The sequence below is a fragment of the Algoriphagus sp. 10J20-15 genome (genome assembly GCF_055809615.1).
Map to the genome: position 1 here is coordinate 1 of NZ_JBVVUG010000036.1, position 85,724 is coordinate 85,724.

86 protein-coding genes, 2 tRNA genes and 8 pseudogenes are annotated in these 85,724 nt (G+C 39.1%); 40 read left to right on the forward strand and 56 right to left on the reverse strand.

Going from position 1 to position 85,724, the window contains the following annotated elements; genetic code table 11:
* Positions 1 to 237: 237 nt before the first annotated feature.
* From AC0L6R_RS15425 to AC0L6R_RS15435, 3 genes and pseudogenes are all read right to left on the reverse strand, one after another.
* Positions 238 to 1,387, reverse strand: a pseudogene (locus AC0L6R_RS15425) (Gfo/Idh/MocA family protein).
* 147 nt (positions 1,388 to 1,534) lie between these two features.
* Entirely contained in the window at positions 1,535 to 1,981 is a 447-nt protein-coding gene (locus AC0L6R_RS15430; protein ID WP_473272000.1) for an MBL fold metallo-hydrolase, read from the reverse strand.
* Complete coding sequence (locus AC0L6R_RS15435) at positions 1,926 to 2,675, reverse strand: MBL fold metallo-hydrolase (protein WP_473272001.1); 750 nt, start codon at positions 2,673 to 2,675, stop codon at positions 1,926 to 1,928. Before AC0L6R_RS15435 ends, AC0L6R_RS15430 begins: the two co-directional genes overlap by 56 nt.
* Before the next feature lie 285 nt (positions 2,676 to 2,960).
* Between AC0L6R_RS15435 and AC0L6R_RS15440 the strand changes: the two genes are divergently transcribed.
* On the forward strand, positions 2,961 to 3,419 hold the full coding sequence (locus tag AC0L6R_RS15440; protein ID WP_473272002.1) for a (2Fe-2S)-binding protein: 459 nt from the start codon (positions 2,961 to 2,963) through the stop codon (positions 3,417 to 3,419).
* A gap of 2 nt (positions 3,420 to 3,421) precedes the next feature.
* Positions 3,422 to 5,588: pseudogene (locus AC0L6R_RS15445) on the forward strand (xanthine dehydrogenase family protein molybdopterin-binding subunit).
* Between the two features lie 238 nt (positions 5,589 to 5,826).
* Here the strand turns inward: AC0L6R_RS15445 and AC0L6R_RS15450 are convergent.
* A complete protein-coding gene (locus tag AC0L6R_RS15450; RefSeq protein WP_283413368.1) occupies positions 5,827 to 6,171 on the reverse strand; it encodes a hypothetical protein in 345 nt (114 codons plus the stop codon).
* Between the two features lie 107 nt (positions 6,172 to 6,278).
* On the opposite strand from AC0L6R_RS15450, the pseudogene AC0L6R_RS15455 reads away from it, so the two are divergent.
* Positions 6,279 to 7,031: pseudogene (locus tag AC0L6R_RS15455) on the forward strand (cysteine desulfurase family protein).
* Positions 6,973 to 7,443, forward strand: a complete 471-nt coding sequence (locus AC0L6R_RS15460; protein ID WP_473272003.1) for an aminotransferase class V-fold PLP-dependent enzyme — start codon at positions 6,973 to 6,975, stop codon at positions 7,441 to 7,443. The pseudogene AC0L6R_RS15455 and the gene AC0L6R_RS15460 overlap by 59 nt, the downstream one beginning before the upstream one ends.
* Positions 7,444 to 7,532: 89 nt before the next feature.
* Here the strand turns inward: AC0L6R_RS15460 and AC0L6R_RS15465 are convergent, their stop codons facing one another.
* The 6 genes from AC0L6R_RS15465 to AC0L6R_RS15490 all read right to left on the reverse strand — a co-directional run bounded on the left by AC0L6R_RS15465 (position 7,533) and on the right by AC0L6R_RS15490 (position 9,121).
* On the reverse strand, positions 7,533 to 7,763 hold the full coding sequence (locus AC0L6R_RS15465; RefSeq protein WP_473272004.1) for a hypothetical protein: 231 nt from the start codon (positions 7,761 to 7,763) through the stop codon (positions 7,533 to 7,535).
* A complete protein-coding gene (locus AC0L6R_RS15470) occupies positions 7,738 to 7,854 on the reverse strand; it encodes a hypothetical protein (protein WP_473272005.1) in 117 nt (38 codons plus the stop codon). Before AC0L6R_RS15470 ends, AC0L6R_RS15465 begins: the two co-directional genes overlap by 26 nt.
* On the reverse strand, positions 7,839 to 8,084 hold the full coding sequence (locus AC0L6R_RS15475; protein ID WP_473272006.1) for an NTP transferase domain-containing protein: 246 nt from the start codon (positions 8,082 to 8,084) through the stop codon (positions 7,839 to 7,841). Before AC0L6R_RS15475 ends, AC0L6R_RS15470 begins: the two co-directional genes overlap by 16 nt.
* 4 nt (positions 8,085 to 8,088) lie before the next feature.
* The gene (locus AC0L6R_RS15480; protein WP_473272007.1) at positions 8,089 to 8,379 is read right to left on the reverse strand and encodes an XdhC family protein; all 291 of its coding nucleotides are present in this window, start codon (positions 8,377 to 8,379) and stop codon (positions 8,089 to 8,091) included.
* The gene (locus AC0L6R_RS15485) at positions 8,379 to 8,537 is read right to left on the reverse strand and encodes a hypothetical protein (RefSeq protein ID WP_473272008.1); all 159 of its coding nucleotides are present in this window, start codon (positions 8,535 to 8,537) and stop codon (positions 8,379 to 8,381) included. The genes AC0L6R_RS15480 and AC0L6R_RS15485 overlap by 1 nt, the downstream gene beginning before the upstream one ends.
* 326 nt (positions 8,538 to 8,863) lie before the next feature.
* Entirely contained in the window at positions 8,864 to 9,121 is a 258-nt protein-coding gene (locus tag AC0L6R_RS15490) for an XdhC family protein (protein ID WP_473272009.1), read from the reverse strand.
* Between the two features lie 599 nt (positions 9,122 to 9,720).
* Here AC0L6R_RS15490 and AC0L6R_RS15495 point away from each other — a divergent pair.
* From AC0L6R_RS15495 to AC0L6R_RS15525, 7 genes are all read left to right on the forward strand, one after another.
* Positions 9,721 to 9,885: a hypothetical protein gene (locus AC0L6R_RS15495; RefSeq protein WP_473272010.1), complete on the forward strand. Its 165-nt coding sequence runs from the start codon at positions 9,721 to 9,723 to the stop codon at positions 9,883 to 9,885.
* A gap of 175 nt (positions 9,886 to 10,060) precedes the next feature.
* Entirely contained in the window at positions 10,061 to 10,276 is a 216-nt protein-coding gene (locus AC0L6R_RS15500; protein ID WP_473272011.1) for a hypothetical protein, read from the forward strand.
* Positions 10,277 to 10,408: 132 nt separating this feature from the next.
* Positions 10,409 to 10,867 carry a polysaccharide deacetylase family protein gene (locus AC0L6R_RS15505; RefSeq protein WP_473272012.1) on the forward strand — a complete coding sequence of 153 codons (459 nt, stop codon included), beginning with the start codon at positions 10,409 to 10,411 and terminating at the stop codon, positions 10,865 to 10,867.
* Between the two features lie 26 nt (positions 10,868 to 10,893).
* Entirely contained in the window at positions 10,894 to 11,685 is a 792-nt protein-coding gene (locus AC0L6R_RS15510) for a hypothetical protein (RefSeq protein WP_473272014.1), read from the forward strand.
* A 104-nt stretch (positions 11,686 to 11,789) separates the two neighbouring features.
* A complete protein-coding gene (locus tag AC0L6R_RS15515) occupies positions 11,790 to 12,428 on the forward strand; it encodes a glucuronyl esterase domain-containing protein (protein WP_473272016.1) in 639 nt (212 codons plus the stop codon).
* A gap of 297 nt (positions 12,429 to 12,725) precedes the next feature.
* The gene (locus tag AC0L6R_RS15520) at positions 12,726 to 13,877 is read left to right on the forward strand and encodes a hypothetical protein (protein WP_473272017.1); all 1,152 of its coding nucleotides are present in this window, start codon (positions 12,726 to 12,728) and stop codon (positions 13,875 to 13,877) included.
* A complete protein-coding gene (locus AC0L6R_RS15525; protein WP_473272018.1) occupies positions 13,877 to 15,094 on the forward strand; it encodes a ChbG/HpnK family deacetylase in 1,218 nt (405 codons plus the stop codon). The genes AC0L6R_RS15520 and AC0L6R_RS15525 overlap by 1 nt, the downstream gene beginning before the upstream one ends.
* 25 nt (positions 15,095 to 15,119) lie before the next feature.
* Here the strand turns inward: AC0L6R_RS15525 and AC0L6R_RS15530 are convergent, their stop codons facing one another.
* Positions 15,120 to 16,031, reverse strand: a complete 912-nt coding sequence (locus tag AC0L6R_RS15530) for an oxidoreductase (protein WP_473272019.1) — start codon at positions 16,029 to 16,031, stop codon at positions 15,120 to 15,122.
* A gap of 166 nt (positions 16,032 to 16,197) precedes the next feature.
* Between AC0L6R_RS15530 and AC0L6R_RS15535 the strand changes: the two genes are divergently transcribed.
* The 4 genes from AC0L6R_RS15535 to AC0L6R_RS15550 all read left to right on the forward strand — a co-directional run bounded on the left by AC0L6R_RS15535 (position 16,198) and on the right by AC0L6R_RS15550 (position 21,269).
* Positions 16,198 to 18,186 (forward strand): M13 family metallopeptidase, encoded by a 1,989-nt coding sequence (locus AC0L6R_RS15535; protein WP_473272020.1) that lies wholly within the window; start codon positions 16,198 to 16,200, stop codon positions 18,184 to 18,186.
* A 258-nt stretch (positions 18,187 to 18,444) separates the two neighbouring features.
* Positions 18,445 to 19,275, forward strand: a complete 831-nt coding sequence (locus tag AC0L6R_RS15540; protein ID WP_473272021.1) for a hypothetical protein — start codon at positions 18,445 to 18,447, stop codon at positions 19,273 to 19,275.
* Between the two features lie 25 nt (positions 19,276 to 19,300).
* Positions 19,301 to 21,085, forward strand: coding sequence for an RlpA-like double-psi beta-barrel domain-containing protein (locus tag AC0L6R_RS15545; protein ID WP_473272022.1), 1,785 nt, complete (start codon positions 19,301 to 19,303; stop codon positions 21,083 to 21,085).
* Positions 21,069 to 21,269 carry a hypothetical protein gene (locus AC0L6R_RS15550; protein ID WP_473272023.1) on the forward strand — a complete coding sequence of 67 codons (201 nt, stop codon included), beginning with the start codon at positions 21,069 to 21,071 and terminating at the stop codon, positions 21,267 to 21,269. Before AC0L6R_RS15545 ends, AC0L6R_RS15550 begins: the two co-directional genes overlap by 17 nt.
* A gap of 264 nt (positions 21,270 to 21,533) precedes the next feature.
* Here AC0L6R_RS15550 and AC0L6R_RS15555 read toward each other — a convergent pair whose 3' ends face one another.
* Complete coding sequence (locus tag AC0L6R_RS15555) at positions 21,534 to 22,976, reverse strand: M20 family peptidase (protein WP_473272024.1); 1,443 nt, start codon at positions 22,974 to 22,976, stop codon at positions 21,534 to 21,536.
* A 196-nt stretch (positions 22,977 to 23,172) separates the two neighbouring features.
* Here AC0L6R_RS15555 and AC0L6R_RS15560 point away from each other — a divergent pair, with 196 nt between their 5' ends.
* The 4 genes from AC0L6R_RS15560 to AC0L6R_RS15575 all read left to right on the forward strand — a co-directional run bounded on the left by AC0L6R_RS15560 (position 23,173) and on the right by AC0L6R_RS15575 (position 27,606).
* Positions 23,173 to 23,427 carry a hypothetical protein gene (locus tag AC0L6R_RS15560; protein WP_283413382.1) on the forward strand — a complete coding sequence of 85 codons (255 nt, stop codon included), beginning with the start codon at positions 23,173 to 23,175 and terminating at the stop codon, positions 23,425 to 23,427.
* Between the two features lie 121 nt (positions 23,428 to 23,548).
* Positions 23,549 to 24,922, forward strand: coding sequence for a M16 family metallopeptidase (locus tag AC0L6R_RS15565; RefSeq protein WP_473272027.1), 1,374 nt, complete (start codon positions 23,549 to 23,551; stop codon positions 24,920 to 24,922).
* The gene (locus AC0L6R_RS15570) at positions 24,879 to 26,393 is read left to right on the forward strand and encodes a M16 family metallopeptidase (protein ID WP_473272029.1); all 1,515 of its coding nucleotides are present in this window, start codon (positions 24,879 to 24,881) and stop codon (positions 26,391 to 26,393) included. Before AC0L6R_RS15565 ends, AC0L6R_RS15570 begins: the two co-directional genes overlap by 44 nt.
* Positions 26,394 to 26,640: 247 nt before the next feature.
* Complete coding sequence (locus tag AC0L6R_RS15575; RefSeq protein ID WP_473272082.1) at positions 26,641 to 27,606, forward strand: IS256 family transposase, variant Zn-binding type; 966 nt, start codon at positions 26,641 to 26,643, stop codon at positions 27,604 to 27,606.
* Positions 27,607 to 27,813: 207 nt separating this feature from the next.
* Here the strand turns inward: AC0L6R_RS15575 and AC0L6R_RS15580 are convergent, their stop codons facing one another.
* Positions 27,814 to 29,859: a glutamine--tRNA ligase/YqeY domain fusion protein gene (locus AC0L6R_RS15580; RefSeq protein WP_473272030.1), complete on the reverse strand. Its 2,046-nt coding sequence runs from the start codon at positions 29,857 to 29,859 to the stop codon at positions 27,814 to 27,816.
* Between the two features lie 253 nt (positions 29,860 to 30,112).
* Here AC0L6R_RS15580 and AC0L6R_RS15585 point away from each other — a divergent pair, with 253 nt between their 5' ends.
* Entirely contained in the window at positions 30,113 to 31,633 is a 1,521-nt protein-coding gene (locus AC0L6R_RS15585; protein WP_473272032.1) for a GH3 family acyl-acid amido synthetase, read from the forward strand.
* On the opposite strand, the gene AC0L6R_RS15590 is transcribed toward AC0L6R_RS15585, so the two are convergent.
* From AC0L6R_RS15590 to AC0L6R_RS15600, 3 genes are all read right to left on the reverse strand, one after another.
* Positions 31,617 to 32,282, reverse strand: coding sequence for a hypothetical protein (locus tag AC0L6R_RS15590; protein WP_473272033.1), 666 nt, complete (start codon positions 32,280 to 32,282; stop codon positions 31,617 to 31,619). The genes AC0L6R_RS15585 and AC0L6R_RS15590 overlap by 17 nt on opposite strands.
* A 270-nt stretch (positions 32,283 to 32,552) precedes the next feature.
* Positions 32,553 to 32,768: a hypothetical protein gene (locus tag AC0L6R_RS15595; protein WP_283413387.1), complete on the reverse strand. Its 216-nt coding sequence runs from the start codon at positions 32,766 to 32,768 to the stop codon at positions 32,553 to 32,555.
* Between the two features lie 126 nt (positions 32,769 to 32,894).
* Positions 32,895 to 33,356, reverse strand: coding sequence for an Hsp20/alpha crystallin family protein (locus tag AC0L6R_RS15600; protein ID WP_473272034.1), 462 nt, complete (start codon positions 33,354 to 33,356; stop codon positions 32,895 to 32,897).
* A gap of 488 nt (positions 33,357 to 33,844) precedes the next feature.
* Between AC0L6R_RS15600 and AC0L6R_RS15605 the strand changes: the two genes are divergently transcribed.
* Positions 33,845 to 34,678, forward strand: a complete 834-nt coding sequence (locus AC0L6R_RS15605) for a prohibitin family protein (protein WP_473272035.1) — start codon at positions 33,845 to 33,847, stop codon at positions 34,676 to 34,678.
* A 128-nt stretch (positions 34,679 to 34,806) separates the two neighbouring features.
* Here AC0L6R_RS15605 and AC0L6R_RS15610 read toward each other — a convergent pair whose 3' ends face one another.
* Complete coding sequence (locus AC0L6R_RS15610) at positions 34,807 to 35,562, reverse strand: sulfite exporter TauE/SafE family protein (RefSeq protein ID WP_283413390.1); 756 nt, start codon at positions 35,560 to 35,562, stop codon at positions 34,807 to 34,809.
* A gap of 464 nt (positions 35,563 to 36,026) precedes the next feature.
* Between AC0L6R_RS15610 and AC0L6R_RS15615 the strand changes: the two genes are divergently transcribed.
* Positions 36,027 to 37,214 (forward strand): PP2C family protein-serine/threonine phosphatase, encoded by a 1,188-nt coding sequence (locus AC0L6R_RS15615; RefSeq protein WP_473272037.1) that lies wholly within the window; start codon positions 36,027 to 36,029, stop codon positions 37,212 to 37,214.
* A gap of 80 nt (positions 37,215 to 37,294) precedes the next feature.
* On the opposite strand, the gene AC0L6R_RS15620 is transcribed toward AC0L6R_RS15615, so the two are convergent.
* On the reverse strand, positions 37,295 to 37,828 hold the full coding sequence (locus AC0L6R_RS15620) for a fasciclin domain-containing protein (protein WP_473272038.1): 534 nt from the start codon (positions 37,826 to 37,828) through the stop codon (positions 37,295 to 37,297).
* Positions 37,829 to 38,149: 321 nt separating this feature from the next.
* On the opposite strand from AC0L6R_RS15620, the gene AC0L6R_RS15625 reads away from it, so the two are divergent.
* From AC0L6R_RS15625 to AC0L6R_RS15640, 4 genes are all read left to right on the forward strand, one after another.
* Entirely contained in the window at positions 38,150 to 39,616 is a 1,467-nt protein-coding gene (locus AC0L6R_RS15625) for an SLC13 family permease (RefSeq protein WP_473272039.1), read from the forward strand.
* 410 nt (positions 39,617 to 40,026) lie between these two features.
* A complete protein-coding gene (locus AC0L6R_RS15630) occupies positions 40,027 to 40,563 on the forward strand; it encodes a hypothetical protein (RefSeq protein WP_473272040.1) in 537 nt (178 codons plus the stop codon).
* A 77-nt stretch (positions 40,564 to 40,640) separates the two neighbouring features.
* The gene (locus AC0L6R_RS15635; protein WP_473272041.1) at positions 40,641 to 41,429 is read left to right on the forward strand and encodes a sensor histidine kinase; all 789 of its coding nucleotides are present in this window, start codon (positions 40,641 to 40,643) and stop codon (positions 41,427 to 41,429) included.
* A gap of 1 nt (position 41,430) precedes the next feature.
* On the forward strand, positions 41,431 to 42,111 hold the full coding sequence (locus AC0L6R_RS15640; protein WP_473272042.1) for a LytR/AlgR family response regulator transcription factor: 681 nt from the start codon (positions 41,431 to 41,433) through the stop codon (positions 42,109 to 42,111).
* Between the two features lie 48 nt (positions 42,112 to 42,159).
* On the opposite strand, the gene AC0L6R_RS15645 is transcribed toward AC0L6R_RS15640, so the two are convergent.
* Both AC0L6R_RS15645 and AC0L6R_RS15650 read right to left on the reverse strand, forming a co-directional pair.
* Complete coding sequence (locus AC0L6R_RS15645) at positions 42,160 to 43,032, reverse strand: AraC family transcriptional regulator (RefSeq protein ID WP_283413396.1); 873 nt, start codon at positions 43,030 to 43,032, stop codon at positions 42,160 to 42,162.
* Between the two features lie 347 nt (positions 43,033 to 43,379).
* Positions 43,380 to 43,766 carry a hypothetical protein gene (locus tag AC0L6R_RS15650; protein WP_473272043.1) on the reverse strand — a complete coding sequence of 129 codons (387 nt, stop codon included), beginning with the start codon at positions 43,764 to 43,766 and terminating at the stop codon, positions 43,380 to 43,382.
* Positions 43,767 to 44,092: 326 nt separating this feature from the next.
* Here AC0L6R_RS15650 and AC0L6R_RS15655 point away from each other — a divergent pair, with 326 nt between their 5' ends.
* The 4 genes from AC0L6R_RS15655 to AC0L6R_RS15670 all read left to right on the forward strand — a co-directional run bounded on the left by AC0L6R_RS15655 (position 44,093) and on the right by AC0L6R_RS15670 (position 46,356).
* Complete coding sequence (locus AC0L6R_RS15655; protein WP_473272044.1) at positions 44,093 to 44,770, forward strand: fibrobacter succinogenes major paralogous domain-containing protein; 678 nt, start codon at positions 44,093 to 44,095, stop codon at positions 44,768 to 44,770.
* A gap of 241 nt (positions 44,771 to 45,011) precedes the next feature.
* Positions 45,012 to 45,386 (forward strand): ISAon1 family transposase N-terminal region protein, encoded by a 375-nt coding sequence (locus AC0L6R_RS15660; protein ID WP_348339436.1) that lies wholly within the window; start codon positions 45,012 to 45,014, stop codon positions 45,384 to 45,386.
* Positions 45,387 to 45,467: 81 nt separating this feature from the next.
* The gene (locus AC0L6R_RS15665; RefSeq protein WP_473272083.1) at positions 45,468 to 46,016 is read left to right on the forward strand and encodes an ISAon1 family transposase; all 549 of its coding nucleotides are present in this window, start codon (positions 45,468 to 45,470) and stop codon (positions 46,014 to 46,016) included.
* A gap of 7 nt (positions 46,017 to 46,023) precedes the next feature.
* Complete coding sequence (locus AC0L6R_RS15670; protein ID WP_473272085.1) at positions 46,024 to 46,356, forward strand: ISL3 family transposase; 333 nt, start codon at positions 46,024 to 46,026, stop codon at positions 46,354 to 46,356.
* Positions 46,357 to 46,484: 128 nt separating this feature from the next.
* Here AC0L6R_RS15670 and AC0L6R_RS15675 read toward each other — a convergent pair.
* From AC0L6R_RS15675 to AC0L6R_RS15685, 3 genes are all read right to left on the reverse strand, one after another.
* Positions 46,485 to 46,557: transfer RNA gene (locus tag AC0L6R_RS15675), tRNA-Thr, on the reverse strand.
* A 99-nt stretch (positions 46,558 to 46,656) separates the two neighbouring features.
* Positions 46,657 to 48,747 carry a DUF349 domain-containing protein gene (locus tag AC0L6R_RS15680; RefSeq protein WP_473272046.1) on the reverse strand — a complete coding sequence of 697 codons (2,091 nt, stop codon included), beginning with the start codon at positions 48,745 to 48,747 and terminating at the stop codon, positions 46,657 to 46,659.
* Positions 48,748 to 48,795: 48 nt separating this feature from the next.
* A complete protein-coding gene (locus AC0L6R_RS15685) occupies positions 48,796 to 49,365 on the reverse strand; it encodes a YqgE/AlgH family protein (protein WP_283413400.1) in 570 nt (189 codons plus the stop codon).
* Between the two features lie 103 nt (positions 49,366 to 49,468).
* Between AC0L6R_RS15685 and pdxH the strand changes: the two genes are divergently transcribed.
* Complete coding sequence (gene pdxH / locus AC0L6R_RS15690; protein WP_473272048.1) at positions 49,469 to 50,101, forward strand: pyridoxamine 5'-phosphate oxidase; 633 nt, start codon at positions 49,469 to 49,471, stop codon at positions 50,099 to 50,101.
* Here pdxH and bshB1 read toward each other — a convergent pair whose 3' ends face one another.
* From bshB1 to AC0L6R_RS15735, 9 genes and pseudogenes are all read right to left on the reverse strand, one after another.
* Positions 50,102 to 50,821, reverse strand: coding sequence for a bacillithiol biosynthesis deacetylase BshB1 (bshB1, locus tag AC0L6R_RS15695; RefSeq protein WP_283413402.1), 720 nt, complete (start codon positions 50,819 to 50,821; stop codon positions 50,102 to 50,104).
* 12 nt (positions 50,822 to 50,833) lie between these two features.
* Positions 50,834 to 51,877, reverse strand: coding sequence for a peptidoglycan DD-metalloendopeptidase family protein (locus AC0L6R_RS15700; protein ID WP_473272049.1), 1,044 nt, complete (start codon positions 51,875 to 51,877; stop codon positions 50,834 to 50,836).
* 9 nt (positions 51,878 to 51,886) lie between these two features.
* On the reverse strand, positions 51,887 to 52,831 hold the full coding sequence (gene trxB, locus AC0L6R_RS15705) for a thioredoxin-disulfide reductase (RefSeq protein ID WP_283413404.1): 945 nt from the start codon (positions 52,829 to 52,831) through the stop codon (positions 51,887 to 51,889).
* A 179-nt stretch (positions 52,832 to 53,010) separates the two neighbouring features.
* Positions 53,011 to 53,874, reverse strand: coding sequence for a sigma-70 family RNA polymerase sigma factor (locus tag AC0L6R_RS15710; RefSeq protein WP_057936313.1), 864 nt, complete (start codon positions 53,872 to 53,874; stop codon positions 53,011 to 53,013).
* A gap of 67 nt (positions 53,875 to 53,941) precedes the next feature.
* Positions 53,942 to 56,082, reverse strand: a pseudogene (pnp, locus tag AC0L6R_RS15715) (polyribonucleotide nucleotidyltransferase).
* Between the two features lie 98 nt (positions 56,083 to 56,180).
* Positions 56,181 to 56,456 carry a 30S ribosomal protein S15 gene (gene rpsO / locus AC0L6R_RS15720; protein WP_057936311.1) on the reverse strand — a complete coding sequence of 92 codons (276 nt, stop codon included), beginning with the start codon at positions 56,454 to 56,456 and terminating at the stop codon, positions 56,181 to 56,183.
* 60 nt (positions 56,457 to 56,516) lie between these two features.
* Complete coding sequence (locus AC0L6R_RS15725) at positions 56,517 to 56,771, reverse strand: hypothetical protein (RefSeq protein WP_473272051.1); 255 nt, start codon at positions 56,769 to 56,771, stop codon at positions 56,517 to 56,519.
* Positions 56,683 to 58,305, reverse strand: a complete 1,623-nt coding sequence (locus AC0L6R_RS15730; RefSeq protein WP_473272052.1) for an LptF/LptG family permease — start codon at positions 58,303 to 58,305, stop codon at positions 56,683 to 56,685. The genes AC0L6R_RS15725 and AC0L6R_RS15730 overlap by 89 nt, the downstream gene beginning before the upstream one ends.
* A gap of 71 nt (positions 58,306 to 58,376) precedes the next feature.
* Positions 58,377 to 58,772, reverse strand: a complete 396-nt coding sequence (locus AC0L6R_RS15735; protein WP_283413407.1) for an START-like domain-containing protein — start codon at positions 58,770 to 58,772, stop codon at positions 58,377 to 58,379.
* 256 nt (positions 58,773 to 59,028) lie between these two features.
* On the opposite strand from AC0L6R_RS15735, the gene AC0L6R_RS15740 reads away from it, so the two are divergent.
* The 3 genes from AC0L6R_RS15740 (at position 59,029) to AC0L6R_RS15750 (ending at position 61,344) form a co-directional block, all read left to right on the forward strand.
* A tRNA-Met gene (locus AC0L6R_RS15740) sits at positions 59,029 to 59,102 on the forward strand.
* A 498-nt stretch (positions 59,103 to 59,600) separates the two neighbouring features.
* Entirely contained in the window at positions 59,601 to 59,861 is a 261-nt protein-coding gene (locus tag AC0L6R_RS15745; protein WP_473272054.1) for a GIY-YIG nuclease family protein, read from the forward strand.
* 166 nt (positions 59,862 to 60,027) lie between these two features.
* The gene (locus tag AC0L6R_RS15750; RefSeq protein ID WP_473272056.1) at positions 60,028 to 61,344 is read left to right on the forward strand and encodes an Nramp family divalent metal transporter; all 1,317 of its coding nucleotides are present in this window, start codon (positions 60,028 to 60,030) and stop codon (positions 61,342 to 61,344) included.
* Here the strand turns inward: AC0L6R_RS15750 and AC0L6R_RS15755 are convergent.
* The 12 genes from AC0L6R_RS15755 to AC0L6R_RS15810 form a co-directional block, all read right to left on the reverse strand.
* Entirely contained in the window at positions 61,336 to 61,566 is a 231-nt protein-coding gene (locus AC0L6R_RS15755) for a hypothetical protein (protein WP_473272057.1), read from the reverse strand. The two genes, AC0L6R_RS15750 and AC0L6R_RS15755, sit on opposite strands and share 9 nt — an antisense overlap.
* 36 nt (positions 61,567 to 61,602) lie before the next feature.
* Positions 61,603 to 61,959, reverse strand: coding sequence for a hypothetical protein (locus AC0L6R_RS15760; protein ID WP_473272058.1), 357 nt, complete (start codon positions 61,957 to 61,959; stop codon positions 61,603 to 61,605).
* 66 nt (positions 61,960 to 62,025) lie between these two features.
* On the reverse strand, positions 62,026 to 62,415 hold the full coding sequence (locus AC0L6R_RS15765) for a 6-bladed beta-propeller (RefSeq protein ID WP_473272059.1): 390 nt from the start codon (positions 62,413 to 62,415) through the stop codon (positions 62,026 to 62,028).
* A 117-nt stretch (positions 62,416 to 62,532) separates the two neighbouring features.
* Positions 62,533 to 62,877 carry a 50S ribosomal protein L20 gene (gene rplT / locus AC0L6R_RS15770; protein WP_091691840.1) on the reverse strand — a complete coding sequence of 115 codons (345 nt, stop codon included), beginning with the start codon at positions 62,875 to 62,877 and terminating at the stop codon, positions 62,533 to 62,535.
* A gap of 111 nt (positions 62,878 to 62,988) precedes the next feature.
* Positions 62,989 to 63,183: a 50S ribosomal protein L35 gene (gene rpmI / locus AC0L6R_RS15775; protein WP_091691841.1), complete on the reverse strand. Its 195-nt coding sequence runs from the start codon at positions 63,181 to 63,183 to the stop codon at positions 62,989 to 62,991.
* Positions 63,184 to 63,208: 25 nt separating this feature from the next.
* Positions 63,209 to 63,763 carry a translation initiation factor IF-3 gene (gene infC, locus AC0L6R_RS15780; protein WP_091691842.1) on the reverse strand — a complete coding sequence of 185 codons (555 nt, stop codon included), beginning with the start codon at positions 63,761 to 63,763 and terminating at the stop codon, positions 63,209 to 63,211.
* A gap of 87 nt (positions 63,764 to 63,850) precedes the next feature.
* Positions 63,851 to 65,797 (reverse strand): threonine--tRNA ligase, encoded by a 1,947-nt coding sequence (thrS, locus tag AC0L6R_RS15785; RefSeq protein ID WP_473272060.1) that lies wholly within the window; start codon positions 65,795 to 65,797, stop codon positions 63,851 to 63,853.
* Between the two features lie 293 nt (positions 65,798 to 66,090).
* Positions 66,091 to 67,308, reverse strand: a complete 1,218-nt coding sequence (locus AC0L6R_RS15790) for a 6-bladed beta-propeller (RefSeq protein WP_473272061.1) — start codon at positions 67,306 to 67,308, stop codon at positions 66,091 to 66,093.
* A 129-nt stretch (positions 67,309 to 67,437) separates the two neighbouring features.
* A complete protein-coding gene (locus AC0L6R_RS15795) occupies positions 67,438 to 68,526 on the reverse strand; it encodes a 6-bladed beta-propeller (protein WP_473272062.1) in 1,089 nt (362 codons plus the stop codon).
* Positions 68,527 to 68,597: 71 nt separating this feature from the next.
* The gene (locus AC0L6R_RS15800; RefSeq protein WP_473272063.1) at positions 68,598 to 69,299 is read right to left on the reverse strand and encodes a DUF5686 family protein; all 702 of its coding nucleotides are present in this window, start codon (positions 69,297 to 69,299) and stop codon (positions 68,598 to 68,600) included.
* Entirely contained in the window at positions 69,259 to 69,582 is a 324-nt protein-coding gene (locus tag AC0L6R_RS15805; RefSeq protein WP_473272065.1) for a hypothetical protein, read from the reverse strand. Before AC0L6R_RS15805 ends, AC0L6R_RS15800 begins: the two co-directional genes overlap by 41 nt.
* Entirely contained in the window at positions 69,563 to 71,038 is a 1,476-nt protein-coding gene (locus tag AC0L6R_RS15810) for a DUF5686 and carboxypeptidase-like regulatory domain-containing protein (protein ID WP_473272066.1), read from the reverse strand. The genes AC0L6R_RS15805 and AC0L6R_RS15810 overlap by 20 nt, the downstream gene beginning before the upstream one ends.
* 166 nt (positions 71,039 to 71,204) lie before the next feature.
* Between AC0L6R_RS15810 and lhgO the strand changes: the two are divergent.
* Positions 71,205 to 72,408, forward strand: a pseudogene (lhgO, locus tag AC0L6R_RS15815) (L-2-hydroxyglutarate oxidase).
* 84 nt (positions 72,409 to 72,492) lie between these two features.
* Here the strand turns inward: lhgO and AC0L6R_RS15820 are convergent.
* From AC0L6R_RS15820 to AC0L6R_RS15865, 10 genes and pseudogenes are all read right to left on the reverse strand, one after another.
* Positions 72,493 to 72,645: a hypothetical protein gene (locus tag AC0L6R_RS15820; RefSeq protein ID WP_473272068.1), complete on the reverse strand. Its 153-nt coding sequence runs from the start codon at positions 72,643 to 72,645 to the stop codon at positions 72,493 to 72,495.
* Between the two features lie 305 nt (positions 72,646 to 72,950).
* A complete protein-coding gene (locus tag AC0L6R_RS15825) occupies positions 72,951 to 73,529 on the reverse strand; it encodes a transposase (RefSeq protein ID WP_473272086.1) in 579 nt (192 codons plus the stop codon).
* A gap of 27 nt (positions 73,530 to 73,556) precedes the next feature.
* Positions 73,557 to 73,703 (reverse strand): annotated as a pseudogene (locus tag AC0L6R_RS15830) (IS1/IS1595 family N-terminal zinc-binding domain-containing protein); the annotation flags it as partial.
* 52 nt (positions 73,704 to 73,755) lie between these two features.
* Positions 73,756 to 74,145: a glutamate synthase-related protein gene (locus AC0L6R_RS15835; protein ID WP_473272087.1), complete on the reverse strand. Its 390-nt coding sequence runs from the start codon at positions 74,143 to 74,145 to the stop codon at positions 73,756 to 73,758.
* A complete protein-coding gene (locus AC0L6R_RS15840) occupies positions 74,111 to 75,064 on the reverse strand; it encodes a glutamate synthase-related protein (protein WP_473272070.1) in 954 nt (317 codons plus the stop codon). Before AC0L6R_RS15840 ends, AC0L6R_RS15835 begins: the two co-directional genes overlap by 35 nt.
* A gap of 257 nt (positions 75,065 to 75,321) precedes the next feature.
* A complete protein-coding gene (locus tag AC0L6R_RS15845) occupies positions 75,322 to 76,287 on the reverse strand; it encodes a YheT family hydrolase (RefSeq protein ID WP_473272071.1) in 966 nt (321 codons plus the stop codon).
* Between the two features lie 177 nt (positions 76,288 to 76,464).
* Positions 76,465 to 76,812: a hypothetical protein gene (locus tag AC0L6R_RS15850; protein ID WP_473272072.1), complete on the reverse strand. Its 348-nt coding sequence runs from the start codon at positions 76,810 to 76,812 to the stop codon at positions 76,465 to 76,467.
* 5 nt (positions 76,813 to 76,817) lie between these two features.
* Positions 76,818 to 78,023: a BaiN/RdsA family NAD(P)/FAD-dependent oxidoreductase gene (locus AC0L6R_RS15855; protein ID WP_473272073.1), complete on the reverse strand. Its 1,206-nt coding sequence runs from the start codon at positions 78,021 to 78,023 to the stop codon at positions 76,818 to 76,820.
* Positions 78,024 to 78,060: 37 nt separating this feature from the next.
* Positions 78,061 to 79,601: pseudogene (locus AC0L6R_RS15860) on the reverse strand (helicase HerA-like domain-containing protein).
* Positions 79,602 to 79,869: 268 nt separating this feature from the next.
* Complete coding sequence (locus AC0L6R_RS15865) at positions 79,870 to 80,277, reverse strand: DUF4332 domain-containing protein (protein WP_283413420.1); 408 nt, start codon at positions 80,275 to 80,277, stop codon at positions 79,870 to 79,872.
* Positions 80,278 to 80,613: 336 nt separating this feature from the next.
* Between AC0L6R_RS15865 and AC0L6R_RS15870 the strand changes: the two genes are divergently transcribed.
* The gene (locus AC0L6R_RS15870) at positions 80,614 to 81,213 is read left to right on the forward strand and encodes a molecular chaperone DnaJ (RefSeq protein ID WP_473272075.1); all 600 of its coding nucleotides are present in this window, start codon (positions 80,614 to 80,616) and stop codon (positions 81,211 to 81,213) included.
* 267 nt (positions 81,214 to 81,480) lie between these two features.
* On the opposite strand, the gene AC0L6R_RS15875 is transcribed toward AC0L6R_RS15870, so the two are convergent.
* Together AC0L6R_RS15875 and AC0L6R_RS15880 are read right to left on the reverse strand one after the other, a co-directional pair.
* The gene (locus AC0L6R_RS15875) at positions 81,481 to 82,083 is read right to left on the reverse strand and encodes a tetratricopeptide repeat protein (RefSeq protein WP_283413422.1); all 603 of its coding nucleotides are present in this window, start codon (positions 82,081 to 82,083) and stop codon (positions 81,481 to 81,483) included.
* Between the two features lie 10 nt (positions 82,084 to 82,093).
* Positions 82,094 to 82,910 (reverse strand): annotated as a pseudogene (locus AC0L6R_RS15880) (2,3,4,5-tetrahydropyridine-2,6-dicarboxylate N-succinyltransferase).
* A gap of 150 nt (positions 82,911 to 83,060) precedes the next feature.
* On the opposite strand from AC0L6R_RS15880, the gene AC0L6R_RS15885 reads away from it, so the two are divergent.
* The 4 genes from AC0L6R_RS15885 (at position 83,061) to AC0L6R_RS15900 (ending at position 85,645) form a co-directional block, all read left to right on the forward strand.
* Complete coding sequence (locus AC0L6R_RS15885; RefSeq protein WP_473272077.1) at positions 83,061 to 83,669, forward strand: hypothetical protein; 609 nt, start codon at positions 83,061 to 83,063, stop codon at positions 83,667 to 83,669.
* Positions 83,670 to 83,721: 52 nt separating this feature from the next.
* Positions 83,722 to 84,054 carry a hypothetical protein gene (locus AC0L6R_RS15890; RefSeq protein WP_473272078.1) on the forward strand — a complete coding sequence of 111 codons (333 nt, stop codon included), beginning with the start codon at positions 83,722 to 83,724 and terminating at the stop codon, positions 84,052 to 84,054.
* Positions 84,055 to 84,368: 314 nt separating this feature from the next.
* The gene (locus AC0L6R_RS15895; protein WP_473272080.1) at positions 84,369 to 85,031 is read left to right on the forward strand and encodes a metal-dependent transcriptional regulator; all 663 of its coding nucleotides are present in this window, start codon (positions 84,369 to 84,371) and stop codon (positions 85,029 to 85,031) included.
* Positions 85,028 to 85,645: a metal ABC transporter solute-binding protein, Zn/Mn family gene (locus tag AC0L6R_RS15900; RefSeq protein ID WP_473272081.1), complete on the forward strand. Its 618-nt coding sequence runs from the start codon at positions 85,028 to 85,030 to the stop codon at positions 85,643 to 85,645. Before AC0L6R_RS15895 ends, AC0L6R_RS15900 begins: the two co-directional genes overlap by 4 nt.
* Positions 85,646 to 85,724: the final 79 nt, after the last annotated feature.

The window sequence follows — 85,724 nt, forward strand, 5'->3', positions numbered from 1 at the left end:
GCACCTCGCGGGACGCCGCAAGACCGATAAAGGCCATCAGGGCTGTTGCTAATAAAGTCTTTTTTAAATTCATTGTCATTGGTTTTAGATTTGCCTTCAAAATACGACTTTTTATCAAAATAGAACGTCTCTTATTCTATGAATATCGACAGATGTCGGATGTACGATGTTTTAAAGATGTTATGAATAACTCTAGCGCTACATCGGACATCCAACACCCGACATCCTACATTCTTTTTAAATCTTCACCCAAGCTTCTTTTGGTATTACTTTCCACAATAGCTTCACCAATAATCAACTCTCTCAAGCCGTCAGCAAAAGTTGGGAAAGTAGGGGCTTCTGGCTGTTTGCCATCTCTGATAGCTGCATAAACTTCTTTGAAAAGTTGCTTTGAAGTATCAGGGAATCCCTCTTGGTGACCTCCTGGGAAGCTTACCAATGAACGAGCTCCTTCATCCACCAAAGCTGGATCTTTCATTAAAATTGAATTTGCTTTATCTCGATGTCCAATCCAAAGTTCATTTGGCTTCTCAGCATTGAATTCCATATTTGATTTGGAACCAGAAATCTCAATATTCAAGCGGTTTTTACGGCCTGCATTTACCTGACTTACTACGATAGATCCAGTTCGACCATTGTCAAAGCGAAGCATAATAGTAGCGTAATCTTCAGAGGTTACTTCATATTCTTCATAATCCTTTGGATCAAGCGCTTTTCCTGAGAAGGACTCCACAGCTTTTAATGGCTTCAAACGAGTAGGATGGACAATGGAGAAATCAGCCATAACAGCAGTGATTTTCAAACCAGTCACATATTCAGTCATATCCAACAAATGAGAACCTATATCAGCTACTACTCTAGAACCACCTGACTGCTTAGGATCTAATCTCCAGCTATAGTCAGTTTTGTGAATCAGCCAATCCTGAAGGTAGGAACCCATTACTGAGTACACATCTCCCAATTCACCTTTTTGACGCATTACTCGCATCTGGCGAACCATCGGATAATATCTCAAATTGAAGTGAACTGCGTTGATTAATCCTGTTTCTTTCGCCACCTTCACAAGCTCTTCAGCTTCTTCAATCGTCATCGACAAAGGTTTTTCACAAACCACATGCTTGCCTGCTAGCATACATGCTTTTGCCTGCGGAAAGTGAAGGAAGTTAGGAGTACAGATGTGTACTACATCAATGCTTTCATCTTTCAACATATTATCAAAAGTGTAAGCATTTGGGATTCCAAGCTCTGCGGCTTTGGCATCTGCCACTTCCTGATTTACTTCTACAAGGCCAGTTACCTCGATGTTAGGAATTCTTCTAAGTGCTTCTAAATGAGCTGGGCCGATAAATCCGGTTCCCACGATAGCTGCTTTGATAGTCTGAGCCATAGGTTTTTTAGGTTGTTTTTTGTTTTATTTCAAAATGTCAAATTAGGAAAAATGCCTCAAAACATTCCCATTACAGGAAAGTGATTTCAGGTTAGACTTTTTTTGATTTCTGGAAAAGCCCTAAGAAATAGGATAAGAATGAAAATTCTATTGCTTGGAAATCATCGTATTAGAAATCGAGGAGGGTTCTAACCACCATTTTCTTCCGGTCTGCAGATTTTTATCCAATTCAATAAATTCTCCAATTTCAGGAACGTAGATCGGCTGATTTATTTCTTTAGCCTTGGCAATAACCCGTTCTACAGGATCAGTCCAAGAGTGCATAGCCAGAGTAAATGCTGCCCAATGTATTGGCATAAAGGTTTTTGCTTGTATGTCCTGAGCTGCTTGAGCAGTTTCCTCCGGCACCATATGAATATCTGTCCAGCGCTCATTGTATTGACCACACTCCATCATTGCAAAGTTGAATGGGCCATATTTCTCACCAATCTGCTTAAAGTGCGGACCATATCCGCTATCTCCACTGAAATAAATATTGTCAGATTCTCCTTGAATTACCCAGGATCCCCAAGGGGTAGAGAAACGATTGTTCAAACCTCGGCCAGAGAAATGTCGAGCAGGAGTGAGAGCTAGAAGCAAGCCATCCGCCTGGACGATCCCCATCCCACCATCCTAATTCATGGATTTTCGAAGCATCAACGCCCCAATCCTCGAAATGTGCTCCCATGCCCAATGGCATATAAAAAGACTTGGTCTTATCCTTCAACTTTTGAATAGATTCATAATCTAAGTGATCGTAGTGATCATGGGACATAATGATCATATCGATCTGTGGTAACTTCTCAACTTGTATTGGAAGCTCTTTACTGTAGCGTTTCTTACCCAAGAGCGGATTCGGAGCAGGAACTTCCCCAAACATTGGGTCTATAAGTATGGTCTTTCCATCGATTTGAAGCAAAAACGAAGAGTGTCCAAACCAAACCAGACGAGTGGGATGATCTTTATTTACCAATTCCAGAGAATCCCGGTGCTCAATTGGTAATTCAAAATCAGGACGTCTGGAAGGATCATTTTTGAAAAACTCCGGAAGCATTTTGATAGCTTCAGTAAAATCCATGTCCATGTTGGTGGGCATCAGATTACTGAATTTCCCATTTTCGAAATAGTCCAATTTTTCGTACTGAAGAACCTTTTCTTTGGAAGGATTTGCGCCAAATTGAGGACTAAGATTTACAAATAAAATAACGACAATGACGACGAGGACTATGAGGGAAATGACGGTGATCATTAGATATTTTAGTGTGTTAAGGAAAAACTTAAGCATATAGAGCCGTAAAAGCGGGGATTAAACTATTGGCTTTAACTGAAATGAACTGTAAAAGGTGCGAGATGAGTGATTTTTTTATCGATTTTAAACTTTAATAAATGTGGAGCTTTTTTCAATATATAAAGAGAGGTGTACTTAATAACTCAGCTCCGCCACGAGAGATTTAGCCACTAATTTTATACAATCGGTTTCTATACTCTTCTGATTTTCTATAACTTAATCGGATAAAACTTAATTAAAAACCCAATGGCAATTATAAACCTCAAAATCAACGGAAAGGCTCATTCAGTTGATGTAGAAGAAGATACCCCTCTTTTATGGGTGCTTCGAGATCATCTCGGATTAGTCGGAACAAAATACTCTTGCGGTGTCGCTCAATGTGGAGCCTGTACGGTCCATAGAAATGGAGAGGCAATGTTTTCCTGCATCACACCTGCCGCTAGTTTGACCGAAGATGAAATCACCACGATTGAAGGACTCTCCAAAAATGGTGATCATCCCGTACAAAAAGCCTGGGCTGAAGTGGATGTGGCTCAATGTGGATATTGCCAAGCTGGGCAGATTATGAATGCTTCCGCTTTTCTCAAAAAGAACCCAGCTCCCTCAATGGATGAAATAGATGAAGCGATGAGTAGAAATATCTGCAGATGTGGTACTTATCATAAAATCAGAGAAGCCGTTGCAATGGCTGCTAAATCCGAATAATCATGGCTACACTGACAAAAACTAACAGAAGAGACTTCCTTAAAATAGCCGGAACTACGGCTGGAGGCCTATTTATTGGCTTTAATTGGATGAGCTGCGATTCGCCAAAAATGGATGTGCTCAGCACTGAAGAAGTACTCGCAAATGCCAAGAATTTCAATGCATTTTTGAGTATTGCACCTAGTGGAGACGTAGTGATTTATTCCCCTAATCCTGAATTGGGGCAAAAGATTAAGACCTCATTCCCGATGGTAGTAGCTGAGGAATTGGATGCGGATTGGAGTAAAGTGAGAGTACTACAAGCTAATCTCGATACAGATAAGTATGAGCGACAATTAACTGGTGGCTCTGGAGCTATGCCTCATTCATGGGAGCGGCTTCGCAAAGCCGGGGCTACAGCTAAATTTCTTTTGGTAGCTGCTGCTGCGAAAAAATGGGAGGTTTCAGCTGACGAGTTGAGTACGTCTGAAGGGATTATTTACCACAAAGCCAGCGGAAAGAAAATAGGTTATGGAGAAGTAGCCAATGATGCAGCTTTGTTGACTGCACCTGAAGAGATTACCTTAAAGGATAAGAAAGATTTTAAAATCATAGGCACACCAGTAAAGAACGTTGAGAATGATGCAATTTTCACTGGAGAGCCCCTATTTGGACTTGATTTTTATAGAGAAGGAATGCTCCATGCAATGATTCAGCGGGCACCTTTTGGCATGAAAATCAAATCCATAGATGATGGCGCAGCTAGAAATGTAGCTGGTGTTAAAGATGTGGTAACTTTTGAGAATAGCGTGGCAGTGGTCGGAACGTCTACTTGGCCGCTGATGAAAGCAAAGAAGCTCTTAAAAGTGGAGTATGAAGCAGATGGAAAAGTAGAGAGTTCGGCAGATCACGATCAGATTTTCAAAGATCTACTTGCAAATGGAAAGGCTGAAGTAAAGCGGGAAGACGGAAATGTTCAAGCAGCTTTCAAAAATGCCGCACAAGTTGTCACTGCTGAATATCAGTGTCCTTTCCTTTCACATTCGCCTATGGAACCAATGAATTTCTTTGCGCATGTGCAGCCAGAACAAAGTGGAATTGATAGGACCAACACAAACTCCGGAAAGTGCCAGAAGGGCTGCTGCAGAAGTTACTGGAATTGCTCCTGAGAATATTTCAGTAGAAATCACCCGATTAGGTGGTGGATTTGGAAGAAGACTTCGCGCAGATTATGTATCTGAAGCTGTTCACGTTTCCAAAATGATGAATGCTCCAGTGAAACTTACATGGAGCAGAGAAGATGACCTGACTGGAGGAGCTTACCGGCCAGCTGTTCGCTATAGATTTGAAGCGGCATTGGATGCAGATGGAAATATGACTGGCTACAAACTCAGAGGAGTAGGTATGAATGCCGGTAACAGTACTCGTGAAACTAATTTTCCGGCTGGGGCAGTTGATAACCTTCTGATCGAGAATGTCAATTATGAATCATCCATTACTACAAATGCTTGGAGAGCTCCGATTACCAATTTCTTGGCTTACGCGGAGCAGTCATTTTTGGATGAAGTTGCCTTTGCTGCCAAAAAAGATCCTGTGGAATTCAGAATGGAATTGTTCCAAAAAGCCAAAGCAAATCCTGTAGGTGGAGAACTTCGCTATGATGTGGACCGAATGATTGGAGTTACAAAAATGGCTGCAGAAGAAATCAAATTGGGGTAAAAACCCGAATGTTAAACAAGGCTTCTCTGTCTATTTTTCACACAGAACTTATGTCGCACAAGTAGCTGATATTGAAATGGAAAACGGTACTCCATCTCTAAAAAAGATTCATGTGATTACCGACTGTGGAATGGTGGTAAATCCTACTGGAGCTGACCACCAAGTTCGTGGTGGAGTTGTCGATGGAATGGGGCATGCGATGTATGGAAACCTGACCTTCGAAGGAGGACTTCCAACACAAACGAACTTTGACAAATACCGATTGATCAGAATGAAGGAAGTTCCTGCAGTGGATACCTATTACGTAGACAGTGGCTTTGACCCAACTGGACTAGGTGAGCCTTGCTTGCCGCCAACAGGTGGAGCTATCGCAAATGCTATCTTTAGTGCCACTGAAAGAGATCGAGAAGTCAGCCTTTTATCGAGCAAAAGGAATTCACTGACCTTAAGTTGGGTATAAAAAGAGCTTAGAAAGTATCAAGACGTTAGACATAAGTATCTAGATGCTAGAATCAAGTAACAGGATTAAATAATCAAGAAAATAGATTCAAGAACTAAAAGAAAAGCACTTCCATAAATTTTTGGAAGTGCTTTTTATTTGATTTTAATGCCGCAAGTAGTTTATCAATGAGACTGTAATCTTTACTCTTGCCTCTCACTTCTTATGTCTTAAGTCTAAATACTTATGTCTTGCTACTTGATACTAACTCTAAATCTCATCCATCTCTCTCTCAGGCCAATAAGGTCCTTTGAGATTCATATTGACTCCTTCAATTTCAAAGGTAATTTTCATACTTTCCCGCTTTTGATCATGGATAGCAAGGCAAGCATTGTAGTGGATGAGGTCAAATTCCAATTCGAAATCACCTGAGATTTCATCTTGAAAATTAATATCAGAAGCCAAATCCACCTTCTCGGTATGAGCACCTTCTTTCCTGAAATAATAGGAGAGAAAGATTCCCAAATCTTTTTGGTTTTCTCTTAAAACCTTCTTGAGTTCTTCTGAAGTTGGCTTTTCCGAGGAGGGGAGTGTTAAGGTCCATGATTCTTGCATGGGGCTAAAATTAGTCAATTATTGTTTGTTCATCATTTAACTGAACAAGGTGAATTATGATTGATACATGTAATTCCTCACGCTTAAAAAATCCCTATTTTGCACTTATGAATTACCCGATTTACCTTGATTACAACGCTACCACTCCTTGTGCTCCAGAAGTAATTGAAGCGCATGATTCATGGTTTGGAGAACATTTTGGCAATGCAGCGAGCAAGTCACATGCTTTTGGTTGGATGGCTGAAAATGCTGTAGATGAAGCCAGGGAAAATGTAGCAAATCTGATTGGGGCACAGACCAAGGAAATCATTTTTACTTCAGGAGCTACTGAAGCAATTAACCTTGCAATCAAAGGAACTTTCGAGATTTTCAAAGGTGAAAAGCAACACTACATTACTTGCCAAACATAACATAAAGCAGTATTAGACTGCATGAAATCCATTGAGGAAGCAGGGGCAGAGGTTACATATTTGTCTGTAGATAAACAGGGAAATATCAGCTTAGCTGATCTGAGAGCAAGCATCCTTCCGAACACCAAAATGATTTGCCTGATGTGGGCAAATAATGAAACTGGTATCATTCATCCAATCACCGAAATAGCAGAATTGGCAGAAGAAAAGGGAATAGTCTTCTTTACTGATGCAGTGCAAGCAGCAGGCAAAATCCCAATCTCTGTTGAGGGTGTGCACCTGATGGCTATTTCAGCACATAAACTTTATGGCCCGAAAGGGATAGGAGCACTATACGTCAGACATAACCATTCATTGCCTAAGCCCCTAGCACAGATTCATGGAGGCGGGCATGAGAAAGGTTTTAGAAGTGGAACATTCGAATGTCCCCGGAATTGTGGGTTTTGGTAAAGCTGCTGAGTTAAGAATGTCGGAAATGAAAGCGGAATCAAATCGACTGGAAAGCTTCGCGTATCTGCTGGAATACAAACTCTTATCACTAGAAGATACTTTTTTGAACGGAAGTCAGAATAGGATTTCCCATGTCACAAACATTGCTTTCGGTGGAGTAGAAGGAGAGGATTTGCTCCGCAAAGTTTGCCAAAAAGTCGCGGTAAGTTCAGGTTCTGCCTGTACCAGCATTTCCCCAAAACCATCTCATGTGCTTCAAGCGATGGGTTTAGATTCAGACCTAGGAAGAGCCTCTATTCGTTTTAGCTTAGGAAGGAATACTACTGAGAAGGATGTGTTGGATACTGTGGTTTGGGTGGAAAAGGTGGTGGGGGAATTGAGGCGGAAAAGTGGTAAAGTTCTGAAGTTGTAAGGCTAGGTAATCCAAACCTTGCAACTTTTATACTTTCCAACTTAGGACCTAGCGGTTCAAGTCCCTCGAGTCCTCCTCAGTATCAATATCTACTTTGCCTTTAGTGAAAGCTTACAGTAACCATACCATCTTGGTTGTCGCCTTTTTTCTGCAATTTTCTTCGCACCTTCATCACCTGTAAGCTCCATCAATTCTTTGAAATAAGCCTTTCCAAATAGAATAGGAACGCCAGTTGTCTTGGAATATGCACAGGCTACAATGCCCTTTTCTTCCTTCTTCTGAGTCGCAATAAGCTTATTTAGCAGGATCTTCGCATCCAACAAAAGGCTGATCGCAAAGCATTATAATCACTTGATCAGGCTTGTCGAACTTCAACATGTATTCAAGTCCAACTTTTATGCTGGATGACATGCCTTTTTCGAAGTGTTGATTAGGAATATTAGGAATGCTTGCTCCTGGGAAGTCTTCTTGATTTCGTCACGGTTTGCACCCAGCACCAAAACTCTTTTATCCACTTTAGCATCATTTGCAGCATCAATAGCGAGTTGAAGCAAGGTCTTTTCCTTATATTTTGCTATCTGTTTTGGATAGCCAAGTCTGGTTGATTCTCCTGCTGCTAGTATGATGATTCCTGTTTTCATGAGTTTAATCGTGTATTGGGCCTGTCTTATTTCGCAGAAAGGTACCTTGTTTTTTTGCCAAAACCGCTTTCACTTCTGCTAAAATGGACAAAGCAATCTCTTCCGAACCCTCAGCCCCAATATCCAAACCCATGGGAGAATAGATAGTTGCTTGATTGACAGGGATTCCTTTCTTAGCTAAGCGCTCAATTAATTTCTGGGACTTTTTTTTCGGACCTAAAATTCCCAAATAGGGCAGATCGAGTTTAGACAGCTCTTCCATTACCAAAGCCTCATATTCAAAATTATGAGTCATTAAAAGTGCTGCTGAATGTTCATCTGTTTCGAGGTGCTCAACGACTGCTTCCCCAGAACCAGTGAGAACTTCTCAACGCCTGAAGGAAAGCGAGTAGGCGTAGCCAAGTTCTTTCTCCCATCAATGAGAATTACTTCCAAACCAAGAATATCAGCCATCTTGGCTAGAGGAATTGTATCATTTCCAGCCCCAAAAGGTAAAATTCGAATGGTTGGTTTGATGGATTCGATAAATACTTGAATATCATCTAAGCTTTCAATACTTACGAATTTTATGATGGTTTGTGTCCATGGTTTTTAACTCGTCTTGGATTTTTGCCCAAAGAGGAGTTTCCAACTTATCTTCATCCCCAAAAACATGATTTCCTTTCAAAAGTATCTTTGTTCCAATCTGTTCTTGCTTAGAATATTTGACTGAAAAGACTGTAAGTAATCTGCAGAAAACCCGATCTCTGGAGAGCGATTTTCAACAGTCTCTATTGGATTTATAGTATTTTGATAATCAATGGGTTCTCTATCAATGACATGAGTAATTCCATTACAGCGCTGTACCCAACTCCAAACTTTTGGTCATCTTCATCAGTGGTATCGTAGGTAACCAACATCGATTTCTGCTGAAAAATTACAGTTTGAGCTTTGCGAAGCGCATCACCTTCCAGACATCCTCCGCTCATAGCGCCTGTCAATTCACCATCTTCAGACACTAACATTCTCGCCCCAGGTCGTCGGTATGGCCGAGCCATCCACCTGGACTACTGTTGCCAGCGCAGTATTCTTTCCAGCTAATTTATATTGCTCATAAGCCTCAATGATGGCTTTAAATTCTTTCATAGATAGATAATCTGTAAGCTTTCGTGATTTAAGTTAGGCTACTGTTTTTCAATATCAAAAGAATAAATGTGAACGGAGGCTAAGGTTTGAAATTCGTAAATATTTATTTGTTTTACGAAGCATGGAATTTTGCGATGAATGAAGCTTGATCAATATATTAATGGTAAAATTTGAAGTTATTAATCACTCCATTTGACCAATGAAAATCCCAAGTCTAGCACAACTTAAAAAAGAACTCAGCTTTCTTAATGAGAAGGAATTGATCGAATTGGTGGCAGATCTTAGTAAATTCAGTAGAAGATAATAAGTCTTACCTATTTTTTAAACTTAACGAGAAAGACCAACCACAACTGTATGTAGAAATGGTGCAGGAAGAGTTGGAGCTCGATTTTCAAACTGCAAGAGGTGATCATTCCTATTATGCAAAAAAGTCAGCTCAAAAGCTTCGCCGAAAGATGAACAAGCTACTTAAACTCAAGTAAAGCTCAACACTGATCTAATAGAAGTATTGTTGTTTTTCTGCGCAAAGCTGAAGGAATACGGCTTTCTCAGGCATAGAAATCAGGTTTTGGATAATATCTATCAAATGCAATTAGCAAAAGCAGTTAAACTAATCTCTGGATTGCATGAGGATTTGCAATTTGATTACGAGGGCAGAATTGAGGAGTTGACCTAAGCTTAAGCCTCTTAGTTGACTTCAAGAAAAGTGTTGGGTGGTTTGCATGGAAGCAAGGCAAAAGATACTTTGTATCTAAATTGATAATAAACCTAGATAATACTAGCAGATTGTAGTTCAACAAGCTATGTGTTCACCTTAGGTTTATTTATGAGCCCAACCTAAAACCTGTAGAATGAAATCAATTTTTAAAATCCTATCACTGGAATTAATCTGTGTATCCTATCACAGTTTTGCACAACAAACTTCCACTTCAAATGAACTTTGGCAAGGAAGACAAGCTGCTGTAGTCCTCACATACGATGATGCGCTGAATGGCATCAGACAATGTAGTTCCTGCCCTAGAAGCTCATGGACTCAAGGGTACATTTTATCTTTCTGCATTCTCTGATGGTAGTAAGAATAGAAGAGAAGATTGGTAAAAAGCGGGTTGATTAGGTCATGAATCAGCGAATATCACACGCTACATCATCCTTGTGATGCTTCATTACCTGGAAGATCCTGGGTAAGTCCAGATAACGATTTGCATAACTACACGACAGCCCAAATTCTGAAGGAAATCCGAATGACCAATGTGTTTTTGGAAACACTTGATGGTAAAAAGGAGCGGACTTTTGCCTATACCTGTGGAGATACAGCAACTGGCGAAGGTTCATTCATGGAGGATATCAAAGGTGATTTTGTAGCTTCCAGAGGAGTTCGAGGAGCATTGAATTTGATTGGAAATATAAATCTTCTCAATGTAGATAGCTATGGAATCAATGGAGAATCAGGTGCAGAATTGATTCAATTGGTAAAAGAAGCGCAAGAAAAAAATGCACTGATAACCTTCCTTTTTCATGGAGTAGGAGGTGAGCATAACTTAAATGTGTCATTGGAAGCGCACCAGATACTTATTGACTATTTGGCAGAAAATGATGAAACCATCTGGACCACAACCATGCTGGAAGCAGCAAAACATGTGAAGGAACACCAGAACTAATACGCTCAATATACCCGAAACCTATTATGAAAAAGACAATTATTATAACCTTAATGCTTGGAATTGGCGGCTTTGCCAATTCTCGAACGACCAAAATTGACGCAAGCAAATATCCCGCACCTGTTACTTTTACCAATGAACAGGATCACGCCAATATGCAGCAGGAGTTGGGTATCAAAGTGCTTCGACCTGGGCCAAGCGGAAATGAATCTGCTCCAAATGCGGCAAATTACGATGAGGCAAAAGCAAACCCATGCCCAGAACTACCGGATATTTTGACAACAAACGCAGGTCAAAAAGTGACATCCCAAGAAATGTGGTGGAAAACTCGAAGACCTGAATTGGTGGATGCTTTAGAACGTGAAGTTTACGGCAAACTTCCAGAAAATATTCCTGATGTGAACTGGGAAGTGAAAATCACTGATCGGGAATTTGTGGCAAGGACCCCTGTGATCGCTAAGCAAATAATAGGACATGTCGATAACAGTTCATATCCTCTGATTGAAGTGGATATTAATATGATGCTGGTAGTTCCTGCGAATGCTAAAGGTCCTGTTCCTGTTCTGATGATGTTTGGTCGTCCATCTTTTCCCGCACCGGCACAACCTAATGGGGAGGATATGGAAACTTTGAACACATCTTTTAAGGAGATGATGATTAAGAATGATCCTTCCTTGCAAGCACTTTTTGATAAATATCCTGCTTACAATCCAGTGACTCGTTTACCTGGTGCAAAACTTCTTTGCGCCAGCACCAACAGGAGATTCGCCATCCACAGAGCAATTGCTGGCTGCTGGCTGGGGCTATGTAACTATTGACCCGAGCAGTATACAGGCGGACAATCACGCAGGGATTACTAGAGGAATAATTGGTTTGGTGAACAAAGGTCAACCTAGATCTCCTGAAGATTGGGGAGCACTTCGTGCTTGGGCTTGGGGGAGCGGCTAGAGCCTTGGATTTCTTGGAAACAGAACCTTTGGTTGATGCTAAAAAAGTTGGAATTGAAGGTGTTTCCCGATATGGAAAAGCAGCTTTAGTAACGATGGCATTTGAGCCCCGTTTTGCGACAGCTTTAATCGGGTCATCTGGAAAAGGCGGCACCACTCTACATAGACGTGTTTTTGGCGAAGCAGTAGAAAGCCTTACCGGTGGAGAAAACTATTGGATGGCTGGGAACTACATGAAATATGGTGCTGAAGAGTCGGTTTTTGGAAGAATGGATGGTTGTGATCTTACAGTTGATTCTCATGATATGTTAGCATTATGTGCTCCTAGGCCAGTTTTTGTGAGTTATGGCATTCCTGAGAGTGGAGATGCAAAATGGCTGGATCAAAAGGGGAGTTACATGGCTGTTGTGGCTGCTGGTGTAGCTTACAAACTATTAGGGGCAACTGATCTCGGCGTTTCCAATGACTACATGAAAGAAGAAATGCCGCCTTATAATACCGATATGTTGGACGGAGATTTGGCTTGGAGACAGCACGATGGAGGACATACCGATGGACCGAATATGCAGCATTTTATACCTTGGGCTAATCGGGTGTTGGATTATGAGAAGTAGTTGAACTATGTTTAACACCTGATTTTGAAAATCCATTTTATATAGGTTAATGAATTTTCATTGTGATTTTTAGCTAATTAAAATTGACTAACATACGCTTAAAGGAGTTCCAAAACTTTTTTAAATGATGATTAGCAATATTAAACGCACAACTAGATTATTCTAAATCCCAACTAGGTATATCAATTTTAAGGATGTTGAAAAACAACTAGTTATATGATTTTTTTCTCAAAAATAGCTAATTTGTAGATCCTTGATATGAATACTTTTTCTGAAAATTTTTAAACTTTACCGAATATGACAGGATTGATAGTATTGGATACTTTTATCAGTTTGGTTTTCATCTTTCTTTTGTACAGCCTCTTTACAATGACTTTGATAGAATCCCTTACTTCAATTTTTAGTTCAAGGGCTAAAAATTTGATGGCTGGAATTGAGCGCTTATTGGCAGACGAAAATGAATCCAATAAAGCAAACCATACCATTGTAAATTTATTTTGGGCCAAGACCAACAGTGGTCTTACAAAAGCCTTTTACAGTCATCCCTCCATTAGGTACCTAGGGCCAAAAGGAATCAATAGTAAGCCTTCCTATATAAGTTCAGATTGTTTCAGTTCAACCTTGGTTGATTTATTACAAAAAGGTACTAATAGCAATCAAGTCGAGAATATTAATGCAGCATTGGGAATAATTCCAAAGTTTGAATTGGAAGAGCTAGAAGCTGATATCAGGGAATTAAAAGAAGAAATCAAGGTTCTAAAAGGGATTGAATCTGTAGACGAATTTGAAATTGAATCAGCAAAACAAGAGCTTTCTTACCTTCAATTGGAATTGGAGAACCGTACCAAGACCAAGAATCCGTTTCTCCCGAAAGACTTTAGCATAGGAGCAGATACCAAATATCAATTTAATCTACTTTGGAATGAGGCAGGTGACGACATAGAAAAATTCAAGGGACTACTTGAGCAATGGTATAATGAGCAAATGGATAGAATTTCGGGTTGGTATAAGCGGAAGTTATCGCTTCTTACTTTTATCCTGGGTTTTATAATAGCTTGTTCATTTAAAGTTGATACCATCCAATTAGCTATGGAATTGTCAAAAAATGAAGATTTGAGAGCAATTTATGTGGAAGGTGCTAAAGAATTAATAGCTAACAATGAAACCTTGGATAGTGTGAAACTTGATAATAACAGGCAATATTTTGATAAAAAGCTACAAGAAAATAATCTTGTTTTTTCTGTCACAGACATCAGTTTTAAAGACATAAAATTCTTGAATTGGATAGGGTTCTTAATCACAGCTTTTGCGATATCCTTGGGAGCACCATTTTGGTTTGATCTGCTCAGTAAGCTGATGCGCGTAAGAACTTCACTACAGCCTGCGGCTCCATCATCCTCAGGCACTTCTACTTCCACAGAGACTAAAAACACCAAAGCAGTAGGATAATGGCCACTTATAAAGGAATTGTAACTAAGTTGGTGAATACCAGAATTTTCAAACCATCTGTAAACGCTCCTAAATCTCAGGAACTTCAACCTAGATGGGATGTAGAAATTTCGCATGCTATTCGTGGTGAAGTTCATCGGGGGATCGATATTTGGTATGTATTGACTAACCGTACTTTTGTATGGAGTGGAGCTATTTTTTCAAGCCAAAATATCCCAATATTGGCTAAACAATATCTAGTGACTGCCGACGATATAGGAGTAAATAAAGAGATAGATCTTGGAGCAAAACTTGCCTTAAAAAACGGATGGATAAATTCAATAGCTGTCTTGATTAACCGTATGGAAAATGCTGATGATGAGCAGTTAGAAAGTCTGAATAAATTTCTCAATGAAACACATAGTATCGGATCTTCTACGCCCTTAGCCAATACAACTCACGTAGGGCTGCACTATACTATTACATCAGGCAAACCTGTTTCTCCAATTGAAGAAGTTAAAAATCTTGTTGACGAAAATGGGTACTTTCCAGAATATAAGGTTTTGGATAGTAACTATGGTACTGATGCCTATGTAACACAAGCCATGCATGAATTAGAATCCCAATACATCAAATTTAAAAGAGTTTTCAAGAGAGAACCTGCCCACCTGACTTCTCATCATGATGTCCATACATTTACTTATCCTCTCTTCAATTCTATTCATAGCTGGGCGATTAACAAAAAGATTCCAATTCGTTCACATAGTTTCCTGCCTCCTATAAGAAGGGAATTTTATGATTTGGGCGTTAAACTGAATTTGCCATCAATTGATACAATGGATTCCTGGTCTATAAAACTAGGTTGTCAATCATCTTCAGACCATACTATGGTTGGCCATTATGGTCCGGCCCCTTTTCTTCCATTGATTAGTTACACCAGTGTAATTAGGAAGAAGCATAAAACTTTAGATGCTGGGATCTATGATTTTTTGGCTAGCACTGACCAATCGAGGGAAATCATGGTTCATATCATAAAGTCGGATTTCACAAAAAAAAGGGAATTTAAAGATCACTACAAACCATTCGTGAGAGAATACCCTGGAGTAGATACTAGATATTTTGCCGGACGTGTTGCAGAATTTCGCTCCCTACAGAGCAGGAGTCTTGCTTTAGAAGGAAGAACAAACAGTTACTTTATTCCATTTGATTTCATTATTCCTGAAATAAGGCCAGTATAAATACGAGTTGAACAGATCGTAGGAATTAAATCTCGAATTTTTCGTGAGTCATTTCTTCTGCCGCTGTCCATAATTTAGAGGCGACTAGAAGATCATGTGATCTTGAGGAAGAACTCACCACTTTTGGCAGACCTTTGATTTCTTTGAAACCAGAAGGCCCAAAGTATTCTCCACCGTTAGCCGAGGGATCTAAGGCAGCTTGTAAAATAGGAAGTGCACCTGCTTTGGCATCTTGTCCTATAAATGATGCAAATGGGGCAAATAATTTAGCACCGATACTTGGAAGTAAGTGGCCTAAATTAGTGCTTGAAAAACCAGGATGTGCAGCAAGAGATTTTAGTTTTAATCCATTATCTTCTATTCTTCTCTGAAGTTCATATGCAAAAATCAGACATGCCAGCTTGCTTTGGCCATATACTTTCCAAGTCGAATAGTTCTTCTCTGCATCTAGATTAGTAAAATCTATCTTTGCATTTTTATGCGCAAGACTACTTAGCATCACCACTCTCGATCCTAAGGTAGTTTTAAGAATAGGAAATAGACGCTTAACCAATACAAAATGGGCTAGGAAATTCACTCCAAATTGACTTTCAAACCCATCCTTAGTGATTTGGAAGGGAGGCATCATTATTCCAGCATTTGCTATTAGAAAGTCAAGTCTATCGTATTTTTTAGAGAATTCTTTTGCAAAAGCCCGCACAGATTCCAGGCTCATTAAGTCAACCAACAAAATTTCAAGATCAGCATCCGGTACTTTTCGTAGAATTTCGCTCATCGCTTCCTGTGCTTTTGCAAGGGAGCGACATGCTAAAATCACTGTAGCTTTCTTTTTAGCCAATGCCAGGGCAGTTTCGAATCCTATTCCATTGTTGGCTCCTGTGACAATAGCTACCTTGCCTTTTTGAGATGAAATAGATTCTAAAGAAAAGTTTTCCATGTAGATCAAAAACTATAAGTGGTTGAATGTAAGAAGGAAATATCGAAACCTAATATTATCTTTTAGTAATCCTACCTCTTGTGGAAGGGAGGCTAGGGTCATAACAGTTCAGATTTGCCAACTCAGTTTTTTCATTTATCTTTTCAAAAACACCACCAAACAACATATGAAAAATTTACTTTATGCCTCAGCATTTTTGATGCTATTAGCAGCATGCTCCCAGCAAGAAGCTATTGAGAATCCCCCTCAACGTGAATTTGTGAGCATAGCTGGAATAGACCCTTCTATAAAGCCAGGAGATAGTTTCTTTATGCACGTAAATGGGATCTGGTACGATTCTGCCAAAATTGCTGATGACCAATCTGGTGTAGGTTCGTATTCTTTTTTGAATATTCCTCAAAAAAAACTTCTTGAAAACATATTGGAAGAAGTGTCCAAATCCAAAAATCCAGCTGGAAGTATAGAACAGAAGGTTGGTGATTTTTACGCTTCAGGTATGGATACTGCGGCGATAAATCAGCGGGGTTTTGAACCTATAAAACCTATTCTTGATGAGATTGAGGCAATTTCAGACTTGCCTTCTTTGTTGAGTTTTGTAACTGATGAAATCAAATCAAACAGCGAATCTATCATTGGTCTTGGAATTTCTCCGGATGCCGAAAATAGCAGTATTAACATAGCACATTTTAGCCAAACTGGACTGGGTTTACCCGATCGGGACTATTACTTCAATACAGATTCTTCTACGATTGCTATCCAAAAAGCTTATTTGGATTATGTTTCGACACTTTTCGAATTAACTGGAAGCGAAACGACTGAAGCTCAGAGGAATGCGGAGAAGGTGTATGAAATTGAAAAACAGTTGGCTCAATCTCACAAAACACGAATCGAACGAAGAATTGTAAAGGAGAATTACCATAAAATGTCCGTAACTGAACTGAATCAAAAACAACCGACAATTGGGTGGAGTACCATGCTTGAGCAGCTAGGACTAGATGCAGATTCGGTAGATGTTCGTCAGCCAGTTTACTATGCGACTTTGGATAAAATGCTAAAAGCAGTTCCTCTTACGGATTGGAAGATTTATGTCAAAGCTCATACTCTGGATTCCTTTGCCGAGGTGTTAAGTAAGCCATTTGAAGATGCTTCATTTGATTATCAAAAAGTAATCAATGGTCAGTCAACCCAATTGACCAGAGCTCAGCAAATGGTACAAAAAGTGGATAGACAATTAGGGTTTGCATTAGGCCAACTGTATGTGAAACGTTATTTCAATGAAGATGCCAAAAAGCGGGTTCTTGATTTGGTCAATAATCTTCAAAAGGCTTTTGAAAGTAGAATCAATCAATTGGACTGGATGAGCGACAGCACCAAAACTCAGGCGAAAGAAAAGCTGTATGCGATCACTAAAAAAATAGGCTATCCAGACGAATGGAGAGAATATGATGTGACCATAGATCCATCCAAATATTTTGAAAATGTACTTGCTCTTCGTAAGGATCAGAGTCGTTACCAATTGGATAAATTCGGCAAGGCTCCAAATAAGCTCGAGTGGGGTACGACTCCTTCTACTGTAACAGCGTATTACAATCCTTCTTTGAATGAAATCGTTTTTCCGGCAGGAATCTTACAATATCCCTACTTTGATCTTTATGCTGATGATGCGATTAACTACGGTGGAATCGGAATGGTAATTGGCCATGAGCTAACCCATGCTTTTGATGATCAGGGAGCGCAATATGATAAGGATGGCAATGTGAAAAACTGGTGGACTGCGGAGGATTATGAGAAGTTCAAAGGCAAAACGCAGCAATTGATCGAGCGCTATGACACGTTCACCGTCCTGGATTCTATACATGTGAAAGGTGCAATGACTATTGGAGAAAATACCGCTGATAACGGGGCTTTATACATTGCTTATGAAGCCTTTAAGTTGACAGAACAAGGTCAGGATACTACTAAAATCGATGGATATACTCCTGATCAGCGATTTTGCCTTTCCATCGCCAGAATCTGGAGAGTGAATACTAGGGATGAGTTTTTGAGAACTTATGTTAATACAAATTCGCACTCGCCTGCTGTTTGGCGCGTAAATGGACCGTTGATGAATTTTGATCCGTTCTACACTGCATTTAATATTCGCCAGGTGATTTGAATTATAAGTCAGAAGCAGAAAGAATTAAAATCTGGTAAATGACTTAAAAGAACGTTTGGCAGAATACCTATAGAACCCATATCTCGTATGGGTTCTATTTTTTTTAGGGATATAAATATGACTCAAGATTAAAGAACCTAGAAGAACCGTTAGACAGAATACTTTTGTAAAATTTTTACTTTCATGGATATCTTTCTAACAAATTCTATTGGAATTCAGAAGGCCTTACTTTATTTGCCTAAACACTATTGTTTTCAGATGAATATTAAAACCAAAATTCTCCAAAGTATTTTCCTACTTCAAGCTTTACTTTTTTCGTTTTGTTCAGTGGCTCAAACTGACTGGCTAATAGATAATAGCTCTTATCCTGCCAAACTAATTGAGTCAGGTGATAGGCTTGAGCTTTCTAATGGTTTGGTGAAGCGTGTGATCAAAATCTCCCCAAACGCAGCAACTATAAGCTTGGACAATTTATACAGTGGAGAGTCATTTTTAAGAGGGGTAAAGCCCGAAGCTGAAATAACAATAGACGGAGTAAACTATGAAGTAGGTGGCTTAAAGGGACAGCCTAATTATGCATTTCTAAAGAAAGAATGGATAGCTGATCTCAGCAATAATTCTACTGCAATGCAATTCTCTGGATACGAAATTTTAGATACTGAAATGCCATTTGAATGGGCGAAAATTAGATATGGGGATCATAATGCTCCTTGGCCTCCAAAGGGTATTCACCTTCGATTGGATTTTGATCTACCAGAAACCAATCAACTGTTACTTTCCGCCAGCCCTTTACCAAGTGATTTGGGGAGGAAAACTATTTATGAAACTAATTTCAATAGTTTGGATAAAGGCTGGACTAGGTATGAATCTAATTCTCATGCTAGATCCTCCTTCGAAAATGAAGGAAAATTAGGAGAGATCTATACGCTACAAAATTCATCTGTCTATGTAGAGCAAAAGATAGACCAAAGTACAAGAATTATAGAGGCGACTTTCAATACAGGAACTGATCAAGCAGAGGAATTTGGACCAGGAATCAGCTTAGTTTGGGCTGATAAAACTATCAAATTTTATTTAAAGGCCAGGTGATAATTCATATGACGATGGGATTCCCATGTTTGGGCTTTGGGATGGAGAAAAGCATATCCAAGCTGCTGGAGGAAGATCTAAACAAGGTATATCTACTGCTTGGTCACTTCGCTTTAGAATAACTGATGAAGCGGTTTTTTGCGAAGCTAAACCCAAAAAAGGCGATTGGTTAACTATAGAGAAATTACCTGCTTTCTCTACCTCACCGATGAGTGTGCGGATTGGAAAAACCAATGGAAGTGGTGAAGGGAAGGATGATAAAGAATTAGGCGAATTAGTTCGACTGCAGGTGGTTGACTTCGCTTTGTATGGGGACATTGACACCACTATTGTACCTAAATTACAACCTGGAGATTTGACAGTTTCGGTACATTATGAGTTATATGATGGTATTCCGGTTTTTGGGAAATGGATTTCAGTCAAAAATTCGAGTGGAAAAACAATAAATATTGGAGATTTTACCAGCGAAATAATTGCAGCTGTGGAGTACGAATCCCTAGTGGAAATGCGTGAAAACACCGTTTTCCACGAGCCTAATATCCATGTGGAAACTGACTTTGCTTTTTCTAGTATGACGGCCAGAGACGCCAATTCTCATGTAGTAAAATGGCTACCAGACCCAGAATACAGTAGTCAGGTAAATTACCTCAGGCAGACTCCAGCATTGCTAAAGGTAAGCCCTGAATTTGGTCCAGATCAAGACTTAAAGTCAGGAGATGAATTCACCTCCTTCCGAACTTTTGTATTGCCTCATGACAGCTATGAAAGAGAGAGGCAAGGTTTGGCGCTGCGCAAAATGTATAAAACGCTGGCGCCTTGGACTACCGAAAACCCATTGATGATGCATGCCAGGTTTGCGGATTGGGAAGGAGTTAAAAATGCGATTGACCAAGCTTCAGAGGTAGGTTTTGAAATGGTAATTCTGACATTCGGTAGTGGCTTTAACATTGAAGACGATAGTGATGAATACCTTGCGGAAATGAAGAGGTATGCGGATTACGCCAAGGGAAAAGGCGTGGAGATTGGTGGTTATTCTTTACTTGCTTCACGAAGCATAGATGCGGAAACTGATGTGGTTATGCCTGAAGGAAAGCGCCCAACTTTTGGGAATTCCCCATGTATAGGAAGTGATTGGGGACAGGAATATTTCCAAAAACTCTACAATTTTTATGAGAAATCGGGCTTCACACTTTTGGAACATGACGGCTCCTCTCCTGGAGATATTTGTATATCTGAAGATCATCCCGGACATAAAGGACTGGCAGATAGTAGATGGAATCAATATCAAGTCATTTCCGACTTCTATAAATGGAGCCGTGGAAAAGGAATTTATCTCAATATTCCGGATTATTATTTCATGACTGGTGGTAGTAAAATTGCCATGGGGTATCGTGAGGTGAATTGGAGCCTGCCGAGAAACGAACAGTTAATTCATGCCCGTCAGAATATCTTTGACGGCACTTGGGAGAAAACGTCAACAATGGGATGGATGTTTGTACCCTTGACAGAATACCAAGGCGGAGGAGCAGCTGCCACTATCGAACCTTTAAATGAGCATTTGGCACATTATGAAATGATGATAGCATCAAATCTTGGAGCTGGTGTACAAGCATGCTACCGAGGACCTAGGCTTTATGATACCGAGGAAACCAAAATGATGGTGAAAAAGAGAGTGGAATGGTATAAAAAAGCATCGCGCTGTATTAGAAGGGGATATTATTCATTTGAAAAGAGCAAATGGTATCGACCTGGATTATTGGCTAAATGTAAATCCCTCTGGGGAGGAAAAAGGAATGTTGGCAGTATATAATCCTACAGATCATGAAATCACAAAGAAGATTACAGTACCCCTATACTACGCTGGCTTGAGTGATAAAACCAAAAAATCTGGTAGTGATGGTTCTGTAAAAGAACTAACTCTGAACAGAGAATACGAAGTTGAAGTTGAAGTAATTGTCCCAGCAAATGGAGATGCTTGGGTAATTTTTCAATAATAGTAGTAAACTCCTTTAAAATAGAGTTGAACGGTTTAAAGAGACCAACTATAATTTCAAACTTCCCTATTCTAGTTTTATAGTATATGTATAACCGCTTTTGTGCCAGTATGGAGTCAAAAGCGAAAAATGATATCTTAAACTTAAGAATTGGGGCCGCTTCAGCCTGTCCCACCAGTGCAGGAGTCATCGGTTATCGTTCTTCCGGCCATATAAGCAAAGAATCTAAGGTGAATGGCACCATCGCGTATATTCATTGTATAATTAGCTCTCATTGAACTTTTTCATCAATTGATAGGTAAACTGAATAATTTCTTTGTAGTTCTCTTTTGATATTTTCTCATCAATTCCATGAAATCTTGTCATAGACTCTGAAGTAATACGGAGCGGGTAATATCTGTACACATCGTCAGAAATCTTATAAAAATATCGAGCGTCAGTTCCACCACCAATTAAACCAGGTACCACCACCGTTTCAGGAAAGACAGACCGAACTGTAGCTTCCAAAAGTTTATAGGAATCTGAATCAATTCGCGAAGAAGGGGATGGATTAGTTAAAAAGCCTGATTTCTCTACTCGAACTTTATCACTGATGGTACTCTCTATATGTTTCTGAACCGACTCAATTGTTTCTCCCTGAAGAATTCTAAAATTGATAGTAGCCTCTGCAACTGTTGGAATCACATTATTTTTAACTCCTCCATCGATGATAGTAGCAGCTGTGGTGGTATGTGAATTTAGCGCTTCCAAAATAGGCCCTTTCAATAGCCATAGATTAGCAAAGGCAACTTTCTGAGCAAAGGGCATCTCAGGACCTAAATATTCGAGTTGGTATCGAACAGGATCTACTAATCTGTATGGCCGTTGATTATTTTCTAAGTCTACAATAGCTTGAGCAAGCATACCAATCGTGTTCTCTCGTGGCGGAGCAGAACTATGACCTCCATTTGTCTCGACAATTAATCGAAAAGATGCAAATCCCTTTTCTGCAACATTGATCATAGATACAGGCTGATCAATTCCCGGAACCATTCCTTTAGCTATCATTCCTCCTTCATCTAGGGTGAAGGCAGCACGAATTCCTTTCTCTTCTAAATAATCGGCAATTTTAGCTGCACCATTTGTTCCACCAACTTCCTCATCGTGACCAAAAGCAAAATAAATCGTTTGGTTTGGGACAAAACCTTCTTTAATAAGTATCTCGGCGCTTTCTAATAAAGCAATAAGAGATGATTTGTCGTCCATAGTACCACGGCCAATAATATGATCTTCCGTGATTTTACCTTCAAATGGTCCCGCTTCCCACATATTTAATGTAGGCACATCTACCGGTACTACATCCTGATGTGACATCAAAATAATTGGTTTTTTTGTAGGGTCAGCACCTTCCCAAGTATAAAGGAGGCTGTATTCACTGATTTTAGTAAGCGACATTGCCTCATGCACCAATGGGTAAGTTTCCGCCAAAAAAGCATGAAAACCGCTAAATGCTGCAGAATCAGGGACGGCCTCTTCACTGAAAGATATTGTCTTAAATCGTATGGCCTTCGATAAATTTTGAAAAGCATTTTCTGAAATTTCGACTACCTGAATAGGCTGTGGTTCTACCTGTTTAGACTCCATCCTAAGTGCATTGAAAATCAAAATGGCACCTAGAAGGATTACCAATACAAATAGTCCTAAAAATATTTTTCCGATTTTCTTCATGTGAAATAGTGTTGAGATTTGGGATAATAGGTTGAATATAAGAAAGTAGACTGAATTCTCTTAAATTGAATTTAATCCTAAAATGCACGGGGTTACAATCTCACATTCAGATAATCAGAATCTATTCTGGATATTTTAAGATCTTTAGCCTACTTGCACAGCAAAACTGAACACAGAAATCATTTGAATTACACTTATGTTTGACGGTCCTGATTATCCCAAATCAATCACTGAAGAAGAGTTTGAATCCTGGTTGGAAGAGGGTAGAACTAGTAAAATCAGCTACCATTTTTTGCTGATTGTATGGAATGTATATGATGAAAAGTACAATCCCGTCTTTGTGGAAACTAGAGATGAAATAGGAAATTATGAATTATACCCCGATGCTAGAGGTTCCGAAGGATTGATAGCAGTCTATGATCTCTATTCTGAAAGTAGAGTTGGTCTCTAAGATTAGCTGTAAAATACCATATAACTAATATATGTTTTTGGTGAATTTTGCCGATCAACACACAACTAGTGGATTCGAGTTAATATTTCTATTATTTAGCTGTAAGAAAACCTCCCTATCTATGTTAAAAAGAATCACCTCACTTGTTCTACTTGTTATCCTTAGCACTGCCTGTAGCAAAAAGTCTGAAAAAGCTCCTCAGGAGTTTAATGTAGAATTTGAAAAATTCAAGCTAGACAATGGTCTCGAGGTGATTTTTCACATTGATAAATCAGATCAAGTGGTGGCTGTTTCACTCACTGCTCACGTGGGGTCCGCTCGTGAAAAAGAGGGTCGAACTGGCTTTGCGCATCTTTTCGAGCACCTGCTTTTTCTAGAATCAGAAAACTTAGGTAAAGGTGGATTGGATAAAATGACAGCTAGAATAGGAGGCTCTGGAGCAAACGGTTCGACGAGTCGAGACAGAACGAATTACCTTCAGACTGTTCCGAATGATGCATTGGAAAAAATGATATGGGCAGAAGCAGACAAACTAGGTTGGTTTATCAATACTGTAACTGATCCTGTTTTGGCCAAAGAGAAGCAGGTGGTGAAAAATGAAAAAAGGCAGGGCGTGGACAACCAACCCTACGGCCATACTTCTTATGTGATTGACAAGAATCTATATCCTGAAGATCACCCTTACAATTGGCAGGTAATCGGCTCATTAGAAGATTTGCAGAATGCGAAATTGGAAGACGTAAAAGAGTTTTTTAGAAGATGGTACGTTCCAAATAACGTTACGCTTACAATTGCTGGTGATTTTGACCCAAAACAAGCGAAAGAATGGGTGAAAAAATATTTTGATGAAATAGCCGCTGGTGAAGATATAGCCCCACTTACACCAAGACCAGGGAAAGTAGAAACCATCCAAAAACTTTACCATGAAGATAATTTTGCCCGCCTTCCTGAACTGACCATGACTTGGCCTACAGTGGAGCAATATCATGCAGACTCCTATGCTCTGGATGTGCTTACTGATTATCTATCCAATGGAAAAGAGGCTCCACTCAATGTAGTTTTGGTAGATGATAAAAAACTAACATCTAATGTCAGGATGTACAATAGAACTTCAGAATTGGCTGGACAAGCGCAACTTGCTGTTCGCGCATATGCTGACAAAGATTTGGATGAAGTAGCTGCCGCCATAGAAATGGCTTTCGCCAAATTTGAAAAAGAGGGCATCTCAGAAAAAGACCTAGCACGAATAAAAGCTGGACAGGAAACACGGTTCTACAATGGACTTTCAAGTGTTTTAGGTAAAGGAGTACAGTTGACTCAATACAATATTTTCGCTAAAGATCCTGGCTTTATCAATCAGGATATTCAAAACATTTTATCGGTGAATACAGAAGACGTGACGCGGGTTTTCAAAAAATACATTTACGGTAAGAATTACATAGCTACCAGCTTTGTGCCCAAAGGAAACTTCAGAAGCTGCACTCCAAGGATCTAAGAAAGCTGAAGTAGTAGAAGAGCAAATCGTACAGGGTGCAGAAGAAAGCTTTGATCCGTCGATTCAAGCTGAATACGAGCGTGCACCATCCACTTTTGATAGGTCAGTCGAGCCTCCATATGGCAAAACACCTGAGGTGACCATTCCTTCAGTTTGGGATGATTCACTTGCTAATGGCTTACAGGTATATGGTATTGAAAACCATGAAGTTCCATTGGTTCAATTTAATATGATAATTGATGGAGGACAATTATTGGACGATCCTAATCAAGTAGGAGTGGCCAATCTTTTGGCACAGTTGATGACAAAGGGTACCCAAACCAAGACAACTGCTGAATTGGAAGACGCGATTGATCAATTAGGAGCCTCAGTGAATGTATATGCAACTACAGAGAATACAACTATAGCCGTAAATACATTAAGTAGAAACTACGATCAGGTGATGGAATTAGTAAAGGAAATCATTCTGGAACCAAGATGGGACTCACTGGAATTTGAATTGGCAAAACAATCTACCATCAGCCATATCCGACAGCTGGAGGCAAGCCCCAACATGGTAGCCCAAAATGAATTTAATAAGTTGATCTATGGAGAGGGTAATATTCGTTCTCAAAACATTTTAGGAAACATTAAATCTGTGGAGTCGATAACTCTAAATGATCTGAAAACCTATTATGATAACTATATTTCTCCATCAGTAACCCGAATGCATGTTGCTGGTGATTTAGGGAAAGTGAAAATCATTGCATCTCTTCAGGATTTGATAACCGCCTGGGAAAGTAAGGACGTGAGTATTCCTGCTTATGATGCTCCCTCAAGGCCAGAGAATGCACAGGTTTATTTTTATGACATCCCTGATGCAAAGCAATCAATGCTACAGTTCGGGTATCCAGCGATGACTTCAACCCATCCAGATTATTACCCTGCGGTGGTAATGAATTACATCTTGGGAGGAGGAGGATTTGCTTCCAGACTAACTCAAGAACTACGTGAAGGCAAAGGATATACTTATGGAATTAGGTCTTCATTTTCCGGTGGAAAAGTGGCCGCTCCATTTACTATTACTAGCGGTGTGCGAAGCAACGTTACGTATGAGTCTGCTCAATTAGTAAAAAATATACTATCAGATTATCCTTCAACTTACACTTCTCAAGATCTGGAAACCACTCAAAGCTTTATGATCAAAAGCAATGCTCGAGCTTTTGAGACGGCTGGGGCAAAACTGAATATGCTAGAGAATATCAGTGAGTTTGGATGGGATCCAGGCTACATGAAGGATAGAGAGAAAATAGTGAATGAACTGACTGTGGAGAGAATTCAGGAATTATCAGAAATGTACCTTGACCCAAACAAGATGATTTGGCTGATCGTAGGCGATGCCAAAACACAATTTGCTGGTCTTGAAAAACTAGGCTTTGGGAAGCCAATTCTTATTAATGCAGAGAAGGTGTCAATGGGCGTGGATAAGTAGGAACGTAGTTGCCATGGTTGCAAACCTGACCATTCTTCACCTGTAGATTAACAAAAAAATCGCTCGTCGAATTTTCACGACGAGCGATTTTTGATTTAATGGTCAAAAATAGTTGGTAAAAGCTGTGTAAACTATTGATTTACTGTCTTTCCTGTGACAACCTTATTGAAAGTGGTTTCAATAAGGTTGTTTTGTTTTATGGAAAAGTCAAAAAAAAAGGTGTTGGGCATGTGGCTTTCTGGACTCAATCAAGTGGGGAAAGCAAGGCGGCAAGCAGCGATATAAATGCAAAAACTGCGGGATTCTCTTTACCGGTTCGAATCCATCGGTGGCCAAGTCCAACCAATTTATATGGTTTGAAAAGTGGGTTATCGGCAAGCAAACATTGGAGCAATTGGTTGTTCTCACAGGGTACAGTAAAAGCACCATCCAGCGGCTGTTCAAAGGCTATTTGAAAGAGCCACCGATGCTGAGTGTTTACCCCTCTGAGCGTGTAAACCTGATCATTGATGGCACTTATTTCACCAACGACTTGTGTCTGATTCTGTATCGGGACAACACCGTCAAGTTTACCCAGCTCTACCGTTTCAGTAGTGGAGAACGGTATGAGGAGCTGAAAGAAGGCCTGGAAAATCTGCTGGCTCTTGGTGTTCAGATTGAATCCATCACCTGTGATGGTCACCGGGCTCTACTACGGGCGGTGAAGAAAGTTTGCCCCGATGTGACCCTTCAGCGATGTGTGATCCATGTCCAGCGTATGTGCAGAATATGGCTTTCCAGTAAACCAAAGAGCATTCCTGGTCAGGAACTTCGAAGAATCATCTCTACACTGCATCTGATCCGTACCCAACAGCAGCTCAGCTTTTGGCTGCTGGATCTGGCCAATTGGGATGCCCGTCATCATGAGTTTGTGCATGAGAAAACCGTGAACCCCACCACTGGAAAATACTGGTATAAACATAAGCTGTTGAAGCGTTCCTTCTCTGTAATTATGAGCGCACTGCCCAATTTGTTTCACTATCTGGAAAACCCAAAAATACCCAAATCAACAAACGGTCTGGAGTCGTTCTTCGGACATTTAAAAAACAATCTCAATGTCCATAGAGGACTTTCGAACGCAAACAGAAAAAGCTTTTTGAAATGGTATCTGTACTTCAAAAATCAACAAGGTAAAAGGTTTTCCAAGCCATGGGACAAGAAGAATGAAGCATGAAAAAAGGGCTCCGAAAAAACGAAGCCCTTCCATTCCACTTGACAGATTTTATTGCTGGTAAGTTGCTCCTCAGCAGAGCTTACGTCCTCTTCAAATCTGTCGCAGATTATAATGAAATTTTATACCAAAGTCACCAACTATTTTTGACCACATTACCCGATTTTTTTACCTACACTTCGACACTGCAAAGTCTATCAGAAATTAATTTTAAATTTTCTTCGCTTCTCCAACCAATTCTTCATTTCCATCTGACAAGCCGGCTTCTATAAAAGCATCAATTTCAGCATTTCTCTCCTGTCCATTGGCTAACAGGACACCCAATGTAATCATTGCTCCTATTCGAGTCCCAACTTTCTTAGCAGCTGTGTTGAATAGGGGAGCCAATTCCTCGTAGCTCACTTCCTCAGCCAATTTCGCAATATCTGCTCGAGCTGCGGCAAGCTTATCACCGGATAGATTCGTGTATTTCTTTGAGATTTTCTGAATCTCATTGATAGCAGAGCGCTGCCCTTGAGCCTGTCCGCCTCCATGGTTCTGCTGCTTTACGGGTTGATTTTGCGGTGCAGCAGCTACCGGAGCCTGTTTTGCCCATGAATCCCTCAAACCTACCGTTTTATTAAAAACAAGGTTTTCTGAAGAAGAATCCTTATCCAAAGTAAAGTAACCAAGTCTCTGAAACTGAAATTTATCATCAAGGGTTGCATCCTTAAGAGAAGGCTCTAGATAGGCCTCTTTGATTACCTTGAGAGAGTCTGGATTTACGAATTCCATAAAATTCCTGTCCTCATGACTGTCTGGAGCTTCGTCCAAAAATAGTCTATCGTATTCTCTAACTTCCGCTTTTATTGCATGCTGTATAGATACCCAGTGAAGCGTCCCTTTTACTTTTCTCGTGCTAGCTTCAGTTCCAGATCCAGATCTTGAATCCAAGTCAGCAGTACAATGAATCTCAGTAATATTGCCCTCAGCATCTTTTACTACTGACTCACCTTTGATGATGTAGGCACTTTTTAATCGTACCTCATTTCCCAAAGTCAAGCGGAAAAATTTACTTCCTGCTTCTTCTTTGAAATCTTCTCTTTCTATATATAATTTACCACTAAATGGTAAGTCATGAGTTCCTGAATTTGGATCTTCCGGATTATTTTCAGCGGAAAGTATTTCAGTTTTCCCAGCAGGATAATTGGTGATTACCAACTTCACTGGATCTAAAACTCCCATCACTCGCGTTGCAGTTTTATTCAAATCCTCTCGAATGCAAAATTCCAACAGAGAAACATCTGTTACAGAATCACGCTTGGAAATTCCGGAAACATCAGAGAATTTACGGATAGATTCAGGCGTATAGCCTCTTCTTCGTAGACCAGAGATAGTCGGCATACGAGGGTCATCCCATCCGGTTACAGTTTTGGTTTGAACCAATTCAAGAAGCTTTCTCTTGCTCATGACTGTATAACTGAGATTTCTTCGGGCAAATTCTCTCTGCTTTGGTCTCAGTTTGGTAGGGTCATAGATTTGATCCAAGAACCAGTCGTACAGCTCCCGGTGCATTTTGAATTCCAACGTACAAAGAGAGTGGGAAATCTGCTCTACGTAATCAGACTCACCGTGAGCCCAATCATACATTGGATAAATACACCATTCAGTGCCAGTACGATGGTGCGCTTTCCTCACAATCCTATAAAGAATAGGGTCCCGCATCAACATATTGGAAGAGGCCATATCAATTTTCGCACGAAGTACATAGCTACCTTGCTCAAATTCTCCAGCCTTCATTCTGTCAAATAAATCTAGATTTTCCTCAACTGATCGATCACGAAAAGGACCAGCCACTCCTGGAGTTGTAGGCGTTCCTTTTTGCTCGGCCATAGCTTCTGCAGACTGTTGATCCACATAGGCTTTCCCTTCTTTGATCAGTTGAACCGCCCAGTCATATAGCTGTTGAAAGTAGTCTGAAGAATAACATTCTGTAGCCCATTGAAATCCAAGCCATTGAATATCACGCTTGATTGCATCTACATATTCCTGTTCTTCCTTACTTGGATTAGTATCATCAAACCGAAGATTAACAGGAGCATTATGCATTTCTCCCAATCCAAAATTCAGGCAAATAGAAGCAGCATGGCCGATATGTAAATACCCATTCGGCTCAGGTGGAAAGCGAAAACGAAGTTTCTCCGGAGAAAAGCCTGCTGCTAGATCGTCAGCAATGAGTTGTTCTATGAAATTGAGTGATTCTTTTTCTTCTGTCATGGGTGAAAATTGAATTTCAAAATTAAGGCAAATGACTTGAAAAGCAATTAATGAAAACGAGAGAGGTGGGAAAGTGGTAAAGTTCTAATGAATTTAAATTTGAAAGATTACAAAATGTAAATAGCAGGCCCTACATGACCAGAATCCGTAAAACAAAAATCGTAATACTTAAATGAACTATGAAGTGCCTGCTTATTTTTCATTAGGAACCGAGGCATACTGTTTGTTTATTTCCTCTGAAAAATAAACGAACATGGCCATCATAGGAAAGCTTGTAAAAGCCGGATTAGAAATAACATCAAAACTTACTTTAGGAGAGGATAGTCCAAGGATTTCTCAAGAGAAGCAGCTGAAAGAACTCTTAAACCAAGCTAAAAATACTGCCTTTGGGAAGTATTATGGATTTGAAGAAATTCTGAAATCAGATGATCCAGTCTCAGCATTTAGAAAAGAAGTCCCAATATTCAATTATCAGACAATGCATGAGCAATGGTGGGTGAGGCAAGAGCGATTGAATGATATCACTTGGCCAGGCAAACCAGATTTCTTTGCACGTAGCAGTGGCACTACTGGGAAAAGTAGCAAGAGAATACCTATAACCAAGGAATTCATGTCCTCCATGAGGTCAGTAGGATCTTCTATGATTAACTCTCTTCATGAATTCGATTTCCCCGAATCGCTTTTCGAATCTGAAGTCTTAATGTTGAGTAGTTCTGCAAATTTGGATGAAAATGAAAAGGGTTTCAAAGAGGGAGAAATCTCTGGAATCAATGTGAGTAATTTCCCCGATTGGTACGACATTTTCTACAGACCGGGAAAAGACATAGCAGCTATTTCTGATTGGGATCAACGCGTAAATGCAATTGCTGAACAAGCACCTGAATGGAATATTGGAGCAATTGCTGGAATTCCATCCTGGGTATTACTGATGCTACAGCGGATTATAGAGCGACATCAACTAAATACCATACATGAGATCTGGCCAAACTTTCAAGTGTATGCCTCCGGAGGAGTTGCATTCGAGACTTACAGAGAAGACTTTGAAGCGGTTTGCAAAACGCCAATTAAGGTTTTGGATACCTACTTGGCATCAGAGGGATTTATCGCCTACACATGTAAGCCAGAGACAATGGCGATGAAATTGGCTTTAACTCACGGCTACTTTTTTGAATTTGTCCCCTTCGATGAACGAGGAATAAACGAGACGGGGGATCTATTGAGCGACCCATTAGTATTGGGGATAGATGAGGTAGAAATCGGAAAAGAATACGTGTTGATTTTGAGTTCCTGTGCTGGAGCCTGGCGATATGCTATAGGAGATGTAATTCGATTTGAAAGCCTAACTCCACCACAAATTAAAATCACAGGAAGAACGAAATTCTTTCTAAATGTAGTTGGATCTCAGCTTTCGGAAGAAAAAATGGACAAAGCTATTTTAGAATTAGCTGAAGAAAATAAGACCTCTATAAACGAGTACATGGTGGCTGCTGTTAAAAATGAAGATGGTGAATACATTCATCAGTGGGTGCTAGTAGGTGAGGTGAAATCGGATGCGTTAGCTGAGAAATTGGATGAGATATTGAAAGCAGCTAATAAAAATTATGCTGTAGCCCGTTCCAAAGCGCTTAAGGGAATCAATGTAAAAGTGATATCAAAAGATCAATACACCAATTATTTAGCATCTACGAGTAAGAAAGGTGGACAAACCAAAACTCCGAAAGTAATGACAAGCGAAAAAATGAATTCCTTACTTGAGTTTATATCTCAACCTTAGGCAATACAGGCACAAGCTCATCTGGACAAAGTTCGGCACCACGGATTGACATATAATACCTTTTGATCTGGTCTTGATAATCTGGGGAAATAAAATCATTCTCAAGAATATATTTCTTAGCTGCAATCACATCTTTTCGGAAGCCATGTCGAATAGCTATGCTATCCGCTTCATGTTCACGCTCACGTTTATATTTGTCTGACAAAACATATCGGATACCATATGCGATCATACCAGCGTTAGAGTGATTTTCATAATCGACTATATGGCCAAGCTCATGCGCAAACCAACCACGTAAAACATTCTCAGGTAAATCTGCAATGTAGAGATCGTCTGAATCAAGTACTTTTTCGGCTACATCTAAATTATACTGTCGATTTTTTCCAAAAATATCACTGAGATTAATCACTGGCTGAGCCTGCATAGTAGAGCTACTAAGACTGCTCTGGATCACATCAAAACCATAGCTGTGGAGTTCTTTGTATTCCTGCCATACATCAAGAAAAACATTCTTGATATTAGCATGAATGCCTGGAGAAAAATTGGGAGTGTCTGATTGAAGGGTAGGGGTTTGAAGAGATTTGAAGGTAATTACACCCAAAATTATAATAGCTACTGCTCCTGCTAAAACTTTCTTTTTGTGTTGCATAGCAAAGGTGCATCAAAGAACGTTCCAGAGGAGGATTATCAATTGTAATGGTTTTATACTAATTTTTGTTACGGTAACAAACCCGTCTCAGTCGCATGGATATTCTAGCGAAAAAATGAACTTCCATAAAACGAGGCTCATTAGCTTCGGCCTGCAGCAACACAGGCCGAGAAAGCCATGAGGGAAACCGAATCCCAGAAATTAGTAATTATGATAATTGGGTTTTATGTCCTGATTATATCTGACAGGACCTGTATAATAACCATCATTCTAATCTACAACTCGATCAGTTTTCCTATTGTGAAGTGGATAGCCTTTGATTTTATGCTCTAACCCACTAGTGATTAGCCAATAATCCAACTCTTTGGATTCAGATCCATCAAGAATAGACTGTGCTTTTTTATATTCCTTTTCCAACAGATGGACATCAAAGCTTACTTTTTCAAGGATGGTCTTATAGTAGTTAAGAAATGATCCTTTTTTCATCTTAGACTAATTTTTGAAATTAAAACAACATGTTAGTTATAACAGAGGAATATTTAATTTTTATTAGGCTACCGCATCCGGTAAACTAGGGTAGGGCAATCTCGATTAAGGTTGCCCAATCCCCATTTAAGATATCTGTATTGTTTTAACCGGCTTCTTTTTCGCTTCTTCACGTTTAGGGATAATTAAGCAAAGAATCCCGTCTTGGTAGGTAGCTTCAATCTTTTCATTTTCTACCGTATTTGGCAAATAAAATGTTCGTCTAAATGATTGATAACTGAACTCTTTGCGTGCATACCGTGCCGGTTCGTTAAAGTTATCCTCCGATTCCGAAGAAATTTCAGCCTGAATGCTCAAGGTATTATTATCCAGCTCAACCTTGAAATCTTCTTTTTTCATTCCTGGAACAGCCATTTCAACTTTGAAATCATTTCCGGTTTCGATGATATTTACACTAGGGAGTGTATTTTGCCGGGTATCTCTTCCAATACCAGCTGTATCTAGCCAATCAAAAAGCCCTCTAGAAGGAAAGTCATCAAAAATACTAGTAACAGGGCTATAACCGTTTCTTTTCATTAATGTGTTCATTGCTTTTACGTTTTTAAGGTTTAACAAATACACTTACTTGATGGCTGATCCTGTTGAGTTTTACAACAAGATGCAGAATCAAGAAATTAACAAATTGAATCGCGATTCGAGCACATAAAAACAAGTTAAATGCCAAGCGTTTTGAAGGATGAACGTTGTCACTTTTCCCGAAAAAATGTCAGAAATAGCGATTATATGGTAGTATATAATGTCAGTTTTTCATTCTGCAATCCTTCATTCTGACATTTTTCTTTTACCATAGAGGTAGAGAGAACATAAGAAAAATTGAAGTTAAGTATTTTATAAGGGAATCATCAATCCAGAATAACGGAAATAGTTGAACGGAATATTATTTATATCTAAGAATATGAATCTTATCAAGTTTAATTCTAAAATCTGGAAGAATGGGTGGATATTAAGGAGCCAAGTAAGGAATAGGTTATTCTTTGTGTGTGTGAGAAAAGGAATAAAACTTAAATAATCAAAATATGAGTGAATTTAACAGTGTAATTGAAAAAGGACCCATTAGGAAATTAGTTATTGCTGGAATAGTGGTGATCATACTATTTATTTTAAAACCGTGGGTGCAGATTGGTGCTGGAGAGCGTGGAATAGTTTTGAACTTTGGAGCAGTACAAGACCAAGTATTAAGTGAGGGTATTCACTTTAAAATCCCTGTCGTTCAGACTATAGAGATTATGGATGTCAAAATCCAAAAAGCAACAACTGATGCCGCTTCCTCTTCCTCAGACCTTCAGGATGTAGATATGTCGGTAGCTTTGAATTACCACGTGATTCCTGAGGAGGCAAATTTAGTTTATCAGACAATTGGAGTTCAATTCAAAGATAGAATCATAGATCCTGCCATTCAAGAGGTAATGAAAGCGGTCTCAGCCCGTTATACTGCCGAAGAATTAATTACAAAAAGGCCAGCGGTTAGCTCAGAAATGAGAGAGGCTTTGACTACTCGTTTACTAGAATCTAAAATAGCCGTAGATGCATTCTCAATAATTAATTTCAGCTTTAGCCAGACATTTACCGATGCAATAGAGGCAAAGCAGACAGCAGAGCAAAATGCCTTGAAAGCTAAGCGGGACTTAGACAGAATCAAGGTAGAAGCAGAGCAAACCATTGCTCCAGCTACTGCAGAGGCGGAGGCTTTAAGATTGCAGAAAATGAATATATCCCCTGATTTGATTGAGTTGAGAAAGATAGAGGCCAATCTTAAAGCAATTGAAAAGTGGAATGGCATCCTGCCTGAGGTTACGGGAGCTGGTGCTATTCCATTTATTGGAGTAGGAGAGGCAGCGAAAAGAAACTAAATAAAAAACTGGAAAAAGAGGACTGAAGAGAAGTTTATAGATTTAACCAGTTGTGGTGAATAGTTCCTCAAGGCTACCGGGTGGTTTCATTCGGTAGTTTTTTTATACAAGGCTGAGTTAAATCCAATTTATTTAAACAATATAATAACCGCGCCCAAAGCTGTTAAAATCAGTATCATCTTTCTGAAAAAGGCTTCATCGATCATCTTTATTAGTTTTATTCCCAGTACAAATCCTAGGATAATTGCCGGTATCAATTTCAGATCCAGGAGTAGAGTTGCCTCTGAAATAGTATCCCAGAAGAAAATATGAAAAGGCAATTTGAACACATTGATAATCAGAAAAAGCCAAGCTGCTGTACCTATAAAATGGTTTTTTGGCAGACGCATAGCCAAAAAGTAAATATTAGAAATAGGGCCAGCCAGGTTGCCAACCATAGTCGTAAAACCTGCTAAAGTTCCAACTCCACTCGCAAAAGCCCAGTGCGTGGGGACTTTCTCTACTTTTTTCTGATCCCACCAAACGATAATAGCCAAGACTAAAAAAATAATAATGGCCATAGCGATTTTAAAAGTTTGCTCAGGAAGATCCATCCCGATCCAACTTCCCAGAACAATCCCTAAGATCATCCAGGGTAGAAATTTAGCCACATATTTCCATTGCGTATGACGATTGTAATAGATAACAGCTAACACATCAGCAAAAACTAAAAGCGGCAAAACGATTCCTGTGGATTGTTTCGCTTCAAAGGCTATAGCCATGAAAGTCACATTGATAATCGCTATACCCTTGATTCCAGCCTTGGATAACCCGATGACAAAAGCCGCTAAAAAACTAAGAATCCATGATGTGGTACTGATTTCTGATGCAATAGATAAAAACATAGGTATGATCACAAACGAAAAGCTAAAGTATTACTGATTGCCAAACATATAAAAATCAACTGAAGTACTTGTACGATTTAACCTTAGAATTCCTGAGCCATAATTAAATAGGATTAGCATGTATTGCTGGATTTGGCTCCTTTCAGTTATCAAACTCAATACTGCAGATTACAATTTCAGGCAATGGAAATGGAATACTCTATTTAACCATTAAATAGTTCTTTATCAGCTATTTGTATTGTATTATTTATGAAAAAATTATGACCTGAATTAAGGAAAAAACCGCTAAATTTTCTTGGATATATTATTCACGACTTAGATCTCTTCAGGCAATTGGGGCAAGGAAGAGCAAAATATTTCAGGTGTTAGAAAAAGATTGTTTTGGTTTGAACCTAGCGATTCTTAGTTTAGAATTAAGAAGTATAGCAAGTTAATATTAGAAGCCCTTTTGTTTGGAGATGGGAATGAACCCCAAAGAAATAGTATCAATTAAGGAGTTTGAAGATTTGTTGATCAAAGCAACAAATACTGCTAATGAAGGGATTACTATTAGTTCAATGGATCAAATAGATAGACCGCTTGTTTTCGTAAATGAGGGATTTGAGAGATTAACTGGGTATACAAAGCTGGATGTCATTGGCAAAAATTGTAGGTTCCTGCAAGGGAAGGACACCGATCAATCTACTGTAAATATTCTTAGACTAGCCATACAAAATGGAGAGCAGGCAACTGTTGAATTATTGAATTACAAGAAAGATGGAACTCCCTTTTGGAATAGGCTTTCTATTACTCCTCTCAAGGATAAAAATGGGATAACGACCCACTATGTAGGAGTACAGTCTGATATTACAGAGTTACGGGAAACCCAAAAAAGCCTTAAGTCAGCGAATAAGGATTTGGCCTCATTTCAGAATAAAATCAAGTATGAACTGGAAGAGGCTAGGAGAGTCCAGAACTTCATACTTCCATCAACTTTTCCAACTACCACCAAGCTTAGTTTTGCTTCAGTTTTTGAACCTATGGATCAAATTGGGGGAGACTTTTATGATATTATTGAAATTGAAAAGGGAGTTTTCGGCGTATTAATAGCTGATGTTACAGGGCATGGCATACAAGCAGCTTTACTGACTTTCATGACTTCCTTTGCCTTCAAAAATATAGCTCTACAGACTAGTTCTACAGCCAAAGTAGTTACAGAAACAAATGAAAAGCTCTATAATAAAATGCCCCGGGGTTCATTTATCACCATGTTTTATGTTGTTTATGATTCTAATACCCGGCGATTGAGTTACACTCAAGCTGGCCATCCAGAGGGCTATGTGGTCAGGGCCAACACTAAAGAAGTGATTTCTTTGACATCTTTAAGTCCTCTTGTAGGCGCATTTAGCGGGGAAACTGTAACTTATTCAGAATCTACAATAAAGCTGGAAATTGGAGACAAGGTAGTCCTGTATACAGATGCTATACTAGAGGTTTGGAATAGTGACGATGTGATGATGAAAAGAGAGGAATTCACATCATTTTTAAAGAATAACTCTAAACTTCCAATCAAAGAACTCTTAGATAGTATCAAATCATTTTGCCTTAAATTCAGCGGAAAAAGCAGTTTCAATGATGATTTTACTATGGTAGGATTCGAAGTATTGAATTAATTACTGATAGAAATTTTCAGAACTTTGGCATAAAAAAAGCCTCAAAAGAGGCTTTTAATTACTTATAAATCAGCTTTTTATTACATTGCCGGAGGCAAAATCACAGCATCAATAACGTGAATTACTCCATTTGAAGCATCGACATCAGCCGTTACCACGTTTGCCTCATTAACTTTAGCTCCGTCAGTTGTAGAAATAGTAAGATCTTGTCCATTTACAGTTGATGCTTTCATTCCATCTGTAAGATCAGTAGAAATTACTTTTCCCGGGACAACGTGGTAAGTTAAGATAGCAACTAGTTTATCCTTGTTTTCTGGTTTTAATAGATCTTCAACAGTTCCTTCAGGTAATGCAGCAAAAGCTTCATTAGAAGGGGCAAACACTGTAAATGGTCCTGCGCCTTGTAACGTTTCAACCAGGCCAGCAGCTTTTAATGCTGCTACTAGTGTAGTTAAAGATTCATTTTCAAGCGCCAAAGTCACTATGTCTTTTGGCTGCTCGGCTACAACTTCTTCAACTTCTACAGCTCCAACTTCTTCTGTGGATGTTTTTTCTCCGCTACATGCAACTGTAAATAATAGCGCTACAGCGAATAGATAGTTTAAAGTTTTCATGATTAATGGTTTTAGTTTAATACCATAACAAAGTATTGGCAAACTTGTTCACGAGACTTTGGCTTTGGGTCTATATGTTACATAATTTATATTATGTTAAATAGAATAATTATTCACCTACTCATTCAATGTATTCTCGATAAGATAGTTCTATCAAAATTTTTTTGAGCAATATTCAATCAGTAAACGATCAGTTGGTATTGAAGTAGAATTTAAAAAAGCGAATGGGAAATTCATAAGGCCAGAAATTTCAGCCTTTGAGCTTTGATTTTTATTTTTCGGCAAAATATATGTCTCGAAAAGTTTTAGCTTTAAGACTTTATGAAGATCAATCTTAAATCACTAGGGCTTTACTTTGGGCCATTAGCATTTATAGGAATCAATTTTTTTGTTGAGTTCAATGGATTAAACCAATCTGCTCAATCCATGCTCGCTTTAGCTGCTTGGATGGCGATCTGGTGGATTTCTGAAGCCTTACCCATTGCAGCGACCGCATTCCTCCCTTTGATTTTGATGCCTCTTTTAGGTATTCTCCCTATCGCTGATGTATCTGAAAACTACATGCACCCCACAGTTCTGCTGTATATGGGTGGTTTTCTATTAGCAACAGGGATTGAAAAATGGAGCTTACACCGCAGGATTGCTTTAAATATTATAAATCTAATAGGAACAGACCTTCGCAAGATCGTGCTGGGTTTTATTTTGGCCACTGGAATCCTTTCGATGTGGATCTCCAATTCAGCAACTTCTCTTATGATGTTGCCTATTGGCTTGGCTGTGGTAAATCAGTTTAAAGATCAACTTGGCTCATCCAAACTAGCCATTTCTGAAAATCTCGGTAAAGCTATAATGCTTGGAATTGCCTATAGTGCATCCATCGGAGGAGTCGCTACATTGATTGGAACGCCAACTAATATCATTTTAGCGAGTGTAGTTTCTGATCTATATGGATATGAGATTGGTTTTAATGAATGGATGTTGTTCGGCTTGCCTTTGTCTGCAGTAATGCTTTTTATATGCTGGTACTATCTGGTAAATTTTTCCAACCCTCTACCCTCCCGTTTTAGTTTGAGTGATGGAAAAAGCATTATAAAAACACAGCTAACTGCCTTAGGTAAAATCACCTATGAAGAAAAAATTGTAATGAGTATTTTCGGTTTGGTTTGTTTTGCTTGGATTAGTAGATCTTTCTTATTGCAGCAATTTTTGCCTGGCTTGGACGATACGATTATTGTGTTGATTGGTGTAATAGCGTTATTTATTATTCCTTCCTCAAAAGATGGTGAACGCATACTAGACTGGAAAACTGCAGAGCGCATTCCTTGGGGGGTATTGATCCTTTTCGGTGGTGGGCTAGCTTTGGCAGCTGGATTCAAAGAAACTGGATTGGCAGAATGGATAGGAACTCGATTTACGTTAATAGAAGGTATTTCCTTTTTACTTTTGCTACTGATTATCGTAGCTTCTGTCAACTTCCTTACTGAAGTGACATCAAACGTGGCCACCGCATCCATGTTGCTTCCAATACTTGCATCAGTAGCAGTGAAGCTTGATTTACATCCTTTTGGATTGATGGTTGGAGCAACGCTAGCTGCAAGCTGTGCATTTATGCTACCTGTGGCAACCCCTCCAAATGCAGTTGTTTTTGGATCTGGCTATCTGCAAATGAAGGATATGGTTAAAGCTGGTTTTTGGCTGAATGTGATCTCAATCATTCTGGTAACCTTGATGGTGTATTTTGTCCTTCCAAGTATATGGGACATTAATTTGCTCCAAAACCCATTCTAGCACACACTAATTCTATATTCAGTAGTCCTTATGCTCTCTTTTTGAGGATCAAAGCTCAATAGTGAATGCTGATAATCGTAGAATTATATAACAATAGCTACCCATCAACGAACGCTAAAATCGTATTTACATAATCCAAAATTCTTATTCATCCCACAAACTCCCCATTTCGTCACATACTTTTGTAAAGACTTTTTTGTACCACTACTCTTGTCTTATCAATTAGGAAGAGAATTAATGAACACCAAGAAAGTCTTTTATTTGCTGATCCTTTTAGCGCTTATTTACAATATCATGCTGATGTTTTCAGACGGCAGACCTGTGAAGGAGGATTCGGAAAAGGTTACTTTGAACATTAAGACAAATCCAATTGAATCAAGGTAATCTAACATGTTTATAATTAGTGATATATGAAATCAAAAAGATTAGTATTTAGAGATGTAGAATGGTGGATATCCACCTTCGTTTTTTTGATAATAGTGTTGACGAATATCGTTTTTGCGATGTCAACCCATAGAGAGCCTATAGCACAATTCTTTGGGATAGTTGTACTACCAATAGTTCTATATGCTGGCTTTTATGTGATGCATCTAATTATAATTCCTAAGTACCTAAAAGATAAAAATGTTTTACATCTGATTCTTTTCTCCCTGCTTACCATGCTTATTACCGGTGCGTTAACTGGCACATGTGCAGCGATAAATAATTTGGGTGCCGAACGTTTTTTTCGTTTCTATCTAAGTGTGATTCTGCTGTACTCAGTTTATTTGGTGATTGCTAATCTGTTACGGAAAATGTTTTTACCTCCAATGTTTAAGGATTTTCAGCTATATAATGGAATCCGTTTATTTATGATTTTTATATTTCTTGGAGTATTCCTATTTGTCTCCCAAATTTTCGTTAATGAGGCAATTTTGTTTATTCTACTTTTGATAATTCAGGGATAGCCTTCTTTGTACTTTATAATTACTACCTGCTTTACAGAAATAAATTAAAAGGTAATTTCAAAGCTTATCGTTGGTTCTTGTGGGGTCTGTTGATCCTGATTTTCCTGATATTTGTAATTATAGCTGCGGAGAACAATGTCCCAGAAATTATCCTTCTTGGGGTTGGAATGATCGCTGCATTGATTTTAATTGTATTTCCACTTTCCAATATAGTATTCAGTAAGTATGATGATTATAGAGGAAAAATTGACACACTTTCCGTACAAGTCAATCAAAGCACTGCCAACCTCAGCTTCCTAAGATCTCAGATCAATCCACATTTTCTTTTCAACGCCTTAAATACACTTTACGGAGCTGCATTGATGGAAAATGCGGAGAAAACGTCTGACGGTATACAGAAACTGGGTGATATGATGCGCTTTATGCTTCATGAAAATCAGATGGATAAAATTCCTCTGACAAGGGAAATAGATTACTTGAGAAATTACCTTGATCTACAGATGTTACGTTTCAAAAACGAATCTAATTTGGATGTGGAGATTAAATTGTCAGACGATATCTGTGAAGGCAGCATTGCTCCCATGCTTTTGATTCCTTATGTGGAGAATGCGTTCAAACATGGAATTAGCACGAAAAGCAAATCTTGGATCAAGATCAATCTAAGATGTCTGCAGGGCTCTGTGCATCTTGATGTGGTCAATAGTATTCATCCCAAAAAACTAACTGAAGATCCACGGGACGAATCAGGGATAGGGTTAGAAAATGTCAAAAGCAGGCTGGCCCATTTTTACCCACAAAAGCATAACTTAACCATCGTAGCAAACGATACAGAGCACTTTGTACACTTTTCTGTACAACTAAGTTGATATGATTAGAGCAATAGCAATTGACGACGAATCCATGGCATTGGAAGTAATAAAATCTCATGCTTCCAAAGTTCCATTTTTGGAACTTAGTATCACTTTTACCGATGCTGTAGAAGGTTTAGAATATATAAAAGCCAATTCTGTAGACTTGATTTTCTTAGACATCAATATGCCTGATATTTCAGGAGTGGAATTAGCGGCACTTTTACCGAAGGAAACACAGGTGATCTTCACTACAGCCTATTCAGACTATGCCGTGCAAGGCTTTGAGTTAGATGCAATCGACTATTTATTGAAACCATTTAGCTTAGTTAGATTTCTTAAAGCCTGCCAAAAGGCTCAGGAATGGCAACAATTACAACCCAGAAATAGGCAGCAGTTTATCTATATTAAAACCTCAGAAGGTCAAATCAAAGTAAAGTTCAAAGACCTGTTCTGCTGCGAAGCTACTGGTAATTATGTGACCTTTCACCTGAGAACTGAAAAGCTGATCAGCAGGATCACATTAGCTGAAATAGAGAAGGAACTCCCCTCTTTTTTTATCCGTACACATCGCTCTTACATCGTCAACTCTGAATTGGTAGATAAAGCTGAACGACATCAGTTGATCCTAGAAGGTCAATCTTTCCCAATTAGTCTGTCCTTTATAGATGAGGTAATGGGGCATTTTGATCGAGTTTAGAGGGGATAATTTGTATTTAATCAAATGCACTAAGCAAACCTAGTTCTTTTACATAGGCTCAATAAAGTCCTTTTTATAAGCCATAGGAGTTTTGCCAATTCTATCTTTAAACTGCTTATTGAAATTGGATAAGGTTGGGAAACCACTTTCATAGCAAACCTGACTAATGTTCAAGTCTTCATCCTGAAGCAACTTGCGCGCATTGCTGATACGCACATCTCCTACAAAATCGGAGAAAGATTTATTAACCCGTGTTTTAAAATATCGGCTAAAAGCACTTTCAGACATATTAGCTATGGATGCAACATCACTCAGTGTAATTTTCTCCTTGAAGTTTTTAAGGACATATTCCAGTATCTCGGAGATCTTATCCTTTTCATGTGCTCTGTAATTGCTCTTATAATCTGTATTGGTGATTGGATGCAATTCGGAGCTGTGGGCTAAAACATCCAGAATCTCTAAAAGTCCAATAATACTGGCGCCGCCCTTGAGATGAACCAACTCTTTCATCATTTTCATCACCTTTTTATTGGTTTGCCCGGTAACTTCTAGACCTCTATCCGCCCTGGCAAGTAGTTTAGCTATTTCTTCAAACTCTTCTTTTTGCAAAGCATCTTTACCTAAGAAACTTTCAGGGAAATAAATCACAATATCATGGGTATCCAACCCATTTGCCGGGTCAAAATATGCGTTATCACTTCTCCATACATGTGGGAGATTTGGACCAGTAAGAACTAAGTCACCTTCTTTGAAAGGCTTCATGTGATCTCCAATGTAGCGAGTACCTCTACCCTTCAAAATTACATTTAATTGATATTCTTCATGAGAGTGCCAATATTTATCCAAATAAGACTCTCGCAATTCCCTTATAACAAAAACTTTGTTACTGGGAATTTTTGATTTCTGCAATGGTTTTTTCATAGGTTCTATCTGACTTACTCTATTTTTTAATAGATATTACGCCATAAGTAATCATAATTCAGTCATAATTCAAGTTTATCATATTTTAATTGATGACTAAATTCAAATTTTCTTCTACCCTCAGAAATTAAATATTCCTGGACATTTAGTGGTGGATCCCTCGAATATGCAATAATTCATTCTCTAGAAAAATTAAGGATGATTTTGGGCTTTCTAGAAAATTTAACTGCCTTAGTAGTACTAAAAAAATTATTGAATGCAATTGCTTACAAGCAAAAAGGTGACAGATTAATCTATCACCTTTTTCATACCCACTTGATAAAGTGTTTTTAGCTTAATTCTACACTTTACCTACTTTCTTCTTTCACTCTTGTTCCTTCAGCATCAAACATCCCCAAAAGATCTCCTTTAGCATAGTCAGCGTCTACTTTTTTCAAAAATAAAGTAACATCATAGCCGCTAATAGTAAAGGCAGTATTAATAACATCTCCATTAATTGAAGCGGAGGTCATTTTTTTCTCTTCAGTGGCTCCTTCTTCAAAGAAATAACCAGTGGTTTTCCCATCAATTGTCTCAAATCGAATAGGGATTACAGCATCTCCTTCAGGAGTTCCTTTTATTAATACATTCCATTTGCCTTCAAAAAATTCAGGAGAAGAAATGGAAGCTGCAATTACAAAGCTTAGCGATAGCATAAACATTATGCTTACCAATACGAGTTTAGTTGATTTCATGCGCAATTGTGTGGTTTTAGGTTTTAATCATTCAATATACTGAAAACATTACCTGTGAATTTGAATTTATACCTCGATTTCTTCTAATATTATAAGAGTAAGTCAAATAACACATTAGCAATTAAGGTATTACAAGAATATTCGGTATCTTATCTATACTTAAAGTTTGCCCTTCCCTTTATAGCAAAAATCTACTAGGCAAAAAATCTAACTACAAGAAACAGAATTGAATCCAGAGATTCTTGCTGAGTATTGTTTAGAAAAAAGGAAAATGAATCAATTCAAAATCGTTTAAATAAGAACGTTTGACTCCCTAATCTTTGCTGATGTCCAAATTACTTTCATTGACTTTAATTTTTCTACTACTATTTTCTTGTCAAGAGCCGGAAGATCCAAATCTTTCAGGAATACCAGAAAATGGTATAGAAATAGGTAATCAGATTTGGATGAAAAAAAATCTGGAGGTAAAGAAATTCAAAAATGGAGATGATCTCTTCCAGGCCACTAACCAAGTGGATTGGGAAGATGCTTATTTAAACCAAATTCCGGCTTGGTCTTATTATGAAGATTTAGATCAAAATGGAGAGATTTATGGACTTATCTATAATTACTTCGCCATAGTTGACCCAAGAGGATTAGCTCCAAAAGACTGGAAAATCCCTAGTATATCTGATTGGAATGACTTGTTTATTTTCAATGGAGGCACATTTGAAGCAGGTAAAAAACTTAAAAGCACGGAGTACTGGCTTAATAAATCTGGAACCAATTCAAGTGGCTTTAATGCACTTCCTGAAGGTGAAAGATACATTGCTGGATATTTTGGATCAAAAGGGCTAATCGCTTCTTTCTGGACATCTACCACAGAACGGTCCGGAGATATAATAACTGTGGGTATTTCAGATCTTTCAGAGGACTCTAAAATTTTCGTTTCAACTTCTAATGCTGCCTATTTTTCTCCTTCTCAAGAATTGCCAGGCTATTATTTGAGATGTATAAAAGAATAATAATCGATGAATTATAATTGCCAATATAGGTAACCACCTAGAATGCTAAATTAAGCTTTAAAAGAGCTTCATTCGCTAAATCAGAACATCCAATCATTTATGAATTAAGTTGAAGACGAATGAAATGTATCTGTATCTGATCTTCGACTCTTTTGTCTAGATCTTCAGTCTGAGCAATATGAAATTGATCGAATTTCGGATCAGTCCTAAAAGTTGGGGGAATTGACACAATCCATTTTCTTTGCTAAAAAAAGAATTGGAAGAAAAGGACTACCTCAGCTTGCTTTTGCCTCAGGGCCTGCTTGAATTTTTCAAGGTTACTTCAGCGGGACTCAAAGACAATGCTTACCACATTTATTTGGAAGAGCTCAATATTCATCCCGAGCATCTTCAGGGGTCAAAACTCACCTCAAAGGGTTTTTATGATGAGGTAAGTATTCAGGATTTCCCGTTGCGCGGTAAAGCCTGTTTTCTGAATATTAAGAGGAGGAAGTGGCTCAATGAAGAGACAGGAAAGAATGTGAGTAGAGATTGGAGCTTGGTGGCAAATGGTACGCGGATGACAGAGGAATTCGCGCTTTTTTTAAAAAGGAACGACTGGATTCATCGCCGGTAAGTTGCAAAAGCCTAGCGGATAACTTCCAGGTGAAACGGAAAAACCCTTGAGCATCAATACGTTTTCCATCTGAGCAACTTCCTGGATTCTTGGCAACAACGCCCACATGCTAAAGACTGGATTCTTTTTCCTGAAAATCTGGGAACACATCTCAGCATTGATGAAACAGCCCTCTCTCAAGGAGAACTGTATACTGTCCTGACCAATAAAGCAGCAAAAGGTAAGAAGGGAGCTCTGGTTGCCATGATAAAAGGGACTGAAAGTGAAACAGTGAATGTTGTTCTCAGGCAACTACCCGAGAATAAACGGAAAAAGGTAGAGGAAGTAACACTGGATATGGCCGCCAGTATGGAAAAGATCGTACGCCGTAGTTTTCCCAAAGCCCAATTGGTCACTGACCGGTTTCATGTCCAGAAACTGGTCTATGACGCAGTTCAGGAAATGAGAATCGCCCACAGATGGGAAGCTATTGAACAGGAGAACAAGGAAATGGAGCTCAGTAGAGAGTGTAAAAAAACATTTATTCCACACAAGCTCGAAAATGGTGATACCGAAAAACAACTGTTAGCCAGAAGCAGATACCTGCTTTTCAAAGGAGAAGATAAATTGGACAATATCGCAGGCACATAGGGCCGAGATTCTCTTCCGGCGCTACCCTGATCTGGAAAAAGCCTACAAACTATCGAGATCTCTGGCAAGGATCTATCAAACAAGCAAGCTAAAAGGTGTCGCCTTCACCAAGCTGGCTCATTGGTACAATGAAGTGGAAGAAGCGGGCTTCAAATCATTCAATACCGTGTCCAAAACCATACAGAATCACTACACTTCCATTCTGAATTTCTTTGAAAACAGGAGTACAAATGCATCAGCAGAATCATTCAATGCAAAAATAAAAGCATTCAGGGCTCAGTTCAGAGGTGTCACTAACATTGAATTCTTCCTGTTCAGACTATCTAATATCTATGCGTGAATAAATCTGCTCCCCAGATATTCCGACTGATCCAATTTCTTAGTGTAAAGTACGTATTCAAAAATCATATCAGTGGAGCTTTGTCCTCCTAAAATACAAAAAGGGAAACATTTCTGTTTCCCTTTTTGAGCCTCCTATCGGGATCGAACCAATGACCTACTGATTACAAGTCAGTTGCTCTACCAGCTGAGCTAAGGAGGCTTATTCCGTTATTGTGATGCAAATATAGGCGTTCACTTTATTCGCTCCAAACCCTCAGAAAAGAAAAATCCTATCTTCCTTATTCTGAGTGAGAAAAATTTAAAACTCCCTTAAAATTGACAGCTTACTCTTCAACTTTTCGATCTCTTCTTCTGCTTTCTGAATCTTAAGATCAAACTGATCTTTCAATTTATCTGCAGTCTTTGAGGCAGCAAAGAATTCTAAATTGTTTTTCCACAATGTAATGTTATTCTCCAATTCAGAAATTTGCTTACGTATACCGTGTTCCTTTTTATTAAGCGTCTTCACAGCGTTAGGATCCGATTGAAGTCTGTTCAGATTTAACCTAAACAAGAATTCTTCTCTTCCAGCACCCTCAGGACTTAGTTTTTCTAAGTAAAGGTCTACAGCTGTTTTGAATTGAGCCTGTATCTCCTTCATTGATTTTCTTGGCACAAATCCAAGATCATTGAACTCCCCTACTAATTTGGTCAATTCTTCCTCAGACACTTCTCCCTTTTCAGCCGCCTCAGTGATTTGCTTGCACAGAGCCTGCTTGCTTGCAAGATTCTCCTCAAACTCGGCATTGGACTGCTTATTTGATTCTCTTCTGTTGTCAAAGAAAGTATCACAAGCAAGTTTAAAGCGCTTATATAGACTATCTCTACTCTTTTCAGGGGTTGGACCTAGCTTTTTCCAATCTTGCTGAAGTCTCACTAAGGCATTGGCTGTATTCTGCCAATCTGTAGTGTCTTTTAGTTCTTCTGCTTTTGTAATTAACTCCTCTGCTTTAGCTTGGTTTGTTGCTCTAATTTCATCAAGTTCTTTAAAGAACAAATTCTTGTTGTGAAAGAATTGTTTGAAAGAAGCCCAAAAGGATTTGTTGATATCTCTTCCGGCCTCTCTAGGAACTGGACCTATTTTTTCCCAATTTTTCTGAATTTCCAAGATCTCCTTAGTCTTGGTATTCCAATCACGAATTCTATCAGCTTTAAACTCAGCAAATGGTTTTAATGACTCAATTAGAGCTTCTTTTTGATCTTGATTGGCTTTAAAAACTTCTTTTTGACCTTCATAGAAATCCTTTCTACGATCATAAACTGCATCAGAAGCAGCTTTAAATTTCTGCCATAATGCCTCCTGCTCCTCCCTAGGAACTGGACCAATATGTTTAAACTCCTCGTGCAGCTCATTCAATGCCTTGATTGCATCTTTAAGATCTTTTACATCTTTCAATGCAATAGCTTTATCTACAAGCTCCAATTTACTTTCAAGATTTTTCTTGCGATCAAGTTCCTTTAATTCAAAATAGATACTTCTATTGTCATAAAAGCGATCCATTAAAGCATTGTAACTAGCCCAGAGACTTCGATTTTGCGAAGCTGGAACTTGACCGATGCTTTTCCACTCTTCTTGTAAGGCTTTTATAGTAGCCATACTTAAAGTAGTTTCCTCTCCATCTACAAGATCTCTGAGTTTATTTAGCAATTCAGTCTTTGCCGCCAAGTTGGATTCTTTTTTCTTCTCAGCTTCTTTGCGAAGCGCTCCTATTTGATGGCGATATTCGTAATAATAGGTATTGAATTCCTTTTCTTCGTCGCTTGGACCGAAGTCAAAATCGTCTTCCGAGCCACCTTCAGCTTTAAATTTCTCTAGCGCTTCATCCTTCTCCTTATGTGTATATTCATCAAAAGCTGCCTTGATTTCATGGACAAGCTTATCAATTCTATAAATATTCTCCTGTTTCACTTTGCTTTTTAGCAAAGCCACAAGTTCTATTTTGGACAGTGTAGATACCTCGATCTCCTCTTCATGATGATCGTCATCTTCATCCTCAGAATCACTCTCTTCGGATTCTGAATCCGTCTGTTCCGTTACATCATCTACTTGTCCTTCATCAGTAGGTTCAGTTGAGGGCGTCGGCTCCGCTGATACAGGGTCGTTGACAGCAGTTATAGGAGCTTCCGTAGTCTCTTCTTCCACAGCCTCTAAAGATTCCGTGGTCAATTCAGCTTCCGAGTCGTTCTCTGGTTTTGAATCTACCTTTGAAGTAGGTTCAGGTATCCTATCATCCGGAGATTCTTCCTTAGTTTCAGATTTAATTTCCTTTTCGATACCCTTCACCTCTTCAGAATTGGAGGCTTGAGTCACCTTGTCCTTGTCGGACAAATCATTACTTTTATCAGTCATAAAAACAGTACTATTAAGCGGCAATATGGGCAAAAGTAGGGATTTTGCCTAATTTAATCTTGGATCAAGAGGATAATTTGCTATTACCTTAAACTCCCCTCCCATATTTTTAAGCAGGTTTTTCCAGAGTTCTTCCGGGGTAAAGTTGAAGGTTTGTTCATCAAGATTTTCCCTACAGATAATCCAGGTCTCATCGGATAACTCTTCATCTAATTGCTCAGAACCCCATCCGCTATACCCTAAATAGAACCTGACTGAATCATGGTCAATTAAACCTAACTTTAATTTTTCTACCAAGGAATCGTAATCTCCTCCCCACCATATATTTTCTCCCAATGAAATACTGCCCTCTAATGCCTTTTCTCCGACATAAATGAAATGCAGTGTATTTTGCTCTACTGGTCCTCCTACGAAGACTTCTTTATCTAAAAACTCCAATGCTTCTACAAGTTCTCCCAATTTAAGTATTGAAGGTTTGTTGATAATAAGGCCAAAACTACCTTCTTCGGAATGTTCACAAAGTAAAACCACAGAGCGAACAAAATTTTCGTCTTGCAAAAATGGCTCGGAAATTAAAAGATCACCAGCCTTAGGGTTACGTTGTTCATCTTTAATCATTCGCATCTAAATTCTAAATTCTTGAAAAATATAGATCATAATTTTTTAAATGCAATGGCTATGGTAATTTTATATCTAAGAATTAATTGATACTAAACCAGCTATGAACATCTCAGCAATACGTAAAGACTACACTATTAAATCTTTGGATATCAGTGATGTAAACATAGATCCAATCGTTCAATTCAAAGCATGGTTTGAAGAAGCTTTATATGCTCAAGTTCTAGAAGTTAATGCAATGACTGTATCAACAATTGGTTTGGATGGCGCTCCAAATGCTAGAATTTTGCTATTAAAGGGAGTAGATACTGGTTTTGTATTTTTTACCAACTATACTAGCGAGAAAGGAAAAGAACTTGAAAACAACAATGCTGCGTCTTTAACATTTTTTTGGCCTGAACTAGAGCGTCAGGTACGGGTACGAGGAAAAGTAGAAAAAGTGATTGAGGAAGAGTCAGATACTTATTTTTTCTCAAGACCTATAGGTTCACAAATCGGAGCTTGGGTGTCCCCGCAAAGTCAAAAAATTAGCTCTAGAGAAACTATCAACGAACGCCAACTAGAAATTCAAAAGCAATTTGAGGGAAAAGCCATCGTTCGTCCACCGCACTGGGGAGGCTATAGACTAATGCCAAATGCTATGGAATTCTGGCAAGGAAGGCCTAGTCGACTTCATGATAGAATTAAATACGAACTAGTGGATGGGGAATGGTCTCTAAATAGACTTGCTCCTTAATTATTTCAAATCGAAAAGATTATCGGTGCCTATCATCCGTTCCACAGTAAATCCTTCACCGTATTTCACTAGAATTTTATGACCAAATTCTCTGGCTCTTGCTTCTATGAATGGTAGAAACTCCGGATCGGAAATAAAACTTACAGGTTCTTCACTCGTTGGATCGTAAAACTGTGATTGGAAAGCAAGGATACTATCTATTTTAGTCTGCCAATATGGAGTAATATCCATTACAAAATCTGGCTCGATGTAGTTATTCTGAATATAGTGATAGACAAATTTTGGTCTCCAAGCTTCTTGAACTTCACCATCTAAATAAGTTTCAATCTTTCGTAGCCCACTCATAAAGCATGCTGTGGAGGCTAAACTAGAACCTTTTCCATGGTCCGGATGTCTGTCCATTACTGCATTAGCCAAAACAATTTCAGGTCTATATTTTCTGATCATTTCGATCAATTTCATTTGATGAAACTCATCATTTTGGAAATAAACGTCCTTAAAACCTAAATTTTCTCTTGCAGATAATTGAAGAATTTTACCGGCAGCATCAGCCTCCTGAAGCCTAAGCTGTGGAGTTCCACGTGTCCCCATTTCTCCCTGCGTAAAATCAACTATCCCTACTTTATGGCCTAGTGCCACATGGGCTGCGATAGTTCCAGAGCAGCCAAGTTCTGCATCATCAGGATGTGCTGCAAAAACTAAAATATCCAGCTTTGTCATTTTCTACTTTGGCTAGCGAACCCGGAGGTTCTGTCCTATTCTTAATATTGTGCGAGTTGAGATCCCATTTAGTCTAGTTAATGTACTGACTGAAACACCATATTTTCTGGCAATGGATCCCAGGTTTTCTCCCTTTTTAACTTTGTGATATGCGTTTGTTCTGGCTTGAACTATGTTACCAAAAAGCGCAGGAGTTATCAAATAATTTTGATCCCGGATTTTGTACTCAGGAAAATCATATACTTTTTCTGCATCGAAGGCTAAACCTCGGTAGCGAAGCTCATAATGCAAATGCGAACCGGTACTTTTACCAGTATTACCACCTTTCGCAATTAAATCACCTGCTTTTACTTCTTGGCCAACATCGACTAGTTGTTTGGATAAATGACCATAAAGAGTTTCCAAGCCATTTTTATGTCGGATAACTATATAGTATCCATACCCGTACCTATCGTAAGATTTTATCCGGACTATGCCATCAAAACCACTATAGACAGGATCCCCAGTGTTTAGATCCAAATCTGTCCCATAATGCCATCTCCTCCATCTATACCCATAGGATGAAGTGATGGGAGTAGTTTCGAGGGGCATTTTCCAATTGTATCCAAAAAACTCATCGTAAAGACGAATATTTACAGTATCCGAAAATGTCTTTGGATCAAAATTATAAATATCAATTTTATTAGAATCCCAGGAAGAGTAATACTCAAAAGCGGTAACCCAGATACTATCAATTTGGATTTGCTCAGAGACTTTTATCAACTGATTTGTGGGTGCCCAAATCATGATATCCTGGTCCTCACTAATAATAGACCTTACTCTTCCGAGATTTACGTTATTTTCAAAAATAATGGAATCAGTGACTGAAGATAATGTCCTAAGGTAAGATTCCTGATCAAACCCTCTAAGCTCTATATTCCTCCTCTCCTGGCCTGATCCAGTAGATTGCGTAATATTATTTTTCTTGATAATCTTAGGAAAAATTTGAGCATTGGCATTTAAAGCGCCAATGCTCAGATTTAAACAAAAGACTACAAATAGGATTGAGTACCTCATCTATTGGGTTTAATCATTCTCGAACTCAGCCAAATATCGCTCAGCATCCAAAGCAGCCATACAACCTGTGCCTGCCGCAGTGACTGCTTGCCTGTAGATGTTATCTTGAGCATCTCCACAAGCAAAAACGCCTTCGATGTTGGTTTTTGTACTTCCTGGGATAGTTTTGATATACCCGGCTTCATCCATATGAATATAATCTTTGAATATACCGGTGTTTGGTTGATGTCCAATAGCAACAAAGAAGCCAGAAATGGCGATTTCTGATTTTTCTCCAGTTTTATTGTTAAAGATTCTAAGGCCATTTACCTCATCCTCGCCCAGTATTTCATCTGTCTCAGTATTCCAGAGGATTTCAATCTTTGGATTGTTCATCACACGTTTTTGCATGATTTGAGATGCACGCATCTCGTCCTTACGCACAAGCATGTAAACTTTACTACAAATATTGGAAAGGTAAGAAGCTTCTTCACATGCAGTATCCCCTGCTCCAACTATTGCAACTTCCTGACCTCTGAAGAAAAACCCATCGCAAACTGCACAGGCAGAAACCCCCTTGCCATTGAGTCGAGTTTCACTTTCTATTCCTAACCATTTAGCAGAGGCCCCTGTGGATATTAAAACAGTATCCGCATGAATAGTTACCTGCTCATCTATAATGACCGTATGAGGTTTGGTAGTGAAATCCACACTTGTGGCCAAGCCATATCTCACCTGAGTACCAAATCGTTCGGCTTGTTTTCTAAAGTCTTCCATCATCTCCGGTCCAGTGATACTATTTGGATACCCGGGATAATTTTCGACATCATTAGTAATGGTCAGTTGACCACCTGGCTGTGCACCGGTATACAATACAGGAGAAAGTCCTGCTCTTGAAGCATATATCGCTGCAGTATAACCTGCCGGTCCTGATCCAATGATCAAAACTTTTACTTTTTCAATTTCTGGTTTCATTAATAGTTAATATTAAATCGGGCAAATTTTACGAATTCTCTCCTAGTAACAAAGTTGCATATTGTTAAAATTCCCTAAGGATTTGACTTAAGTCATAGAATAAATTACTACAATGAACTGGTCAAAAGAGATGGTATAAAAAAAGGGGGCTATTAACCCCCTGTGTTTTGTGTGCTATCTTATCCGAGGTAAGGTTTCAGCGTCTTACTACGGGATGTATGTCTCAGACGGCGGATTGCCTTCTCTTTGATTTGTCTTACTCGCTCTCTGGTCAGATTGAATTTCTCTCCAATTTCTTCCAAAGTCATGGCATGCTCTCCGTTGAGACCAAAGTAAAGCGTGATTACATCAGCCTCTCTTTGTGTCAACGTAGAAAGTGCTCTTTGAACCTCCTTACGAAGGGAATCATTCATCAATCCGTCATCTGGCTTTTCATCACCGTCATTTTCCAAAACGTCCAATAGGCTATTTTCTTCACCTTGCACGAATGGTGCATCCATAGATACGTGACGACCAGAAATCTTCATGGTATCAACAACCTCGTTAGCAGTCACTTCTAGAACCTCTGCCAATTCTTCTGGAGATGGTTCACGCTCAAATTTCTGCTCAAGCTCGCTGAAAGTCTTGCTGATCTTATTCAATGAACCTACTCTGTTCAATGGAAGACGAACAATTCTTGACTGCTCTGCAAGTGCCTGAAGGATAGATTGTCTAATCCACCAAACGGCATAAGAAATGAATTTAAATCCACGAGTTTCATCAAATCGCTGCGCAGCTTTGATCAAACCAAGGTTTCCCTCATTGATCAAATCTCCCAAAGAAAGTCCTTGGTTTTGGTACTGCTTGGCAACTGATACTACAAATCGAAGGTTGGCTTTGGTCAATTTTTCCAGTGCCAATTGGTCACCTTCTCTAATTCTCTTGGCCAGAACTACTTCTTCATCTGCTGTCAACAGGTCAACTTTTCCAATCTCTTGAAGATATTTATCCAGGGACTGACTTTCTCTGTTGGTAATCTGTTTGCTAATCTTTAGCTGCCTCATTCAGGAATATGATTTGTGAATTTTAATATATTATAAGAATCAAATTAATCAATTGTTTCGATTAACCTTATGAATTAGATGCTGGTTTCTCAGGTTTTGGCAATAAAGCCTTTCTTGAAAGTTTAAACTTACCAGTCTTCTTATCGACATCGATCAATTTAACCTGTATTTCTTCTTCCTGGCTCAAGCACACCGTCCATAGTTTCTACACGCTCATGCTTGATCTCCGAGATATGTAGTAAACCATCCTTACCCGGCATAAATTCCACAAAGGCGCCAAAAGGTTGAATATTTTTTACTTTTCCAGTATAAGTCTCTCCAATTTCAGGTTGCGCTACGATTGCTTTGATGCGGGAAAGAGCAGCATTAAGTTTATCTTGATTTGCAGAGAAAATATTGATTTTACCCTGATTATCAACTTCTTCAATGACAATAGTAGCTCCAGTATCCTTCTGGATTTCCTGAATCACCTTACCACCTGGTCCAATCACCGCACCAATCAATTCCTTTGGAATCATCATGATGAAAGATCTTGGCGTATGAGGCTTCAATTCTGCCTTAGGAGCTGCAAGAGTCTTGGTGATTTCATCCAAAATATGAAGTCTACCTTCTTTTGCCTGAAGCAAAGCTTCTTTCAAAACTGAGTAATCCAATCCTTCTACTTTCAAGTCCATCTGACAAGCAGTGATCCCTTTAGAAGTTCCAGTTACCTTGAAATCCATATCACCTAGATGATCTTCGTCTCCCAAAATATCTGAAAGGATAGAATATTTACCAGTTTTCGCATCAGAGATCATCCCCATAGCGATACCAGTTACAGCAGATTTGATAGGTATACCTGCATCCATCAATGCCAATGAACCCGCACAAACGGTTGCCATAGAAGATGAACCGTTAGATTCTAAAATGTCAGAAACGATACGGATGGTATATGGATTCTCCTCAACAGGAGGAAGTACTTTTTTCAAAGCTCTCATGGCAAGGTTACCATGACCCACTTCTCTTCTTCCTGGACCTCTGTTAGGTTTTACTTCACCTGTAGAGAAGCCAGGGAAATTATAGTGAAGGTAAAATTTGTTGTATCCTGAGATAGTCGCACCATCTACCATCATCTCGTCCATCTTAGTACCCAATGTACAAGTAGTCAATGATTGTGTTTCACCTCTGGTAAACACTGCAGATCCGTGAGCAGAAGGTAAATAATCAACGACCGACCAAATAGGTCTTACTTCGTCCAATTTTCTACCATCCAATCTTTTCTTCTCATTCAAAGTCAAGTTTCTAGCAGCTTCCTTATGGATCTTACTGAAATATGGACCAATAAGGCTTGCTTCGTATCCGTGATCTTCACCTAAGCTAGCTACGAACTCTTCCTTAATTTCTTTAATTAAAGCAGAACGCTCAGATTTATTAGCAATAAGTTTGCCTACAGAAGCATAAAGCTTGTCGTAAACTTCTGCTCTCATTTTATCGAAAAGAGCTGGATCAGACTTCTCGTGATTGTATTCTCTTTTTACTTCTTTACCTACAAGCTTTGTCAACTCGATTTAGCCTGGCAATGTCTCTTGATTTCCTCATGAGCATATTGCATCGCTTCTAGCATTTCTTCTTCCTGAATCTCGTCAGCTTCACCTTCTACCATTAGGATAAAATCAAGTGATCCTGCAACTATAAATTCCAAAGAAGCTTTTTCCAACTCCAAAGGAGAAGGATTAATTTTCAATTTACCATCAATTTTAGCTACACGAACTTCAGAGATAGGACCATTGAAAGGTATATCAGAAACTGCTAAAGCAGCAGAAGCCGCAAGACCTGCTAGTGCATCTGGAAGCACATCCTCATCACCACTTATTAAGGTAATGGCGATCTGAGTATCTGCGTGATAATCATCTGGGAAAATTGGGCGAATAGCTCTATCTACAATACGGCTAATCAAAATCTCGTAATCGGAAAGTCTTCCTTCTCTCTTCAAAAAACCTAGTGGATCTTTCCTGAGGAAGCAAACTTCTCTTGGTAATCAACTGACATAGGTAAAAAGTCCACCCCTTCTCCAGCTTCCTTCTTGGATACTACTGTAGCCAAAAGCATAGCCTTACCCATCTTCACTACTACTGATCCATCAGCTTGTTTAGCCAATGCACCGGTTTCTATTATAATTTCTCTGCCATCTTCAAGCGTGATGGTCTTGGTGATTAAATTCGGTAACATAAATAATTGTTAGTTTGCGTCGTAAGTGGTAAAAGTTTCGGTATAACCTTAAAAATAAAAAAGTAAGGTTCTCACTCAAGAGAACCTTACTAGATTGGTTATTTTCTGATTCCTAGCTCGGCGATGATTGATCTGTATCGCTCGATTTCTTTCTTGTGAAGATAATCCAATAGGCTTCTTCTCTTACCTACTAGCTTCAATAAACCAAGTCTTGAGGAGTGATCCTTCTTATTTGACTTCAAATGCTCAGTCAAATGCTTGATTCTGTGTGTAAAGAGGGCAATCTGAGACTCAGGAGATCCTGTGTCAGTAGCAGATTTTAACCGTCCATGATTCTTAAATAACTCTTCTTTAATCTCTGAGGATAAATACATGTTTAGCTAAATTTTGTAAAACAACCACAAAGGTAAGATATATTTTAAGAATATGAAAGCTTAATTCGCTTTTGAACGAAGAACTTTAATTCTGTTTTGAACACTTTTCCACATGCTCAAATAGAAGTCAGGTTCGAATAGCCTGGAGTCTTTTCTTGCTTGTCTTATAAAGAATAATCCGAAGGGAAGTAAACACAATATTGAAAACCAAGTTCCAAATAATGGATCAGTTAGCCCTTCTTTGGCCCACTTCTCCCCTGTTATGGTAAGCATATAGTAAACGATAAAGAAAATAATAGATACTAATACAGGCATGCCTAGTCCACCTTTTTTTAATAATTGCGCCAAGTGGTGCGCCAATCAAAAACATTGCAAAGCAAGCGAAGGCTTGCGTGTATTTTTGATACCATGCTATTTGGAATCTCCTGTAGTCTCTCTTATAATTATCTATTTCAGTTTTGCGAATGGAAAAGTTGTTTTTCAGGCTTCTGGAATTATTCAATGCCATATTAACGGCACTTAACTTTATTCCTCGACCTTCCACTAAGGAATCGATCTCCTTTTTTTCCTTATCGGTAAGAGGAGCAGTTCTAGTTACTTTTACTGCTACTTTAGCTTCAGGCATTACAGCTGAATCCAGTGCGGCAGGTTGATCTTTTATTTGCCTTTTAGTATTGGCCGTAATATTAGGGGAATCTTGAACAGATGTAGTCTTTACTTTAATTGATTGAATTGAAGTGATGGCTGAGTCTTTACCTGCGCGGCTTGGCAACCTAGCTTCTGGATTATCAGTCAAAACAGCACTTGTATCCTTCTTGGCATTGAACTTTAAATTCTCTAAGGAATCTTTTATAGCCTCTTCTTTTTCAAATTTTGCCTTCCTAACTGAATCGTCTAAAAACTTACGTTGGGCAATATCAACTGGAGGATCAAATTTTCTATCTCTCGTGAAGAAGGGGTAAATACTTTCAGTACTTTGATAATTTTGATAAAGCTTGTCATTCAATAAAGTACTAATAGAGTCAAGCCCAAGTTTTATTTGTGAAATATTTTTGATTGACCTATTCGTTGACCATGCATCTTCTGCTGTTCTATTAAGTTTAAAGGTATTATTCAGGTCAAATACAATTTCATTTGTATCGAAAGAAGTTCTATTAAATTCTACAGGTTTTTCCTTAATACCTCTTGTTTGCCTTTCTTCACTGTAATTAATTCCTTGAAACAAGGAAAGCTTCATGTAATTTTCATTGAAAAAGGGTTCCATCCTACCCGAGTCTGCAAGGGTCATATTTAAATTTCCTGAAGACCCACCTGCATGGCTGTAGATTATTATGTCTTTGAGCCCATATTCACCTACTTTTTCATTGACCTTAATACTATAACCAGGAATCCCTGCGTAGAACACTCCAGCTTTTATATCCAACGCCGGAGATTTCATTCGAATATCATAAAGCAAACTAAACGTCTTCAGATTTACCTTAGGAACCAGGTAATTGTTGGAAAGGTATGCAGCAAAGGAAAGAATAATCACAAACACACCAATTGGCCTTAATGCCCGCAATAGAGAGATCCCACTGCTTTTTATAGCCGTTAATTCAAAATGCTCTCCAAGATTGCCAAAAGTCATTAAACTGGAAAGTAGCACTGCAAGAGGCAATGCCATGGGGGAAATGCTAATCACAAAGTACCCAATCAATTCAGCATAGATCCAGAAGCTCAGTCCCTTACCAAAAATCTCATCGAAATATTTCAGCATGTTGACAGTCAACAGGATAAAATCCACGACAATAAAAGTCAATAAAAATGGGCCTAAAAAAGACCCAAGTATAAGTTTATCTAGTTTCTTCATTATTTAAACTGCTCACTAGGCAAATACGAAGCCTTGGAGTCGAAGTTCAAATTTGCTAAAATGAATTGAGATTACCCACCTATAATATCTTTCAATCTCCCAATTAATCCTTCCCAGATCGCAACTAGCTCATCGTCTTCATAGCTATCCGAGTAATCAATCACTTTTAAAAAGAGTGTTTGCGTAAGATCATTTTCTTCTAGCTTAAATTCTATATAAGCATGATCTGATTCATCAGGACTTTTTGGGTCGTAAAATTCAAATTTCACATGTGAGTTACTTCGCTGAGAAGCTAGGCGAGCGTAATGATCCTCGCCATCAAAATTGAAAATATAATTCTTATCCTCGTTTATTTTCACTTCATCGGCAAACCACTCCTCTAATCCACTTGCAGTACTCAAATAGTGGAAAACTATTTTTTTGGAGGCATTGATTTGATAATCAGCCACAAACTTGTTTTTAACCATGGTAATCGTTTTTACTCTATGTAAAAATTCATTTTTTTAAAGAACGTCAACTTGCATTTCACAATACAAGACCTCATATTTGCATTCCCATTCGAACGGGAGGTTATCTGGGTTGATAATAAACGATTGTCAACTAATTCATTTGACGGATGAAAGTGCTTTAATATAGGCATTAATTTCAAAAATCAATATCAAAAAATATTTCTACTAGGTTAGAAACTCATTGAAGTAATTGAAACAACATTAATATATAAATGGCGAGGTAGCTCAGTTGGTTAGAGCGCAGGATTCATAACCCTGAGGTCGGGAGTTCAAATCTCCCTCTCGCTACATAAGGCTTTCGGAAATGGAAGCCTTTTTTTGTTTTACTATATTTGATATCTAATTAGAGCACAGGACTTATATCCGCCGCGGCGGACGGGAGTTCAAATCTCCCTCTCGCTACATAAGGCTTTCGGAAATGGAAGCCTTTTTTTGTTTTACTATATTTGATATCTAATTAGAGCACAGGACTCATATCCGCCGCGGCGGACGGGAGTTCAAATCTCCCTCTCGCTACATAAGGCTTTCGGAAATGGAAGCCTTTTTTTGTTTTACTATATTTGATATCTAATTAGAGCACAGGACTCATATCCGCCGCGGCGGACGGGAGTTCAAATCTCCCTCTCGCTACATAAGGCTTTCGGAAACGGAAGCCTTTTTTTGTTTTACTATATTTGATATCTAATTAGAGCACAGGACTCATATCCGCCGCGGCGGACGGGAGTTCAAATCTCCCTCTCGCTACATAAGGCTTTCGGAAACGGAAGCTTTTTTTTATTTTTATTAATGGATGAATTTGTAGTCTATATTCTTTATTCAAAATCCTCTGGCAAAACCTACACTGGTATGACATCGGATTTGATTACAAGGTTTCACTTTCACAACTACAAGTCAACCAAAGGGTTTACCTTAAAATATCGCCCTTGGTATGTCATTCATGTTGAATTCTTTACTACCAAAAATAAAGCTTTGATGCGAGAAAAAGAATTAAAAACAGGTAAAGGCAGAGACTGGATAAAACGTGAAATTCTATTAAATTATTACTAAGTACAGGACTCATATCCGCTACATCACGGCGCACAGGCGCGGCGGTCGGGAGTTCAAATCTCCCTCTAGCTACACAAGACTTTCGGAAACGGAAGCCTTTTTTTGTTTGTATACTAGCTTCTCACTCTTAATTATTTACCAACTAATTATTCTTTATTTTTAGAGGATGACATCGTCCGAAATAAAAAATCCACCTAGTTCATTTTTTTTTAAACTGAAGTTTCTTGGGCCTGGATTTATACTTTCGGCCTCCATTGTCGGATCCGGTGAATTAATCGCAACAACGGTACTTGGTGCGAAAGGCGGGTTTATCACCTTTTGGGTCATTCTAGTTAGTTGTTTAATAAAAGTTGCGATCCAACTGGAATTTGGTAAGAATACCATCGTAACTGGTAATCCATTGATGACTTCTTTTTCCACATTATCTGGACCAAAAAACCGGGCAGTTTGGAGCACTTTCATATTGACACTTTTTAAAATAGTGCAGCTGGGCGGGATGATTGGAGGAGCAGCCATTGCCCTTAGTATGCTTTTACCAATGCTACCTCCTATCCTACTCGCTTTTATTTTGGGAGCTATTACAAGTCTTTTAATTTTCAGGAATTACTATAGTATAGTAGAGCGAACAACCATGTTCATGGTTTTTGGATTCACTGTTTTTACCTTGGCTTCTGTTATCGCAGTAAATTATAGTCCTTATGCCTTTTCAATTGATGATGTCTTATCTGGATTAACATTTGAATTGCCTTCAAATCTGATTTTCGTCGCGATTGGAGCTTTCGGTATAACAGGTGTTGCCAGCGATGAGATAATCGCCTACACTTACTGGTGCCTAGAAAAAGGCTATGCCAAGTATACCGGCGAAAATGATGGAAGTGAGGAATGGAAAGTCAGGGCAAATGGATGGATTAAAGTCATGTATCTAGATGCCATCTTCGCAATGCTTATTTACACCCTCGTCACTGCAGCATTTTATCTTTTGGGCGCTTCTATTCTATATGGCAATGAGGCTATTCCAAGTGGCAATCAACTTATAGAAACCTTATCTAGTATCTATACCCAAACCCTAGGCGGCAATGCAAGGCTTACATACATTACCGGAGCTTTCTTTGTGCTTTTTTCGAGTGTGTTTGCTACGCTTGCTTATTGGACACGATTGCTTCCAGATATCTTTGGAGAATTAGGTTGGATAGCTTATGAAAATCTGAAAACTAGAAAAAAATGGGTTGCTATACTAGCCTGGGTTCTACCGATCCTATGGGCTCTTGCCTTTGCATATGTAGAGTTACCTGCGTTTATGGTACTGTCTGGAGGAATAGTAGGTTCAGTACTTCTATTAGTAGTCGTCTATGCAGCCATTCAGTTTCGATTTAAAAACAGTGTTTTAAAATTGGACTCAGGATTTATTTCTATTCTCCTATTCTGGCTTAGCGTACTTTCCATAGGATTGGTATCTTTCTATGGAATTGTGAAGTTATTTTAGCTGAACAATTCCAATTGTAGGGTTTTTTTCTTCTGTTTCACTATCTGAATATTCCAATTGCTGCACGAAGTAAAAGATGTCCCTTCCTAAATCCAGCGGCCTAAGAACTACTGGGTTTCCATTACCATCTAAGACTCCCTTTTGCAGATTGTATCCGAGTGCACTCTCCTTTTCATAGATATAAATCAGGTACTTAGAGTCTGCATAATACTCACAGAGCACATAGGAAAGCGAATTAACTACATTGTATATCTGGATTTATTTTATGCCACCCTTGTCTAAAACCTGTTTGGTTTCAAAATTCAATTTCAAGAATGGTGTCAAAACTTTTTCCTTGAATTTATATAAGGTGTCATGAAGAATTATTTGACTACCAAAATCCGGCACATACACAAAATGGTCAAGCCCTACTGTGGAGAAGTAATTCTTGATTGGAAAGTCAGAAGCTGAGCGTGATTTAAGTTTCACTTCCCTAACTAGTATGGTATCAACCACATCCAAAGATTTATTGATTTCATAAAATGAAGCTCGGTTAAGAAACCCTTCCTCCTGTGGTATTGACAACTCTTGCCTCAGCACAAACAATTTATCTTCCAAAACGGAGAAAGCATTCACATTAAATGGAAGTGAATTTTCTAAGAATAATTCATCCTCCTTGGAATAAACGTACAGCTTCCTGGCCTATGCTACATAAAGAAGGTTTGATTCTTCGTCAATGGTCATTTGAGGAAAAAATTCATATTCTCCTGGCCCCTCTCCCCGTTTGCCTAATACCTTAACAAACTTCCCTTCTTGATCAAATATCAAAATCCTCCTGGAAGCATCTGAAACATAAATTTTATCATTGAACAGTTTAATATCCAAAACACCTGTCAAAAAAGAGCTATCATTGGTCTCTAGCTGAATGAGTTTTAAAGATTTTGTCAATTGTTCTAGTTGCAATTCCTGGTCTATCTTACTAGGAATCTCAACGATTGGTAAGCTAGTTTCTAGAATTTTAGAGCACCTAAAAAATCCGAATCCTACTACAAAACAGGCTGATAGTAAAAAGAAATTTGACTTATGCTTCATTTTCTTAACAGTTCAAATTGAGAATTTATATTACTTAAATCCTATCAACAAAGCTATAGCCCAAAACAAAAAAGCCTTCCCGAGGGAAGGCTTCCAATAAAATAAGACAGTGCAACCTTATTTTACTCTTTCAACTACAGCTTTGAATGCTTCTGGGTGATTCATGGCCAAATCTGCCAAAACCTTACGGTTAAGTTCGATTTCACCTTTCTTCAATAATCCCATCAATTGAGAGTAGGACACGCCGTGCATTCTTGCACCTGCGTTGATACGCTGAATCCATAAAGCTCTGAATTCTCTTTTCTTCGCTTTACGGTCTCTGTACGCATACTGAAGACCTTTCTCATACTTGTTTTTGGCTACTGTCCATACGTTGCTACCTCTTCCGAAGTAACCTCTTGTGGCTTTTAGCACTTTTTTTCTTCTTGCTCTGGACGCTACCGCGTTTACCGATCTAGGCATAGTGTTTTGTTTTTTGACAGTTGGTGCCCCGAGTGATCGAGATCTTGATTACCAAAATGTCTGGTGAATAAATAAACCTTAATTAATTGATTTTTAAGCTACTGCAGAGAATCAGATTCTCAACATGTCTCTTACTCTACCCTCGTCAGACTCATGAACTAGACCAGTTTTAGTCAAGTTATGCTTTCTTTTAGTAGATTTTTTCGTCAGGATGTGGCTTTTGAAAGCGTGTTTCCTTTTGATTTTGCCGGTTCCCGTTAAAGCGAACCTCTTCTTTGCACTGGATTTGGTTTTTACCTTTGGCATTTTGCTGTATTTATTTAGTTGAAATTTATTTCTTTCCTGCCTTCGGAGCGATGAAGATGTTCATTCTTTTACCTTCCATTTTCGGAAGCTGCTCTACTGCACCGTATTCTGCAAGTGCCTGAGCAAATTTCAGAAGTAGCATCTCTCCTCTTTCTTTAAACACAATGCTACGACCCACGAAATGTACGTAAGCCTTTACTTTTGCGCCTTCTTTTAAGAAGTTGATGGCATGCTTCAATTTGAAATTGTAATCATGATCATCAGTATTCGGTCCGAATCTGATCTCCTTCAAAACAATCTTTGCTGCATTGGATTTGATCTCCTTCTGCTTCTTTTTCTGCTCGTACTTAAACTTTGCGTAGTCAAGAATTTTACAAACGGGAGGATCAACATTAGGAGAAATCTCTACCAGATCCAGGTCATTTTCCTGAGCGAGTTTGATGGCTTTATCTGTAGGAAGTAATGCATTTCCACCTTCTACAAAATCACCAACCACCCGTACTTCACGAGCTCTGATTTTCTGGTTTACTTTATAAGGTTCTTCTTGTCTACCTCTATAGGGTTGTCTGTTGTTTCTCAAGTTAGCTTTGATTGTTTTTATGAAATTGGATGCAAATATCGGAATTATTTCTAATTAAGAAAAACTGAATTAAATAATACAGTCAAATTACTTAGTTAATGATGCTGAAATAATACCCTGAAAATAATTTATAAACTCCTCCGCTGAGAAGTTACCTAGATCTCCTTCACCATGTTTTCGAACGGAAAGTTTTCGCTCTTCCTGCTCCTTTTCCCCTACTATTAGCATAAAAGGCACTTTTTTAACTTCAGAGTCACGGATTTTTCTTCCGATCTTTTCATCTCTGTTGTCAATAGAACCTGATATTCCCACCTCTTCGAGGATTAACTTTATTTCTTCTGCATATTCTATATATTTCTCAGAAATAGGCAAAATATTGATCTGCTCAGGAGAAAGCCATAGTGGGAAGTTGCCTGCACAGTGCTCAATAAGCACTGCTACGAAACGCTCCAAAGAACCAAAAGGCGCTCTATGGATCATCACAGGTCTATGCTTCTGATTGTCCGAACCTATATATTCCAACTCGAACCGTTCTGGTAAGTTATAATCGACCTGGATAGTTCCCAACTGCCATTTTCTTCCTAAAGCATCTTTCACCATAAAGTCCAGCTTAGGTCCGTAGAATGCTGCCTCGCCCAGCTCAGTCACAGTAGTTAATCCTTTCTCTGCTGCCGCTTCGATAATTGCAGATTCTGCCTTATTCCAGTTTTCATCCCCACCTATATATTTGGAAGGATTTTCCGGATCTCTCAAAGAGATTTGAGCAGTGTAATCTTCAAAACCCAAAGCTTTGAAAACATACAATACCAAGTCAATTACTTTGACAAACTCCTCTTTCACCTGATCTGGACGGCAGAAAATATGTGCATCATCCTGAGTAAATCCTCGAACACGGGTCAAACCGTGCAATTCTCCACTTTGCTCATATCGATACACAGTACCAAATTCCGCATAGCGAATCGGCAATTCTTTATAAGAATGCGGCTTATGCTTATAGATCTCACAGTGATGCGGACAATTCATCGGTTTCAGCAAAAACTCCTCTCCTTCATGTGGAGTCGCTATTGGCTGAAAAGAATCCTTACCATATTTCTCGTAGTGACCGGACGTCTCATATAATACCTTATGGCCAATATGTGGAGTGATCACCTGCTGATAACCTGCTTTATCCTGCGCTTTTTTCAGGAAATTAACCAAACGCTCTCTTAGCAAGGTTCCCTTTGGCAACCAAAGTGGAAGGCCTGCTCCTACTTTCTCCGAGAATGTGAATAGCTCAAGCTCACGTCCTAGTTTCCTGTGATCGCGTTTCTTAGCTTCTTCCAGTAAAGTCAGGTATTCAGAAAGCTCTTTTGCTTTCGGGAAAGTAACCCCGTAAATACGGGTAAGCATTTTGCGGTTCTCATCCCCTCTCCAATATGCGCCGGCGATATTTGTCAACTTCACAGCTTTTACAAAACCAGTATTTGGAATATGCGGTCCACGACAAAGATCCACGAAGTTTCCTTGCTGGTAGAACGTAATTGAACCATCTTCAAGTCCTTCCAAAAGGTCTAATTTGTACTCGTCACCTTTCTTCTGGAAATAATCGACTGCATCTTTCTTGGAAATGTCAGTACGGATATACTCATTCTTTTCACGAGCCAGCTCGATCATTTTCTTCTCAATAGCTTCCAATTCTGAACCATCTAAGGTCTTATCACCGAAATCTACATCATAGTAGAATCCTGTTTCGATCGGAGGGCCAATACCGAATTTGATACCTGGATGAAGTGCTTCCAATGCTTCTGCGAGCAAGTGCGCGGATGAGTGCCAAAAAGTATTTTTGCCTTCTCCGTCATTCCATGTTAATAATTGAATGGAGGAATCCTCGTTGATAGCTCGGGTAGCATCCCAAACTTGTCCGTTTACTTTTGCGGCTAGAACGTTTCTCGCTAAACCCTCGCTGATACTTGCAGCAATCTGTAGTCCGGAAGTTCCTTTTTCATACTCCTTCACAGTGCCATCTGGAAGAGTAATTTTAATAAGTTGTGACATGTGTAAAATTAGTTCTGCCCATACAAAAGGGCATAAAGATTAAGCTACAAATATGCACAAGACGAAGGCAAACGAAAAATATATGGGAAGGGAATATGGAAATGAGTGGATATTTTTTAATTATCTCTAATCATGTCTGTACCTGCATTTTCTTTACTTACTTTGGTTGGACGACCTATGACGGGCTGACCGGAGTAGCCTCAATGCTAGTGTTAAACTTAAAATAAGTAGCTTTTTTGTCTTTTACTGATCCGAATTGCAGAAACACCCACTTGCTGCTGGATAAAGGCACCTTATTTTTTTACCGTATAGACAATTAGAACAGGATTTTCTGAGTCTTTGGCTGCAAAAGCCACTTGAGCAAAGTTCTTCCCCTTCCCTTTCACATACTCTTCAAAGCCCTCCTGGCCGAGTTCTGCTTTCTTTTTCTGCAATTCTTTGAAAAGAGTTTTTCCGGGAATCGCTGATCCTGTTTTTCCCTCTGAAAATTGATAAAAGAAAGAATTCATATGGGAACTTCCATTCAAATCATTTACAAACTCTCCTTCTAATACATGCGTCTTTTGATCATCTCGTTTAAAGAAAATATTATATGAATCTTTTTCATAACTCATCCTTGCATAAAACTGGTTTTCTGTGATATACCATATCGTACTGAGGTAAAGTTTCGCTCTATTATTAAGAAACTGCATAAAATCCAGTGGTTCAAGGTCCTCACCAATCTTCTTCACTTCATCTTGACTCTGTCCATATTTCCCAAAATCAAAAACTAACTTAGGAACAAACTCACCCTGATCGGCAAGATAAATGGTATCCTGAAAAGGCCTTCCGAGATAAACTCTTCCTTTGGAATTCTGCAAATTACTCTGTTCTGAATACATCCCATAATAGAGCTCCGGGTCGAAAGGAATAGCCTTTACAGTATCCTCAAATGTTTCATTAACACTTATGATAAAGAATTCATTTTTAGTATATGCTGAGCTGTAAAAATAATATCGCTTTTGAAGATCCGAGAAAGCTACCGAACCAAATTGGTCGGTGACTTTTTTTTCTCTCAGAAATTTACCTTCCAAACTAAACCACATTATTTTTCTAGGAATTACACCTACAAGCATTATTTCATTATTTCTGTTTATAGCACCATCAAATTCAAGGTATTCACCAGGCCCTTCTCCATAGTTTCGGATTTTATTCAGGTATTTCCCAGAACGATCAAAAATCTGAATGCATTTACAGCCATAGATTTCCAAAACGTAAATCCTGTCTTCATGAAAAAATATTTGGGGAATATCTCTACCTATTAAGCCATTCCCCTCATCATCCTTCAGCCAGATATATTCTATCTCAGGTTCAAAAAATTCAGAGAGTTTCCCCTCTCTAGCTTCTGAAAGGTCAACTTTTATGGTTTCTATGCCATCAGGGGTCTGGTCCGAATTCCCTTGGTTTTCCGATGAGCAGGAGGCTAAAAAAACAACTAGTAGGACTAGTAAAAAAAGACAAGGTTGTTTCATTACTTCTTTACAGTATAGACGATTAATACAGGATTCTCAGAGCCTTTGGCAGCTTTAGCTACTTTGGCGAAGTTTTTCCCCTTCCCATTTACATATTCCTCGAATCCTTCCTGACCAAGTTCTGCTTTCTTATCTTGTAGAATTTTGAAAAGTGTTTTTTCCTGGCATATAAGACCCAACCTTATCCTCATATAATTGATAGGTAAATGAATAAGGATCATAACTCTGGTCAATATCATTTTTTATCCGCCCTTCAATAACATGCGATAATTGATTTTTCCTATCAAATAATAGATTAAACAGCTTCCCTTCGTATACTAATCTGGAATAAACCCAAGATTGAGTTACATCCCATCCTATTGGCTCAAAAAATAATTTTGCTTTAGTATTGATGAATTTCAATTCCTCTAGCGAACTTAATTCTTTGCTTTTTTTTTCCAGCTCATCAATTGGTTGGGCATAATCGCCAAACTCAAAAATAAGCTTAGGTATAAAATTACCTTCCTTTAATTCTAAAATAGTATCATTAAAAGCCCTCCCAAAATAAATTGAATTCTCATTTTTAATGAAGCTATTTCTTGGAGGTGTATTACTATAATAACCTCTTTTTTCATAAGGAAAAAACTTCAAGGTGTCTTGAAATGACTCATTAAGGCTTTCCAAAAAGTATTCACCTGGACCTCGAGCAAAAGAATAAAAATAATAGCGCTTTGCATCCTCAGAAAACACAGCAGAACCTATATGTTTAGCTAGTTTTTCTTCCCTGAGAAATTTACCATCCAATGAAAACCACATTAGTTTAGGTGGATGAATTCCTGTTAACAATATTTCATCGTTAATTATTGTAGCGTCTCCAAATTCTATGTATTTCGCTGGTCCTTCTCCGTAAGCTCTGATTTTTGAAAAATACTCCCCTTTCCTATCAAATATTTTTATGCATTTGCAACCAAAGATATCTAGAGTAAAGATCTTGTCATCATAGAAGAAGACCTTATTCAAACCTCCTAATTGAGCATCTTTAGAATCATCTTTGAGCCAGATGTATTCTATCTCAGGCTCGAAAGAATTCGGAGAGTTTTCCTCTCTGGCTTCAGAAAGGTCAACTTTTATGATTTCTAAGCCATCACTGGATTGATCCGAATTAGTTTCAACACTGGTAGAACAGGATATAAAAACGCTCGAGTAGACAAGCAGTAAAAAAAGACACAGGTTTTTCATCTACCCAATCTAATAGAATAGAATCCAATAACTAAAGAATAATTTGTCCGGAGATTTTTACTGCAAATGGCTTAGCCTCCAGGATTATCCAAATAGGTAATTCTATGGAAAAAGTCTATTCTGAAAAATTTGAAAATATTCTCAATCCCATAGCCCAATTCCACATAAGGTTTGGTCGGATCCAGTCTTCCAAATGTTTCTAAAGGATTGCCAGCAGGATCTTCCGTAGGAGCATTCGCTATATTTTTATTATTGACTGATCCATACAGGATATTTGCATTTCCTACGGCTCGCCATTTTAGCTTTTTGAGTAAGGGTATTTTATTCAATAAAAAACCTTCGAAATAATGTCTGTAACGCAAGCTCGCATATTGATCCGAAGCAAATTCATTGAAATTCATCGTGTTGAAAGCTGCGGAGGTGTAGAACAACGTCTCGTTGCCCAAGTGATTTTTCAAGATCGGATAGGGCACTTCCCCAAATACTTTTCCCGCATCAAATTCATAGCGGGAAACTCCAAACATGCCCATATTCAGTCGCTGATACACATAAAAATTCAGTTTGGAATATGTAATATCCCCACCGAGCCAGTCCATGCCTTTAGCATAGCTCAATTCAAAAATCGGCCATCTCAAAGGCCCTAGCGAGGTTCGCTCGTTGTCGTTGATCAGGATAGTTTCGTCCCTTCCATAGCGCAGGCCAACCTTAGCCTCAGCAGTTTCAAACTGGGATTTATACTCCCCTGTTCCTTTTTCCAGGGTAATAAAAATCATACAAGGGCTCAAACTCCATAAAGCTCAAATCTGAATAAAGCAAAAACCCCTTGAAAAACTCTCGCTGAAAATTAACCTGATGCTTAGTAGTGAAGTAAGGTCGTCTAAGTGTACCGAACCTGCTGGCCGCCAGAAATATGCTATTCCCCTGCAAGCTGGAAATTTCCAAACCTACTTGATCAATTTCCTTCTGCGTCGATAGGGAAATGGAAGTCCAGTGCCGCCTGTCTAATATGCGGGTTACTTTTGCAGAATACTTAAGCTCAGCGTCCTTGAAACGCATAAGCTCCATACCCATATAACACCCACTTATCGCTGAATTTTAGATTGGTACGGAACCCCATTCCTAGCCTCACTCCTTCTATATCATTGTAGTTGAAAAAGCCTGGCCAGGGGCCGATATCTACTTTTTTGAAAGGCAAATACCCCGTTCCAAAGAACTTAAGTCCCTCAGAATAGAAGCGTACAATCGGGATTCTCTTTAAGGTATCCACCATTTGTAGCACTGCTAATTCTTGCTCTGACAAAACATCCTGACGATTTTCCTTCCAAAATTCCTCACTTGCCTCATCAAAGTCAGGTAATAAAGTGACAGATTGATTGAAAAAAGATGTTGGCTGAGGTTCCCCGATTTTTATGCTATCTGCCGAAGTGTAGAATTTTGCAAGAAGGCCAGCCGTTTTAGGTGTGATCTGACCTATTTTTATCTGAACTCGCGTTTTGGCAGGAATCAAAGGGCCAGCGGAAGTAGGTTGCAATTCCTGTTGAATTTTGATTCGCTCAATGAAATTCAGATTGGCTTCCTTCGGTATAGTCAAATCCACTTGTTTCAAGGCATAGGTTTCCTTATTGATCCAGATCGTGCCAGAAAACGCCAGATCCTGTTCTCTCAGCGGATAAACTTTCAGCATATAGCAAGAATCGCTACCAACCAAAACTGAATCCATCAAATCATAATCATAAAACTGCTTCCAGCCATCCGCTATTGGCGAAACAAATTCTTTCCCAACGATACTGAGCCAATTTTTATAAAAGTTGTATTCCTGAAAAGCAGATCCTGTGATCTGCGAGGTGGTAGATCCATCTGTGATCCCTACTCCGGTCACTTTAGATTTTTCCACAACCTCCTTTCTCAGTTCGGGGTTATTCCTGAAATAGAATTTGGAGAGTGTTTCTGAGAAGAATACAGGCAAGATTTTCTCCCCTTCATCATTCGTCAGCTGCTTAATAGAGTCCAGAACTGCGGTGACTTTCTGCACTGTTTTACGCTGAGTAAACTCCTCAGACACATGATCAATATCGATTTCTATCTTGGTATAATTCTTTGTTTGATAGGCAGATAACTCGCGTTTGTCAAAGTCCTTTTTCCGATCCACTGCTTTACGTATCACATCAAAAGCAGGGTTTTCTCCAGCTTCAAAAACAAAAGCCTCTAGCTCAAAATCTGAAGGTTTAAGCTGAAAATTGACTGTTTGTTCAGGAAGTTGCTCCAAGGATTTAATACCAGAGATATATCCAAGATAGCTTACCGTAATGCTATCTGTTAGAGATCTTGCTGATAAGCTATAATTGCCTTCAAAATCAGTGGAAATACCCACTGTAGTCCCTTTCAATAAAACAGATGCAAAAGGAATAGGGTCTCCGGTAGTCGCATCAGTTACTTTCCCTTTTACCACAAATTGGCCAAAGGACTGTGCATAAACGAAAAAGAAGAGGAGGAGAAAGAAATTACGAAGCATGAAATTTTTACTGATCTGAAAACAAATCCCTGCAAAATAAATTCATTAACCGGGCAAATTGCTACCTAAGTGGTTAAAAAATATAAAGCTTCCCGAGATCAGGTTAATCTCAGAACTGGAAAAATGAAAATTCCGCTAGTATATTTGAGTTTGTAAACTGAGAAATATGATATACGATATTGCGGTAATTGGTGGTGGAATTGTTGGTTTAGCGACTGCTCTTAAAGTTCAAAAAGCCCGACCTGATTTGAAAATAGTCATTTTGGAGAAGGAGAATCAATTAGCAAAACATCAAACAGGTAATAACAGTGGTGTGATTCACTCTGGCCTCTACTATAAGCCGGGGTCTCTAAAAGCTACGAATTGCATTGGCGGATATCATGAACTGATTCAATTCTGTGAAGAAGAAAAAATTCCTTTTGAGATTACGGGGAAAGTGGTAGTTGCTACCCGGGAAGAGCAAAAACCCCTTTTGAATAACTTATACGAGAGAGGGATTCAAAATGGCTTAGAAGGCACCATGGTATATTACCATGGAGGAGCTCAAAGAATACGAGCCGCACTGTACAGGTATAGCAGCCCTTCATGTTCCTCAGACCGGAATAGTGGATTATTTCAATGTAGCCTTGGCTTATGGAAGAAAAATTGTTCAAAATGGAGGTGAGATATATTTAAATCATAAAGTACTGGATATTAAGCAACAGGATGGAATTAATTACATTGAAACTTCTAAGAAAACCATTCAAAGCAAACTAGTGGTTAATTGTGCAGGACTGTACTCTGATAAAGTCGCACAGATGAATGCCGACGAAGAAATAGACGTTAAAATAATTCCTTTTAGAGGAGAATACTTCAAGCTAAAAAAAGAAAGAGAATTCTTAGTAAAGAATCTGATTTACCCTGTACCTGATCCTAATTTTCCATTCTTGGGAGTCCATTTCACTCGAATGATGAAAGGTGGTGTGGAAGCTGGACCGAACGCTGTTTTGGCTTTTCGCAGGGAAGGATATAAAAAATCCCAGATTAACTTAAGAGAACTAGCAGAATCGCTGGCTCGGCCAGGATTTCAAAAGGTAGCTGCGAAATATTGGCAAACAGGTTTCGGTGAAATGTATAGATCTTTTTCCAAAGCAGCTTTCACTAAAGCGCTTCAAGAATTGATACCCGAAATCCAAGAATCTGACTTAGTCGAGGGTGGTGCAGGCGTGAGAGCTCAGGCATGTGACCGTACCGGAGGATTGCTAGACGACTTCTCGATCAGAGAATCCGCACACGCCATTAATGTATTGAATGCACCATCTCCTGCTGCTACAAGTTCCCTTGCAATTGGAGGAACAGTGGCTGAATTGGCGTTGAAAAGATTTACTTAACCTTTTAGGAAATCCCGAAGTCTAGTGACATTCGCGATGAAACCTCAAAGGTTAAACTACACCTGCGTATTTACGGTAACGTGGTCAAAAATAGTTGGTGACTTTGGTATAAAATTTCATTACTAATCCTGCGACAGATTTGAAGAGGACGTAAGCTCTGCTGAGGAGCAACTTACCAGCAATAAAATCTGTCAAGTGGAATGGAAGGGCTTCGTTTTTTCGGAGCCCTTTTTTCATGCTTCATTCTTCTTGTCCCATGGCTTGGAAAACCTTTTACCTTGTTGATTTTTGAAGTACAGATACCATTTCAAAAAGCTTTTTCTGTTTGCGTTCGAAAGTCCTCTATGGACATTGAGATTGTTTTTTAAATGTCCGAAGAACGACTCCAGACCGTTTGTTGATTTGGGTATTTTTGGGTTTTCCAGATAGTGAAACAAATTGGGCAGTGCGCTCATAATTACAGAGAAGGAACGCTTCAACAGCTTATGTTTATACCAGTATTTTCCAGTGGTGGGGTTCACGGTTTTCTCATGTCAGCAAACTCATGATGACGGGCATCCCAATTGGCCAGATCCAGCAGCCAAAAGCTGAGCTGCTGTTGGGTACGGATCAGATGCAGTGTAGAGATGATTCTTCGAAGTTCCTGACCAGGAAATGCTCTTTGGTTTACTGGAAAGCCATATTCTGCACATACGCTGGACATGGATCACACATCGCTGAAGGGTCACATCGGGGCAAACTTTCTTCACCGCCCGTAGTAGAGCCCGGTGACCATCACAGGTGATGGATTCAATCTGAACACCAAGAGCCAGCAGATTTTCCAGGCCTTCTTTCAGCTCCTCATACTGTTCTCCACTACTGAAACGGTAGAGCTGGGTAAACTTGACGGTGTTGTCCCGATACAGAATCAGACACAAGTCGTTGGTGAAATAAGTGCCATCAATGATCAGGTTTACACGCTCAGAGGGGTAAACACTCAGCATCGGTGGCTCTTTCAAATAGCCTTTGAACAGCCGCTGGATGGTGCTTTTACTGTACCCTGTGAGAACAACCAATTGCTCCAATGTTTGCTTGCCGATAACCCACTTTTCAAACCATATAAATTGGTTGGACTTGGCCACCGATGGATTCGAACCGGTAAAGAGAATCCCGCAGTTTTTGCATTTATATCGCTGCTTGCCGCCTTGCTTTCCCCACTTGATTGAGTCCAGAAAGCCACATGCCCAACACCTTTTTTTTTGACTTTTCCATAAACAAAACAACCTTATTGAAACCACTTTCAATAAGGTTGTCACAAAAGACAGTAAATCAATAGTTTACACAGCTTTTACCAACTATTTTTGACCATTAAATCGTATTTACAGAATCAGGCAGATATCTATTTGCCAGCTTGATCATTTCATCACCTTTTACTAAATCACTGGCACTTAGTTGGGAGGTATGAGTGTGCCCGGATGCCCCTAGAAGTTCCTGCACGGCGTGAACTGTATTTTTGTGGAAATTATACACTCGCTCAGATTTATCCGTTATCACCAGACCTTTTACTAAGCTTGCCCTTTGCGTAGCCACACCAGTTGGACATTCATTGGTGTTACATCGAAGTGCTTGAATACACCCTACACTAAACATAAAGCCTCTGGCAGAATTACACAAATCAGCTCCAAAGGCAATGTTTTTTAAGATAGCAAAAGCTGAAATAGCTTTACCGGAAGCAATAATTTTGATATGATCCCTGATCCTGAAATTTCTCCAAAGTCATCCGGACAAAAATAAGTGCCGGCTCTAACGGTAAACCCACACTATCTGAGAATTCCAAAGGAGCAGCCCCAGTACCTCCCTCTGCCCCATCCACCGTGATGAAGTCTGGATAGATGTTTTTAGCGACCATTTCCTTGCATATAGCAGTAAATTCTTCTGTTCTGCCTATGCAAAGTTTGAAGCCAACTGGTTTCCCTCCTGACAATTCCCTCACTTTAGCTATAAACTCTATCAACTCGACTGCATTAGTGAATGCACTATGCGAAGGCGGAGATAGAATAGTAGTTCCGGCTATCACACCGCGTATTTCGGCTATTTCTTTTGTGTTTTTTATTCCCGGCAATACACCGCCGTGGCCAGGTCTGGCTCCCTGTGAGATCTTAATTTCTATCATTTTGACTTCCGGCCAATTTGCCTTTTCTGCAAATAGTTCCTCGCTAAAATTCCCCTGCTCATCCCGGCATCCAAAGTAGCCGGTGCCAATTTGCCAAACCAAATCTGCCCCTTGACGGTGATAAGAAGAAATTCCGCCTTCACCTGTATTATGATAAAATCCGCCTTTTTTTGCACCTAAATTCAATGCTGTGATGGCATTTGAACTCAAGGATCCAAAGCTCATTGCTGAAATATTGAAGATAGATGCTGAATACGGCTGTTTACAACTACCATTTCCAATCATCACTCGAGCATCTTCGTCGTTGGTGTGCACGGCGTAAATTGAGTGCCTCAAGGCCATATAATCCTCTCCATTTATGTCTCGTTGTGTACCGAACGGGTGAGTGTCGTTTACATTTTTAGCTCTTCTATAAACCAGGGAGCGTAGGTTTCGACTGAAAGGTCTACCATCTGTATTTGTTTCTATAAAATACTGCTGAATTTCAGGACTTATTTTTTCCAATAAATACCTGAAATGCCCTATTACAGGGAAATTCCGAAGTATAGCATGCGACTTTTGATTGATATCATAAATACCTATACACAGAAGAATGACAAGTATACCCAGTGATAAAATACCCGAACTTGAACTGAACAAATTGGAAATACCACATTAGAAAAAATGTAAGCATGACCATAAGCGTCAAGCTACCGAAAAACATCTTTCTCATATCAAATTCTTTTGATGATTAAACGCACAATATAGCAAAAGACTTAGGGCTAAGCCTGATTCAGAAGGAATTCTTGAACTCTCAGTTCTGCCCAGGTAAATTCCTGCCCGCTCACCATAAAACCTGTATGACCTCCCCTTTTTGGCATTTCCAATGTAAGTACTTCCTTCTTTTCTGCAAGTGCTTTTGGGTAACATTCGGGTCCCAATAATGGATCGTTAATGGCATTCACTATGAGCGTAGGAATTTGTATAAAAGGCATCCAGTTATCTGCGCTAACCGATTTATAAAAGTCTACTGAATCCTTGAACCCATGTAATTTAGCTGTGAATAGGGTATCAAAAGCATCAAAATCACTAACTCTGTCAAGTAATTCAAGATCTATCAATTCCGGATATTGAGTTGCTTTTGCTTTAATTTTAAGTTTTAGCTTTCCTAGAAATCTATTTTTGTAAAAAGCGTTTCTTCTCAACTTCAAGGTGTTGGCACTGGAAAGCAAATTACAAGGTGTAGAATATACTGCTGCTCTCTTTATTTCCTTAGGAAGGTCCTCTCCTTTTTCGCCAAGATATTTTAGCGTCTGTGCTCCTCCCATGCTTATTCCAGTTAGAAAGATCTCATCATAAGTATGGGTTTTCAACACATGGGCTATGGTAGTGTCCAGGTCATAACTGGCACCATGATGGTAAAGAATTGGTCCTAAATTGATCTCTCCACCACATGAACGATTATTCCATACTAGTACATCTACATGACAGGAATTGAATAGTTTGACCATACCCCTCACATAATGTCGTTCGGAGTCCCCCTCTAGTCCATGAGAAATAATCAGCAATTTTGAACTACCAACTTTTGCCCAATCCAAATTCAAAAAATCACCATCAGGCGTATCTATCTTCTCCCTTGTATAGTTTACGTCTACTATTTTTCTAAAAAGACTGGGAATAATAGTTTCCAGGTGTCCGTTGAACAGGTATATCGGTGGGCCGCTGTAAGTTGATTTGATAATAGGCATGAAACCCAAAAATAAGATGCTTTATAAGATAGTAGGAATTTGTCTTTTCTACCAGCCGGAAAGGTGGCAAAAGCAAAGTTAGATTTATTAAAATAAGCATTGAAACCACTTCAGCCTATCCCGCCACTGCGGGTAATCACCAAAGATATTTCAGGTCTTCCTAGTTCAATGTGTAGATTAAGTCAATTCAAAGACTCGCTTAATTGCTGTTTCTAGTTTGCTTTGCAAATTCTCGTAGTGAATTGCAAATTCAGGGCATTCAAAACCTTGATTTTCAATTATTTCCTTACCATTCTGAAGTTCTTCTGTAATATGAAATAATTCAAACATAGCTAAGGTAGGCTTCAATTTGTGTCTGATTTGCTGAAGTTTAACCTCATTTTTTTCGATTGAACCTTCAGCATACACCTCCTTAAGTTCCAAAAGGCCTTTATGGATAGCAAAAGTCAATTCTTTTTTGAACTCTGAGTCACCATCTGCCATCTCACTGATTAGCTGATCGAGTTCGGGATATATCTGTTCCATATGCATTATTTGGATGAAGCAGTGCCAGCAAGAAACCCCGTGGACCAAGCAGCTTGGAAATTAAAGCCACCAGTAATTCCATCGATATTCAGGACTTCCCCGGCAAAGTAAAGGTTTGGGTGATATTTACTTTCCAAGGTCTCCGGGTTCACTTCGTTTAGGGCAATTCCCCCGGCAGTTACAAATTCTTCTTTAAAGGTAGTTTTACCTTCGACTTTCAAAGTATAGCAAAATAAATTCTGTACCAACTTATTGATTTGCTTTTTCGATAATGAGCCATATAATTGTCCATTTTCTATGCCTGCAAGCTTCGTAAAATGCTCCCAAAGTCTTCCAGGAATATCAAAAAGTGAGTTACTCTCTACCTTTCGATTAGGATGCGCCAGCATATAGCTTTTGATTTGCGTACTATACTGCTCCTCACCCAACTCTCCATTCCAATTAATCAAAGCCGTTGCGTTATAGTTTTGATCTTTCAGCCATTGAGCTCCAAAAGCAGATAATTTCAAAACCGCAGGTCCACTTACACCCCAATGGGTGACAAGAACAGGCCCACGGTAATTCAGTTTGGTGCCTTCGATTTTGACTATTCCATCTGCAACCGACAACCCCATTAGCTCCCTGATAGGCTCCTTTGGGGTGTTAAAAGTAAAAAGTGAAGGAATAGGGTCTAAAATACTGTGATTAAGCTTATTGAGAAAGGAATAACTAGCCACTTTGGGATGTCCACCCGTAGCTATAATTACCTTGTCAAATACAAATGAACCACTTTCTGTCTCAAGTTTAAAGTGATTATCAATGGGGTTGACTGACAAGACACCGCAGGATCGCAGGATGGTAATTTTAAGCTTTTGAGCTTCTTTGAGAAGGGCATCTATCACGGATTGAGAAGAATCTGAAATGGGAAACATACGCCCGTCCCCTTCAATTTTCAAAGAAACTCCTCTACTTTCAAACCAATCGATTGTGTCTTCTGACTTAAATTTTGAAAATACCTTTTTTAAAAATTTCTCTCCTCTAGGATAATTCTTAACCAATTTAGAGATCTCCATTGGCCGGTGAGTGACGTTGCACCTTCCACCACCTGATACTTTCACCTTAGACAAAAGCTTGGGAGACTTTTCGAAAATTGTAATATCCCGATCTGCACCACTTGCATGGATAGCTGCAAAAAAACCTGCGGCTCCCCCACCAATTACTCCTATTTTCAAAATATATAAACTATTGAAATACAAATTCTTATCACGACTACCTTTTTCTAGAGAATGAACCTAAAATCCCCCTTGTTAATTCTCTGAAAATTGTTCTTCCCAACTGTCTTACCATGGTGTTTTTGCTCAATTCCTCAAATAAAGAGGCTTCTTCTACCGTTCTTTTAGTAGTCCTAGTAGAGGGTTTTGGTCCAGGTAATTCAGCTTTCTTCTGAGCTTCCTCCAACTCGGTCATTTTCTTTTCCAATAACTCAAAAGCACTTTCCCGGTCAATATCCTGATTGTACTTATAAATCAATCCGGAATTTTCCACCACTGCATCTATTTCTTCTTCATTCAGAATATCCATCCTCGTAATCGGAGCTCTAACCAGCGTATGGGCAAGCGGAGTTGGAATACCTTTTTCATTCAATGCCGTAATCAATGCCTCCCCAATTCCCATAGCGGTCAAGACTTCTGAAGTCTCGTAATAAGGAGAATCAGGGTAATTTTCGGCTGTTTTAGTAATCGCCTTTCGATCTTTCGCAGTGAAAGCTCTTAAGGCATGTTGGACTTTTAAGCCCAATTGACCCAGAATACTGTCTGGGACATCGGTGGGAGTTTGAGTACAGAAATACACTCCTACACCTTTTGACCTGATCAGTTTGACAATTGCTTCTATTTTCTCCAGAAGGTCATTGGAAGCATTGGAAAACACTAAATGAGCCTCGTCTATAAACAGACAAAGCTTAGGCTGATCAGCGTCTCCTTGCTCTGGAAAAGTCTCATAGATCTCTGATAGCAAACTTAACATAAAGGTCGAAAAGAGCTTTGGTCTACTTTGAATATCAGTCAATCTGATCACCGAGATCACTCCTTTTCCATCCTTCTTCCTCAAAAAGTCCTCAACTTCGAATGATTTTTCGCCAAAGAAACGTTCTGCACCTTGCTGCTCCAACTCAATGATTTTACGCATTATCGTGTTTACTGAAGCTGAAGAAACCTGGCCGTATTCTTTTTGAATAGCTTCTTTGCCCTCATTGGTGATAAATTGAAGAACCCGCTTCAAATCTTTTAGATCTAGCAGTGGCAAATGATTAACATCACAATACCTGAAAATAAGGGAGATTACACCTTGCTGAGTATCGTTAAGCTCAAGAATTTGAGCGATCAAAACAGGACCAAATTCAGAAACTGTTGCTTTCAATCGAACACCCTTCTCATCTGAAATAGACATTAACTCAATCGGCAAGCCCATAGGTTCGTAATCCACACCTATCACCTCAGACCTATTTTTAATGAAATCATTAGCAGTCCCAGGCTGCGAGCTAGGCCGGATAAATCGCCTTTCAAATCCATCAAAACAGATGGGACGCCTTTTAAGGCCAACTGCTCTGCGATTACCTGCAAGGTTTTCGTCTTACCTGTGCCTGTAGCACCTGCGATTAGACCATGCCTATTCATAGTCTTCAAGGCAACCTTTATTTGTGCCCCATTAACTGGGACGCCGTCTAAAACTCCGGTACCAAGGATTATTGAGTCCTTCTTGTATTTTTGACCTTCGGCCAAATGGGTGATGAATTCTTCTGTTTTACTCATGCGCATTGTGATTAAAAATCCAAACTACAAAAAAAACCTTGATGCCATAGGCAAAAAGGTTTTTCATAAAAATGGTATTCAAATAGTATGATTATCCGCAAAGATGCCAGTCACCTTAGATTCTTTGCATAGCTGCTCGGATGACCGATGACCGAAAACTCCCGCACTGGCGGGAAAGGATGAAGCGGCTCAGCTCTTAAGGTTGACATAAGCTTTTTTGCTTTTGACTCCATACTGGCACAACAGCGGATATACTTAATAAATATTATTAATGAGTAACCATTGGCTCAAGTGCTTTTGCTTGCTCAATAAAGTCTGCAACTTTAGAGGCAGCAGGAACAGCCCGGGTCAATCCCTTTTCTTCTTGAGTTTTAACTAAAGCAGCATGAAGATTCTCGGCATTTCTTGTTCTTAGCTCTTTTACAGTATCTACACCAGCAGCTTTCAGCAGTTCTGCGAATTGACTCGCAACACCATTGATTCTAAAAAGATCGGCCATATTTACCCAAACCAGAATCTTGCTCTCATCAAGACCTGAAGCCTCGGCAATTGCTTTTCTTCCAGATTTAGAGGCACCTTTTTCTAGCAAACCTTCTACAGTAGACACTCCAGCTGCAGCAAGTTTCTCTTTCATTACAGGTCCTATACTTTCGATCATTGTTATCGGTTTTCCCATTTCCTTGATTTTTAGGGTTAAAGTTTATGACTGAAAATTCTAAAGTTGAGTTCATCGTATTAGAATTTCAACCATACAAAGAATTTGATCCTAAAATAAAGACAAATTTTAACTTCTAAAATCCATTTTGCAGATTATGGAGAAATTTCCCCTTTTGGAAACATTAACTTTACCTTGAAGAAACTTCTACCTTTATTGCTTCTTTAGAAAAACAATATCCCTGTGAGCTTTAAATTTCACCTCCCACTACTTCTTCTTGGTTTCATCTTTAGCCTGACTTACAGTCAGCCTTTATTAGGGCAAATAGGACCTAATCTGGGACAAACTGATCATTGGATGAAAAGCGCAAAGGCTGCGATTGAAAGAAGTGATTATGAAACTGCTAATTCAATATTTAGAAATCTAATAGATTCGGGTCAGCCCCTTCCTGAAGAAATGCCCTATCTATTTGCCGAAACGCTTTTTCAGTTAAAGCAATATGACAACTCAGCCAACTTTCTAAATAAGTATTTGGAGTTGACCGGATTTACAGGTGACTATTATAAAGGAGCCCAGGAACTACAGCAGCGATTGGATGGCCCATTAAAGGAAATAAACGAATGCCAGCTGTGTGACCGAAGAGGCTATCGCTATAAGACTTGTTTCACTTGCGAAGGTAAGCGGCAAATCGAACAGGATTGTAATTATTGTAAAGCTAAAGGGGTAGTAGGATGCAGCAGATGCAATGGCTCAGGGATGATCACCAAAGTAAATATCTTTAAAATTGTGGAGTATTTCGAGTGCGAAAGATGTGCAGGAAAAGGTAGGCTTACCTGCCCAGTCTGCGAGGGAAGTCTGAAGGAAGTTAGCTCTTGCAGAACCTGTAGTGGAAGTGGAAAGTTAAGCTCAGAAGAGCTTTGTGATCATGTGGCTGAAGAAGCGCACGATCATAAATAGGAAATACTATGGACTAGCTAATGGTTATCATCAGCTGTATTCAGTGATCAATTGGCAGCTGCATTTCTGAAAATTAGAAGACCATTACATATCCAGCTTATAGAAAAGAAGAATTAATCTAAGCCCTGACCTCTAAGATTTACTCAGTGTCCTCATCGCATCGAAAAATCACATAAAAAAAACCGGCCTAGGCCGGTTTTTCTATTTTTGTATATATATCCGCCTTTCTACCAATATGGTGATTGGCATCATTACGGAGAATAATAATTACTTACAATACTTTGCGTAAGCTTCTTCAGCGCCAGGATATTCTAAGGCTCTGGCGAGTTGAAAGTCTTCACAGGAAGCCCCTACTTTTTTCATCGCGATTTTGAGTAACCCTCTGTTATAATATGCCTGACCAAAATCCTTATCCACTGCAATAGCATTTCCATAAGCTTTCAAGGCTTCATCAGGTTTACCTAACTGGTGCAGCGCTCTGGCTTTCATAAATGAGGCCATTGCTGGTGCACCTGGTATTTCAGCCGCTTGATCGGAATAGAGTAAAGCATTTGTGTAATTTTTCTGATTGTAGTGCACATTTGCTAGGCTTAGAAGAACCTGGAAATTATTAGGTTCTACCTCTAATGCCTTCTCGAAATCAGCTTTAGCCTCTTCAAAATTACCCTGCTCCTCATTCGCTCTACCTCTATTGTATAGCATGCGAACATCGTTCGGTTTGAATTTTAAATCTTCAGTATATTCATTTGCTGCTTTTGCATATTCACCTTTATTAAAATACACATCACCAGAACTTGTCTTCTTTTCCGAACAAGACCAAAGAGAAACTGAAATAAAAAGAGCTATAATCGCTCGTGTACTCGTTTTCATTATAATTGCTTTATACTACTACACTATTATCTCGTAGCGCATCATTAAGTGATGTTTTTAGATCAGTGGAGGCTTTTCTTTGGCCAATGATCAACGCGCAAGGAACTTGGAAAGTACCTGCATTGAAGTTTTTAGAGATTGAGCCTGGAATCACGACAGAACGCTCAGGAACATATCCCTTATATTCTACAGGCTCAGCCCCGGTCACATCAATGATCTTTGAACTTGCTGTCAAAGTTACTCCGGCACCGATAACAGCCTCCTTACCGATTCTAACACCTTCTACGATAATAGCTCTGGAACCAATAAATGCTCCATCTTCGATAATTACAGGTGCTGCTTGAATAGGTTCCAAAACCCCTCCAATACCTACTCCACCACTTAAATGAACATTTTTGCCGATCTGCGCACAAGATCCTACTGTAGCCCAAGTGTCGAACCATCGTGCCACCCTCAACATATGCTCCGATATTAACATAACTTGGCATCATCACTACTCCTGAAGCTAAAAATGCTCCATAACGGGCCACTGCATGAGGAACTACTCTTACGCCTTTCTCTGCGTAGTTAGTTTTCAGAGCCATTTTATCATGGAATTCAAAAGGACCTACTTCAATAGTCTCCATTTTCTGTATAGGGAAATAGAGAATTACAGCCTTCTTCACCCAATCGTTAACCTTCCAGTTTCCGTCATCTGTAGGTTCAGCTACCCGCAGAATACCAGCATCCAAATCAGCGATTACAGCTCTTATAGCTTGTTGTGTTGTCTCTTCTTTCAATAATTCCCGGTTGTCCCAGGCCTTCTCAATGATTGCTTTCAGTTCCATTATTTTGGTTAGTTTCGTTTAATGAGTGAAAAGTCAGCTTCTAAAATCCCAGTCTTGATCGCGTCAAGCCTTAAGCCCGCCAAAGATACAAGAGCTTATGGAAAGCTTGGCCTTTCATTGCGAGAAACAGGGGCTTACAGCTTAAATTTTATGGGATTTTCACAAATTCCACAGGAATATTGCGAAGGTGAAAACTTTTATTCTTCAGTTTCAAAAGGAAACCCAATCTGGGGAAGACTCTCCGCACAAGGGAGATTTGTAAGATTATTGGTGAAAGTTCGTCCCAAAATCCTGATTTGTTGTACCTACGAATACCTTCCAATTGCTGCATTTTTCAAACCCTTTTTTGGCTATAAACTAGTCTATGATGTACAGGAAAACTACGTCAAAAACTTGCAGCTAAATCCAAAATTAAGCCCTGCCAAGAGGACTAGATTAGGTAAAATTATCCAGCGAATGGAATCTGGAAGAGCCGTGGATTTATATCTTTTTGCAGAAAAATGCTACGCCGACGAGATGCCTGATAAGACTCCATTTGTAGTGTTAGAAAATAAATATGCTGGAAAAATAAGTCATGTAAATCCAAAAAGATTTGAGAAAAAATCAGGTTACAATTTTCTAATTTCCGGAACGCTGACTCCTGCTTTTGGGACACTTAATGCAGTGAATTGGTTTAAGGAAATCATCAAAGAATTTCCAGATTCCTCACTCAAAATAATTGGCCATTGTACGCTTTCAAACTTCGAAAAAAGAGCTTGAAAAAGCATGTGAAAACACCTCCCAAATCCAGCTAAAACACTCCAGTTTCCCTGTGCCGCATGAGGAAATTATCGCTGAATATTCTACAGCAGATTTTGCGATTTTACCCTATCAAAATAGAGAAGCTATCAAGGATAAAATCCCCACAAAATTATTCGAATCTGCGGCGCTGGGAGTACCGGTTTTGATTGGAGGAAACCCAATTTGGTTAGACTTTTTAGCACCATTTTCCGGAGGGTTCCCCATAGACTTTTTCGACTTATCACACTCTACTCAGCAATTCAAAGCAGCACTCAATCAGGAATATTTCACTCAAAGTCCTGCTGAATCTATCCTGTGGAAATCTCAACATTCAGATTTCATCTCAGCAATAGCCTCCCTTTAAGTTCTAAACAGGATGTGGATTACTATCCACACTTATCCACCTACACCCTATTTTCTACACTCATTTCCGCAGAATGGAAACTGGGATATTTTTGACTTTTCGTAGGATTAGTCTAGATAAACGAATTATCAATTTACTTATTATCAATATTTTAACACGATATTAAATACTGCCTAATCTTATTTTTAGCCAAGGCTAAAACCCTAAACACAATTGAAAATGGGTTATCCACACCTGATTTAGCCACTATTGAATATATTTTTAGCTATATCTAAAATAATTTTTATATTTGTCATGGCACTAATTGTAACAACATGGTCTTAACCACAGCTGAGGAGAATTACCTGAAAGCGATCTACCACCTATCGGACGGTGGAACCAAAAGCGTATCCACCAACGACGTGGCAGCAGAGATGAAAACCAAGCCGGCATCAGTCTCTGATATGCTAAGGAAGCTTGGAGATAAAGAGGTGATAGAATACCGGAAGTATTATGGAGTAAACATCACTGAAGAAGGTAAAAAAAGAGCGCTTACCACGATCAGAAAACATAGACTCTGGGAAGTGTTTTTGGTGGATAAATTACAGTTCGCTTGGGACGAAGTTCACGAGGTAGCAGAGGAGCTAGAGCACATTCAATCCCCCCTACTGATTCAGCGTCTGGACGAATTTCTGAACTACCCAAAATTCGACCCGCATGGCGATCCCATTCCTGATGAATTTGGTGATGTAAAAGCTAGACCGAGATTAGCATTGAATGAAATGGAAATTGATTCTTCAGGTCAAATCGTAGCAGTCAAAGACAGCTCTGCAGCCTTCTTAAAATACCTAGATAAAGTAGGCGCTTACATCGGTGCGAGAATCAAGATTTTGGATAAAGTAGAGTTTGATGGATCTATGGAAATTCTCGTGGATCAGAAAAAAACGCTCTTTATGTCTAAGGATGTCGCAGCAAATATTCTGGCAATTCAATCATGAGAAACTACCTACTCATACTGACTTTCTCCCTACTCTCCTTTGGATGCAAATTCGAAAACAAAGAAGAGAGATTGAAGCCACAAATCGTAGCGACAACAAGTATCCTTGCTGACGGAATTAGAAATATCGTAGGAGAAAACGCGGACGTAGTTTCTCTTATGCCGGCAGGTGTGGATCCACATTTATACAAGGCCTCTGTCCGGGATTTGGATTTACTTCAGAATGCAGATCTAGTCATTTACCACGGCCTTTTTCTGGAAGGAAAAATGACGGAGATGTTTGAGAAACTTGCCTTCAGCCAAAACCTGATAAACGTCTCTGAAGAGATTCCTCAGGACTTACTTTTAAGATCAGGTCCTGAAGCTCACTCCGTAGATCCTCACATCTGGTTTGACGTGTCACTTTGGTCTTTGGCACTGGAGCACGGCGCGAAAGAAATTATCAAATGGCAGCCAGAGTGGAAATCAGTAGTCAACAAAAACACAGAAGACTACCTTGCCCAATTAGCTTCCTTGCATCAGGACAACCTTACCAAGGTGGCGCAGCTTCGCCAAGCCAATCAAGCGCTTATCACTGCCCACGATGCCCTTCTCTTATTTTGGAAGAGCTTATGACTTGGAGGTTTTGGGACTTCAGGGTCTTTCTACTTTGAGTGAACCTGGACTTAGAGATCTGACAGGCCCTGGCAAGTTT

Excerpts from the sequence above, each read along its gene's own strand:
- AC0L6R_RS15435 (WP_473272001.1), bottom strand. The coding sequence starts at position 2,675 with ATGATCACCGTCATTTCCCTCATAGTCCTCGTCGTCATTGTCGTTATT.
- AC0L6R_RS15440 (WP_473272002.1), top strand. The coding sequence starts at position 2,961 with ATGGCAATTATAAACCTCAAAATCAACGGAAAGGCTCATTCAGTTGAT.
- AC0L6R_RS15450 (WP_283413368.1), bottom strand. The coding sequence starts at position 6,171 with ATGCAAGAATCATGGACCTTAACACTCCCCTCCTCGGAAAAGCCAACT.
- AC0L6R_RS15460 (WP_473272003.1), top strand. The coding sequence starts at position 6,973 with ATGAGAAAGGTTTTAGAAGTGGAACATTCGAATGTCCCCGGAATTGTG.
- AC0L6R_RS15470 (WP_473272005.1), bottom strand. The coding sequence starts at position 7,854 with ATGTCATCCAGCATAAAAGTTGGACTTGAATACATGTTGAAGTTCGAC.
- AC0L6R_RS15475 (WP_473272006.1), bottom strand. The coding sequence starts at position 8,084 with ATGAAAACAGGAATCATCATACTAGCAGCAGGAGAATCAACCAGACTT.
- AC0L6R_RS15480 (WP_473272007.1), bottom strand. The coding sequence starts at position 8,379 with ATGACTCATAATTTTGAATATGAGGCTTTGGTAATGGAAGAGCTGTCT.
- AC0L6R_RS15485 (WP_473272008.1), bottom strand. The coding sequence starts at position 8,537 with ATGGCTGATATTCTTGGTTTGGAAGTAATTCTCATTGATGGGAGAAAG.
- AC0L6R_RS15490 (WP_473272009.1), bottom strand. The coding sequence starts at position 9,121 with ATGGCTCGGCCATACCGACGACCTGGGGCGAGAATGTTAGTGTCTGAA.
- AC0L6R_RS15500 (WP_473272011.1), top strand. The coding sequence starts at position 10,061 with ATGAAATCAATTTTTAAAATCCTATCACTGGAATTAATCTGTGTATCC.
- AC0L6R_RS15510 (WP_473272014.1), top strand. The coding sequence starts at position 10,894 with ATGAAAAAGACAATTATTATAACCTTAATGCTTGGAATTGGCGGCTTT.
- AC0L6R_RS15520 (WP_473272017.1), top strand. The coding sequence starts at position 12,726 with ATGACAGGATTGATAGTATTGGATACTTTTATCAGTTTGGTTTTCATC.
- AC0L6R_RS15525 (WP_473272018.1), top strand. The coding sequence starts at position 13,877 with ATGGCCACTTATAAAGGAATTGTAACTAAGTTGGTGAATACCAGAATT.
- AC0L6R_RS15530 (WP_473272019.1), bottom strand. The coding sequence starts at position 16,031 with ATGGAAAACTTTTCTTTAGAATCTATTTCATCTCAAAAAGGCAAGGTA.
- AC0L6R_RS15535 (WP_473272020.1), top strand. The coding sequence starts at position 16,198 with ATGAAAAATTTACTTTATGCCTCAGCATTTTTGATGCTATTAGCAGCA.
- AC0L6R_RS15540 (WP_473272021.1), top strand. The coding sequence starts at position 18,445 with ATGAATATTAAAACCAAAATTCTCCAAAGTATTTTCCTACTTCAAGCT.
- AC0L6R_RS15545 (WP_473272022.1), top strand. The coding sequence starts at position 19,301 with ATGTTTGGGCTTTGGGATGGAGAAAAGCATATCCAAGCTGCTGGAGGA.
- AC0L6R_RS15550 (WP_473272023.1), top strand. The coding sequence starts at position 21,069 with ATGTTGGCAGTATATAATCCTACAGATCATGAAATCACAAAGAAGATT.
- AC0L6R_RS15555 (WP_473272024.1), bottom strand. The coding sequence starts at position 22,976 with ATGAAGAAAATCGGAAAAATATTTTTAGGACTATTTGTATTGGTAATC.
- AC0L6R_RS15560 (WP_283413382.1), top strand. The coding sequence starts at position 23,173 with ATGTTTGACGGTCCTGATTATCCCAAATCAATCACTGAAGAAGAGTTT.
- AC0L6R_RS15565 (WP_473272027.1), top strand. The coding sequence starts at position 23,549 with ATGTTAAAAAGAATCACCTCACTTGTTCTACTTGTTATCCTTAGCACT.
- AC0L6R_RS15580 (WP_473272030.1), bottom strand. The coding sequence starts at position 29,859 with ATGACAGAAGAAAAAGAATCACTCAATTTCATAGAACAACTCATTGCT.
- AC0L6R_RS15585 (WP_473272032.1), top strand. The coding sequence starts at position 30,113 with ATGGCCATCATAGGAAAGCTTGTAAAAGCCGGATTAGAAATAACATCA.
- AC0L6R_RS15590 (WP_473272033.1), bottom strand. The coding sequence starts at position 32,282 with ATGCAACACAAAAAGAAAGTTTTAGCAGGAGCAGTAGCTATTATAATT.
- AC0L6R_RS15595 (WP_283413387.1), bottom strand. The coding sequence starts at position 32,768 with ATGAAAAAAGGATCATTTCTTAACTACTATAAGACCATCCTTGAAAAA.
- AC0L6R_RS15600 (WP_473272034.1), bottom strand. The coding sequence starts at position 33,356 with ATGAACACATTAATGAAAAGAAACGGTTATAGCCCTGTTACTAGTATT.
- AC0L6R_RS15605 (WP_473272035.1), top strand. The coding sequence starts at position 33,845 with ATGAGTGAATTTAACAGTGTAATTGAAAAAGGACCCATTAGGAAATTA.
- AC0L6R_RS15610 (WP_283413390.1), bottom strand. The coding sequence starts at position 35,562 with ATGTTTTTATCTATTGCATCAGAAATCAGTACCACATCATGGATTCTT.
- AC0L6R_RS15615 (WP_473272037.1), top strand. The coding sequence starts at position 36,027 with ATGAACCCCAAAGAAATAGTATCAATTAAGGAGTTTGAAGATTTGTTG.
- AC0L6R_RS15620 (WP_473272038.1), bottom strand. The coding sequence starts at position 37,828 with ATGAAAACTTTAAACTATCTATTCGCTGTAGCGCTATTATTTACAGTT.
- AC0L6R_RS15625 (WP_473272039.1), top strand. The coding sequence starts at position 38,150 with ATGAAGATCAATCTTAAATCACTAGGGCTTTACTTTGGGCCATTAGCA.
- AC0L6R_RS15630 (WP_473272040.1), top strand. The coding sequence starts at position 40,027 with ATGAAATCAAAAAGATTAGTATTTAGAGATGTAGAATGGTGGATATCC.
- AC0L6R_RS15640 (WP_473272042.1), top strand. The coding sequence starts at position 41,431 with ATGATTAGAGCAATAGCAATTGACGACGAATCCATGGCATTGGAAGTA.
- AC0L6R_RS15645 (WP_283413396.1), bottom strand. The coding sequence starts at position 43,032 with ATGAAAAAACCATTGCAGAAATCAAAAATTCCCAGTAACAAAGTTTTT.
- AC0L6R_RS15650 (WP_473272043.1), bottom strand. The coding sequence starts at position 43,766 with ATGAAATCAACTAAACTCGTATTGGTAAGCATAATGTTTATGCTATCG.
- AC0L6R_RS15655 (WP_473272044.1), top strand. The coding sequence starts at position 44,093 with ATGTCCAAATTACTTTCATTGACTTTAATTTTTCTACTACTATTTTCT.
- AC0L6R_RS15680 (WP_473272046.1), bottom strand. The coding sequence starts at position 48,747 with ATGACTGATAAAAGTAATGATTTGTCCGACAAGGACAAGGTGACTCAA.
- AC0L6R_RS15685 (WP_283413400.1), bottom strand. The coding sequence starts at position 49,365 with ATGATTAAAGATGAACAACGTAACCCTAAGGCTGGTGATCTTTTAATT.
- pdxH (WP_473272048.1), top strand. The coding sequence starts at position 49,469 with ATGAACATCTCAGCAATACGTAAAGACTACACTATTAAATCTTTGGAT.
- bshB1 (WP_283413402.1), bottom strand. The coding sequence starts at position 50,821 with ATGACAAAGCTGGATATTTTAGTTTTTGCAGCACATCCTGATGATGCA.
- AC0L6R_RS15700 (WP_473272049.1), bottom strand. The coding sequence starts at position 51,877 with ATGAGGTACTCAATCCTATTTGTAGTCTTTTGTTTAAATCTGAGCATT.
- trxB (WP_283413404.1), bottom strand. The coding sequence starts at position 52,831 with ATGAAACCAGAAATTGAAAAAGTAAAAGTTTTGATCATTGGATCAGGA.
- AC0L6R_RS15710 (WP_057936313.1), bottom strand. The coding sequence starts at position 53,874 with ATGAGGCAGCTAAAGATTAGCAAACAGATTACCAACAGAGAAAGTCAG.
- rpsO (WP_057936311.1), bottom strand. The coding sequence starts at position 56,456 with ATGTATTTATCCTCAGAGATTAAAGAAGAGTTATTTAAGAATCATGGA.
- AC0L6R_RS15725 (WP_473272051.1), bottom strand. The coding sequence starts at position 56,771 with ATGCCTGTATTAGTATCTATTATTTTCTTTATCGTTTACTATATGCTT.
- AC0L6R_RS15730 (WP_473272052.1), bottom strand. The coding sequence starts at position 58,305 with ATGAAGAAACTAGATAAACTTATACTTGGGTCTTTTTTAGGCCCATTT.
- AC0L6R_RS15735 (WP_283413407.1), bottom strand. The coding sequence starts at position 58,772 with ATGGTTAAAAACAAGTTTGTGGCTGATTATCAAATCAATGCCTCCAAA.
- AC0L6R_RS15745 (WP_473272054.1), top strand. The coding sequence starts at position 59,601 with ATGGATGAATTTGTAGTCTATATTCTTTATTCAAAATCCTCTGGCAAA.
- AC0L6R_RS15750 (WP_473272056.1), top strand. The coding sequence starts at position 60,028 with ATGACATCGTCCGAAATAAAAAATCCACCTAGTTCATTTTTTTTTAAA.
- AC0L6R_RS15765 (WP_473272059.1), bottom strand. The coding sequence starts at position 62,415 with ATGAAGCATAAGTCAAATTTCTTTTTACTATCAGCCTGTTTTGTAGTA.
- rplT (WP_091691840.1), bottom strand. The coding sequence starts at position 62,877 with ATGCCTAGATCGGTAAACGCGGTAGCGTCCAGAGCAAGAAGAAAAAAA.
- rpmI (WP_091691841.1), bottom strand. The coding sequence starts at position 63,183 with ATGCCAAAGGTAAAAACCAAATCCAGTGCAAAGAAGAGGTTCGCTTTA.
- thrS (WP_473272060.1), bottom strand. The coding sequence starts at position 65,797 with ATGTCACAACTTATTAAAATTACTCTTCCAGATGGCACTGTGAAGGAG.
- AC0L6R_RS15790 (WP_473272061.1), bottom strand. The coding sequence starts at position 67,308 with ATGAAACAACCTTGTCTTTTTTTACTAGTCCTACTAGTTGTTTTTTTA.
- AC0L6R_RS15795 (WP_473272062.1), bottom strand. The coding sequence starts at position 68,526 with ATGAAAAACCTGTGTCTTTTTTTACTGCTTGTCTACTCGAGCGTTTTT.
- AC0L6R_RS15800 (WP_473272063.1), bottom strand. The coding sequence starts at position 69,299 with ATGATTTTTATTACCCTGGAAAAAGGAACAGGGGAGTATAAATCCCAG.
- AC0L6R_RS15805 (WP_473272065.1), bottom strand. The coding sequence starts at position 69,582 with ATGCGTTTCAAGGACGCTGAGCTTAAGTATTCTGCAAAAGTAACCCGC.
- AC0L6R_RS15810 (WP_473272066.1), bottom strand. The coding sequence starts at position 71,038 with ATGCTTCGTAATTTCTTTCTCCTCCTCTTCTTTTTCGTTTATGCACAG.
- AC0L6R_RS15820 (WP_473272068.1), bottom strand. The coding sequence starts at position 72,645 with ATGAAAAAAGGGCTCCGAAAAAACGAAGCCCTTCCATTCCACTTGACA.
- AC0L6R_RS15845 (WP_473272071.1), bottom strand. The coding sequence starts at position 76,287 with ATGCCTATTATCAAATCAACTTACAGCGGCCCACCGATATACCTGTTC.
- AC0L6R_RS15850 (WP_473272072.1), bottom strand. The coding sequence starts at position 76,812 with ATGGAACAGATATATCCCGAACTCGATCAGCTAATCAGTGAGATGGCA.
- AC0L6R_RS15865 (WP_283413420.1), bottom strand. The coding sequence starts at position 80,277 with ATGGGAAAACCGATAACAATGATCGAAAGTATAGGACCTGTAATGAAA.
- AC0L6R_RS15870 (WP_473272075.1), top strand. The coding sequence starts at position 80,614 with ATGAAAAGCGCAAAGGCTGCGATTGAAAGAAGTGATTATGAAACTGCT.
- AC0L6R_RS15875 (WP_283413422.1), bottom strand. The coding sequence starts at position 82,083 with ATGAAAACGAGTACACGAGCGATTATAGCTCTTTTTATTTCAGTTTCT.
- AC0L6R_RS15885 (WP_473272077.1), top strand. The coding sequence starts at position 83,061 with ATGGGATTTTCACAAATTCCACAGGAATATTGCGAAGGTGAAAACTTT.
- AC0L6R_RS15895 (WP_473272080.1), top strand. The coding sequence starts at position 84,369 with ATGGTCTTAACCACAGCTGAGGAGAATTACCTGAAAGCGATCTACCAC.
- AC0L6R_RS15900 (WP_473272081.1), top strand. The coding sequence starts at position 85,028 with ATGAGAAACTACCTACTCATACTGACTTTCTCCCTACTCTCCTTTGGA.